The sequence below is a fragment of the Roseibium sp. genome, assembly GCF_048260565.1.
Lineage (GTDB): Bacteria > Pseudomonadota > Alphaproteobacteria > Rhizobiales > Stappiaceae > Roseibium.
In genome coordinates this window covers 1-115,343 of sequence record NZ_JBLXGP010000017.1, presented here as the reverse complement: position 1 = coordinate 115,343, position 115,343 = coordinate 1, and the positions used below count along the sequence as shown (strand labels likewise).

Below are 115,343 nucleotides of genomic sequence, written 5' to 3'. Positions count from 1 at the left end.
GCAACCTTGGTTTCCAGCTGTCGGGCGGCGAGCAGCAGATGCTGGCCATCGGCCGCGCCCTGATGACCAACCCGGACCTCCTGATCCTCGACGAGGCCACCGAAGGCCTCGCCCCGCTGATCCGCGAGGAAATCTGGTCCATGCTCGCCCAATTGAAGAAAAGCGGCCTGTCGATCCTTCTGATCGACAAGAACCTCGACGAGCTGTCCCGGATTTCGGACCGCTATTACGTGATCGAAAAGGGCGAGATCGTCTGGAACGGCGACGCGGAAGCCTTCAACGCCGACCGCGACCACGTGGAACAGTATCTGCATTTGTGAGGGGGTGAGCGGCGAGAGGGCTCGTCCCCAACCTGCCCTTGAGGATCTCTACGCGAATGGCCGCTTTACGCCCTCATTTCGGACGTTTGCCCGATTTCAGATCGCTCCTGAAAGCCGGCGTTCGTTGCGGTTCGAACAAATGTCTAAGAAGGGTGGGGAAGCGGACTTTTACTGCGGTTCAAATGAATGACCGAAAAGGGGCCGTAAAGAGACTGGCGGGTTACGTGCTCCGATCGTGCTCAGCTGACATTCATCGGCCGTGGATGTGATGGCAAATCCGGCCCTGAGCTGCCGTTCAACACCTGTTGGTTCAATGGCGGCTTCGCGCCCTCATTTCGGTCCTTTGCGGGTGCTCGGTCTGGTCCGTAAAGCCGCCGTTCGTTGCGGGTTGAGCAAAGGTCTATAGAGCGTCGGGAACCAGCCCCTCAAGAACGGAGTCTTCGAGTGCCTCTGCTATTGAGCCAAAGTTTGTAGTGCAACCACAGCTGCATCGAGCAAACCTAGAAGCTTTGCAGCAGTTCCGGCAGCGGCCAAAGCGCCGGCCGTCTTGCCAGCACTTTTAATGAACTCCGTCAGAAAGCTGCGTGTTTGCTGGAATACAAAACTGGGTTCCTTTGGAACGTCTAATTCCATCAAGGGGTCATCAAGCTGTTCGCGTATTTCTCCAATTTCAAAGTGCAGCGCATTCAACTGCTCGCCGTTGAGTGGCAGCGTCAGCTTATTATCATGTCGAGGGTCTACGTCGTCGTTCGCCTTGCAGCCCGCAAGAAAATCCTCCAAATCCATCAGAGCAGCTTTCGATTTGGCTGCAGCTGACGAGAGGACCTCGTGGTTTCGGTCCGCCACCGGTACTTCGTTTAGAAAATTCCTTAAAGCGTCCTGCAGAACACCCAGTTCCGGATCAGCGGCTTCGAGCAGTGCCTCAGCGGACACCTTCCGAATTGATAGAGCGCTCTTGTTGCTGAAGGAATTCTGAAGCTTCCGCCAGTCCACTCTTTTGGGAAGCTCGACATATCTATTCTCAAAGTCGGCAGTATATGTGACGACTTTTCGATTTAAAATGACTGGTGCATCAAACTGGTGCCCGTATTCACATTTCCAAGGAGGTATTATCTTTTCTCTTTTACGTATTCGCCTTGAGCCGCATACAGGACATTCTTGAAGTAGCTTGTTCCCCCTTTGCTGATGAATTCCATCTATTCTCGAAAGACCAGTTATCCAATCGCCTTCTCTCACCAAGACAACGTCGTCTATAGAAATAGCCTTGTGATTTTGTACGAAACTGTCATAGCTGTATGTTCGAGCAGGGTCGTTTCCATATTGTTTGTTACCCCAATATTTTTTACGACCTGTAATGGTTAGCATCCAAGTCTGCATTGCAGGCCTCTGCATTTGTCAACAACGAATATTTGGCGTTTGTTCAAGTAAAACTATTGATATTGCTTCTTGGCATCAATAAATTCACGATGGAATATTTTAGATTGCTCCAACAATTCTCGATATGTTTTTACAAAAACCTCGCCTGTACTCATATAAGTTTGCTCCTTGGACCTGAAAATGGTTTCAGACGACTTCTGTCCTCCGACCACATAGCAAACAACTTTTGAGAATCCTGACGCTGAAGCGAATTTATCTTTAAGAAATGCTCCGTAATCGTATGCTTGTTCGAGTGCTTTTTTGTCGACTACGTATTTGCTTCTCTTAATTTCGATAACATAAAGAATTCCTCCCAATGTATTGCTGCACAAGAAATCAATCCTTCTGTCGGACTCTTCAAGTTCTTCTTCAGGGTATGTTTCTTTGAGAAGCTTTGAATATGTTACCTCATCCTGAAACTCCAGAACTCTGGGATCAAGAAGCCAAGAAAATTGCTTTAGGAAATTGTGAAGCGTCGGGACTTCTTTCGTGTCGCTGCTCAACAATTGTTCAAACTTGGTTATCACCTCAACGCGGGCTGTTGCGAGAGCGCTTAGTTCCTTTGCTTCTGTGATTTTCCATTCTTCCATTAATTCGATTATTCGAGGAAGTTCAGTTGGAGCAACACGTTCAGCAAGGTCCGAGGCATAATCTTTGAATGATTTATTGTCGAATTTCTCAATGACGTTTCCGATAAGACGAGCAGATTTTTCGACGTCAATTAGCGGATCTTCCAAGACAGGATTTATAATTTTCTCGGCAAGTGTTCTTTCGTATGAAACAAGCCCTTTCTTCCATTCATTGACATCAATATTTCCCGATTTTGCGATTGACGCAGTTTTTTTGTCGCTTCTTTTCTTATTCCAGTCAGCGCCTAATTTACGAACCACGTGCTGTAGGTAGGTTCGTAGTTCTGACGCTCTGTCGTTCTCCCATATAAGAGAGTGGCGATCCGTGCTGATGATGTCTTCATCGAACTCGTCGATAAAGTCGACGCTCAAATAGCCAGTGATGTAAGTGTGCACAAGATCATTGTCTCGAGCTCCATAAAACTCTGGCTCATTGACGATTTTACCTCGTGAGACGAGGTAGATTCCCCTCATTGAGGTGTCTCTTACCGGCGTTTTAGGGGTTAGTATTTTGCCTTTGATCAGATTCCAATAGTCGTAGTTTTTGTCAAAAAAATCGCTCGGGAAATCCCACTGAAATTCAATATCCAGTTCAGAAAATTTCATTTCGTTTGTTAAAATTACTTCATCCGTTCCGTTGAGTGACATTTGCACTCTCATTTCGTCAAATATTATGAACCTCTTAGCTAGATTTTTGGCTAGTAAGTTTAGGTCAAAGGGGCTTTTACGCTTAATTTTTTTAAGCCAAATCTCTGTTCCGGATGCGTCAGTTGTATTTGTATTTTGCGAAATTATTTTGGGATGGTACTCGCCTTTAAGTCTTTCTATTTCTTTCAAATCCATAGAGAAGCTATTCTCAAGGCCATCACGCACTGTTCGAACCACGATTTCGGTACACACGCCGAAAACCGACAGCTTTCCCAGTCCCTTTTTACCAATTACGGGACGATTTTTTTTGGGTGAGATCGCTGTATCGCCCTGGTCTCGGCGGTTGCGGCCGACCATTAGATATTTCTCGTCAATTTCCTCCAGAGCCATCCCATGGCCGTCGTCAGAAATGTAAATTTCCTTACCTTGAGGCCCCTCGGTTAGTTCAATACGAACGTTGTCGGCGTCAGCATCGTAAGCATTAGAAACTAATTCTGAAAAAACGCTGGGTAACTGAGAGTAGAGAGAAACACCCAGATGTTTGATAGTTAAAGGGTCGTATTTTAGAGTGAGTTCTCTCATTTTTCACCAGATGTAATTTGAGTTCGTCTCTGTCGGAGATGCGCCACGGATCGAGTGTGCAACCGAAGGTGTATATGGTGAAGGCCTGTCCAGGCAACTTTTTTAGGACGCGGCCCCCCATAGGTTTAGACAAACAAGAGGCTGGTCAATGATTTTGGGCGATCAGTTGTTTTCGTACTCTATCGAGAACCCTGTCAGGAAATTGTCGAATCTCGCATTCCCAGACGATTAAAACCTGCCATCCAGTCAGTCGGAGTTCTCTCTGGTTCCTTAAATCTCTCGAGACGTTGTCTTGAAATTTTTTATTCCAGAACTCTGTTCTTGATTTCGGAGTGGTTGCAAATTTACAATTTTTGTGCCGGTGCCAAAAGCAACCATGAACAAAGATCACGGAATTATATTTTTTTAGAACAAGGTCAGGTTTGCCGGGTAAATTCGAGACGTTTAACCGGTATCGAAATCCAGCGGCATGAAGCAGACTGCGAAAGCGAATTTCTGGAGCAGTGTTCTTGCTCTTAATTCGAGACATGTTCCAGCTTCGGTGTTTTTTCGAAATCTTGTCAGCCAATTCTTTCTTTCAGATAGCCAAGAACCAGAAACGAGACGGAGGCTATTTCCTCGCTGCATTGAGACTTGTTCTCATAAACAAGTCTGCAACCACATCAGCTAATTGATAAGCTAAATATGGTGGAACAGCATTGCCAATCTGATGATATTGTTCTGTGCGATTTCCCTCGAAGAAATAGTTATCTGGAAAAGTCTGTAGCCTTGCAGCTTCCCTTCCTGTCAAACTTCGACATTGAGCGGGATCGTAGTGAATATAATAGTGTCCATCCTTCGAAATATGCGACGTAATCGTACTTGCCGGCTTGTCTGCCGTTTGTACCCGAAATCGATCTTCAAAAATCACACTGCGCTCTTTCCTTCCAGAACCTATTGCTAGATCTTTTGTATTTTTATGATTTGGTAATAAGACACTTGGGAACTCATACAGGGTGGGTGAAACCCCAGTATGTTGTGCGTATGAAGCAGCGAACATATACCGAATTAGGTCAGAAACCATGTGGCTGCGGGCTCGATGCTGCAAAATACCGCCTACTTTTTTATCAGCCAACCAGGAACCAAGTGCGCCAGTAAGAGAATAATCCCCTTCCAGATATTGACCTCCAACGCCACTATCGATGGCGAGGCTCTTTTGCGCGTGAGTTATGTTCGAGCGGACATACTCGTTCTCAACATGAGGGTGCAATACCTGTTCTATACCTGTCCGTATTGCATCTGCCCATTCAGAAGAATTGTCAGGTCGTCTTGAAATGTGGCTCCGTACCTTTGGTAGATTGCCGATTACCTCTTTAACCGAAACAAGCCTGTCTGCTCTCTTTAGGCTTCGAGGTTTAGCAGTAATATCATTTCTTATTCCAAGAAGAATTACTCTATGCCGTTTCTGAGGAATGCCAAAATCTTCAGAATTTATTACGAAATCTCTCCACGAGGGTTCAATTCCATCGACAGTTTCTACAACAAACGACTGGATTTTGTAGTCAAAAACCTTTTCGGGTTTCATAAGGCCGTCGCGACGATCAGCATCAAGGGCATGCCACGGGGATCTTAGGTCTCTTAGTATATTCTCCAATACGTTTTGGGTTTTTACTTTGCTTGACAGAATGCCTTTTACATTCTCCATGACGAATATGCTTGGCTGATGGACCGCAACAATCTCAAGATATTCTTTGTATAATTTGTGGCGATGGTCTTCGTAGAACTGGTCCCTTGCGCGGCTATTGGTGGCCTCGGTGGAAACCCGAGCCAATTCTTCGCTGTTCAGGTGGCCATTTTGTTCCTGGAATAGTGGCCCCAACTCCATCGAGAACTTTTCACGTAATTTTCCGAGAATACGGCTGCGGCCTACCATCGAATAGGCCTGGCAGGGTGGTCCACCAATCAACAACCAGTTTTCGGCACCGTTGAGTGCACCGGTAATTCTGCTGTGAACTTCTTCTCGCGGAGTTTTTCCTAACTCCGCGCACCATGCTTCCTCAGATGCCTCTTCGGCCTCCTTCGGATATCTGGCGAACAGATCATCTTTACTTATTTCACCCCTCACATACTGATAGTATTCGTCGGGGGGCGTTCTATCACTGAATTTTCGAAAAAAGGACCGAAGGAGCAGGGTTTTATGTGCGACAGGTTCTTTCTCGATTGAGAGCTTAATGTCGAACCCTGCACCCGCATGCTTATATCTGCTGAAGCCTTCCCCCAGTCCTCCCGGCCCTGCAAAAACGTCGATTACAGGGATGTGTGTCGGGGGCATTTTTAAAGTCCGCAATCTACTTCATAACCGATTGAAGGTCCGGCTCAGTGGGGTAAGCAGCTTTAGTTCGTTGTTTTTCTTTTCGCAAGCTCGGCCGGCCTTTTAGAAGCTTGCGGTGGAGAGAGTTCGGTGGTTTGTTGTGTCAACCGACTTCGCATATGCAATGCAACGAATGTCTGCTTCGACGGGCTGCATCGCAGCATCATATCGGCGAGTGAATGACCGCTCAGGGCCGAAAGCTGCATTGGGACAGCCATGCTCTAAGGTCCGATTTCCTGTTATCCGAATCCAATCTTGCCAGTCCCCTCCCGGCGCCATTTCAGCTATTCGTTCACTCTGCAACAAACGCCGCTTTCTGCCCAGACTGCTGAAAAAGTATGCCGGCGTAATTTGTCCGGTCATGGACTGAAATGAAATTACCCGCCTAAACCCGCCGGGAGCCTCCGCCGGGTAAAGGCAACGGCAGACCTGCTACGTCTTGTCGACCTTCCTCAGCGTCGCGCGGACTTCGGGAAGCAACATCTGCCTGCCAGGGCACGGAAAACACGGACGGTTTACGTCCGGTTTGCGATTTCTGCTTATAGTGCGGATCATGGCTGAAAACACGTTATCTTCCTGCGCAGGAACGGAAACACAGATGTCTATCGGCGTGTTTTCTCCGACCGAATACACGACCATGCTGCTTGGCTTTCTGCAAGAGAACGTCGATCGGGTGGCCGATCGCACAGTCTGCGAAATCGGCACCGGCAGCGGTGTTGTTGCGATGCAGGCCTCATTGCTCGGAGCACGTTCCGTAACCGTGAGTGACGTTGAACGGGACGCACTTGATGCCGTGTCCGCTTCCTTCTCCCGATTGCCGCAAGGATCGACCGACTTCAGCTGTCTCCTTGGCCCGCTCTGGCAGCCTTACGGTATAAGAAGCTTTGATCTGATCCTCGCCAACCTGCCTCATTTCCCCACCCCTTCTTTGACCTTGCCGGGGCGTCTGCCCACGTGGGCCATGGGTGGGGCCGATGGACGCAAATTGCTCGACCCGTTCCTGGAAGGCCTGTCGGAGCACCTCGCCCCGGGAGGTCTTGCGGTTTGCACCCACAATCGTTTTGTCGGAATTGAACAGACCCGCGCCTATCTGCGAGCGCGGGGACTGTCGCTGCAGACCTGCCGTGAGACGATTGTCCACCTTTCCCCGCTCAAAGTGTCCGCACTGACCCACGGCGCGAGCGGCTATGGCGAAGATGTCTTCACGTTGGGAGAACATGTTTTCGGCCGCGTCTGTCTGGCTGTCGCAAGTTGGGCATGAGATCGGGAAGCCGGATGCCAAGACCTCTCCTGTCCCTGCTGTTGCTCGCTCTGATGCTTCTGCCCTGGCCTTCAACGGCCACCGCCCAGTCTGTCTCCACGCTGGTCGAGCAGGCGAGGACCGAAGCGCTTCAACGGTGTAATTCCACTGAGCGGGGCGACCGCCTCTACGACATCCTCTGCAATGGCGTGATCCGCGTCGGCGTGCGAAGCGATTATTCCCGCTTTGCCACCGAGCGCCAGGGCGAACGCGAAGGCTTCGAGATCGACGTTGCGGAACAGATCGGAGCAATGCTGGGTGTCGACGTGGAGTTTGTCGACGTCACGCCGGTGACACGCATTTCCGCTCTGTCCGATGGCCAGATCGACCTGGTCATCGCCACCATGGGCCACAATTCGACCCGCGACGCCAACGCGCGTTTCATCCGGCCGCACTACTACTCGAGCCAGACGGTCATCATCGGGCCCCGGCGGCTGGAAATCGGCTCCTGGGACGCCATGTCGGACAAGACCGTCTGCACGACGGTCGGCAATTATGCGAACACGCTGCTTGTGCCGCGCGTGGCCCGGGTGATGCTGTTCGACACGCCGGCCCGGCTGGTCTCAAATCTGCGGTCGGGAACCTGCACCTTCATTGCACAGGATGACAGCGTCCTCGCCAACGCCATGGCCGATCCCGAGATGGCGGCGCAGTTCGAACGCAAGCTGGGGTTCGGCGAGATTCCGTGGGGCATGGCGGTCTCACCTCAGGGAAGCGACCAGCTGGCTGACCTGCTGGACCGGCTTTCGATCGACCTGCATGCGGAAGGCGTATTGCTGGATATTGCCCGGAAGCATTCGATAGAGACCGAATATCTCGAACGCATGCAAACGCTGTGGCAGCGTGACGACTGCCGACAGTCTCCGTCGAAATGCCTGGCTCCACCGCTTAAGGCCGAACTTACGCCAAGTCCGTTCAAGGCTTTCGTTGAATCGGCCTATGCCTGGGCACAAGAACACCTTGCCGTGTTTTACAGCGATGTTGCCTGGGACCTTTTTACCAATGGCATGCTGGTGTCATTGATCGCAGTGGCCGGTGCGCTGATCGCGACGCTGGCCATGAGCTTCATCCTCGCCGTTTGCCTGACCTCAGAAAGCAGATTGTTGAAATGGCCGCTGGCGGTGCTGCTGGCCGTCCTGCAAAGCAGCCCTCCCATCCTGATCCTGGTCTGCGTTGCGACGGCTGCAAACCAACTGTTCTCCTATTCGCAGGTTGTGGCGCTCCTGGTTGCCATCCTCTCCATCGCGCTCATGAACGGAGCCTTCGCGGGGCAGGCAATCGCCGATGCCTGGCGGTCTGTGGAGACGCCCAAGGGAAAAGGAGAGCGCTGGCGCCAAGCCGTAATCCGGTCGGCATCGCAGATCGAAGCCTTCCTCACCAATGCGACGCGCGGGATTTCGGCGGCCAGTTTCGTCGGCGTCGCCGACCTTACCAATGCGCTCAACGACATCACGTCCTTTTCCCGAAACCAGGCCATAACATATTGGATTCTCTTAATCTTCTATATTCTGGTCGTCATGGTCGTCGTCCGCCTGAGCCGCAGGCTTCGTGTGCGCATCGAACGACTGGAACCGAAAGGCTGACGCCATGATTGGACCTTTTTCGGAAGATCTGCCGCTGCGCATTGCCGAAGGTTTGCTGGTCAACTTCGAAATCGCAATCTCGGCCCTCGTTATCGGACTTGCAAGCGGCGGGCTTCTGGCGTTGCTGGGACGATTGCAAAACCCGGTGGTGAGCGGCGTCATCGGATCATCGATCTCGGTCCTGCGGGCAACACCGGTCTTCATTGCGATGTTTTTCCTGGCGGGGGTTCTGCGCAGTCATTATTCGGCCCTGGAAGCCTGGTTCGCCGATCCCAGGATCATGTTCGTAACCCTGGCATGTCTGCCTTACATTACCTCCTACGCCTATGATCAGGTCAGCGAAGCCCTGGTCCAGTGGCATCGAGGCGCACATCGCGCCGCCATGTTGCTGATCCCCAATATGGCCAGATCCTTTCAGATCCTTGTGTCCGCATCCTGCTTCGGAGCGGCAATCGGCGTGAACGAGGCCATGAGCGTGGTACTGTCGGAGGCAGAGCTGCTTGGCCAGTCGGTCTGGCGGTTTGTGTTATATGCGCTCACCGTGCTGCTGTTTTTCGGCCTGATGCAGACCGTCGTCGCCTCCTCCCGCCTGCTGCACCGGCTTGTAACAGCCCGCTTCTCGGACGCGCCTCGGGCCTATTAGGATCTAAGGACCAGGGTCAGCCGACGGCAGTTCCGGTTCGGTTGGCAGAGTTCATTTCCGCCAGCACCGTCCGCGCGACCGGATCGTCGGGATAGTCGATCAGGATTTTGCGATAGAGCGCGATCGCCCCGTCATCGTCGCCGGCCAGACGCAGCTCGAAAGCAGCACGGCTGATTTCCGCAAGCCGCAGGGTTTCCTCATCCGGCTCGTATTCCGCCCCCTGACCGTACGCACCCAGCAACTCGTAGACGGTGATGCTTGCGCGCCGTCCCTTGACCCGGACATCTCCGATGGGCCGGACACAGAGACTGTCACCGGCTTCCTTGTAAACGGAGTGACTGATGCAGATGTTGGTTCCGTAGGTCTTGTTCAGCGCCTCCAGCCGCGACGCTATGTTCACACCGTCGCCAAGCACCGTATAGCTCATCCGTTCGGGCGAGCCGATATTGCCGACAATCACCGCATCGCTATGGATCCCGATCCGCACATTGAGCGGGTTACCGCCGACTGCCAGGACTTCCGCGTTCAATTCGCCGACCGCACGCTGGATATGCAACGCGGCCAGGCAGGCCCGCCGTGCGTGGTCCTCCATGATCGCGGGCGCACCCCAGAATGCCATGACACCATCACCGATAAATTTATCGATCGTGCCCGCTTCGCGATTCACCGATTTTGTCGCGATGTTGAGATAGTCCGAAACCCTCTGGACTAGTTCCTTGGACGGGATTTTCTCGGAGAGGTCGGAAAAACCTTCCATGTCCGAGAAGAAAATCGTCAGGAAGCGGCTGCTGCCGCCAATTTCCAGTTTCTGCTCCGACTGAAGCAGGTCCCTCACCAGGCTGACCGGCACAAACGAAGCGAAGGAACGGATCGCGGTGTCCAACGTCTCAACCGCGCTGGACAGCATCTGTATCTCCCGCACGCGTGTTCTGGGAAGGTCGTTCACCGTCTCCTGCCGAAGGTCACGGATGTTTTCAACGCTGCTCGCCAATCGTTCCAGCGGCGTCGACAGTTTCTTGGCCAACAGCCAGATGATCAGGATCTGCAAGGCCGTCGCCCCAAGTCCGAGCAAAAGCATACGGCGGTTGTTAGATTTTATTTCAGCGTTGAAGTCATCCATCGGCGCGATGACAAAGATCTGCCAGTCCTTGTGAGCGACAGATTCAATCGGTTTCAGTGAGGCGACGAATTCCCTGCCGTTGTGCTGCACAAAATAGGATTGCGCACCACGGTCCTGAATCTCGCGCTGACTGTAAACGATACCGACCATCTGATCGGCCCACTCGCTGATGTGGGTCAGCCTCAGCCTGTCTCCGATCTTCTGGGAAACCGTGCGTTCTTGAGAGTTCGCAATGATATTGCCGTGGGCGTCGAGAATAAAGCTGACAGAATTGGGACTGACCTGGCGCTCCGCCAGATAACTTGAGAGCCCCTCCAGCGTCAGATCGATCGCAACGATGCCCGAAAACCGGTCGTGCCAATAGATCGGTGCGGCGATGGTGAAGCCGACCAATGACAAGGTCGCAAACAGATCCGGGTCCGAAATAGTAAGCCTGTCAGCGTCCTTGGTTACCTTGTACCAGAACCGTTTGCGTGGATCATAGGTGCTGGCCGCACGTGATCTCCCCGTGACCTGGTTGTCTGCGTTCATGAACTCGTAAGTTTCATCAAACGCGCCATCCCCATCGGGAATGATCCAGCGATGAGCGAACGTCGTGCCGCCGGGCAAGGGCGCGTCATGAACGTTCTGCCCGTCCAGCATCGCCCTCGCCTGCAGGAAAGTACCGTCGGTTTCAAGACCGACATAGGCGCTTAGAACGTCTGGTGTTCCACGCGCGACAGTCGCCAGAAAATCCAAAGCGCCAATGTTCTGGAAAAGGCCTGGCTGAACGCGCCCGGCGCTGGCCATGGTCTCAACACTGGCGGAAACCTCGCGGAAAAGGTTTTCGACACTGTCAGCGGCATTCGACTGATGTTGCTCGATCCTCTTGAGCGAGTCACTGCGCGCAATATCTTCGCTGGACAAGTAATTAAAAGTTATGACGCCAATGAAAACGGGAAGGGTCAGGATCAGAAATAAAGTCAGTATTACCGATTTCAGGCTTGGGTTTCGCATTTGTTATTGCCGCTTCCATCAATGACCAACCCAGAATGCCGATCCAAACCTTCATTCCCCAAGTGATCTGCCGTTTGACCGCAAGATCCCCTGATCACGCCATCGGATCAAGCCTTTTCCGCCCTGACAAAGGTGCCTCAAGTGAAAGCTGGCCGATATGCTTCCCTCACGTACGGAGGGGCTGATGTTGCAGGATTTTATGTTGAACAGATCTCTTCCTTGGCGACCGCGTGCCGATCTCAGACAATGTCACCGGCCTGAACGGGGAGTCAGCGCATCAGACGGAGACTTGTGCGTAGTGCAGCTCGGCAAGCACGTTCGCCGGAAACAGGAAGAACGTTTCATCCGAAAAAAATGCAACCAAATATTCATCGGCAGATTTTACACCATCTGGAATTGTCCCCCTCAGGAGACTGCGAGCGATCAGCCAAGATGGCCATTCCCAACATTATCCCGCAAGTCATCGTGTTGTTGTTTTACATTACCGCGGTCTTCTTCGACGCGCCGGTCCCGATGATCGTGGAAAACACCTTGTGTGCGGCCGCCGTGATGGTGGCCCTGTTCGGGGTCTTCGCGATGGGATATATAGGCGGCGGCGGTGCCAAGCTGATCGCCTCTCTGTCGATCTGGCTGGGCTTCACGAAGGCGCTGGGCCACTTTCTTGCGATAAATGCCGCTGTCCTGATCATGGCGGTGCCGGTGCTGATCATCGTGGGGGCCCTCCTCAAGAAAGACACGCCCACGGGCATCCCCATCCTGCCGATCGCACTTCTCGCCTTTCTGGCTGTTTTTCCCAATAGCGATCTCTTCAGGCACATCTCCCCACATTTCGAGATGATGATCGCCGGCTTTTTACCCCAGGACACGGCATCACAGCCGCCTTCGCCCGCGACGGGTGCTGCCCCCTTGCGGAGCACGATCGTGCCGGGCTTCGAAGACGTTGACGCTGGAAAGACACGCCAAACCGCCGGTCCGGCCAAATATGTTGTCCTGCTCGCTCTGATCGTGCTGCTGCTCAACCAGGTTGCCAGGTATTTTCTGCGCAAGGACAAGACGGCCCGCCGGGCGCCGGGAAGCGTCCGGACACGCATGCGCCGCAAGTCCCTGCCGAAGGACGGCCAGCCACTTATCGATCCAAAACGCCTCGAGGCGATCATGAACCGCCCCGCTCGTCCCATGGCTGTTGCTCCGGAACGCGATACCGGAACGGCTCCGTTCCCCCCGGCCACCCCTGTCCCCCCAGCCGCCCCTGTCTCCCCCACCAGCCCGCAGGCAAACGGCCGAACTGGCCCGCTTCGAAAAGACGCGGATCCGTTCAAGGCGGAGGTGCCACCGTGGGAACCGGATTTTTTTGCCGACTTTGTCGATGGAATGTCGCGTCCAGCCGTCATTGCCTATCGTCCCTATCCGCCTCCCGGGATACCGGTCGGGCGCAGCAAGGTCGGTGGGGATCCGGACCTTCCCGCGGGCCTGGAATGGCCGCGTACGGTCAGCGACGCACGGTATGTTAAGGCTGGCATGCCCCTGCACTTCATGGCTCAGATCGACCTGTCGGAACTCCCTTGGCGCCCGGAGGAATGCCCGGAGCGCGGCACGCTGCTGTTCTTTGCCCGGCTCGATGAGGATATGCTGTGGGGGGAAGACTTCAGCGGAGATCCGCGCAACGACACCAGGGTCGTCTATGATCCGCTGTCGAATGGCATCAGGACGCCGCCGCCGGAAGATCTTGGCGCGATCAACGGCTCCGAGAACCTCTTTGACGAAGATTTCTCCCCTCCGGACAAGCCCGTTATGCGCAGCTATCCGGAATGGCCGCTTGTCTTTTCCGGGTTTTCCACGATGCCCGCGCCATCTGACTTGTTGATGGTCAAGGCGCCCGACGGCTACAGGGAGGCGCGGGACCGCTATTACGTCAGGCAGTTGGACAGGATCTTTCCGAAAGTCTTCACGGGCCGGCCTCCATCCCGTTTCTTTCCCGTATTCAATATCAGCGCCTATGACAGCCCCCCGATCCTCGAGAAAATCAGGTCGTTGAAACCACACGACGAGACCGGCTTCCCATACAGCCCACTCTGCATCAGCCTGTTCTGCCGCTATATAGAAGGACGGCTGGCACGCTGGAGTGAGGTTCCCGACGACAGCGATCTTCGGGACTTCCTCTCCCGGTTGGGCAGATGGAAGGACTGGTGCGGCCGGCAGCATGGGCATGACCTCGACGCCGGGAACGCCCGAGACTTCATCGAATATCTGAACCGGTTCCTCACATCGGAGTTCAAGTACAAGAACCTGATCGTGGAGGCGGTCCAGCGAACGCTGAATGAGCTGATCAATCAAAGCGGCAGCGATACGGCTCTTGCCAGACGGCTCCCCGAAAGCATCTATCTGGCCGGGCAACATCAGCCGCTGATACGGCGTGAAAGCGAGGATGCGCCGCTGCCGGAGAAACCGGGCCGCAGCTTTGGCCAGCCCTTTCACCAGCTCTTCGGATATCTGTCTTCCGTGCAGTTCAATCTTCCCGTGAATGATCCGAACATGCTGCTGTTTCAGCTTTTCTCCGATTATGGCTCGAACATGATGCTCTGCGATGCGGGCGAAGCCGATTTCTTCATCAAGCCGGAAGACCTCAAGCAGGGGAACTGGGACAAGGTCGTCGGCCAGACCTGCGGCTGCTGACGGTCGTGAAGCACGGCGGTTTTTGGTGATCAAAGTGCAAGCGATATCCGAAGGGCGACTTCTGCTCGACTGAGGGCAGGGTGTCGGCTCTTGTCTCCCAAAAGCCACCGGTCCCCTTCCGCCCCTGTTCCGATCCTCCGTCCCCGCCACGATAACCCGCAGTCTCCGCCTTGCTCTCCTCCCTTGACCGGAGATGTCACGCCAGGCGTCGAAATCGGATCGGGGCGCTACGGGCTGCTACGCAAAAAAATGCCCCCGGAGCGCGATCTCGCTCCGGGGGCCGGACTTGAAGTAGCCCTTGAGAGGGCCGCCCTATTTGAAGTCGGACGAAATGTCCGTGAACGACTGCGACCACTGCTTGGAATCGATATGGACGACCTTGCCGCCTGCGGCGGCCAGGGCCGCCTTGACGTCGACCACGCGGAGGTCCTGCGCGTCATAGGTCTTCACGGTCCAGGTCACATTGGTCATGTCCGCAACGGCGGTCCACTGGGTGTAGTCGGGAGCGACCTTTCCGTTCTCCTCGCCGCGCACCGCGCCATAGGGGATGTCGAAGGTGTTGAGGATGTGGAAGGCCTGTTCCAGCACCTCGGCGCCGGTCTCGACCGGGATCGCCGACTGAGAGAACACGGCGGCGCGAATGAACCGCGACGGCGGCGTGAAATCGCCCGGCAGACCGTGCATGCCGGCGCCCTGTCCGGCCGCCTGCAGTTCGACGCCGTCCAGCTTGACCGGCGGAACGTTGAGGGGCGACAGGTTGACGAAATTGGAGAGGTTCGTCATGTGCCAGTCGTAGGTCGGCGAATTGGTGATGACGCCGAGCGGGGCGTCGAAGATCTTGAGGGTCTTGTCGGTCGGCTCGATGACGATGGCGGTGCCGGTCTTGTCGACAACGCGAATATGCATCGGGATGACCTGTCCCATCTGCTTGAACTCGGCGGCCACCAGCACGATGTCGTCGAAATGCGCCTTCACCTCCTCAACGGTGGCGAAGTTGCCGAGCAGCCAGGTTGCGTATTGCTGGGGCGCGAGCGCCTTGGCGCGGTTGTCGTCGCTAAGGTCGGGATAACTTGCATATCCGGGGAAATAGAACAGCCCGACGTAGAGGCCTTCCTCGTTGATCCCGTCCACGAAATCGGTCGTTTCATAGGCGGTCATTCCGGCGATGCCGTACCTGGTCTCGTAGGTGAGACCGCCCGATCCTTCCGGCAGCTCTGGCGTGACCCGCGTTCCGGCGGGCACGACGGCGACGTGCCAGTCGATCGGCATGCCGAACTCCATGGTCCGGCCGGCAACGCCCGTCCCGTCCTTCGCGGTCAGCGTGATGCCGGTGCATGCGTTGGCGACGGGGGCAAAGCCGAGCGAAGCTGCGAGAACGATGGCTGTTAGGGGGCGAAACATGACGTGCTCCTGTCTTGTGTCCGGACCGTTCAGGCGAGGCGACCGTAACGGGGCGTTACCGGTCCGAATGCGGCCCTATCCGTCGACCGCCACCTGTCTGTGAGGCAAAAAAGCTTTTACACACAGAACGTTAATGAAAAAACCACAAGTTGCGCGGCATTTGATTTGTCCGGAAAGAATGAACCGCCTGTGACGGAATTCGGGACGGCTGTCGAACCGGACCGGTCGATTGATGGTCCGCCGTTGCGTCGGGCGGATGATCCGCGGCCGGTCGCGGCCCCGGTTATATCTGCTCCAGGTCCGCCAGCAGTTTTACCAGCCAGTCCACGAACACCCGTACCTTGTTGCTGAGGTGCCGGTTGGGCGGGTAAACGATGTAGAGGGGGAAAGTGTCGGCGGTCCAGTCGGTCAGAACCGGCACCAGGTCGCCGCGGTCCAATTCCTCGGTGACCATGAACCGGGGCAGCTGGGCGACGCCATGGCCGGCGAGTGTGGCGGTCACGTAGCTGCGGCTGTCGTTGACGGAAAAGCGCGAGCGCCCGCTGACCTCCAGTTCCTCGCCGTCCCTGCTGAACGCGAAGGGATGGTTCCTGCCGGTTCGGGCTTCGAAATAATTGACGCAACAGTGACCGGTTTCCAGGTCGGAGGGATGGTCCGGCGTGCCGAAGCGCTCCAGATAGGCGGCTGCCGCGCAGGTGATGAGGTGGAGTTCGGAAACCCGGCGGGCGATCAGCGACGGGTCGCCGGGAGAACCGGCGCGCAAGGCGCAGTCCACATTCTCCACCAGGTAGTCGACGGTACGGTCGCCGATGCCGAGATCGATCTGGATGTCCGGATATTTCTCGTGGAAACCGCACAGGGACGGGATGACGATCCAGTCGGCGAAGGCGCCGGACATTTCCACGCGCAGCCGTCCGCTCGGATTGGCCTGGGAATGGGTCAGGCTGCCGTCCAGTTCGTCAAGCTCGGCGACGATTCGGGCGGCTCGTTCGTAGTAGAGTGCGCCGTCGGTGGTCACGATCACCCGCCGGGTCGTGCGGTTGAGCAGTTTTGTCTGCAGATGCGCCTCGAGGTTCTGGATGAGGTTGGTCACCGTTGCGCGCGGGATGCGCAAGGCCTCGGAAGCACGGGTGAAATTGCCCGTCTCCACGACCCGGAGAAAGGCGCGCATGGCTGAAAGCTGATCCATCCGGCAGTCTCCCGTTTCATTGCGGTGCGATATTATTCGAAATTTCGAATAGTGTAATCAGAAAATCGCCTCTTATTCCGAAAGGCGAACAACAATATCTTTTTGGCAGGTGAGGGAAGCCTTTGAGGCTGTCCCGTGTGAAATCAAACGAAGCGGACCGGAACGATGACGGTGCAGATCAAGGACATGACGCTCGACAAGGTGGCCATCGGCCCCGTGTCCGCGCGTGTCTATCAGGGCGCCGACTACGACACGTCGCCCCCGGTCCTGATCTATTTCCATTCCGGCGCCTTTCTGGAAGACGGCCGGAAGGACAGCGTGGTCGCGGAGACGCTTGCGCGGACCGGGGCCATCGTGGTCATGGCCGACTACAATGCGCCGCTCGGCGCCGTTTTCCCGAAGCCGCTGGAAACCGGCTTTTCCATTTTCAGCTTTCTGGCCAAGAAGCGTGCGGGGCTTGGAAATCGCAAGTCGCTGCTGCTGGTCGGCGGCACGGAGGCGGGTGGCAATCTCGCCGCGGCCGTGGCGCTGAAGGCGCGCGACCACTACGCGGACGAGCTTGACGGCCAGGTCCTGCTGTCGCCGCTGCTGGATCCCTACATGGGCTCGGCCTCCATTCGCCAGGCGGCCGCGATCGGAATGCGTGACCGATGGTCGGAAGGCTGGAGCCGGTATCTGAGCGGCGGTGTTTGCCATCCATACGCGGCGCCCTGCATGTGTTCGCGGCTATCGGGCGTGGCGCCCGCGCTGATTGTTTCAGCCGAGGACGATCCGCTTCTCGACGAGACACTCAGCTACGCGGACCGCCTCAAGGAGGCCGGCGTCAAGGTTCAACAGCACGTTCTTCCCGCCGGGACGGGCTGGCCATCGATTTACGGCGGGGCATGCGAGGAAACTTCAAGCTGGCAGGACAGCCTCAACGAAAGGTTCGAAGGGTTCGTCAAGTCAGTCGGCGTCCAGTGAATTTTTATTGAAGATCGAATGATCGGGCAGGCCTGTTGAAGGCATGACCCGGCAAGCCCCGAGAGGGCTTAAAGGAGCGACCAATGACATCGAGAAGCACACGCTGGGCCCTTGCGGGCGCCGGCCTGGGGATCGCTTTGTCCGTTTCGGCGGCGACCCTTTATCTGGAATTGCCGGTCTCAACCACCGCTATCGCCGCGGACACGCCTACGGCTCCGCCCGCCGTGCCGGTCACGGTGGCGCAAGTGGCCAGCCGTGACATCACGGTCTGGGACGCGTTTTCCGGCCGGCTGGAAGCCGTCGACCGGGTTCAGGTGCGCTCGCGCGTTGCCGGAGCCATCCAGTCGGTGGACTTCCGCGAGGGTGCGCTGGTGAAGGCGGGCGATCTGCTGTTCACCATCGACCCGGCCCCTTATGAGGCAGCGGTGGCCCAGCGGGAGGGGCAGGTGGCCCTGGCCGAAGCCCAGCTCAACCTGGCCCGGCTGGAACTGGATCGGGGCAACAAGCTGATCGAGAACCGGACCATCTCGCAAAGCGTTTTGGACCAGCGCCAGAATGCTTTCGTGGAAGCGCAGGCGAGCCTGCAAACGGCCAAGGCCGCGCTGCAGTCGGCAAGGCTGGAACTCGGCTATACCAAAGTTCGCGCACCGGTCGCGGGCAAGGTCGGCAGGATCGAGATTACCGCGGGCAACCTGGTGGCGGCGGGTTCCACGTCGCCGGCATTGACGACACTTGTCTCCGTCGATCCGATCTACGCGAGTTTCGACGTTCCCGAGGACATCGTCAGCCGGGCGTTGGCCGAGCTCCCGACCTCGACCGCGGCCTTGCCGCCCCTGGACCGGATTCCGGTGGAGATCGAAACACTGGGCGGAACCGCGCCGGTCCGGGGCAAGCTGCAACTCATCGACAACCAGGTCGATGCGGCAAGCGGCACCATTCCGGTCAGGGCCGTGTTCGACAATCCCGGCGGCCGGCTGATTCCGGGACAGTTCGTGCGCATCCGCATGGGCACGCCGAAGCCGGAGACCAAGATCCTGGTGAGCGAAAGGGCCGTCGGCACCGACCAGGACAAGAAGTTCGTCTTTGTCGTCGACGGTGACAACAAGATCGCCTACCGGCCGGTTGAACTGGGCCGGAGCACGGAAGGCGGGCGTATCGTGGAAAGCGGCCTGACATCCGGCGAGCGGATCGTGGTCAACGGACTGCAGCGCGTCCGTCCGGGAACGCTGGTCGACCCCCAGATGCAGAAGGACGTGGCAGCCGCGAAATAGCTGCCGAAACCTGATCCCGAACGGCAGGGCGCCCCGGCGCTCTGCCGGCACTTCAAGACTTGTCGAATTTGGCCGGCAGCAAGACGCGCGGCCGGAGCGGGGCGGTCTGTCCGCGGACGATGGCCCCGGAGTTACCCGAAGAGGGCGTTTGCCATGAATATTCCCAGATTTTTCGTCGACCGCCCGGTCTTCGCCGGGGTGCTGTCGGTTCTCATCCTGGTCGGGGGTCTGATTGGCCTCCGCTCCCTGCCGATTTCCGAATATCCGGAGGTGGTGCCGCCTTCGATCGTCGTGCGCGCCACCTATCCGGGCGCGAACCCGAAGGTGATCGCCCAGACCGTCGCCACGCCGCTGGAAGAACAGATCAACGGTGTGGAGGGCATGCTCTACATGTCCAGCCAGGCCACCTCCGATGGCGTTATGACGCTGACGGTGACCTTCAAGCTCGGCACCGACCCGGACCAGGCCCAGCAGCTGGTGCAGAACCGTGTGTCGCAGGCCGAACCCCGGCTTCCGTCAGAGGTCCGAAGTCTCGGCGTCACCACGGTGAAGAGTTCGCCCGATCTGATGATGGTGGTGAACCTGACGTCGCCGGACGATCGCTACGACATCACTTACCTGCGCAACTACGCGGTCCTGAACATCAAGGACCGGCTGGCACGCATCCAGGGTGTCGGCCAGGTGCAGGTGTTCGGTTCGGGCGACTATTCGATGCGTGTCTGGGTCGACCCGCAAAAGGCGGCCGAACATGATCTGGCCGCCAGCGACATCACCAATGCGATCCGCCAGCAGAACGTCCAGGCGGCGGCCGGCATCATCGGTGCCTCGCCGAGCGTGGACGGGGTCGATGTGCAGTTGAGCGTCAACGCGCAAGGGCGCCTGCAGACACCGGAAGAGTTCGGCAACATCATCGTGCGCACCGGCAAGAACGGTGAGGTGACGCGCCTGCGCGACGTTGCCCGCATTGAGCTGGGAGCGGCCGACTATTCCCTGCGGTCGCTGCTCGACGGCAAGCCGGCGGTCGCGATCCCCGTGTTTCAGGCGCCAGGCTCCAACGCCATCGCCATTTCCGATGCGGTGGTCGAAACCATGGATCAGCTGCAGCTGGCGATGCCGGAAGGGGTTCAGTACAAGATCGTCTACGACACCACAAAGTTCGTCCGCGCTTCCATCGAGAAGGTGGTCGACACGCTTCTGGAAGCGGTCGCGCTGGTGGTGATCGTCGTCATCCTGTTCCTGCAGACCTGGCGCGCCTCGATCATTCCGCTGATCGCGGTTCCCGTCTCCATCATCGGCACCTTCGGGGTGATGTATGTCTTCGGCTTTTCCATCAACGCGCTCAGCCTGTTCGGGCTGGTGCTGGCCATCGGCATCGTGGTCGATGACGCCATCGTCGTGGTGGAAAACGTGGAGCGGAACATCGAAAACGGCCTGAGCCCGCGCCATGCCACCTACCGGGCGATGAAGGAGGTCTCCGGGCCGATCATCGCCATCGCGCTGGTGCTGGTTGCCGTGTTCGTGCCGCTGGCCTTCATCTCCGGCCTGTCGGGTCAGTTTTACCGCCAGTTCGCCCTGACGATCGCGATCTCGACCGTGATATCGGCGGTCAACTCGCTGACCCTGTCGCCGGCGCTGGCGGCCCTGCTCCTGAAGGATCACCACGCGCCGAAGGACTGGCTGACGCGGGCGATGGATTTCGTCTTCGGCTGGTTCTTCCGCGGCTTCAACCGGGCCTTCGGCGCGGGCTCCAACGCCTATGGCCGCAGTGTCGGCGGGCTCCTGTCGCGCAAGAGCGTGGTCATGGTGATCTACCTGGCGCTGGCCGGGGCCACCTATGGCCTGTTCACTGCGGTGCCGGGCGGCTTCGTGCCCGCGCAGGACAAGCAGTACCTGATCGGCTTCGCCCAGCTTCCGGACGCGGCGACCCTTGACCGGACGGAGGACGTCATCAAACGCATGAGCGACATCGCCATGGCCCAGCCGGGCGTGGAGCACGCGATTGCCTTTCCGGGCCTGTCGATCAACGGCTTCACCAACTCCTCCAACGCCGGCATCGTCTTCGCGACGCTGACCGATTTCGAGGAGCGCAGGACGCCCGAGCTTTCCGGCAATGCCATTGCGATGCAGCTGAACCAGAAGTTCGGTGCGATTCAGGACGCTTTCATTGCCATGTTCTCGCCGCCGCCCGTCCAGGGTCTCGGCACGACCGGCGGCTTCAAGCTGCAGATCGAGGATCGGGCCGGGCTGGGCTACCAGGCGCTCGATGCGGCCAACAAGGCCTTCTTGGCCAAGGCCTATCAGACGCCGGAACTGGCCGGGCTGTTCTCCAGCTTCCAGATCAACGTGCCGCAGCTCTATGCGGATCTGGACCGCACCAAGGCCGAACAGCTCGGCGTGTCGGTGACGGAAGTGTTCGAGACGCTGCAGATCTATCTGGGCTCGCTCTATGTCAACGACTTCAACGCCTTCGGGCGGACCTACAGCGTGCGGGTGCAGGCGGATGCCAGGTTCCGGGCACGACCCGACGACATCGGCAAGCTGGAAGTGCGGTCTTCATCGGGCCGGATGATCCCGCTGTCGGCCCTGATGAAGGTCGAGGCCACGACCGGGCCGGAGCGGGCGACCCGTTACAACGGCTTCCTCGCCGCCGACATCAACGGCGGACCGGCGCCGGGCTATTCCTCCGGCCAGGCCCAGGCGGCGGTCGAAAGGATCGCTGCGGAAACCCTGCCCAAGGGGATCGGCTTCGAGTGGACCGACCTGACCTACCAGCAGATCCTGGCCGGCAGTTCGGGGGTGATCGTGTTCCCGCTGGCGCTGCTCCTGGTCTACCTGGTGCTCGCCGCCCAATATGAAAGCCTGGCGCTGCCGGTGGCGATCATCATGATCGTGCCCATGGGCGTTCTGGCGGCCCTGACGGGCGTCTGGCTGACGGCCGGCGACAACAACATCTTCACCCAGATCGGGCTGGTGGTGCTGGTGGGGCTATCGGCGAAGAACGCCATCCTGATCGTCGAATTCGCGCGCGAACTCGAGTTCGAGGGAAGGACACCGGTGGAGGCCGCGATCGAGGCCAGCCGCCTGCGTCTGCGCCCGATCCTGATGACCTCCATGGCCTTTATCATGGGTGTGGTGCCGCTGGTGCTGTCGACCGGGGCGGGGGCGGAGATGCGCGTCGCCATGGGCGTCGCGGTCTTCTCCGGCATGCTCGGCGTCACCTTCTTCGGCATCTTCATGACACCGGTCTTCTACGTGCTGATCCGCAGGCTGTCGGGCAACCGACCGCTGGTCCAGCACGGTGAGGCGGAAAAGGTGCTGCAGGAGGCGTAAGACGGCCGTAGAGGTGGAGTATCGGCCGTTTTGCGCGGCGCGGGGATTTGTTCCCGCGCCGCATCTGTTTTTATCGGAAATTTCAGGTGCGTCCGGCCTATTCGGCGCCGGTATGCGACATCATCTTCTCGACCATACCTGATGCCTTGGGCGAGAAGCTGGTCTGCCGCGGCGGATAGTCTTCAAATGACTGTACGAATTTCTGCACCACGGCCATGGCCGGCTGGATCGCCCAGGACCGGTTTTCCTGCCATTCGTCAAACCCGCGCGCCTCGTAGAAGCGCTCGAACGGATCGAGGTCTAGCCGTGTGATCAGCGGGGTGGTCAACTCCTCCTGGACGCCGTTGAACCACTTGTCCTGCTTTGTGAACAGGAACTTCCACTCGCCGTAGCGAACGCCGTGGAACGTGGTCTCGGTGAAGAAGAAGAATTCCTTCCGGTTGCTCGGTCCCGATTTGGTCAGGATCGGCGTCTGGTCATAACCGTCCAGATGCACCTTGTATTCGGTGCTGCCGATCTTGTAGCCGCCGAGCAGGTCGTCCTTGATATTCGGCTTGCCCAGCTGCGCCATGATGGTCGGGATCCAGTCTTCCATGGATATCAGTTCGCCGGTGGTCGTTCCCGCCGGAACCAGGCCGGGCCATTTCACCATCATCGGCACCTTGAAGCCACCTTCATAACCGCCGAGACCCTTCTCTCCGCGGAAGGGCTGATTGCCGCCGTCCGGCCAGGAGTTGGAGGCGGCGCCATTGTCGGTGGAGAACATCACCATGGTGCTGTCCGCAACCCCGAGTTCGTCGAGGAGCGACAGCAGTTCGCCGACGTCGTCGTCCAGTTCGACCATGCCGTCGGCATAGACGTTTCCGGTTCCGGTAATGCCGTCATAATGGTCGTCGAGATTGGTGCGGTAATGCATCCGCGTCGTGTTGTGCCAGACGAAGAACGGCTTGCCCGCGGCGACGGCATCGCGAATGAAACGCTTGCTCTCTACCAGGACTTCCTGGTCGAGGGTCTTCTGTCGCTCCCGGCCGAAGTTGCCGAGATCCTCGATCTTCTGTCCGCCATCCGGCAGGGCCCAGGAATGGGTGATCCCGCGCTGGGCGAGGCCGGCCTCTTCCACGACCTTCTTCGGATAGTCCACCTGTTCGACGTATTCTCCTGCATTCAGGTGATAGAGGATGCCGTAGAACTCATCGAAACCGTGTGCGGTCGGCAGATGCTCATCCCGGTCGCCGAGATGGTTCTTGCCGAACTGGCCTGTCGCGTAGCCTTCCGCCTTGAGCATTTCGGCCAGGGTCGGGTCTTCTTTCTGCAGGCCGAGCGGTGATCCGGGCAGACCGACCGTGCTCAGTCCGACGCGCAGCGGATATTGCCCGGTGATGAAAGCGGCTCGGCCTGCGGTGCAGGACGCCTGCGCATAGGCATCCATGAACAGCATGCCCTCGTTGGCGATCCGGTCGATGTTCGGCGTCTCGCAGCACATCATGCCCCGGTGATAGGCACTGATATTCCACATGCCCACATCATCGCCCCAGATGACGAGAATGTTGGGTTTAGCGGTTGCCGGCGCTTCCGCGGTTTGCGCCTGAACGCCTGAATGAAAGAGAACCGCCGCGAACAGGGCGATCGTGAAAAATACAATTCTGCGCATATTGGTCACCTCGATTCTGGAAATCGGGAAGAGCCGATGATGGAAAAAAACTCCTTTGGATCCTGCGGGGAGCCGGGATTGGTGAGACGCACCATGACGGAGGCGTCGTTGAAGGGAATTATAGGGCCCGTTCAAGGCATTGACAGAGAAAATTACCTAAGGGAAGTTTAGCATATTTTGGACATGCTTTCACGGAATATAACCGCTTAAGTTGAATTTGAATCGAAAGAGCAACCAATGACCGGCAGCGGGGAACTGTCTTTCCCTGCTGCCGGGTCGGGTTTACCGCCGCCGGCCCCCGCCGCGGTGACCGCCGCCACGGCCGCCACCGCCTCTGTGCTGCGGGCGGGCCTGCGGTCTTGAGCGCTGCACGTTGCGTTGCCGGTTGACCTGACGGTTGCCGACTTCCCTGCTGCGATAATCCCGGCTCAGATGCGCCGGGGCCTGGGGTCTTTGCGCCGGACGTGTGGCGGGCCGGGTCGCGGGGCGCTGGGCCGGCCGTGTGGCCGGACGGGTCGTCGGGCGATTGACGTTGGGTCTTTGCGCAGGCCGGTTTACGTTCGGCTTTTGCACCGGGCGATTGATATTCGGTTTTTGTGCCGGGCGCGTGACGTTCGGTTTCTGGACCGGCCGATTGATGTCCGGCCTTTGGGCTGGAAGGTTGATGTTTGGCCGGTCACCCTGCGGCCGGTTGATATTGGGTCGGTTGGCGAGAGCACCGCCGATCGCGGCGCCAGCCCCACCGGCCGCAATACCCGCACCGACATCGCCGAGCCGGTCGGATATCTGGTCGCGGGAGGGGGCTGCGACACCCGACCAGCGGCCGCCTTCGAACTTCTGCCAGGTGTTGCCGTCGCGCCGGTAGACGCCGCCGTCGCGGCCGGCAAAGACATTGCCGCGCCGGTCTGCCAGCTGGCCGGGGCCACCGCCGTCCTTCCAGCGATTGGCCGCGCCTGCCGCCACGTCCCGGGTGCGCGCCCATTCGCCGCCGCGAACCACGCCGCCGCCCTTCCAGTTGCCATAGATGCCACGGCCGCCGCCGATAATGACCCGGTTGCCGGTGCGCGGATTATAGGCCGAAATGAAGCCGGCGCTGCCGAGCGGTCCGCTGATCGCGGCCCCTCGGATATAACCACCCGTGCGCGGATTGTAGATGCCGCCGGCGGCAATCCCCCGGCGCGGGCCATAGGCGTAGCCGTAGCGGCCGAAGGTGCCGCGGACCGGATTGTAGAAGGCGCCGATGCCGTAGGTCACCGGCCGCGGGAAGAAGATCGGGACCGGACCCGGCCGGTACCAGGGCCGGTAATACCAGCCCGATCCGTAGACGAAGGTGCCCCAGGCAAGATAACCGGTGAGATAGCCCATCGTGTAGCCGTACCAGACCGCTCCGGGTTCCGTTTCGTAGATGCGCACATAGGTCGTGTTGTAGACCGGCGAACTCGGCGGGATCGTGTAGATCTCGTCCGGGACAGCGGTCGCCACCTGGAACGGCCCCTGAGGGCTGTCGCCCACGAACCAGACCCCGTCCTGGAGAACGTAGTATTTGGCGCCGACCTGGATCACCTGGTCATTGGTATTGACCGCATAGGACATCGACGTGCCCTCGATCTTCTCGAATTCCGGGTCGCCCGCATAGGAGACATCGGCGCTGACCGAGCCGACCTCGACCCGGGCCGTGCTTGGAATGCTGGCCTTAAGCCGTGCCTGCGCCGCCTCCGACGTGTTCGGCACGGAGGCGCGGACGGAATAGTAAGGCGCATCTTCGGGAATGTTCTGGAAGTCCGCCGGCAGGTCGGGCGTGGTGAAGGTCCAGGGGCCGTCAAGGGAGGCGGATTTGTACCACCGGCCCGAGACCAGAATGTACCAGGTCTTGGTCTCGTTAAGGAAGAAGACGTCGCTGTCCGTATTGGAGGCCCATTCCAGGCGGGTGCCCGGCACGGGCTCCAGTTTCGGCTCCCCGTCGAAGACGATCATTTCCGCCGGCTTGTCCGAATAGACCACCTTCGGCGCCTTGTCGTCCGGGAACGGCTGCGGCGGGATCGCCTCGCGCGTTTCCTTCCAGTTGTCGTCATCGGGCAGGGCCTTGATCGGATCGGGCAGATCCTGCACCGGGCTCCAGCCGCTTTTCAGGTCGGTGCTCGTCAGCCAGGATTTTTCATCGCGTAGGTAATAGGCGCCGCCGTCGGTCAGCTTCAGGAGATCCCAGTTGGTGTTGACCACGAACTGCAGACGCTGCACGCCCTTGACCGGGGCAAGCACCGGCTCGCCTTCGGTCTGCAGCAGGATCGAGGGCTCGTTGGCGATGAAGATCGGCGGGGCTTCCGAATTGAGGCCCTTGACGTTTTCCATGCGCTTGTATTCGGCAAGGCTCGCGGTGATCCGCTCCTCCTTCACCGTGATCGGACCGGTCGGCAGCAGCTTGCCGACCTGCAGGGTGAGGTCTGTGAGGGCCGCCCTGTCCAGGGCGGAAAAGTCGATCTCGGTCACCGCAATGTCGCTGATGATGGCATTGCCTTCCTCGCCATCAAACGCCGACTTGCCGCTGAGGCCGATCACGCCGAACACCGGCTTGGTCTTGGCGTCCTTGACGTATTCGGCGGCGACCAGTGCCTTGAGAGTGGTGAAATTATCCCAGTCGGTGAATTGGGGCTGGTAGAGAACGAGTGTCGCGCCGCCGTCGGTCTGGAAGCTGCGGGGCCAGCCGGTGGTCTGCTCCGGCTCAGACGGCGACAGGTAGCTGCCGGCGACAAAGCCGTTCTGGCCGTTGACCGAAATCGCACACCAGGCGCCGGTATCGTCACACTCCGACATCTCAACGGACGTGCCGCTGGGAAGCGTGCCGAGCGAGGCGAAGCCCGTCCCAGGCCCTTGGCGGAAATTGACGTTGGCCGTGGTGACGGCTGTCGCGGCGAGAACGGGCTGCATCACGAGGATCGCTGCCAGAAAGGTTGCGAGGAAGGCCTTCATGAATTCCTCCATTACTCGGACACTTGGTCTTCGATGTGGGCCCTTTTTACGGCCGGGCGCAGGTCTCTCGGCAGGCTCAATAGCGTTGAGGTGCGAGTTTCCTGCCAGAATAAGTTGTTATCATGCCATCACTATGACTCACCGGCAGGATGTGTAAAAGGAAAGATTTCGCAGTCGAATACAGGAGAAGGTCAGGCAAGGCGTTACCCCGCTGCTCGGCGGCACGCCTCGAAGGCGCCGGAAATCCGGTGCCCTGTAGCTGGACTACGAAGCCCTTTCACCGGATCATGTTATTTGTACCTCCGCGAATTCCAAACCGAATTTCTGCAGATATTTCCGTGGGGCCATACGGCAGCATCATGGCCGGCGACTGGCATTAGGACGCGCCGTGGCATCGCAAGAAAAAGCGGCGCCCGGCTTGAACGAACAGACCGGTGAACCTTCGCCAGAAGGCTCACCGGTCGCTCTCCATATACCTTGATCCGACCCCCCTATGGATCGAGCGGCATCCGAACCTGTTACAGGCTTACCCAGGCCGCGTTGCGGGCGGAGGAGCGCACGCAGGCGTCGATGAACCGCATCCCCTTCAGACCGTCCTCGATCCCGGGAACCAGAGTGTCGGCAGGCGTACCCGCCTGGTGCGCCCGGATGGCGTCCGCGGCCTCCCGGTAGAGATTGGCGAAGCCTTCCAGATAGCCTTCCGGATGGCCGGGCGGAATGCGGATCGCGGGTGCGACGCTCTCCGACATGCCCGCGCCGCCCCGCGTCAGGATCCGGGCCGGCGCACCGAAGGGCGTGAATTGCAGCAGGTTGGGATTTTCCTGGTGCCACTCCAGGCCGCCCTTGTCGCCGTAGACGCGGATCTTCAGGTTGTTCTCATTGCCGGGCGCGACCTGCGAACACCACAGCATGCCGCGCGCGCCGCCCTCGAAGCGCAGCATCACATGGGCATTGTCGTCGACCTGGCGTCCGGGAACGAAGGACTGCAGGTCCGCCGCCAGGCTTTCCGCGGTGAGGCCGGTCACGAAGCAGGCGAGGTTGAAGGCATGGGTGCCGATATCGCCGGTGGAGCCGCCCGCTCCCGAGCGGTTCGGGTCGGTGCGCCAGTCCGCCTGCTTGTTGTGCTGCTCCACCGTCAGCCAGTCCTGCGGATATTCCACCTGCACCACCCGCAGCGTGCCGAGTTCGCCGCTCTTAACCAGCTCCCGCGCCTGCCGAACCATGGGATAGCCGGTGTAGTTGTGGGTCAGGAAGAACAGGGCGCCGGAGGCCTCCGCCGCCTTCGCCAGCTTCTTCGCATCCGCCAAAGTCGAGGTCAGCGGCTTGTCGCAGATGACGTGAATGCCGCGCTTCAGGAACTCCCTCGCCGCCGGATAATGCATATGGTTCGGAGTGACGATCGCCACCGCCTCGATGCCGGATTTCAGCCGGGCCTCCCGCATGGCCATCTGGTCGAAGGACGGGTAGATCCGGCTTTCGTCCAGTCCGAGCGCGCGGCCCGATTCCAGAGCCTTTTCCGGTGTCGACGACAAGGCTCCCGCGACGAGCTCGTAACGGCCGTCCAGGCGGGCCGCGATCCGGTGGACCGCTCCGATGAAGGCGTCCTTGCCGCCGCCGACCATGCCGAGACGGATCGGGCGGGTGCTGTCGGCAGTACTTCCTTGAATGGTCATTGCCTTACTCCTGTCAGATACCCAGCATCTTCCGGTTGGCGGCCTCGTCGGTTTCGCCGCCGGCAAAGTCGTCGAAGGCCTTCTCCGTCACACGGATGATGTGGTCGCGCACGAAGGCGGCCCCTTCCCGGGCGCCGTCTTCGGGGTGCTTCAGGCAGCATTCCCATTCGACCACGGCCCAGCCGTCGAAATCATTGGCCGCCATCTTGGAAAAGATCGCGCCGAAGTCCACCTGGCCGTCGCCCAGGGAGCGGAACCGTCCGGCCCGGTCGACCCAGGGCTGATAACCGCCGTAGACGCCCTGACGGCCGGTCGGGTTGAACTCGGCGTCCTTGACGTGGAACATGCCGATCCGCTCCCGGTAGATGTCGATATTGTCCAGGTAATCCAGGCACTGCAGCACATAGTGGGACGGGTCGTAGAGCATCTTGCAGCGGCTGTGATTGGCGACCCGCTCCAGGAACATCTCGAAGGTGACCCCGTCATGCAGGTCTTCACCGGGGTGGATTTCATAGCAGACGTCGACGCCCATTTCCTCCGCATAGTCGAGGATCGGCCGCCAGCGCCGCGCCAGTTCGTCGAAGGCCGTCTCCACCAGTCCCGCCGGCCGTTGCGGCCAGGGATAGACGAAGGGCCAGGCAAGTGCGCCGGAAAAGGTCGCATGGGCCGAGAGCCCCAGGTTCCGGCTTGCGGTCAGCGCCAGCTTGAGCTGTTCGACGGCCCAGGTCTGGCGGGCGGCAGGATTGCCGCGCACCTCCGGTGCCGCGAAACCGTCGAAAGCCGTGTCGTAGGCCGGGTGAACGGCGACGAGCTGGCCCTGCAGATGGGTGGACAGCTCCGTGATCGTCACGCCGTTGTCGGCGGCAATGCCGGCGATCTCGTCGCAATAGGTCTTGGAACTTGCCGCCTTCGCCAGGTCGAACAGGCGTCCGTCCCAGCTTGGCACCTGAACGCCCTCGTAGCCGCAGTCCGCGGCCCATTTCGTGATGCCGGCCCAGGTGTCGAACGGCGCTTCGTCGCCGGCGAACTGGGCGAGAAACAGGCCCGGTCCCTTGATGGTTTTCATGGTTCCCTCCCAGGGTTGAGATCTAAAAAAAGGGCCGGAGGAACACCGCATCCTCCGGCCTGAAGGTGCGTTCTTCCTAGAACGGGGAGTCCGGGAAATAGTAGGACTCGGCATTGTCCTTCGTCACGAGCGTGGCGCCGAGAATGTAGCGGCCGGCGACCGGCCCGTTGGACTTGAAGTGGGAAACCGTCAGGTCCATGGCGGTCGCGATCATCGCCGGCGGATAAAGCACGTCGACCGGCATCAGTTCGTTGCCGTCCATGATGCCCTTGATGATTTCCTTCATGCCCGCGCCGCCGACGACGAACATGCCGTCGCCGTCGCGTCCGGCCTGCTTCAGGGCTGCGACCACGCCGATGGCGATATCGTCGTCCTGGGCCCAGACGGCGTCGATGTCAGGGAAGCGGGACAGGAAGTCCTGCATCACCTCGAAGCCGTCGTCCCGGTTCCAGTTGGCGTGCTTGTTGTCGAGCACGTTGATCCCGGACCCCTCGATTTCCTCCATGAAGGCGTCGAAGCGCTCGTTGTCGATCACGGTCGGAATGCCGCGCAGGATGACGATGTTGTCGCCGGATTTCAGCCGGGTCTTCATGTATTGCGCGGAAACGCGTCCCAGTTCCGGGTTGTTGCCCGCGACATAGAGATCCTCGATGCCCGGCTGGCTCAGGCCCCGGTCTACGACGGTGATCCAGGCCCCGGACTTTTTCACGTTCAGAACCGGATCGGTCAGCGGTTCGGATTCGAACGGCAGCACCACCAGCGCGTCCACATTGTGAACGGAGACCAGGTCCTCCAGGGCGCTCGCCTGGGCGCTGGAATCCTTCGAGTTGACCAGGATAAGGTCGACATCCGGATAAAGCGCCTCCAGACGCTTTTCGGCCTGTTCCGCATGCCAGTTCATGCCGGCCGCCCAGGCGTGGGTCGGGGTCGGATAGCTGACGCCGATCTTGATCTTGTCCTGCGCCGAGGCTGTCCCGGCAAGGGCCAGCGCGCCGGCGAAGACGGCGCATTTCATGACGTTACGCAAAAGCATTGTTTCCTCCTCCAATGCTGTCGATCGGGCGCACCTCTCCCGTCCGGTGCGAACCGGTTCTTGTGACAGGGGGGACGGGTCCCGAGCCGTGTGTAGCTTTGATCAGGCCTTGTCGCGCTTGGTGAGCTTCCAGTTTCCCCGCTGCAACAGAACCGCGACGATGATGATCAGGCCCTGCATGGTTCCGTTCAGATAGTTTGAAATCACGTCCGTGAAGTTCAGGATGTTGCCGATGGTCGTCAGGATCAGCGCGCCGAGAATGGTGCCGCCGATGCGCCCGTATCCGCCCTTCAGGACCGTGCCGCCGATGATCACGGCCGCGATCGCCTCAAGTTCCCACAGCACGCCGGTGGACGCCGACGCCGAACCGAGGCGGGGCACGTAGATGATCGTGGCGAAGGCGACGCACAGGCCCTGGATGACGTAGGTCGCGGTCTTGACCCGGTCCACCTTGATCGCCGAATAGCGTGCCACGGATTCATTGGAACCGATGGCGGTGCAGTAGCGGCCGAAGGCGGTTCTATTGAGCAGGAACCAGCCGCAGATCGCCACGCCGATGAACACCCAGACCGGGACCGGCAATCCGAGGAAGCTGTCGTAATAGACCGGACGATAGGTGCCGCGGATATCGAAATTGAGCGACAGGGTTCCGCCATCGGCGAAATAGGTGACCAGCGAGCGGTAGATGCCCATGGTCCCGAGCGTCACGATGAAGGCCTCGATCTTTCCCTTGGTGGTCAGCGCGCCGTTGATCCAGCCGGCACCGATACCGAGCACCAGGGCGAGGCCACAGCCGAACAGCACCGTGGGCACGCCCGTTCCCAGCGAGCCGGCGACGGAATTCATGACGATGATCATCACGCCAGCGATCGCCGCGGCCATGGATCCCACGGACAGGTCGATGCCGCCCGACGTGATCACGAATGTCGCGCCGATGGCGATGATGCCGATGAAGGCGGAGCGGGTCAGCAGGTTGGTGAGGTTGCCTTCGCTGATGAAGGCCGGGTTCAACAGGAAGCCGGTGATGCACAGCAAGAGGAGAGCGATCGCCGGACCCAGTGTCCTGACATCGAGGCCGGGCCATCTGGTGGCCTTGGTTCCTGCTTTTCCCGGGGCGCTCGTCATGGTCAATTCAGGTCCTCCCGTTTCAGCCCGGCGGCGTAGCGCATGATCTCGTTTTCATTGATGTGATCGCCGGTCAGAACGCCGGTAATCCGGCCTTCGCGCATGACGATCACCCGGTGGCTGATGCCGATGATCTCGGGCATTTCCGATGAAATCACGACAACGGAGAGGCCTTCTGCGGCAAGCGCCGCGATGAAATGATAGATCTGCTGCTTGGTGCCGACATCGATGCCGCGGGTCGGTTCGTCGATGACGACGACCTTCGGATCGGCCTCCATGATCTTGGCGAGCAGCAGCTTCTGCTGGTTTCCGCCCGACAGCTTCTTCACCGGCACGCTCGCGTCGCGGGCGCGCACGTCGAACCGGCGGACGGCGCGGGTGAGCGCTTCGTCTTCCGCGCCCTTGTCGAGCGTCAGGCCTTTGATGAATTTGGGCAGGGCAAACAGGGTCAGGTTCGGTCCCATCTGCTGTTCCAGAAGCAGGCCCTTGCCCTTGCGGTCCTTGGTCAGGTAGGCGAGCCCGGCGTCGCGCGCCCTGGAGACGTCCATACCGGTGATCGTCTCTCCGAACAGGCGGACTTCCCCGCTTTCGACCGGTGCCAGTCCGCAGACCGCTTCGAACACGGCTGTTCGTCCCGCGCCGATGAGGCCGGAAAAACCCAGGATTTCACCTTTTCGCAGGGAAAAGCTGACGCCGTTCACGCCCGGCGCCTGGAGGTCTCTGACCTCAAGGACCACCTCCGCGTCGACATCGGCCTCCAGCAAGGGCGGATAGAGATCGGACAATTCGCGTCCGACCATCATCTGCGCCATCAGGTCCGGGGTCAGGTCATCCGCGGCGCGGGTATCGATCCACTGGCCGTCGCGCAGGATGGTCACCCGGTCGGCGATGGCCTGCACCTCGTTCAGCTTGTGGGATACGAAGACGATGGCGACGCCGCCGGCTTTCAGTTTCTCCACCTGACGGAAGAAGACTGCCGTTTCCGCCTCGGTGAGGACGGCCGTCGGCTCGTCCATGATCAGGACCCGGGCGTTGCGGCTGACGGCCTTGATGATCTCCACCATCTGCTTTTGCGCGATGGTCAGGTCTGAAATCCGGTCCGAGGGCGAAATGTCCAGGCCGATCTCGTCCAGGTACCTCTGGACGGCTGCCCGCATCGTTTTGCGGTCGAGCATCCCGCGCGACGTGATTTCGCGTCCGAGGAAGATGTTTTCCTCAACGGTCATCTGTTCGGCGAGGTTCAGTTCCTGGTGGATCAGTACGATGCCGAGTTTTTCCGCCGCACCGTCCGGCGGCAGGTCGACCGTTTCTCCGTCCAGCCGGATCTGTCCGGACGACGGTTCGTGGAACCCGGACAGGATTTTCATCAGCGTCGACTTGCCGGCACCGTTTTCGCCGATCAGCGCATGCACCTCGCCGGGCCGGACGTCCATGCTGACGCTGAACAGGACCGGGACCGGACCGAAGGATTTGCTGATGCTGACAGCCTCGACAACGGCTGTCGAGGCAGGCGAAGCGGCCGGCATGCTGATTTTCCTCCCAAGCGCCTTTTCTGATGATTTTTTGGCGCCTTGCCCACTATGTAAACGTTTTCATTATTCGTGTAAACCTTTACATTTTGCAAGCGCGGGTTCTATAGAATGAGGACCTGATCCTGAATGGCATTGAAAACAATGCTCTTTCCGGACCCGCCCTTCCGCGCCCCGGAGGCATACTGAATGAGCGAACCGGGAGACCGGCCGGCCACAATCGAAGACGTTGCCAGGCTTGCCGGAGTGTCGATCGCTACGGTCAGCCGGGCGATGCGCTCGCCGGAAAAGGTCGCGGAAAGCACGCGCAAGAAGGTGACGGCCGCCATCGCGCGCACCGGCTACACCGCCAATGCGCTGGCGCAGAGCCTGCGCATGCAGCGCTCCAAGATGGTGCTCGTCCTGGCGTCATCGATCGCCGACCCGAATTTTTCCGGCATTCTGACCGGGCTGGAGAAGGTCGCCAATGACCGTGGCTACGGTGTGCTGATCGGCAACACCGAAGGTGCGATCGCGCTGGAGCAGAACTATCTGCGGTTCCTGTCGACGGGCATGGCGGACGGTTTGATCCTGCTGACCGGCCATATCCCGGTCGCCGGCGCGCCCGCCACCGGCGCTCTGCCTCCGATCGTCGCGACGGAGCGCCCGGTCAGCAACCCGGAAGTCAGCTATGTGGGCGTCGACGACGTGGCCGCCTCCAAGATTGCGACCGAATATCTGATCTCCCTCGGCCACCGGCGCATCACCTTCATCTCCGGCGGCATGACCGATATCCGCAGCGACCTGCGCCATTCCGGCTATCTCCAGGGCTTGAAGGAATCGCCTGAAACCCTGCGCGACTGGCGAATGGAAGGGGAAGGCACGAGCGAGAGCGGCCGCGCCGTGGTGGAGCGGCTGTTCATCAAGGACGATCTGCCCACCGCCTTCTTCTGCTTCAACGACAACACCGCGATCGGCGTCATTTCAGCCCTTCAACTGCGCGGCTACCGGGTGCCGGAGGATTTTTCCGTGCTCGGGTTCGATGACATTCCCTTTGCCAGCAACATCACCCCCGGCCTGACCACGATCCGCCAGCCGCGCCACCGGATCGGCGAACTCGCCATGGAGATCCTGCTCGCCAAGCTCGCCAATCGGGCGCTCCCGGCGCGCTCCCATGTCCTCCATGGCGATCTTGTCGTGCGCGAAAGCTGCGCCGCTATCGGCAAGCAGCGGCGGTAGCCCGGCATCGCTTTGAATTCTTGACAATTATACTCATGTATTTTACCGAAGCGTTGATGGAGCCTGAGGTTCGATCTCCAATCTTCGGTGCAAGCAAGCCGATTGCCAGCCAGCACTTCATCGCCCGTGTGTCGACTGCGCCGTCTCCCAATGCCGGAAAGCGTCGTCCGATTACCGCCGGCAGTCAGATGAAGGTTTGCCAGCAATGAGAACTTATTCGAAATTCGGCGTGGTGTTTACGCTGCTTTTTCTGGCGTTCGGCCGGACGGTCGAAGCCGAGGAAAGCGCGTCGTTGGGACGATTCGACCTTCAGCTGAACCGGTTGAGCCCTTCCGACAAGGGGTGCCTGATGACCTTCGTGGTCCACAACGGTTTACCCGGTCCCCTCGATAAATCTGCCTTCGAGATGGTGATTTTCAACGGCGAGGATCTGGTCGAACGCATGACCGTGTTCGACTTCGGTGCGCTCCCGCCGGGCAAGACGGTTGTCCGCCAATTCGAAATGCAGAACATGGCCTGCGACGGCATCGGCCGGATCCTTGTCAACGGCGCCAACGGGTGCACGGGCGAGGGGGTTGCGCCGGGTGCCTGCATCGGTGCGCTCAAGACGGACAGCAAGGCGGAAATTCCGTTCGGAAGCTGACACGGACCGGCAGTCCGGAAGCTGGCAAGTCTCTTTCGAAAAAGGTCTTTTCCCGCCTGAGACCTATCCCTTTTTAGACGGATCGCATTTAATGTTCCCTCGTGGCGAGGCGGACGGCTGACAAGGTCCGCGCTTTTGTCTTTCAGGGGATGGGACGTGACGAAACCGGTAACGAAGACGATCCAGGCTGCCGTCGTCCCGACGATGGCTGCGGTCGTGGCCGGTTATGTCATGGTGGGGGCCACCCTGGCGGGTTTCGCGCTGCCGCCGGTTCTCTGGGTTCCGATTTTCGCGGTCTTTTTCGCCGCCAGCTTTCGCTCCCTGAAGCGCGGCGGGCTGATCGTCATTGCCATCGCCATCGCCCTGTCCGGCCTGGCATGGGTCTATACGGGCGCAGTCAGCCCGCAGGGTCTGTCGAGCGCGGGCTTTCTGTTCGTCTTTCTGATGGTCATGCAGCATATGGCCGACCTTGCGGCCCGCTCGCCGAAGATCGCCGAGGCGGCCGAACTGATCGTTTCCCGCCCCCCCGGCCAGCGCTACCTGTTCGTGACCTTCGGCACGCACGTTTTCGCCCTGTTCCTGAACATCGGCGCGGTGATCCTGATCACGACCCTGTTGTCCTCCCGGCTGAAGGGCGCAAGCGAGGCAAGCCAGCGGTCCCTGGCGATCGCAAGCTCCCGCGGGTTTGCGTCCACGGCCCTGTGGTCGCCCGTTTCCTTATGTTCGCTGATCATCTTCACCCATGTCACCGGCGTGACCTATGCGCAGTTCGTGCCTTACGGCATCCTGGGCATGCTGTTTTTCCTGATGACCGGCTACTGGCTGGAAAGGGGACGCCGCTCCGCCGTTGTCAACACCGAGGGCCTGTCCCTTGACGACACGTTCAAGCTTCTCAGGGTCGTCGGGCTGGCCATGGTGCTGGTCGTCGGCGGTCTGTTGTGGGTGTCCGTGTTCGACGTCCGCCTGATCGAGGCCATGTTCAGCGTGGTCTTCATCCTCGGCGCGATCTGGACCGTGCTGTTCGTCCGTGCCGGCCATACCAATGTCCGGTCCCTGGTGAAGGACTACGCCCGGGCGACCTCGGGACTGGCAAACGAGACGGCGATCATTTCCGGCGCAACGGTGATCGGTGCCGCCGCATCGGCGCTGGTCGGTCAATGGGTCGGCTTCCAGGGCGAACTTTCGGCCGGTACCTCAACATGGGTTGCCGCCGTCATACCCGTGACCGTCTTCGCCGCCGGTCTTCTGGCGATCAATCCGGTGGTGACCGTGACGGTCCTCGCCAGCTCGCTCAATCCGGTCTGGCCGGATGCCGCCAAGTTGATCCTGGTGCTGGCCATGACCTGGGGCTGGTCCATTTCCGGCGGCGGCACGCCCTTCACCGCCAATGTGGCCATCGCCGCGCAGAAGTTCGGCCAGACCGGGTTCACGGTAGCCATGAAATGGAACGGGATGTTCCTGGCGCTCATGCTTGCCGTCGCCACGCTGGCTGCGGCGTCCGGCATGGTCTGGCTTGGCGGCTGATTGGTCACCACAGCCTAGTTCTTCAGGATTTCCCGGATTTCGTCGAGATGCAGAAGGCCGCTGCTTTGCGCGCGGATGGCGGTCAGGATTCGTTCCGCGGCGCCTGTCGGTTTTTCATCCGCCCGGTGCAGCACGAACCATTGCCGGACGATCGGAATGTTCTTTGCGTGGATCAGGGCGAGGCGGCCGGATTTCAGCTCTTCAGTGGCCGTGTGGATCGAGATCAGTGCAATGCCCAGACCCGCGATGGCCGCCTGCTTGATGGTCTCGTTGGAATCCATTTCCGTGTAGCTGAACGGCCGTCCCTCGCCGAACTGGTCGAGGAAGCGCATGGACAGGATCCGCGTGCCGGAGCCTTGCTCGCGCATCAAAAAATGCTCGCCAAGCACCTGATCCGCGCTCGCCTCGCGAACCTTCGTCAGCGGGTGGTCGGGACTGGCGATCAGCACGTGGGGGTGATCGCCGATGCTGTAGGCTTCGACGCCCGGCTGGCGCGGCGGGCGGCCCATGATGGCCAGGTCGATCTGCCCCGTATCCAGTGCCGAAATGATGGAATCCCGGTTGCCGATCTGCAGCACGACCTCGATATCGGGGAAGTCCTTCTTCAGGCTGGCGACGATCGACGGGGCGAAATACTTGCCCGTGCTGACCACCCCGAGAATGACCGTGCCGGCAAGACCCCGTCTCAGGCTGTCGATGGTCTGGACAGCCTTTCCGAGGGCTGCGGAAGCCTTCCGATAGGCTGCAAGCAGGACGGCGCCTTCCGCCGTGACTTCGAAGGTGCCGTGGCTGTTGCGGGTCAACATGGCGCAGCCGAACGTCTCGTCCAGCGCCTTGAGTTGGCTGTGCACGGCCGGCGGCGTCAGCGCAAGCGACTCCGCGGCACTACTTATCGACCCGTAAAAGGCGACGGCCTCAAGAGCCCGCAACTGTTTGAAGGTAAGGGCGTTTAGCGGTGTCATTCAGAAAAATTTAATCCGAGTTTCGAAAGTTTAAATTTTCCTAACAGTCGAAATCGGGAATATCAAGGCCAGTCACAAGAAAGGACGGGAGGCCTTGGCAATGACAATGACCGGCTACACGCCCCTGGAAGGCGTGCCGGAGCGGTTTCAGGCTCCGATGGATGCACTTTGCAAGGTCGCACGCGATCTCTCCAGAAAAATAGCGCTCGGCCCTTTGGCCGGCGAACTGGGTGCGGAGGTCGGCAGCAACCTCGGCGGCGATACCCAGAAGGCGCTCGACGTTCTCGCAGACGAAGCCTTTGTGGCCGCGCTGGCCGGGTCCGGCGTCCGCTGGTACGCCTCGGAAGAACGCGACGACGTTCTTCAAATCGATAACGACGGCGCATTGGCGCTGGCGATCGACCCGCTCGACGGCTCGTCCAACATCGACGTGAACGTCTCAATCGGAACGATCTTTTCCCTCTACGAGGCGAAGGGCGAGCCGGAAGCCTCCTTCCTGCGCCCGGCGACCGAACAGATCGCGGCAGGCTATTTCATTTACGGCCCGCAGACGGCGCTGATGGTCACATTCGGCGATGGCGTCCTGTACTATGTGCTCGACCCGGAAGACCGGGAGTTCAAGCTGGTCAATGCGGCTCTGACCATTCCCGCGAAGTCCACCGAATTCGCCATCAATGCGTCCAACTACCGGCACTGGTCCAAGCCGATCCGGGCCTATATCGACGACTGCCTGGCCGGCGATCAGGGGCCGAGGGCAAAGAACTTCAATATGCGCTGGGTCGCCTCCCTTGTAGCGGAGACCCATCGCATTCTGAGCCGGGGCGGGATCTTTCTCTATCCCGCTGATGCCCGTCCCGGCTATGAACACGGCCGCCTGCGCATGGTCTACGAATGCGCCCCGATCGCCATGCTGGTCGAACAGGCCGGCGGCAAGGCGACGACAGGCCCGGACCGGCTTCTGCCCCAGGCGGCGGAAACCCTGCACGGCCGCATCCCCCTGATCTTCGGGACGTCCGACAAGGTCGACCGCGTGGCGGCCTATTACGACCTGCCCGATCAGGAAGTGTCCGCCCTCTTCGGTTCCCGCGGTCTCTTTCGCGGCTAAGGAAATTTTCAATGTCCAAGAAACATCCGATCATTTCGGTCACGGGATCGTCCGGGGCCGGCACCACCACCGTCAAGACGACCTTCGACCAGATCTTCCGCCGCGAGGGCATCAATGCCGTGTCCATCGAGGGCGACGCCTTCCACCGCTATGACCGCATGGCGATGAAGGCCGAGCTGGACAAGCGCAAGGCAGCAGGCGAGGCGACCTTCAGCCACTTTTCCTATGACGCCAACGTGCTCGACAAGCTGGAGGAGGTGTTCCGCAGCTATTCGGAGACCGGCACCGGCGCGACCCGGCACTATGTCCACGACGAGGCCGAAGCGGAAAAATGGGGTGTCGCGCCGGGACACTTCACCGAGTGGGCGCCGTTCGAAGACGGTTCCGATCTTCTCTTTTATGAAGGGCTGCATGGCGCCGTCGTCAATGACGAGGTCAACCTGGCCGCCCTGGCGGACCTGAAGATCGGCGTTGTTCCGGTGATCAATCTGGAATGGATCCAGAAGATCCACCGGGACAAGGCGAGCCGAGGCTATACCACCGAGGCGGTCACGGACACGATCCTGCGCCGGATGCACGCCTATGTGCATTGCATCTGCCCGCAGTTCATCGAAACGGACGTCAACTTCCAGCGCGTGCCGGTGGTCGATACCTCCGATCCGTTCATTGCCCGCTGGATCCCGACAGCCGATGAAAGCCTGGTGGTGATCCGCTTCAAGAACCCGCGCGGCATCGACTTTCCCTATCTGACCTCGATGATCCACGACAGCTGGATGACGCGGGCAAATTCCATCGTCATTCCGGGCGGCAAGCTCGACCTGGCCATGCAGCTCATTTTCACGCCGATGGTCAATCGGCTAGTCCACGAATCCAAGCGTGCCTGAGGACATTCCGATGAACCAGCAAGCCAAGATCACCGCTTCCGAAGACCTGATGGCCAATGCCGTCCGTGCGCTCGCCATGGACGCGGTCCAGGCGGCCAACTCCGGCCATCCGGGCGCGCCCATGGGCCTTGCCGATGTCGCCACGGTCCTGTTCAGCCGCTTCATGACCGTCGATCCGTCGGATCACACCTGGCCTGACCGCGACCGTTTCGTGCTTTCCGCAGGCCATGGGTCGATGCTGATTTATGCGATCAACCACCTGCTCGGCTACGACGACATGGACATCGGGCAGGTCAGGAACTTCCGCCAGCTCGGATCGCGCACCGCCGGCCATCCGGAATACGGTCACGCCAAGGGCATCGAGACGACCACCGGTCCGCTCGGCCAGGGCATTTCCACCGCCGTCGGCATGGCGCTGGCGGAGCGCATGCACAACGCCCGCTTCGGCAACGGTCTCGTCGATCACTACACCTATGTGATCGCCGGCGACGGCTGCCTGATGGAAGGCATCAGCCACGAGGCCATAGACTTCGCAGGCCATCTCGGCCTGGGCCGGCTGATCCTCTTCTGGGACGACAACCGGATCACCATCGACGGCAAGACGGATCTGTCCACCTCCACCGACCAGAAGAAGCGGTTCGAAGCCGCCGGCTGGCATGTGCAATCCGTCGACGGTCATGACAAGGACGCCATCGCCAAGGCCATCGAAGCGGCCCGTGCGGATGAGCGGCCGTCCATGATCGCCTGCCGGACGGTGATCGGCTTCGGCGCGCCCAACAAGCAGGGCACATCGGCAACCCATGGGGCCCCTTTGGGCGCCGAGGAAATTGCCGCGGCCCGCGAAACCCTGCACTGGCCCCATCCTCCGTTCGAAATTCCGGACGAAGTCTACGCTGCATGGCGCAACATCGCCGAGCGCGGCGCGGCAAGGCGGGCGGAATGGACCGCACGCCTGGAAGCCTCTGCGCAGGCGAACGCATTCGAAGCGTCGCTCGACCTGCCGGACGGGAACGCTCTCGGTACGGCGATGACCGCCTACAAGGACAAACTGCTCGCTGACGCTCCGAAGGTCGCGACCCGCAAGGCCTCCGAAATGGCACTGGAGGTGATCAACGCGACCCTGCCGAACACCATCGGCGGCTCGGCCGATCTGACCGGCTCCAACAACACCCGCACCAAAGGCATGGTGCCGGTGAGCCGGGACAACTACGGCGGCGACTACATCCACTACGGCATTCGCGAGCACGGCATGGCCGCGGTGATGAACGGCATTTCGCTCCACGGTGGCTTCGTGCCCTATGGCGGCACCTTCCTGGTCTTTGCCGATTACTGCCGCCCGGCGATCCGCCTGTCGGCGCTGATGGAACAGCCGGTCACCTATGTCATGACCCATGATTCCATCGGTCTGGGCGAAGACGGGCCGACTCATCAGCCGGTCGAAACGCTGGCGGGTCTGCGTTCCATGCCGAACCTGAACGTCATCCGTCCGGCCGATGCGCTGGAGACGGCGGAAGCCTGGGAAATCGCCGTGGCTTCGCAAGCGACGCCGACCATGCTCTGCCTGTCGCGGCAGGGCCTGCCGATGGTGCGCAAGGAACGGTCGTCCGAAAACCTGACCGCCCGCGGCGCCTACCTCTTGCGCGATCCGGACCGGCGCGACGTCACCCTGATTGCCACCGGCTCGGAAGTCTCGCTGGCGCTGGACGCCGCCGACCTGCTTGCCGAAGACGGCATCCAGGCAGCGGTTGTCTCCGCTCCTTGCTTCGAACTCTTTGCGAAACAGCCGGCCGCCTACCGCGAAAAGGTGCTCGGCGCTGCGCCGCGGGTCGGCGTGGAAGCGGCTGTCGCCGACGGCTGGCACCGCTGGCTCGGCAGCTGGAGCGCCTTCGTCGGCATGGACGGCTTCGGCGCCTCCGCTCCGGCGGAGGACCTCTACGAACACTTCAACATCACTCCATCCGCGGTCGTGACGGCTGCGAAATCACTGCTATCCGCTTGATTTGACCTAACCTGACCGGGAGGACATGAAAATGGCGCTTATCACGCTTCGGCAATTGCTGGACCACGCCGCCGAGAACGACTACGGCGTTCCGGCCTTCAACATCAACAACATGGAACAGGGCCTCGCCATCCTGCGTGCGGCCAAGGCCTGCGACGCTCCGGTGATCCTGCAGGCGAGCCGCGGTGCGCGCTCCTACGCCGGCGACATCATGCTGCGCCATATGGTCGAGGCGCTCGCCGAGATGAACCCGGACATCCCGATCGTCATGCATCAGGATCACGGCAACAACGAAGCCACCTGCCTGTCGGCGATCCGCTACGGCTTTACCAGCGTGATGATGGACGGCTCGCTCGAGGAGGACATGAAGACGCCCGCCTCCTACGACTACAACGTCGCCATCACCAAACGCGTCACCCAGGCCGCCCATGCGGTCGGCGCCAGCGTCGAAGGCGAACTCGGTGTTCTGGGGTCGTTGGAAACCGGCGAGGCCGGCGAGGAAGACGGCTCCGGCGCGGTCGGCAAGCTCTCCCACGACCAGCTGCTCACCGACCCGGACCAGGCAGTCGACTTCGTGCTGGCAACCCGGTGCGATGCGCTGGCGATCGCCTGCGGCACCTCCCATGGCGCCTACAAGTTCTCCCGCAAGCCGGACGGCGAGATCCTGTCGATGAAGACCATCGAGGCGATCCATCAAAAACTACCTTCCACCCACCTGGTAATGCACGGCTCCTCGTCGGTGCCGCAGTACCTTCAGGACCTGATCAATTCCCACGGTGGCGACATGCCCCAGACCTACGGTGTGCCGGTTGAGGAGATCGAGCGCGGCATCAAGATCGGTGTGCGCAAGGTCAATATCGACACCGACTGCCGCATGGCCATGACCGGCCAGTTCCGCAAGGTGGCCGAGGAGAAAAAGGCAGAATTCGATCCGCGCAAGTTCCTCATCCCGGCGATGGATGAACTGGAAGCCCTGTGCGCCGATCGCTTCGAGCGCTTCGGCACCGCCGGCAACGCCTCAAAGATCAAGCCGCTTTCCCTGGACGAGATGGCCAAACGCTATGCCAGCGGCGCTCTCGATCCGCAGATCGCAACTTCCCGGGCCGCCTGACCGTCGCAGGAATACAGGCCTTTTCCAAAAGCACGAACAACCACGGGAATAGAACCATGAACGCTCATCAACCGTCCGGAAAATACTCTGCAGGCGTGAAGGAATATCGCGAGACCTATTGGGAGCCGAACTACACGCCCAAGGACAGCGACATCCTCGCCTGCTTCAAGATCACGCCGCAGGCCGGCGTGCCGCGCGAAGAAGCCGCGGCCGCTGTGGCCGCCGAATCTTCCACCGGCACCTGGACGACGGTCTGGACCGATCTCTTGACCGATCTGGAGTATTACAAGGGCCGCGCCTACGCCATCGAGGACGTGCCCGGCGACGACGAGAGCTACTACGCCTTCATCGCCTACCCGATGGGCCTGTTCGAGGAAGGCTCGGTCGTCAACGTCTTCACCTCGCTGGTCGGCAACGTGTTCGGCTTCAAGGCCGTCCGCGCCCTGCGCCTTGAGGATATCCGCTTCCCGCTTTGGTTCGTGGCGACCTGTGACGGCCCGCCCCACGGCATCCAGGTGGAACGCGACAAGCTCGACAAATACGGCCGTCCGTTCCTCGGCTGTACGATCAAGCCGAAGCTGGGTCTCTCGGCCAAGAACTACGGCCGTGCGGTGTACGAGGCGCTGCGTGGCGGCCTCGATTTCACCAAGGACGACGAGAACGTCAACTCGCAGCCCTTCATGCGCTGGCGCGACCGCTTCGAATTCTGCCAGGAAGCCATCGAAAAGGCCGAGGCCGAAACCGGTGAGCGCAAGGGCCACTACCTCAATGTCACCGCCCCCAACATCGAGGAGATGTACAAGCGCGCGGAATTCGCCAAGGAACTCGGCACGCCGATCATCATGTCGGATTACCTGACGCTGGGCTGGGCCGCGCAGGCGAGCCTGTCGCGCTGGTGCCGGGACAACGGCATGCTGCTTCACGTCCACCGCGCCATGCACGGCGTGATCGACCGCCATCCTAAGCACGGCATCAACTTCCGCGTCCTTGCAAAGATGCTCCGCCTGCTGGGCGGCGACCATCTGCACTCGGGCACGGTTGTCGGCAAGCTTGAGGGCGACCGCGCCGCAACGCTCGGCTGGATCGACCTGATGCGTGACAAGTTCGTCGCCGAAGACCGCTCCCGCGGCATCTTCTTCGACCAGGACTGGGGCCAGATGCCAGGCGTTCTGCCGGTGGCCTCCGGCGGCATCCACGTCTGGCACATGCCGGCATTGGTCGCAATTTTCGGCGACGACGCCTGCCTGCAGTTCGGCGGCGGCACCCTCGGTCACCCGTGGGGCAACGCAGCCGGCGCGGCGGCCAACCGCGTCGCGGTCGAGGCCTGCGTCAAGGCGCGCAACGAAGGCCGGGAGCTGGAAAAGGAAGGCAAGGACATCCTGACCGCCGCCGCCAAGCACAGCCCCGAACTGAAGATCGCCATGGAGACATGGAAAGAGATCAAGTTCGAGTTCGACACCGTCGACAAACTGGATGTCGCCCACCGCTGATCCGACAGCGAACACGATAACCAGGACCAATTTCGAGGAACCAAATCATGAGTGACGTACACGACTACAGCTCGAGACTGTCGGACCCCAACAGCCGCAAGATGGGGACCTTCTCCTACCTGCCTCCGCTGACGCCGGAAGAGCTGCGCAAGCAGGTGGAATACATCGTGGCCAAGGGCTGGAACCCGGCGATCGAACACACCGAGCCGGAAAACGCGTCTTCCAACTACTGGTACATGTGGAAGCTTCCCATGTTCGGCGAGACCGACGTCGACGCCATCTTCCAGGAAGTCGAGCTCTGCAAGACGGCCAACCCGGACAACCACGTCCGCCTGGTCGGCTACGACAACTTCAAGCAGACCCAGGGCACGTCCATGGTCGTGCACCGCGCCGAAATAAAGGCCTGATCCGGATAAGGGGCTGCGGTGTGCGCAGCCCCGTCCTCCCGACTTTCAAATCATTTGCTGACCGCCAGAGGGGTGTTGAACATGAGCGACATCGATCCCAAGCAGTTCCGTATCGAGACGGAACCCTATTACCGGCCGGTCGGAAACGAGATCGAACAGTTTTCCGCCGCCTATGACGTGCGCATGCCGGTTATGCTCAAGGGGCCGACCGGTTGCGGCAAGTCGCGCTTTGTCGAGTTCATGGCCTGGAAACTGAACAAGCCGCTGATCACGGTCGCCTGCAACGAGGACATGACCGCCTCCGACCTGATCGGCCGGTTCCTGCTCGATATCAACGGCACGAAATGGCAGGACGGCCCGCTCACCATCGCCGCCCGCATCGGCGCCATCTGCTATCTCGACGAGGTGGTCGAAGCCCGCCAGGACACCACGGTGGTGATCCACCCGCTGACCGACCACAGGCGTCAGTTGCCCTTGGAGAAAAAGGGCGAGGTGGTCAATGCCCATCCAGATTTCCAGGTGGTGATCTCCTATAACCCCGGCTACCAGTCGATGATGAAGGACCTGAAGCAGTCCACCAAGCAGCGCTTCGGCGCCATGTCGTTCGACTATCCCGCCAGCGCCGTGGAGGTCGAGATCGTCGCCCATGAAGCGGGTATCGACCGATCGGTCGCCGAACGGCTGGTCCAGGTGGCCGAGCGGTCGCGCAACCTGAAGGGCCACGGCCTGGACGAGGGCATGTCGACCCGCCTGCTGGTCTATGCCGGCCAGCTGATCGGGAAAGGGATCCCGGCCCAGGCGGCCTGCCAGATGGCGCTGGTCGAACCGCTCACCGACGATCTGGACATGCGCGATACCCTGCAGGCTGCGGTCAGCACCTTCTTTCCCAAACTTTCCAGCAGCGAAGATCAGGCGGCATGACGATCGATCTCGGCGACTATCGGGAAGAGCTGGTCAAGGCCGCTCCGGAACTCGAGGAGACCCTGGAAGGGCTCTTCCACGAGTCCGCTCGTCTCATGTCGCCGGCCGGTCTCAAGGACTATCTCGATGGCGCCCGGGCGCTGATTTCGCTGGGCAAGGGACCGAACCTGCTCGTCAGCTATCTCGATGAGATGCCCCAGGTGGTCAAGGAATGCGGCGAGGACGTCATTCGTGATGTCGTTGGCGCCACGCTGAAACTGTCCTCCATGGTGTCGGGCGAAATCCTGACGCTGATGATCTCGACCCTGCCCGGGGCTGCAAGGCGGTTCGGCGATGCCGATCTGCTGCGCGATTATCTGCAATTGCTGCACCGTCTGGCCGCCAGGGCACCGCGCGGCCTGCGGCCGATGTTCGGCGTCCTGGAGGAATTGCTGTCGAAGCTGACCTTGTCCGGCCTGCGCCGCTGGGTCGATTTCGGCGCCGAGGCCTACCGCCGCGATCTGCCCAAGCAAGCCGACTACTTCGGTCTGGTGAGCGAGGATTCCCGGGCCGTCTTGAAACAGGAGCGCCGGGGCACGCTCTTCATCGATTCCCAGCGCCGGCTGAATTTCTATCTGAGGGCGTTCTGGGCGCGCGATTTCTTTCTGCGCCCGAGTGCCGCCGACCATGCGGGGTTCCGCCCCTTCATCGAGGAAGGCGCCCTGCATCTGCCCGACGCGGTCGATCAACTGGGCGACGTCAGCGGCCTCGATCTCTACCGGGCCATGTGCGCCCACATGGCCGCGCATATCACCTCCTCCGACAAGGGATTGAGCCAGCAGGCGCTCAGCCCCGCCCAGATCTTCTTCGTCGGCATGCTGGAGGATGCCCGGGTCGAGCATTGCGCCATCAGGCAGTTCCCCGGTTTGCGCGATCTGTTTCGGTCCCTGATGCCGCAGTCGCCCAAAGGCCACTACGAACACGACACCATGTACCTCCTGGAGAAAACGGCGAAATCCCTGCTGCAGCCGGGGGTGAGGACCGGTGACCTGGCGATCGATTCGCTGGTCGAACAGTTTCACATCAACATTGGCGCCAACGAGCGCGAAACCATGTTCTCCTGGGGTCTGGGCGTCGAGCTTTACAATCTTCTGGCGGAGCGCCGCGCCGTTCCGAGCCTGCGCATCCTGGAAACGCTGAACATTCCCTATCGCGACGACAACCGCTTCGTCTGGACGATGGACGACTATGACTGGTCGGATAGCACGGCGTATCAGCCTGACCTTCAGCGGCAGGTTCGCCGCAATGTCGGGCTGATGGAATTCATCAACGAGGTGGATGTCGAAACCGCCGGGGACGACGCCCAGGAAGTCTGGGTACTGTCCTCCGAGCTCTTCCCTTATGAAGACGAAGGCGTTTCCTACAACGACATGGAAGGCAGGAAACCTGTCTCCGATCCGTTCCATTACGGGGAATGGGACTACAAGGTCCAATTGAACCGTCCGAGCTGGGCCACCGTCTACGAGCGCCGCCAGGGACGCGGCGACCCGGAGGCGATCGATGCCGTGTTGACCGCCCACAAGGGCATCAGCCACCGGATCAAACAGATCGTCGACCGGTTGCGGCCGCAGGGCATCACCCGGCAGCGGCGTCTGGAGGACGGCGACGAACTCGATATCAATGCCGCCGTGGATGCCATCGTCATGAGCCGGATCGGCATGCAGCCCGATCCGCGCATCACCATGCGCAATGTCATCAACCGGCGCGACCTGGCGGTGGTGATCCTGCTGGACTTGTCGGAATCCACCAATGAAACGGTGCGCGGCGCGGACAAGACGGTGCTGGAGCTGACTCGCGATGCCTCGGCTCTGCTGGCCAGTGCCATCAACGGCATCGGTGACCCCTTCGCCATCCACGGCTTTGCCTCCGACGGCCGCCACGATGTCCAGTACTACCGGTTCAAGGATTTCGACCAGCGCCTCGATGCGGACGTGAAAAGCCGGCTGGCGGGTATGAAGGGTGGTCTTTCCACCCGGATGGGTGCGGCCATGCGTCATGCCGCCCATCATCTCGCGCAACGCAGCGAACAGCACAAGCTGCTGCTGATCGTCACCGACGGCGAGCCTGCCGATATCGACGAACGCGATCCGCAGTATCTGAGAATGGATGCAAAAAAAGCCACGGCGGAGCTGCAGCGCATGGGGATTACCAGCTACTGCCTGACCCTGGATCCGGAAGCGGATCGCTATGTCTCGCGGATCTTCGGGTCCAACAACTACACGATCGTCGACCAGGTGGAGCGCCTGCCGGAAAAGCTGCCGAGCCTGTTCGCCAATCTCACGAAATAGACGGTTTCAATCGGGAGGGTCACACCCATGACATCCAACACCATTATCGCTCCGTCCGTGCTGTCGGCGGATTTCTCCAGGCTCGGGGACGAGATCGAGGCTGTCGTTCGCGCAGGCGCGGACTGGATCCATCTCGATGTCATGGACGGTCATTTCGTTCCGAACATCACCTTCGGACCCCAGATCATCAAGGCGGTGCGGGACCGGACGGACAAGGTGTTTGACTGCCACTTGATGATCGAGCCCTGCGACCCCTTTATCGAAGCCTTTGCCGATGCCGGCTGCGACATCATCACCGTGCATGCGGAGGCGACGACCCATCTCGACCGGTCGCTGCAGGCGATCCGCAATCTCGGCAAAAAGGCAGGCGTCTCCCTCAATCCGTCGACACCGGAGAACGTGATCGAATACGTTCTCGACCGGCTGGACCTGGTGCTGCTGATGACCGTCAACCCCGGCTTCGGCGGTCAGGCCTTCATTCCGTCGGTGGTGGAGAAGGTCCGGCGGATCAAGGAGATGATTGGCGACCGGCCGATCGACATCGAGATCGACGGCGGCGTGACGCCGGAAACCGCGCCTCTGGTCGCGGCCGCGGGCGCCAATGTCCTTGTTGCCGGATCGGCCGTGTTCAAGGGCGGTGAGGAGGCTGCCTACCGGTCCAACATCGCGGCGATCCGGACTGCGGCGGATGGCGCCCTCGAACAAGCGGCCTGAATGGACTAAACGGACGGGCATAAAAGGAGGAAAACCATGCTGATACCGACCCGACTGCTGATGGGGCCTGGCCCTTCGAATGTTTCTTCTGACGTCCTGTCCGCCCTCGCGCAGCCGACGATCGGTCATCTGGATCCGGTCTTCCAGACCATGATGGAAGAGGTGAAGGACCTGCTCCGTTATGCGTTCCGGACGAAGAACGCCATGACCTTCCCGGTCTCGGCACCCGCATCGCTTGCCATGGAAGCGGCTCTCGTCAATCTGCTGGAGCCGGGCGATATGGCGATCATCGCCCAGAACGGGGTCTTCGGCGGCCGCATGGCGGAAATCGCCGAGCGGGCCGGTGCCACCGTCATGCTGCTCTCGTTCGAATGGGGCAAGCCCATCTGCAATGAAACCGTGGCTCACGCGGTCAAGGCCAACCCGCACGCCAAGCTGCTCGCCTTCGTCCATGCCGAAACCTCCACCGGTGTCGAATCCGATGCAGCGGAGCTGTGCCGGATCGCCCGCGAGGCCGGCATGCTGAGCGTGGTCGATACGGTCACCGGCCTGGGCGGTATTCCCGTCGCCGTCGACGACTGGGGCGCCGACGTCGTTTATTCCGGCACCCAGAAGTGCCTCTCGGTTCCCCCCGGCCTGGCGCCGATCACCTTCTCCGACAAGGCGGTCGAAGTTATCAAGAACCGCAGGCGTAAGGTCCAGTCCTGGTTCTGCGACCTGAACCTGGTGCTCGGCTACTGGTCCGGCGAGGGCGGGCGTTCCTATCACCACACCGCGCCGGTCAATGCGATCTACGGCCTCCACCAGGGCCTTGCCGATCTCAAGGTGGAAGGGCTGGAGGCAAGCTGGGCCCGCCACCGCGCCATGCACGACCGGTTGGCGAAGGGCCTGGAAGACCTCGGTCTGGAGTTGCTGGTCGAAGTGCGGCACCGGCTGCCGCAGCTCAATCCGGTCATGGTGCCGGCCGATGTGGACGAAGCCTTCGTCCGCTCCCGCCTGCTCGCGGATCATGATATTGAGATCGGCGCCGGGCTCGGTTCGCTCGCCGGCAAGGTCTGGCGCATCGGCCTCATGGGGCAGACCGCGCAGGCGGAAAACGTCGACCGGCTGATTGCCGCCCTTGGCTCCGTTCTGGCGGAGGCTCGGCAGCGCGCGGTCGCTTGATGGATGAATGAGAGGGAGCTTGAACAATGGCAGCGATACCACCGGTCTGCGACTTCGGATGGAAAGCACCGGAGTTCAAACTCCCGGCGACCGACGGGCGGGTCCTGGGCCTGTCCGATATCAGGGGGGCGAAAGGCACCCTGATCATGTTCATCTGCAATCACTGTCCCTATGTGCTTGCCGTGCGCGACCGGATCATCCGGGATGCGCGCGACTTGACTGCCATGGGCGTCGGCGTTGTCGCAATCAGTTCAAACGATGCTGATACCTATCCGCGCGACAGCTTCGAGAATATGCGCAAGGTCGCCGAGGAAGAGAATTTTCCGTTTCCCTATCTCTATGACGAAGACCAGTCGGTGGCGCGCGCCTATGATGCGGTGTGTACGCCGGACTTCTTCGGCTTCAATGCGGATCTCGAACTGCAGTACCGGGGGCGGCTCGATGCCTCCCGCAAAGGGGCCGGCCCGGCCGATCTGCGCCGGGACCTTTTCGAGGCGATGAAACAGGTGGTAGAGACGGGAGAAGGCCCGCGGGAACAGATCCCCTCCATGGGCTGCTCCATCAAATGGAAGGAAACTGCGTGAATAAGGTTTTCGGAACCTCGGGAGATCGCTGCGGCTGGCCCCAGGCAATGCTGTTCGATCTGGATGGAACTCTGATCGATTCGGTTGCCGACATCGCCACATCGGTCAATATTTTGCTGGCTAAGGAAAGCCTTCCACCGCTCACGGTCGATGAGGTTCGAGCCATGATCGGCAACGGCATGGCGAAGCTCGTGGAACGGGCCTTCAAGGCGCGCGGGATCGATCTTGAAGGCGATAGACTGACTGATATGACCGCCCGCATGATGGACATCTACAAGGATCATCTGACCGAAGAGACGATCCTTCTGGATGGCGCCGAAGACATGCTGCGCGCCTATTCTGTTGCGGGCATCAGGATCGCCGTCGTCACCAACAAACCTGAAGCCTTTTCCCGGCGTATCCTGGACCATTTCGGCCTGGGCGCTATCGTCAATTGCGTGGTCGGCGGCGATACCGGACCTGCACGCAAGCCCGCGCCGGACATGCTGCTGCACGCGGTCGCGGAAATGGACCTGCATGCCTCGCGGGCGCTTATGGTCGGCGACAGTCCGGCGGATATCGGTGCAGCCGTTGCCGCCGGCATGGTCTCCGTTGCCGTTCGCGGCGGCTATACGACCGTTCCGGTCGAGGAACTGGGTGCCGACGTGGTCATCGACAGCCTGCGCCAGCTTCCCGCTGCCATCGAGAAGCTGAAAGAGCCAGCCTGACATGCCGGTGCAGGCGCTGATTTTCGATGTGGACGGCACCCTGGCGGAAACCGAAGAGCTGCACCGCTTCGCCTTCAACCGGGCTTTCGCGGATGCCGGAATTTCCTGGTTCTAGAGCCGGACGGTCTATGGCCGTCTGTTGAAGGTCACCGGCGGACGGGAACGGATTCTGGCTTATGCCGAGGAAACCGGAACGCCTGGAATCGACGCGGTCGCGCTCCACAAGGCGAAGACCGGTTTCTACAAGGACGCCATGACTGAGAGCGCGATTGCGCTACGCGACGGTGTCGAGCGTCTGATCGGGCGGGCGCTGAAACAGGGGTTGGCGCTGGGCATCGCGACGACCACCAGCCGGAGCAATGTCGACTGTCTTTTCCGCGCGACTTTGGGTGCGGACACGCTCAATCGTTTCCACTCCGTGCGCACAGGAGAGGACGTCAGCGTCAAGAAGCCGGACCCTGAGGTTTACCGGCTCGTCCTTGAAGACCTGGGTCTCAATGCGGCCGATGCAATCGCTTTCGAGGATTCGGCCAACGGCCTGAAGGCGGCAAAGGGACTTGGCATTCCAACCGTCATCACGCCGGGGATCTATACCGCAGAAGACGACTTTACGGCCGCGGACTGCGTTCTGGCCAGTCTCGATCACCTGTTCACGCCGCAGGCCAATTCGGCGCACTGCTGGACGGCCTTGTTTCCGTCCGGTTTCCAATAATCGTCGCCGTCCCTTTCCAGATCTTGTCTTCCTGCGCTATGCGTGAGGAACACGCGCGGGAGTTCATCGGTCATGCTGGAAGGTCTGGGGCTGCTCGGCCTGTTCCTGGTTTCCTTTCTGGCGGCGACGGTGTTTCCGGCGCAGTCGGAAGCGCTTCTCGGCGGCCTGTTGCTCGCCGGAACCTATTCGCCGGTGACGCTTGTGATCGTTGCCAGCGTCGGCAACACGCTCGGATCGGTGGTGAACTGGCTGCTCGGCCGGGCCGTTGAGAAATTCAGCGACCGGCGCTGGTTTCCGGTCAAACACCGACAGCTGGAACGCGCCTCGCGCTGGTATCACAAATACGGGCGCTGGAGCCTGTTGATGAGCTGGGCGCCCTTCGTCGGCGATCCGCTGACGGTTGCCGCAGGCGTGCTGCGCGAACCCTTCTGGAGCTTCTTTCTCCTCGTGGCGATCGCCAAGACCGGACGCTACATCCTTCTTGCGGCGGTCGTTCTCAATTTCATTTAGAGCATCGGGCGCTAAAGCCCGAACACCCACCGGCCGATGGTGGCGGCAATGACGAACACCACGGCGATGCTGACGATATCGAGCAGAGCGCCGGCGCGCAGCATCTGTTGCGAGGTCACAGCACCCGACCCATAGACGATCGCATTGGGCGGGGTGGCGACCGGCAGCATGAAGCCGAGCGAGGCGGCCAGCACCACCGGCAGGGCGAGCGTCAGCGGATCCGCACCCATGCCGACGGCGGCAGCGCCCGCGACCGGCAGGAAGACGGCGGCCATGGCCGTGTTGGACGCCAGTTCTCCCAGGTAGACGACCACCACCATGACCGCGAGGATCAGCACATTGGCGGGCAAGGATTGAAGCGCGCTCATCCCGGCGCCGATCCAGTCGGCCAGTCCGGTGCTGGCTATCGCGCCGGCCAGGGACAAGCCGCCGCCGAACAGGATCAGGACGTCCCAGCGCAAGCTCTTGATGTCGTTCCATTCCAGCAGGAAACGCCCTTCGGACCAGCGATCGGGAAGGACGAACAGGGCGAGCGCCCCGATCATGGCAATGCCCGCATCCGAAAGCGGCAGGCCGGGGATAAGGTCGGCAAGGAGCGGCCGCGTCAGCCACAACAGTGCGACGACGACCATGACACCGGCAACCGTGTATTCCTGCCGCGACATCGGCCCCAGCTCCTCGGTTTCGCCGGATCCCGATGTGAGAGCCGTCTCCGGGAAGAAGGAAGGAACCTTGAAGGTCACCTTCGTCAACAGAAGCCAGGTCAGGGGCAGGAGCACCAGCACAACCGGAATGCCCACCAGCATCCATTCGGCGAAGCCGATGCGGATGTCATAGGTCTCCAGCAGAAAGCCGGCAAGGAGCGCGTTCGGCGGGGTGCCGATCAGGGTGCCCATGCCGCCGATGGTCGCGCCATAGGCGATTGCGAGCATCAGCGCCGGGGCGAAGGTGTTCCGCGGGTCGTCGGGACGGCCGGAATTTTCGCTGCACAGGGTGGTCACGATCGACTGGGCGATCGGCAGCATGACCATGGAGGTCGCGGTGTTGCTCACCCACATGCTCAGGAAGGCCGTGATCCCCATCATGCCGGCGACGATCGCGGGCGGGCTCTCGCCGACCCGGCGCAGGACCGTCAGCGCAAGGCGTCGGTGAAGCTGCCAGCGTTCCAGTCCCCTGGCCAGAATAAAGCCGCCGAGAAACAGGAAGATCAGGGGATTGGCATAGGACTGTGCGGCGTCGTCGAAGGAACTGATCCCGAGCAGGGGAAACAGCACCAGCGGCACGAGCGCCGTCGCCGCCAGCGGCAGGGCCTCGCTCATCCACCAGATCGCCATCAGCAACCCGACACCCGCCACCGCCCAGCCCTCGGCCGTCAGGCCCTGCGGATGCGGCAGAATCAGCATCGCGCCGAGGGCGATCAGTCCGCCAAGCAGACCGGCCTTTTTCTCGGTCACGGCAAGAGAGGTCGGGGAAGAATCAGTAGGCATCGTCCTGGCCAGTTGGTTGCGGTCGGTCGTGTTGAGATCGACAACACGACAGCAACCTAAGAGGTGACGGACGCGGACGCCAGCACAGGTGCCGGGCTTTTTTCAAAAGGATGCAACAAAAAGCCCCGGCAGCCGAGCTGCCGGGGCCTGTCCTGTTCAACCGGTGCGGAGTTCAGGCCGCAGCGTTGAAAACGCGATTGGAAAAGACCGGAGATGCCTTCAGGCCCGAGAGGGTCTTGGCACCGGCCAGAACGCCGAGATCGGCGAGCGGTTCGATCAGGACGACCAGCATGTAAGCCGCACCGAAGGAGGTGACGGACGCGATGTTTCCCGCGCCGAAGCCCTGTCCGTAGAACGCCCAGAAGGCGACCCAGGCGACGATGCCGCCCTGATAGGCGGTCGAAAGCACCAGAGCCTGTTTGTATTCGATGTTCACGTAAGGCGTGTCGGCCGGGATGATGCGCTTGGCGATCTGGCTGATGGCGAACAGCGGCACCAGCAGCGTGGTGACGTTGATGCCGTATTGCGGCAGATCGAACGGCGCGAAGAACAGGCCCTGCAGGAGAAGACCCGCGGCCAGGCCGATCGCTGCCGGCCCGGCGCCGAACATCAGGTAAATGGTCGAGCCGAGAATCAGGTGCACTTCCGAGACGCCGACCGGGTAGTGCGGAAGGATCTGGAAGAAGCTGAAGACGAGGGCGGTTGCCAGAACGCCGCGGCTGACAAGGGCGGACACTCCGCCGTCGTTGCGCACCGTGTTGAAGGCGGATTTGGCTGCGAGGCCAAGCGAGGCCGCCGCCGTTGCGTAGCTCAGGACGATCTTGGCACCGTCGACGATGCCGGGTTCGATATGCATGTTTTTCTCCTTTCCACACCCGCCGTGTGGGAGGCTTTTCAAGAAGGCGCGGGCGCGCCGGTTCGCCGATGGCAGGTCTCCTGGCTTGCGGCTCATCACCTTGCCCGCCTTCCCGGTTATCGAAAACCAGTGGCCGTTGGGCTTGGCGAGCCGCTCACAGTTGCGGGGGCAGCCACGGTCTTGGTCCCTGCTGGGTACGCCGCACCGTGTTCCCTTTTCATCCGCCGCGTCTTTTGCTTGGCGGAACCATCGGCGCCAAAGGTGCTGGAAAGGGAGAACGCTTGCAAGCTTTTTTGCGTCGGTTCCGCCGGTCCGTAGCGGTAAGCACCTCGAAAAATGCCGAAAAATCAACGGTAGGCGAGTGTCGCCGAAGGTTCATATGAGCGACACACGGCATTCATATGAAAACCATACCAAGCACGGGCGGTATCGATCGCGCCGCCGGATAAAACGCCGGCCGACCGCGCATACATCTTGTGACCGGGGCCGTCGGCCCCATCGTTTGGGAGCATTTATTATGGCTTTTCGTAAGACCGTCGCCAGCGTTGTCGCTGCGGCCGCCCTGCTTGGCACGTCGACCGCTTCTTATGCCGCGACCGAAATTTCCTGGTGGCACGGCATGAGCGGCCGGAACGGCGAAGTCATCAACGAGATCTCTGAAAAATTCAACGCCAGCCAGGATGTCTGCCACCTGACGCCGGTGAGCAAGGGCACCTACGAGGAAGCCCTGAACGCAGGCATCGCCGGCTTCCGTGCCGGTGAGCAGCCGAACATCCTTCAGGTCTTCGACGCCGGTGCCGCCACGATCATCAACGCCAAGGGCGCCGTGATCCCGGCCGAGGACATGATCAAGGACGCCGGCCACGAGTTCAAGCGCGAGGCCTTCATCGATGGCGTGCGTTACTTCTACGCCGACAGCGACGGCAAGTTCATCGGCATGCCGTTCAACTCTTCCGCTCCGATCATGTACATCAACGACGAAGCCATCAAGAAGGCCGGCGTTGAAGCACCGACGACCTGGGAAGAATTCGAAGCCATCGCTCCGAAGCTGAAGGAAGCCGGCTACGTGCCGCTGGTTCAGTCGCAGCTGACCTGGGAATTCACCGAGAATTTCTTCTCCCGTCACAATCTTCAGTTCGCGACCAACAACAACGGTTACGACAGCGTCAAGGGCACCAAGATCCTGGTGAACTCCCCTGAGCAGAAGATGATGTATTCCAAGCTCAAGGACTGGTACGACAACGGCCTGTTCGGCTACTACGGCGCCGGCTGGAGCGACAACCAGAAGCCGTTCGAAGAAGGCAAGGTTGCTTTCTGGATCGGGTCTTCGGGTTCCTTCGGCGGTCTGCGCAAGACGGCTCAGATGCCCTTCTCCGCAACCTTCCTGCCTTACTGGAACTCCATCGAGGGTGCCGGCACCAACACCTTCATCGGTGGTGCCGCCCTGTTCGCCTTCTCCGGCAAGCCGAAGGCCGAAAACGACTGCACCGCGGCGTTCTTCGAATTCCTGACCTCTCCGGAAGTCCAGTTCTTCTGGCACAAGTCGACCGGCTACGTGCCGGTCACCAAGGCGGCCTACCAGCTCGCCCAGGAAAGCGGCTACTACAAGGAAGTTCCGCAGGCCGAAGTCGGCATCAAGCAGCTGATGCTTCCGGGCGGCGAGTGGTCCAAGGGCTACCGCATGGGCTTCTACCCGCAGATCCGCGAAGTCATGGAACGCGAATTCAACAAGATCTTCGCCAACGAGACCTCCGTGGACGACGCCTTCAAGACCATCGAGGAAGAAGGCAACAAGCTGCTGGAGCGCTTTGCCAAGACCGCAGGCTGATCCGACCGGTTTGAAAATCGCGGACCGGGAAGAAATCTCTTCCCGGTCCGTACGTCCTGAATTTCCGTCCGGAAATGTGAAAGCGTGCACATGAAACGCGTCCAGTTCTCCAGCGCTTCCCTGCCGTATCTCTTTCTGCTGCCGCAGGTCGCGGTCATCCTGATCTTTTTCTACTGGCCGTCGGTGCAGGCGATCCAGTCCTCCTTCTATCTGGAAGACCCGTTCGGTTTCAGCGCCACCTTCGTGGGGTTGGACAACTACAAGGACGTTCTTGAATCGAGCGAATACGTCCGCATCGGCAACTTCACCATCGTCTTCACGCTGCTCGTCACGTTCCTGTCCCTGTCGAGCGCACTGCTCCTGGCGGTCAAGGCGGACGCGGTGATCCGGGGGTCGTCGACCTACAAGACGCTGCTGATGTGGGTCTACGCTGTGGCGCCGCCGGTCGCCGGCCTCATGGGCGTGATGTTCTTCGACCAGCATATCGGCCCCTTCCTGAAGGTCGCCGCCTTCTTCGGCTGGGACTTCAAGCTGGGCTTGAATTATTTCGACACGGCCTTCGCCATGGTGACCATCGCCGTGTGGAAGCAGATCCCTTACAACTTCATCTTCTTCCTGTCCGGCCTGCAGGCCATTCCGAAATCCCTGCGCGAGGCCGGGGCCATCGATTGCCGCTCGGGCTTCCGCCGCTTCTGGACCATCATCCTTCCCCTACTGGCGCCGACGGCCTTCTTCCTGCTGATCATCAACATGACCTATTCGCTGTTCGACACCTTCGGCATCGTCGATGTGGTCGTGAAGGACAAGGCGGCGAACAACCCGATCACGCTGGTCTACAAGGTCTATATGGACGGTTTTCGCGGCGGCGACCTCGGCGGCTCCTCCGCCCAGTCGGTGATCCTGATGGTTATCGTGTTCGTGCTCACCATTTTCCAGTTCCGCTTCATCGAGCGGCGCGTGCACTACAATTGAGGGCGCGCCATGTTCCGTCTGAAATTTCTCGACCACCTCATCCTGATCGTCGGCTCGGTCCTGATGATCGGCCCCGTCGCGATCGCCTTCCTGACATCCACCCACGAAGCGGTCGAGATCCATCGCTTCGGGCTGATGGCGACCTGGGGCGATAACTTCACCGACACCTATTCCAAGGTCCTGTTCCACGAGGGCGGTTTCACCGGCCAGATCACCGGACTGCGCATGCTGTGGAACTCCATGCTGCTCGGGATCGGCTTCGCCGTCGGCAAGATCGTCCTGTCCATGCTTGCCGCCTATGCCATCGTCTATTTCCGCTTCAAGGCGGGCACGTTCTTCTTCTGGATGATCTTCACCACGCTGCTCCTGCCGCTGGAAGTGCGCATCGTGCCGTCCTACGAGGTGGTGCAGAAGATGGGCATGCTGAACAGCTTTTCCGGCATGATCGTGCCGCTGCTCGCCTCTGCGACGGGCACGTTCTATTTCCGTCAGTTCTTCAAGTCGGTTCCCGACGAACTTCTGGAAGCCGCACGCATCGACGGCGCCGGTCCGTTCAAGTTCTTCATCGACATCCTGGTGCCGACCTCCAAGACGATGATCGCCGCGATCTTCATCATCATGTTCGTCTACGGCTGGAACCAGTATCTCTGGCCGATGATCACCACCAACGACGAGGCGTATTTCACCCTCGTGCGCGGCATCAAGCAGATCCTTCTGGTTTGGATCGGCTCGCAGATCCCCGATTACAACGAAGCTTTCGCCCTTGCGATCCTGGCCATGCTGCCCCCGGTCCTGGTGGTCGTGGTGTTCCAGAGCTGGTTCGTCAAAGGCCTGACCGAAAGCGACAAGTGAGCGATATCCGATGGCAACGATTACTCTCGATACGGTCCGCAAGGTTTACGCAGGCGCGGTGGAAGCGGTCAAAGGCGTGTCCGTGGACATCGCCGACGGCGAATTCATCGTGCTCGTCGGCCCGTCCGGCTGCGGCAAGTCCACTCTCCTGCGCATGATCGCAGGGCTGGAAGACATCACCACGGGCAAGATCAGTATCGGCGACAAGATCGTCAACAAGGTCGATCCGGCGGACCGGGACATCGCCATGGTGTTCCAGAACTATGCGCTCTACCCGCATATGACGGTCTACAACAACCTGGCCTACGGGCTGCGCAACCGGAAGATCGCCAAGGACGAAATCGACCGCCGCGTGAAGGAAGCCGCCCGCATTCTGGAGATCGGCGACTATCTCGACCGCAAGCCGCGCATGCTGTCGGGCGGACAGCGCCAGCGTGTGGCCATGGGCCGCGCCATCGTCCGCGAACCCGCGGCCTTCCTGTTCGACGAGCCGCTGTCGAACCTGGATGCCAAGCTCCGGGTGCAGATGCGGGTGGAAATCAAGCGCCTGCAGAGGTCGCTCGGCACCACCAGCGTTTATGTCACCCACGATCAGCTGGAAGCCATGACGCTCGCCGACCGGCTGATCGTGCTGAACGGCGGCGCGATCGAGCAGATCGGCGCGCCGGTGGATGTCTACGACAAGCCGGCGTCCACCTTCGTGGCCAGTTTCATCGGCTCGCCCGCCATGAACCTGGTTCCGGTGCGTTCCGAAAACGGCCGTCTGCAGGCTGACAGCGGAGCCGGCCTCGATGGGCCGAACCTGCACGGAGCGGATCGTTATCTGCTCGGTGTCCGCCCCGAACATATGGAAATCGGCAGCGAGAAGACGGAAAGCCCGGATAAGCTCTCCATGGAGTTCACCGTCAATGTTCTGGAACCAGTCGGCGCGGAAAGCTACATCTACGGCCAGCTTGACGGCGCCGGCCCGGAACTCGTCGTGCGCGCGCCGAGCCATGCCCGCTACGATCCCGGCACGGTGCTCTATCTGAACGCTTCGGCGGACGATCTGCATTTCTTCAACGCGGACGACGGCCGGCGGATCGACGGCTGACATCGCAGCGTCGGCAGCAGGGGCGTTATTCCATCGCCCTGAGCCGGAGCATGGCGGCAATGCCGAAGGCCGGGCCGATGGCCATGATCACGAAGACGGCGGGCCAGCCGATCTCGGCCGCCAGTACGGGCGTCGCCTGCACCGTGAAGAAGGTCAGGGCGAAGCCGAGCGCAGTCTGAAACGTCATCAGGCTGCCGGTCATTTCCGGCGGCGAGTGGTCGGCCACCAGCGCCGAGAATTGTGCCGAATCCGGCAGGATCGCCGCCCCCCAGACAAGCACGCAGATCATCGTGATCCAGGGCGGCCCGCCGAAGGTGGCGGCGGTCGCCAGTGCGGCGCTGCCGCTGAAGATCAGGGCCCAAAGCGCAATGGTTTCCTTGCCGAGGCGGTCGGCGAAGACGCCTGCGACAATGCTGGTCGCGCCGCCTGCCGCGATGGCGCCGAAGGCAAGCAGCCGTCCGAAGACGAGCGCCTTGTCCTCCGCCATCGATGCGCTGAACGACAAGGTGGCGGCAAGGCCGATCCAGGCCCACATGGCGTAGAGTTCCCACATGTGGCAGAGATAGCCCGCATAGGCGAGCCGGACTTTCCGCCTGGTCCAGGCAAGGGCGATGGAGCGGAACCGGAATTCTCCCGCCGCCGCATGGAAGGGCCCGAGTTTCGTCGCCAGGCACAAGAGCCCGCCGATGGCGGCTGCCAGCGAGGCGACGCCGACGCTCCACCGCCAGTCGGCTCCCCCGGCAAGGGCCAGCAGATGGGGCGCTGCCGAGCCGAAGGTCAGCGCACCGACCAGGGCGCCGACGAGAAAACCCCGGTCCCGCTGCCCCCAGCCGACGACGATCTTCATGCCGACCGGATAGACGCCGGCCAGCATGGCGCCGGTGATGAACCGGGCAAGGATCGCGAGATCGCCTCCCGGCACGGTCACCAGCAGGCTGGCGTTCGCTGTCGCTGCGATCAGGGCAGAGGCCGCAAAGGCCCGTCGCGGATCGAACCGGTCGGGCAGGCCGAAGATGGCGGAGACCAGCGCACCCGCAACGAAACCGATCTGGACGGCGCTCGAAAGGGCGGCCTGCCGAAATTCCGAAACCGGAACTTCGGCCACCATGTCCGGCAGGATCGCCGCCGACATGAACCACAGGCTCATGCCGGCGATTTCGGCGAGCATCAGGAAGAACAGGGATCTGTATTTGCCCGGCGGGGAAGAGGTTGTACCGGGATCAGGCATCGATCCCCAGCTCCTGCCGCAGCTTTTTCGTCAGTTTCCCGGCGACAAGACCGTGGGCTGTCGAGATATAGGTTTTCAGGTCCTCGTCGGAAAGCGCCTTGTCCTTCGATACCTGCACCCATTTCGCCCGGGCCAGGTAAGGCGCCGGCACGATGCCGTCCTCTTCGGTGAGCATCATGTAGGACAGGTCCGAACACTTGAAGGCGATCCGCTGTTTGGAGCCTTCGCCCCAGCTGGAACAGACCGCAAAGATCTTGCCGCCGACTTTCCAGACCGAAGCGTTGCCCCACTGAACCACGTTGGTCGTGGCCGGCAGGCCGGCGCAATAGGCATCGAATTCGGTGCGGGTCATGGGGTTCTCTCCTAAAGATAGTCTTTGATTTTCCCGCAAGTGCCGATCATTCGATAGATAACCCGAGGGCCGGATTGTTCAAAAACGCCACCATTTTGACGCTTGCCGGTGTAACGAACTTGCACCAGATAATTTTCATCACCCCATATCCTCCCCCAGAACGTCGGATAGAAGTAACCCTCTGGGCTGTATGCTTCCCCCAGTTCGGCGTCAGCGGCTTTATATTCTTGGAAGTTACGGAGTATCTTGCAGCAATCTGGATTATTTTTAATATATTCTCGAATGTTTTTCATGTGTATTTCTTCGTCAACATTCAAACTGGAATACGGATATTCAAAAACAGAGCGATATGCGTCACGCAAAGTACTCTCGATTAATTCGTCTTTCGTGAGAAAGCGCTGCTCGGAAAGGCAATAGCCAGAATAATTCAAACTTAAAAAGGGTGCAGCGACGAAGATTGCAGCCAATAAAACTCCCAAGGCGATCTTCAATTGGTCATGCCCTTTTGTCTTTGCACCCGTCCGGAAAGTGCACGACGCAGCCCGGCATAGTCGCGATGCGTCATTTGTCCAATATGCCCATTCCGGCACTACCATGAAGTTCTGCCGCGCAGACTTTGCAGACAGTTCGCAGTGTCCGCAAGCCCGCGCGCCTGTAATGTCGCTGATGTGACGGGAACTTGAAGTCTTCGGCCCAAGTCGCCATATTTGTCTCAGACGAGGGGTGAGATCCACCCCGTCCGGATGCCTGGTTTAGGGTCCGGGTGCAAGGTCGCTTTAAAAGGACTTTGACGATGACACGCATGTCGGCGTTTTCCAGCCCGTTTCTGCTCGGGTTCGATGACATTGAACGGGTGCTCGACCGGGTTTCGAAAGCCGCCAATGACGGCTATCCGCCCTACAATATCGAGCGGTTGCCCAAAACCGAGGATCAGGGTGACGTCATCCGGATCACTCTGGCAGTGGCCGGGTTTACCCGGGATCAGCTCGACGTGTCGGTTGAGGAAAGCCAGCTGGTCATCCGCGGCCGCCAGGTCGACGACAAGTCGCGCCAGTATCTGCACCGCGGCATTGCCGCGCGCCAGTTCCAGCGTGCCTTTGTTCTGGCAGAAGGCATCGAAATCCTCGGAGCCGATCTGAAGGACGGTCTTTTGTCGATCGATCTTGCACGCCCGGAGCCGGAACGCGTTATCCGGAAAATCGAAATCTCCAACGGCGAATGACCCATCCGCCGGATAAGGAAAATGGAGAGTATCTGATGCACGACCCCAATACCCCCGATCGCGACGATACGACGTTCGACATCAGCAAGGATGCGCTGTCGGATCTCGGAAACGGAACCCTGGCCTACGTCCGCAAGATGCAGCCGGCCGAACTGGAAAGCCTGTTTCCGGGAATGCCGCCGCTTGAGGGCAATCCCAGCCTGTGGGCATTGCTGAACGCCGACGGCACCCCGATCCTGCTTGCCGACAACCGCGAAGCGGCAATCGCCAACGCCTTCGAGCAGGAACTGGAAATGGTGAGCCTGCACTGAATTCGCGGGCGGAAACCAACATCTCGATGAAAGATACCGGCCGCGAGGCCGGTGTTTTCGTTTGGAGCAAGTGCATCTCTTCATCGTCGCCCCGGATCACCGCTATCGCTTCGTCCGGGAAGTCATTGCGCCCCGCACCTACATGCTGTGACCCCGGGCGAACGCAGTGAGACCCGGGGCCTAATCATTTCCAGAGCCGTTGTTCCTATGATCCAAGCTGCGGCAAGTGGATCTGCGAGTAGGCACCGGATCAGGTCCGTGGTGACGGTTATGCGGGAAGCAGGGCCGTTCCCAACCCTGGTTGCCCTGCAGGGCAAGGAGGAAATCGCCCAAAAGCATTGATGATCAATCTGGGAATTCAGTCGAACTCAAACCGCTTCGGCCTGTCGCCTGGACGGCTCCTTGGCCGGTTCTCCGCCTTCGGGAGCGGTCATCTCCGGTCCTTCCGGCTTGTGCAGCTTTGCCGGCGGCTTGCGCCAGGGCTGGTTCTTGAACCACGACACCGTATAGGCGACGGCAATCAGGGCCGCGAAGCCCAGTAGGTTCGACAGGATCTGCGGGACCCACTGGTCCCGGCCCCAGACCATGTCGCGCAGGATACCGGCCGCCTGGGCGATCACCAGGCTCGCCATGAAGACAGCAAGCGATTGCTGGCCGACTTTCTGGACCACGCGCACGAAGGTACCCCATTTCCGCCCATGGCCGTAAAGGCGCCGTCCGTTTTCGCCGGCGGCCAGCCAGGCGAGATAGGCGAGTGCCAGGAAATGGATGTAGCGGAACAGTCCGAATTCCGTCTTCCTCCAGAAGGGCTCGATCGAATTGCGGATGTCGTCGACCCACGGCACGTTCAGATGAATGCGAAAGTAAGCGAACGGCAGGGTGACCAGCAGGATGACGATGGCGAGCGCCACCAGCCTGCGGTTTACCGGCGGCGCGGGAAGCCAGCCGCGCATGAAGGCGAAGCCGGTGAAGAAGACGAGTTGCCAGGCGAACGGATTGAAGAACCACGGCCGGTCCGACCAGGGTTCCGCCGGCAGGTTGAGAAAACCGAGGTTCGCCATCAGCCACAGGCCGATTGAAAAGGCAAAGGCGGCCGGCACCGAATAGCTGGCGATGAACATGATCACCGGTATCAGGCCCAGGATCACGATATACATCGGCAGGATGTCGAAATAGTTCGGCACCCAGGTCAGGCTGAAAATCCCCGGCAGCGTGACCTTCGAATTGTCGAAAAGGTGCCAGAGATTGAGCGAGGCCACGTAGTCCTCGGTCAGACCGCAGCAGGTTTCCAGATATCCACTTTCGTGCAGCGCGACCAGACTGACCGCGATCACGAAGAACTGGCCGATATGCGCCCAGTAGACCTGCCACATCCGATGCATGATCCGGGCAGCTCCGATGCCCCAGCCGTGGATCTCGAACACCTTCCCGAAGGCCAGCGCCGAGGCCATGCCGGAACAGAAGACGAAGATTTCCGTCGCATCGGAAAACCCGAACCGCGCCGGGATCCAGAGGGTCCACCAGTTCCAGGGGATGTGGGCGATGTAGATGATGAACATGCCGATCCCCCGGTAAAAATCCAGGCGGGGATCTCTCGGTTTCTTTGCAACGGTCGTCTGGGCGTTCACGATATCAGTATTCCTGGGTCCCTTTGGCAGCAGCCTTATGAAGCGGCTTTGTGTCCAAACCGGGATTGTCGTCAGGCCGGCGTCGCGCGCAAGCGCTCATTCTGCATGACAAGAGACGCGCGTTGCATCCGGTCGCAGACCTCCAGCCGCTGTTCGGCGAACCGATCGAGGCCGCCGCGCTTGCTGGTTCGGTCTTTCAATAGTTTTTCAGCGTCTTCCGCAAGGCCTGCGCGAATGGCCGCATCGATCGTCATCCGCTCAAACACATCGCGCTGGGCATGGGATCCGCCGATCGTCGGCATTGCCTCGCGGGCGGAGGACAGCATTGTGAAGGCGGAGGCGTAGTTGCCTTTCCGGTATTGTTCCAGCCCCATCGCTGCGGGAAGTCCGGCCTCGGCCGAAATCCGCTGCAGGTCGCCTTCCTCTTTCGTGCGCCGGCGCAGGTCGGTAATCAGGCGTTCGGTGCCCATGCGCCGTCCGCCGCTCAGAAGCGCCATCAGATAGTGCAGGTCGGCGAAGACATTGCAGCCGTCTTCCGCGCGCTTGTCGGAAAGGGCGGCCAGTTCTTCCCAACGCCCGCCCACATTGACACCTTCCATCTCAAGCCGCATCAGAAGGGACGTGCCGTTGGAAATGTCCCGGAAATCGTCGGTGTGGTCCTGCCGGATCTTGCGGTCGTACAGATCGAGAACCTTGCCGATTTCGCCCTGGTCCAGATACATCAGCGCCAGGTGCCACCAGACGTGATAGCCGAAATTGTTGCAGTGGGCCCAGCCGTCCGGCCGGCTCTCCAGCCAGCCGATGCCTTCTTCCGACCGGCCTGTCATGTCGTGTACATGGGCGACGGCGTGCAGACCCCAGGCGTCGTCGCTGCAGAACTCCAGGCCCCTGCGGCCGACGGCCTCGGCTTCCCGATAGGAGCCGGTTTCCTCCAGCGCGAAGGACCGGCAACCGAGAACGTAGCCGTAGCTGGGATGCTTCTCGTCGTACGCGGGCATGATCCGCTCGATCGAGGTCCTCAAGCTGGCTGAATCCCCCAGTATGAAGCGGATGGCGTGCGACAGCTTCAACAGCAGGGCATCGCGGGGCGCCTTGACCAGCGCCTCGTCCAGGAGATCGGCCGAATGGGACGGCCAGCCGTCGAGCCAGGCGCGAAGTGCCGCCGTAACGACGGCTTCGCGCGGCGTGACCGGCCGGGTCCTTGCGGCATGGGCAGCGGTTTTCCAGGCCTCTTCGGCCGTGTCGTAGAGTTCGCGCCGGGCAAGCAGCAGGCAGAACAGGCCGCGGGCGGCATGGCCAAGCGCGAATTCGGGATCCCGCTCAAGCGCATCCTGAAGATGGCCTGCCGTCGTCGCCCCGTGGGCAAGAAAGGCATTGACCGCGGAAGTCCAGGCGGCCAGGGCCTCTTTGTCTTCGAGGGTGATGTCGTATCCGAACTGGTCTGTCAGACGCATTGGCTGCCCTATGTTGCGATCGCTTGAGTTCAGTCGGCACAGGTGCCGGGACCTCAAGCTGTGGAGCCCGCGCCACGGCTTCGGCGGCGCTTCGAAAAATTGTGCACGACAAAAAGAACCGCAGTCGGGCGTTGAACTGCAACACACAAAAAGGTGTTGGCGACGTGTGCTCGGGAGACGTTATTCAGTCTTATTAGAAAATCATGCTGCGAATTCCTTCCGCGGAAGAATGGCATTTCTTGTCGCGCGAAACGGAAAAGCCTAGGTGGTCTGATATGCAGACTCTTTCCGTATCCACGTCCCAGAGGACGGTCCTGTTCGTTGCCCTGAGCGCCCTGGCCTTGGTCAGTTACGGTGCGTTTCTGGCTGCCGGACCCAAACATGCCATGGCGACCTTGATCGGCGGCCTGGCCGGGCTTGCGCTCTACCACGCCAGCTTCGGCTTCACCGCGGCCTGGCGCCATCTTGTGACCGAACGGCGTGGCACGGGACTTCGGGCGCAATTCGTGCTGATCCTGCTGGTGTCGGCGGTTTCCTTCCCCCTGATCGCCTGGGGCAAGGACTTCGGCCTGCCGACCGGAGGGTTCGTCTTTCCCTTCGGCATTGCGGCGGCGATCGGCGCCTTCATGTTCGGACTTGGAATGCAGATCGGTGGCGGTTGCGCCTCCGGAACGCTGTTTACGGCCGGCGGCGGCTCGACCCGGATGATGGTGACGCTCGCGACCTTTGTTCTGGGGTCTGTCCTGGCAACCGCCCATATGCATCTTTGGGGGAAGCTGCCGAAGCTGCCGTCCTATTCCCTGGTTCAGGACTTCGGTCCGCTCGGCGCTTTTGCGATCACGGCGCTGGTGCTTGGAGCGATCGCTTTGCTGACACTCCGGATCGAACGGAAGGCGCATGGCAAGGTCCTGCCGGCCCGCAAGACGGAATCCCTGTTGACCGGCCCCTGGTCTCCGATGGCAGGCGCGCTCCTGCTGGCGCTGGTCTGCATCCTGACATTTGTCGTGGTCGGCCGTCCCTGGGGGATCACCTCCGGCTTCGCCCTGTGGGGCGCGAAGGTCTTTCACGCCGTCGGCATTCCGGTGGAAACCTGGCCCTACTGGTCCTGGCAGAAGGATGCGCTGGAACGTTCCCTTCTGACCGACATGACGTCGGTGATGAATTTCGGCGTCATCCTGGGCGCCATGGCGGCCGCGGCCCTGGCCGGCAAATTCGCCCCCGTTCGGCAACTGTCGCAACGCGATCTGCTGACGGCCGTCGCCGGTGGCCTGCTCATGGGTTATGGCGCGCGTCTGGCCTACGGCTGCAACATCGGCGCCTATCTCGGCGGGCTGGTTTCCGGTTCTCTGCATGGCTGGCTGTGGCTGCTGTTCGGCTTCCTCGGCAGCCTCCTCGGCGTCCGCCTGCGGCTGAAGCTCGGAATGGGCTGAGAAAACACAGTCCTGTCTGGCCGTGATCGGATCATGGCCGCTTCGGCGATTGACCTTCAAAAACAGAACCTGCGCCTGATGGTCTTCGGTTTGCCGTGCAACCCCAAGGCCTTTCGCATGCGTATCCTCAGCTTCGCCGATGACAGTGAATGAGGGTGCAAAATGACGCGACAATGTCTTCAAATCTCATTATGTAGAATGAAGAGCCTATACGCGGGGACTGTCGATCTTCCCTCCTGGAAAGTCAGCAAGCGGTATGATCCATCTCCTGTTCAGGTCAGCTGTTTTTGGCCCGAACGGTTTGCCGAAACCGATTAAGACAGTAGAGAAATGAAGCAAGACACCAAGCTCAAAATCGGATGGTATTTAAAATCTACTGATATTCATTCCGCTTCGGCTCGATACCGATGCTTCTATATGGCTCAGGCCCTGGAAGACTTTTCTGTCGAGAACGCATTCTTTCTGGACGAAACCGAAGTTCTCAAGGAGCTCGACAGTCTTGACGCCCTGATCGTCGTCAAGAGGATCGATGTCTCGGTCGTCTACATGGTTTCGGAGTCCTTCCGCCGGCACAAGGCCGTCTATTTCGATGTGTGCGACGACTTTCTCGCACCCGGCTACAAGGCCCGGCCCGGCCCCTGGCAGCTTGCCCTGTTCGGTTCGATCGCTCCTTATCTGAGCGGCATCATCACCACGGGTCCGGCCATGGTCGAACGGATCCAGGAGTATCTCGACGGGTATTCGACGAAATCGGTTCCGATCCACATTCTCAAGGATATCGCGGAAACCCGGGAAACCGTGCGGTCGGTGACGGAGTATTTCCGCAATTCCAGTGCTGCGAAGGTCAAACAGGCGCCGCCAAAGCCGGGCAAGGCACCGCCGCGCCCGCTGCCGCCGGCGCCCGAAGAACAGTCTCAGCCGCCACAACCCGAAGCGCGAACCTCCGCTGCCGCGAAGCTGAAGTCGTTTTTCTTCCCCACCGGCAAACAAAAGGAAAAGCAGCCGTCAAAGCCTGCAGTGGCCGTGAAGGCCGCCCCTGCGGAAACGGTGGCCGCATCCGGTCCGGTGCGCAAGAAGGTCCTGTGGTTCGGGAACTACGGCTCGAACCACGGCACGTTCGGCATCGTCAGCCTGTTGAACGCGGTGCCTGCCCTGCGGGCCGTGCAGAAGGATGTTCCGCTGGAACTGGTGGTCGTCAGCAACAACCGCACGGTTTTCGATTCTGTCATCGGCCAGCTCGATGTTCCCTCGTCCTATCTCGAGTGGTCCGTGGAGGCCATGGCGGAAGCCATGGGACAGGCCGATGTCGCTCTGCTGACCAATGGCGATGACAGGTTCTCCATGGTCAAGTCGTCGAATCGCGCCCTGCAGGCCCTGGCCTCGGGAGTGCCGGTCGTTGCGACCTCCAACGGTGCCATGGCCGAACTGTCGGACTTTGTCGTTCTCGATGATTTCGAGGCCGGTCTGCGCAGGTACCTGGGTGATGCGGGAGCGGAAAACACCCGCCAGGACCTTCTCAAATACCAGGCGGTCGCAGCCGAATATTCCGCGCCGGTCGTTGCCGCGAAATGGCGCGACATCCTGGTTGCCGACGTTCGCGCCAAACGGGACCTGAAGCCGAAGTCCGGCGCGACGCTGTTCATCCTGAGAGAACAGTCCCTGGGCATATTGAGCCCCGAAGTTCTCGACAGGATTCTTGCCGCCGACGATACCGCGGAGTTTATCGTCGACAGCCAGGTTTTCCAGAAAGCGCCCGCCCTCCTGGAGTGTTTCATCCGGCACCGCATCATCCCGTCTGTCGTCGCGACCAGCGAAATGGACAAGGGCGTGGCCTCGCGCATGGCCAAGGTCAAACTGGTGGTCCTGCCGGAAGAGAAGTCCAAGCTCGTCAAGGACTTTACCAAGGAAGGCCGGCGGGAGGGCGTGGCCGTCACCACGTTGAAGGACTATTGCGCCGCACTGGGGCCGTTTCCCGAACGCCTGAACGAAACCGGCAAGACGAAATGGGTTTTCGTCACCCACCAGAATACCAAGGGCTGGATCCTCGATGCGATCTGCAGGGAGATCGGCTCCCGGCAGCCCGACAGCTGGCACGTCGCCTACAATCCGCCCAAGCTGCCCGATGCGGAAAACTACTTCTATTCGCATTATTCGCTCTACCTGAAACACACGCGAAAGAATGCCAAACAGATCGGCGGCGCCCGCAATTTCATCTGGTTCACGCACCCGAGAGAAGACAGCGCCGAGGAAATCGCGGAGCTTGTGGAGGCCTTCAACAAGGCGACCAAGGTGATCTTCGCCTGTTCCCAGCATCTCGATCTGTGGCTCGAACGGGGCCTCAAGCCGGAAAAGGGCTGCGTCGTGCTGGGCGGTGCGGATCCCGAGCTGTTCCGGCCGCACACGCGGTCTGGAAAGACCGTCGGTATTTCCTCGTCCTACTACGAACGCAAGAACCCCGACCTGCTGCTTGAACTGGTGAAGACGCAGGCGGACTGGAGGTTCATCCTGATCGGCCGGAACTGGGAGGAGTATTCCCGGTTCGAGGAGCTGAGCAATGCGCCGAATTTCCAGTATGTCGTGGCCGACTATTCCGAATACCCGTCCTGGTACGACAGGTTCGACGTGCTGTTGTCGGCATCGACCCTGGAGGGAGGGCCTATACCGCTTCTTGAGGCGATGATGGCCAATGTGGTACCGGTGGCGAGCCGGACCGGCTTTGCGCCCGATCTCATCCGCCACGGCGAGAACGGCTATCTGTTCGACATCGATGCCAAGGCATCGGACGTTGCCGGTCTGATCGAAGCGGCCTTCGGGCTGAAGACGGACGTTCGCGAAACGGTCATCGACTATTCCTGGGACAATTTCGCGACAAAAATTCTGGACCTGGCAGAGTGAATTCCAATCGCGACCTGATACGGGATATCAAGACGCGCCGCTTTCTGGCTGATCAACTCCCGGACCTTCTTGAGGCAAACCGGGATGCAATCGTTTCCTGGCTCTCGCAGACGGGAGCTGAGGGCGATCTTCAAGCGGTGCCGAAAGACCGGGTTTATCTGATCTGCCCGATCGTGGTGTTCGAGGATATTGCCGCCACACCTGCCCTGGGTCAGATCCTCCAACTGGCACTGCCGGAACTGACGGTGATCGTTGCACTACCGACAGAAGCCTCCCTGGAGTGTTTTCAGGCCAATGCGGAAAGACAAGACCTCCATCAGGTGGTGACGCCGGTTCTGGAAAAGGACCTGAAAGCGGCCGTGGACGGATTGGAAACGGAAGCGGTTTTGTGTCTGGTTCCGCGGCTTTCGGTTCTGGCACCGGGCTTCATTGCGGCCCTCAATGCGGTTCTCTCCGACGAGGGAGATGACCGTTTCGACGATGCGGGGGCCGGTGTCTGCCGCGCTAAGGCATGGATGGGGCTCTTGCCCCGTTCCCGAGCGGCTGTGGATGAAAGCAGGCTTGGGCGGGAAGGCGGCGAGGGCCTTCCGCCCACGGATCTTGGCAGAACACCCGTTCGCGCGTTGTTTGGCCGGTTGGCCCGCCTGTTCGGGGCGAAAACCCCGTCCTCCAATGACCTCGCGACGGAGCATGTCAGCCGGGTTCTCGACGATCCAGATGCGATGATCCTTCCCTTCGTCGGAAAAGCCTCTCTGTCTTCCGCCGACAAGGCGATTTACAGCAAGGCTTTGGAGGCATTCGAAGCGGGATCGGTCGAATGGGAAGGCGCCCGTGATGTACCGGTGGCGACGGAAGAGAACGAAACGTATTTCCGTGAGCTTGACGACAAGCTCCTGCCGCAGGGGATTGCAACGGACCAAGGAGTTCTCGATATCAGTACTGGCGACACCCGCCAGCCCGATGACCTGCAACTCTCTTACCGGCAGGATCTGGCAATAGCGGACCAGGCCGGCGGTTTAAGGATCGTCATGCCCCTGCGTGCGATCGGAACGGTAGGCGTCGCGGGTCAGGCCGTGTTGCGGACCGAACAGGAAGTCCGCGTTTCCCGCTTTCATCTCCACGTCCCGCCGCAGGATCTTCAGTCCCATATGGTGACCTGCTATCTCAACCGCGGTGGCGGTGGCAATGCGATGATCCGGAATTTCGCCAGAGGCATCGGCTGCGAGCTGCGTTATGCCGAGGACGAGACCGGATACCGGCCGGGTGTTCCCATCGTCTGGGGGGTCCTGCGCGGCAGCGACAAGGTCGTGCAATACGCCAAGGACAACAACCAGTATTTCTTTTACATCGACCATGCCTATTTCAGCCGCGGTCATGGCGTGAATTACCGCATCACCCGAAACGGTTACGAGGCGGGCAGGATCAGGGAATGCCCGCCCGACAGATTGTCGGTACTGAATATCGAGACCCAGCCCTGGAACCGGGACGGGTCCGTTATCCTGGTGTGCCCGCCGACCGACTATTTCATGAACGCCCATGGCTGCCATGACTGGCTGGAGACGACTCTGGCCACTCTGAAGAGCCATACGGACCGGGAGATCGTGGTCCGGGTCAAACCGCAGCCCGGCGAAACCGTCGAGCCGATCGAGGACGCATTCCGCCGGTCCTTTGCCCTGGTGACCCATTCTTCCAACATCGCGATCGAGGCCGCCATTGCCGGGGTTCCGGTTTTCGTTTCAGAGACAAGCGCGGCGGCACCCGTCGGCCAGACCGACTTCAGCCTGATCGAAAACCCGGTCTATCCGGAGCGGACGCCCTGGCTTCAGCACCTGGCCTACAATCAGTTTTCGATGGCGGAACTGGGCGACGGAACCGCATGGCGCATGTTGCGCGAATTCGAAACCCGCCCCTTTGTCTGACGGAAACCGGAGTGTCGCAGTGGCAAAGACTTCAGCGTTGATCATGAGCGGATTTTTCGAGGCGGAGGCGCAGATCGCATTCGACTATCTGAAAGACGTCAAGGCGCCGAAGGGGACGAAGAAATATCTCTACACCAACGGCAAATTCGACGGCCGCAAGATCGTCAAGCCGTTGAACACGGAAGGATCCTATCCCGCCGATCTCCTGCGGCTCTACAACAGCGCCCTTTCGGTTCGCTCGGAGGACGCCCGCAAGGTCTACATGCGCGACGGCTATGCGGTCTACGGCCTGCACAGATCCGCGTCGGAACAGAAATTCGAGGAAATTTTCTATCTCCATGCCGCCGGGCCGGAGGACGATATTCACCAGGCCCTGACCCGGGACTGGAAAGGCCAGCCGGTCGAAATGGCGCGCTCCCGAAGCGGCGGCTATGCCTTGCGGCTCGAGACCGCGGCGTCGGGCTGTCTGGATACGCTAGAAGGCGCACGCGAGCTTTACCTGTGCGGCGCGGCCCATGCCTTCGAGGCCGACGCCCTGACCCTGTGCCTGTCGCTCGAGCCAGAGCAAATTGCCCTTATCGACTAGGTTTCCGCGCGGCCCTGAGTTCCATCGTCTTCTCGAAGATCCGCAGCACCTGGTCCCGCAGGGCATCGGTCGAATATTTCTCCGTCAGCTTTTCCTGGGCGCGGGCGACCTGTTCGAAACGGCCCCCGGGATCGGCCGTCAGGGACTGCAGCGCGTTGAACCAGTCGTCCTCCGTCGCCGCCAGAATGCCGCAACCGTCGGAACAACAGTCGTCATAAACGGTTCCCCGGCTGGCAACCACCGCGGCGCCGACGGCGGTGTATTCCACCCACTTCGTATTGGCCTTCATCAGGTTGAACATGATCGGAGTGAGCGGACAGATCCCGATATCCCATTCGTACTTGGAGAACTCCTCCAGGAACTCGTTGTAGTTGGCGATCGGAGGCGCGCTGTTCACCCGCGACTTGAATTCCGCAAGTTCGGGCGGGATCGGGATCGAGCCGAAGAATTCGAACTGCACGTCCGGATTTGCGCGCAAGTAGCGGACAATCGCCGGGAGGACCGGAACGAGGTTGTGCGAATGGTCGGCGCTGGCCATGTAGCCGACCTTTCGCACAGGTCTTTCGGCGGCCGGCGACAACACCTTGGCCGAGCAATAGATCGCTCCGGCCTTGATCTGCGCCTTGGCGCCCTGGGAGGCGATCCGATCCTTCAGCCGGGTGTTGGATGCATAGATCAGGTCGGAGCGGTTCAAAAGCGCCTTGACCGTTGCAATCCGTTCCGGCGCGTTGTGGTAGCGGAACTTCTTCTGCCCAAGGTTCTCCGGCACGTTGAGCAGATCGTCATCGACCTGGTAGAGAACGGGAACTTGCTTCTCGTTGGCCCAGTCGAGGAACAGGTCCAGGTGCGGTCCGCTGTACCGGCAGAAAACGATGATCGTGGGATCGAAACTCTCCAGCTTCTCCTGGATATAGGGGCGGTTATCGTCGCTGCTGGCCGGCTTTGTCCCGTTGTCGGAGATCGACTTCTCCGTGAGGATCTCCATTTGGGTCCGGCCGCTCTCGATAATCGGCGCAAGCGGTTTGATAAAACTGAGCTGCAGGGTCGGAATGAAACCATTTGCGACATAAAGGATGCGCTGCCCGTCCAGGAGGGTTTCCAGTTTCCGTGCGCGGGTGGTCCGTGCCTGCTCCAGCATGTCGAAGATCTGGGCACGATGGGCCGCGGGCGCGTAGTCGCGTGAAAGCCGTTCCTGCGCTTTGCGTACGCAGTCGAAGCGTGTCTGCGGATCCGAGGCCAGCGTCTTGAGCGCCGCAGGCCATTCGTCCTGGGCGCCCACAAGAATGCCGCATCCGTCGGCACAGCACTGTTCATAAGCTGGATTCCGGGTTGCGATCACAGCGGCACCGCAGGCGGTCAGCTGGACCCAGAGATCATTCGATTTGCCGAAGCTGACGTCGGTTTCGGCGAGCGGACACAAACCGATGTCCCATCTCAGTCCCGCCAGGTCTTTTAGAAAATTCTTGTAGGAACAGGAGACGGGAACCGTTCGGACACGATCGCCGAACTGCATCAGCTGTTCGGGCAGGGGCAACTCGCCCATGTAGTCGAAGCCGACTCCAGGGTTTTCCTGCATCAGATGGCAGACAGCCGGAAGGATGACATCGAAATCGTATTGGTAGCCGCTGCAGATATAGCCGACCCTGGTGATCGGCCCCGGATCGGCTGGCACCAAAATCTCGCCCGAGCAGGTTATCGCGCCATGGCTCAATTGGGCGCTGCTGCCAAGCTGCGCGATGCGGTCATGCATCTGCGGTGTCGAGCAGTAGACGAGATCCGCATTGTCGAGTGCGAATTTCACGTTTGCCAGCCGCTTGGAGCGGCCGAGGTGCCGGTACTCGCGGTTCGGCGCCTTGGGAGGAACATTGAACAGCCGGTCGGTTGCGTACTGGACGACCGGGATTTTCCGGTCCCGTGCCCAATCCACGATGAAGTCGAGTTGCGGGCCGCGGTACTGACTGAGGACAATCGACGTCGGATCGAACCGGCTCATCCGCGTGTCGAGGTAATTTTGAACCGACGTTTCCGCCAGGTTTGCGATCATGTGTTGCTCATGAAGGACATCGATCTCGAACTCGGAAGGCGCCTCCAGCCTTTCCAGCGGATCGAGGAACGCGGACTGCAGATGCGAATCGAGGCTGTCTTCGACGAACAGGACCCGTTCCTTTGCCCGGACGCCGTTTTTCACGGGCGCAGCGATCTCAACGGATGGGTCGAACAGCTTGGCGAAGCGTTCATAGACGACCATCGGATCCGTCGGCATTCTCAGCTTTTCGAGAAATTTTTCCTGGGCACTGATGAAGCGCATCGGATGGGCGACCGCTTCCCGACTGAAATCCAACCAGTCCGACAGGGTCGATATGTGGGTCAGCCCTTCGTAGTTGTCCGCATCCATCACGCTGCCCGCGTCGCTCCACACGGCGGTCGGGATACCCGCCAGAACCATGTCGATGATGACCGAGGAAGGAGCGGAGATGCCGTAGGAGTAACGCGGCAGGTCGACCTTGTAGATCGGGTTGTTGTTGATCGTCACATTGCCGGGCAGCTCGACATTCTGCTTCAGCACATACTGACCGCCCGGGTGGGGTCTGAGCGTGACCTTGCGCCCGTCGGTTCCGAGGTGGCTGCAGAATTCGGAGAACACCGTCATGAAGTCGAGCTTGAAGTCACCGGAGACATTCAATCTGACGGAGTGCAGGTTTTCGCATACGATCCCGCGTTCGACGCGATCCGTCGCCAGATTGCGGGGAGGTGTCATCTGCAGAACGGTCGACGGCCCGGTGACATATATCTTCGACATTTGCGATGGCAGAAGAGACGTCAGGACCGAAGGCGGGCTCCAGGAACACACGATATCCGCGCCGAATGCGACCTTTTTTCCATGGGCACGGTCATGATCGCGGCTTTGCAGAAGTCCGACAGATTCATATCCGTGCTGCAAGTTGACCTTCAGGAACGAGGCCGGGGCATTCAGGAAAATGTCGTGGGTCGGTTTATGTGCCTTGAGGTTGGATTCGCTGGCGGCAATGAGAACGCCCGATTTGCCTTGAAGATGCGGGATTGCGCTTGCGGCATCGTCGATTTCGATTTTGACCGCGCCGGTCGCTTCGCAGATCTCTGAGAGTTCCTTGCCCCAGACGTCCGTCCTGTCGCGTGTATGGAAATTCTTTATGACCAGTATCAGGGTCTTTATTCCAAGATCGCGTCCGGTCATGAAGACAAGAGGACGGATGATATTCACGTCCTGAAGAAGATTGACCAGAAATACCGCATGGCGTTCGGACATTAAGCTGCTACTCCCGTGGACAGGCGGTCATCGAAATTATGGACAAGTGGTAGCCTGGATTTTTCTGAATAGACGCATGGCAGGCCGGGAAACAAGGCCTGAATGGCCTTTATGACAGTCCGGATGGTGGATGGCTGCGTTGTTAGGAGGGCAAGGGATGAATCCAGGTCGGGTTGCGCCCAGTTACGGGCGCTAAAATCAGGCAGAAGCTGCGCGAGGCTCAGACTGTACCGGGTCCCGAAAAACCCGCCTTTTACCGGAACGAAGTTTTTGGCCGCATCCGCGCCAAGCAGCTTCATGCATTGTCCCGACAGCAGAATTTCAGGACCTCTTTCTCCATTGCGATCGGCGAACGAAATGTCCCAGTCCAGCGGCAGGCCACAAAAGGGGCTTGCGACCGACAAGGCCGACAATTTTTTGGCCAGTCGATGAACCCGCCAGGAGGAAGCGCTGCCATGAATAACCGCTGCGAGCGGTCGCGTCATGGCGATGGTTTTCCCGTCTGGCTCACCGGGGTCGATCCGGTCCAGGAACGTAACGAGCTTTTCGGCTTCCCCGGCGGGCGAGGCGACGCCGGCCAGAAGGTGCGTAAACGCAGGTACGGTGGTTTCCCTGAGGGCCATGGAGCCGGACTTCGCATCGCGTAGAAAAGTCTGGGCATTGCGATAGACAAAAGGAGCGAGGCGGTCGTAGAGCGGATACCCGGCTGACAGAACCTGCGATCCAGCACATAGGGCCGTTACCGCCCTGTTGAGCGACTTCGTGATGCTGAAGGCCTGATAATTGACCGGCAGGAAACTGGCGGTGCTCGCATTTAGCATGTCCCGCTCGCGCTGCACGCTCCACGTCGACAGTTCATAAGGTACCGGGAGCCGTTTCAGCATTTCGAGACGTTCAGGTGTCATCGCCCTGCGGTTCGTCAGGATGTCGAGCCGGATCTCCAGACCACGTTCGCGCATTTCCGCCAGCATATCGCTGAATGCGACAAGATCCTGCAGGCCCACCGGAAAATGCGGGTTGTCGCCGATCCCGAACCAAAGGACCCGGATCCGGCCTGTCCGTACGACCTCATCCTGCTTTCGGTTCAAGGTCTCGATCAGTCTGGCCGGTGAGAAGTCAGGAGCGAAGGGATCGTTGATAACATGAAAGGGAAGTGTGCTCCCGAAGGCTTCCATCACCCCGCGGATCCGGCCCGAAGCGGCGAGGACGAAATTTGCCAGCTTCAGAAAATGGCCGAGCCAGGACCGGTATCTGGTAAACCGGCTGTCCGTGGCGTGCGAAAACCAGTCGTCGAAAAGATCGACGCCGATAGGGATGCCGGAGGCGCGCAAATGATGCGCAATCACGAGTGATCCGGCGTCGTAGCATTTGCTGAAGACGTAGATGTCATGCCGGAAGTGTTCAAGCCGCGAAAATTTGGAAATGGGCACGATGTCCAGGTGATGGCCTGCAGGCGCGAGGGCGGACTTCAGCCGTTCGTAGCGAATGCGAACGCCGGCGTTTTTCAGCTGTTCCGATGAGCCGACAAGGATGCAGACATTCATGCGTCCAGCATTCTTATGACGATATCATTCGGATGGAAGCGCGCGTTTTCGGACGGCTCCTGGCCGGGAAGAACCTCGAACGGTGTCCGGTCAGCCGGAGGCAGAATATCCTTTGTCACGCCCGCGCTGACGACGGACGTTCCGATCGACCGCAGGCCTTTTCCATAGGCAAGGCTGCCGATCATGAGAGCTACGTCAGAAAGGGTGTCCGAACCCGGAAGGGCACCTTTCAATTCGGCGAGCGTCGCCTTTTTGGTCAGGAACAGGTCGCCATGGTTCGCAAACACCGGATAGTTCTCCCGGAGGAAAAGGCCCTGGCATCCAGGCTCCCAGACCGTGAACGGTGCGGTCCGGTCCTTGGGTAGTTGGTTGAGAAAATATCCATAGGAGCGGATTTCCGGCCGTTCGACCTTCTTGTCGACCTTGACCTGCTCGATAAGCATGCAACTGGCCGAAGCCACATCCGGTTCGCTGATCATGCCACCCAGGAGGGACAGGGTCCGGGGATCATGGAGAACCACCGCGTCGCTCATGACCAGAACCTGGTCGCCGCTCATGTCGGCTGCAGCGGAGTTCAGTGCATTTCCTAAACTGCTCGTCTGAGGCCGGAGCAGTACCCGAAGGGGGCAAGGCGTTTCCATCTCGCTGACGGCTGCCGCAATCTGCCGGGCTTGCGTGTCTTCTTCAGGGATGGACAGGACAACATCGCAAATTTCGATTTCGTCCTGGAGAAAAAGAGCCTGCAAGGCTGTCTTGAGCGCGCTTTCCTGATCCGAACAGGAGATGAAAACCGACAAGCGTGGCCGGGTTTCGGAACGTGCGCCCGGCAGGCTTGTCTCCGGAGAAAAAGGCATCAGCAGCCGCGCTTCGTCCGGATGCGACAGGTTCGCGAACCGAACGGCCAGGCAAAGGGCGTCCTGTGCTTCCGAGGGAGCCGCGCCATCCGTCTTGGAAGCCTGGGCGTCAACCGCATCGAGGGACGGAAAATTGCCGGCGGAGCGCGCGTCGGATTTTAGGGACGGGTCGGCAGGACTGCGGGTCAAGGACCAGGCAGGAACGGCGGTCAGTGCGTTCGCCACTGCCAGGATCGCCGGCCGATTGGCCGGGCTTTCATGTCCGTCACCGGCGACCATGATCCCGATCGAGGGAATGCAGTCGGGAGCAAGGGTCAGGCCCCCGTCGGCACCTGATGATCCCTTGGCGCGGAAATCCGTCGAAAGGGGCGCGTAGGATTGCGGCCATTCCAGAAGCGACTTGACCAGTTCGGCCTCGCCGGCTCCCGCATCGCCTGCCGGATGTCCTTCCGGCACAATCGGAAGATTGAAGCAGACAGAAGCCCAAAGCCTGATGTCTGGCTGGAAAATCCTTTCGGAACCGAGCGCCTCTCCGGTTTGAACGCGGATCTGGTTGACGGCCCATTGCGGTGCCGGCCGATTAAGCCGGGCACCGAGATACCGGCAGGACAGGTCGGCGAGATTGTCCAGATCGGACCGGGCTTCGCATATGGCCAGAAGCTCACCATAATGGGCTCCGCCCCTGCAAAGGGACGGGAACGGCAGAAGCGATAAGGCCAGCAGCTCGCCGCTGGCCGAATTCACGCAGACGAGAACCGGGAAGAACGCATTCGCCAGCGGCACATCCAGCACGACCGGGCCGCTCTCCAGAATAGAGCACTCAGCCAGCAGGGACAGGCGTTCCAGCCTGAACGGATCGGCCTGAAAAAGGCGGATCACCGGCGCCGATGCGGGGTCGTTCGCGGGCGCTCCGTTTTCCAGGCGCATGCGCAGGGTCATGTCCGATGCATGCCACAGGTCCAGAACCGAAACGTCGGCCTTGCCGGCAAATGCGGGAAAGAGAAATGCATCGCAGTCATCGGTGAACGGACCCGTCAGGTTCCATGCTTCGGCATCTGCATTGTCTGCCGAAAACCGGAACGTAGACGTCACACCGGGACCCATCAATTCGCCGAATGCGGCAAGAGGGCCCTTGAGTTCGGACAGGCCTGCATCGGAAGCTTGGCCGATTGTTCCGAGGAATTCACCGCCAAGTTCGATCTGACCGGGTTTAGACGTCGCACTGAAGACCGATCGCCCTTCCCAGGGATTGGAGAGCGGGCGGACCAGGGGAAAGGAGACGGGGATGATCCCCCCGGTCGCCGGCTCTTTCCGCTTGTTCACCGCATGCTGTTTGGAAAAGCCCTTACTGAAGCGCTTGCCGCTTGCCAGCATATTCCGGCCGGATTCGGTGGAAAGGATCCTTGCCCCTTCCTCCGAACTGAAAATGAGACGTCCTTCATTGCGGCCGTGCTGCTCGTAATGCACCAAAGCAATCTGGCCTGCCTTTTTGACGTCTTCGTGCAGGAAATAATAGGCTTTCGTGCTGAAACTTGGCCCGGGATCCCGCCCTTCCAGATGGCCAAACTTCAGGTAATGGACGAGCGGGTCCATTTTGCTGCTGCGGACATCCGGATTCTTTTCCAGATACCAGTATTTGTCAAAGATATCGCCAGAATTGGCGATATTGTATTCTCTCTGCAATCTGCTGGAAAATCCAAAAAGTCCAGAGATTTGCTCGATGGCGCCACGGAGAGCTTTATTTATTTTCGATGGGCTTTTCATTCAAACGCTCGCGAGACTTCAAAATTCATTGCCAACTGTCTGATACAGAAGTGCATCGGAGTGGTCATGTGTTTCGAGCTTGTCGGGCACCTTCTTTGCACGAACGCACCGGGAAAAACACTATTTTTCTGCCCTATAAAAGGAACGAAACGGCCTTCCGCAGCCCGGCAATAGATTTTCCGCATTCTTGCGATGACAACTGCTATGCCCGAGTGCCTTCGCAGCGTTGGCGCGCGAGGCGAAGCGACTCCGGTGACACATGTTGCGGCGGCTGCCGAAATTCGGAAAAACCACCAGATATATTTGCTTGTCTGCGAGCGGTCATGCTGGTCCTTGTTAGCGAGACAGGATCGAATTCAGCAGGTTGCCAAGTACACCGCCAGATGATGCATCTTTCAGCTTCTTCGGCGGCTGCATGATGTAGTCCCAGCCGCGGTGGCAAGTCGCAACATGCTTGTAGCCAAGAGCCTCCAGCCACTTCTTGGCGGCAAAGGGCTCCTCGCCCGGCAGACAGACGTCATTCTGCTCGATGACAATCAGCGGTAGATTCTTTTTGATGGTTTCTACGCCGCCCAAGAGAACCTTTTGTTCGAAACCCTCCACATCGATCTTGATATAATCGACATTTTCGAAGCCGAAAGAATCGAGTGTGAATACCTTATAGTGAGCAGCTTTTCCTTCAATATATTTGTGCTGCCCTCCACTCATTAGTAGCTCTCCAGGCTCGTCGCCAAGCGCGCAGCAAAAATGTGTTGTTTTCTTGAGATCTACATTAAATGGAAAACTCTTACGCATCCGAGCATCAAACGCATATGTATGCTGGAAATAATGCTGTAGATACCTCGAAAATTCTCCGTCTCGGCAGCCGATATCCAATGCTACTCTAAATTCTTTGATGAATGGAAAGGATACTTCAAAAGTTTTTTTGCAGTGATGATTTGGATAAGTCTTGTTCCCGTCAGGAGAGTACAGGAAGTCCTGGTCAAACCATTCTTCCTTGTATGGGTTTTCCTTGAAAGTCGAAGGTTCGATCGGGAAGCTCATGTTAATTCTTTCGTGCTCTTTAGGGCAGAGTGTTGAGTTGGGTTATGGCTAGCAATAAAGTCATCGATACGGCAAATGTTTTCTTCTGTTCTCCTGGGGGCGATGCGCCGAGCCGCATAGCTTTTGGTCTTCCCCAAACCTGGTCGCAGGATAGCTTGGTGTCATGCGGATGAGGCAAGCCTTTTGACTCGAGTCTACCGATTTAGCTGCCGGAAAATGTCCGTGAGCCTTACGTATCCGGAAAATGCTGTCGTCGCCATTTGTGCATCGCAAAAAAACCGGAGCGGGAATACTTCTCAAATCAGAGCCGGTCAGCTAGAAAACGGTGATGTAGATCATCCTGCGTCAGCCCATTCCTTCGCCCGTTCGCACCTTTGAGCACTGTTAGACACCTATGGCCATTCAGAAATTGTTTCGACAACCCTTGAAGCACGTTGTGGTAACGACCTTCCATGAGGCGGGGTACCGGGAATACGGAAAGAAATGCCTGAATACCTTTTTGGAGAAGTGGCCCGAGGACGTTGAGCTTATTGTCTATGCCGAAGATGTCGACGTAGAGGAAACGGCGCCCAACCTGACCGTTCTCGATCATACGGCTGTATTGCCCAAGCTGATCGAGTTCCGCAATCGTTTCGGCAGTCATCCTTTCGCCAACGGGTTCAGTCCGCTCGGCGACGGAAAGTTTGACTTTCTCTGGGATGCGATTCGTTTCACCAACAAGGTTTTCGCCGTGACCGACGCTATCCGCCGCACCAAAGGCGTCGCCGATCAATTGATCTGGCTGGATGCGGACACGATTACCCATAGCCCGGTTCCCAGCAGCTTCCTGGACAAACTTGCCCCTAGGGAAACCCAGCTGGCGACGTATCTCAACCGGAAGAATTATCCGGAATGCGGTTGGGTCGGTTATAATTTGAACCATGAATTCATCGATGAGTTCGCCCGCCGGTTTGATGAAATCTATTTGTCCGGCGAATTTCTCGAAATTCAGGAAAGTCACGACAGCTATATTTTCTGGAAAATCGTACAGGACATGGAGCGGGAAGGACTGGCAACCTTCTATTTTATTGGCGACAGCACGACGGTCGGCCATGTCTTTATTAACAGTGAGCTTGGCGCCTATCTGGACCATTTGAAGGGCCCGCGAAAGGCGATGGGCCAGAGCCAGGCGAGGGACCTAAAGGTGAAACGTAAAGAGTCCTGGTGGAAAAACACTGGCAGCTAATAGCTGTTTTTCTCTTGGGAATTTTAAGATTCCTATTCAGATGAATAGAGAAACCTTCTTTTTTTGGTGTTGGCTCTTTCCAGGATCACGGCACGGTACCGGACCATCCATTGCAGTCGTTCGTTCGAAAGGGGTCAAGCCTCACGCAACGCTATCTGCATTTGTTGCGATAGCGGAAATCGGTTCTTCGGACGCGGTCGTGCCAAGCGCGATTTCCGAAAAGGCCTTCCGGGATTAGGGGGCTGACTCTAGGTAAAAGGAATAAAGGTAAGATGGCGTAACAGGGGTTCAAAATGACGAATGGACCTGGGTTCGCCTTCTTTTTTGAAGATTATTTCCTTTCCGGTCTCTGCGACTATTTTATAGCCGAGATTATATAGGTACTCGATTACTCGGCTGACATAAATATACTCCTCAGATGTTCTTCTTCCGCATTCTACGCAGAGCACCGGAGAATTTCGCTCCAGTGTTTTTCGCGCACCGCGCAGGACGTTCAGTTCATGAAACTGAACGTCAATCTTAATGAAATCGACATCCGTGAAATTGAAGCTGTCGAGCTTGGAAAGTTTCGTTTCTATTTTTTTTGTCGCAGTCACTTCGCTTTCAACGATGGAAGAATGCCCTATGCCTCTTTCATCGATCGAGAGAATGGCCGTTCCGGATTTGTCCGACAGGGCCACCTGATGCGGTGTGCAGTTGTCTTTCCCGGCAAGGTTTAGCCTGAGGCAATTCAACGGCTCGTCATATGGCTCAAAACACTCCACATGGGAAAATTGTTCACACAGGTCTCGTGACCAGAAACCTACGCAAGCCCCAATATCAATTGCCCGCCGAAAGGATTTTACGTGGCTGAGGGCGATGTCTCTCTGGATCTTCTGATACTGGCCTGTGGCAATAGCATCTTTGTTATGCAGCAGATAATCTTCAAAATGCTTTTCCGAGGACGGAAGATGCCAGCCTTTTATGATTTTAGTTTCAGCCAATCTAGGTTACTCCCGAACGAATCTGCAGCGAGAAAACGCACATTAAATGCAGCTCTGGAGCCTATCAAGGCTTTTTGAAAATAAAGTATAGGGTGGACTTCTTAAAGTATATTACGGAAAAATTGAGAATATTATGATGGTTTATTTATTTATCGATTAATCTTGTTGTGCATGTTTGCGGCATTAAATTTGAGTTCGAATGTAGGGTTAAGAACCAAGCGGATCGTTCAGGCAACTTTCCCATATTTCGGCCGTCATATGCCTGTCGCCGATCCTGAGGCTGTTTTCAATGCCGCCGAGAGCGATTTTCGCGGCTGTCGCCGGATCGCCGGCAAGCCTGGCGATCGCTTCTTCCCATCTATCCGCTGTGTGTTCCACCACCAGGCTGTCGGTGCCGTGATGCGCGTATTTCTTGAATACCGAGGTGGGTGAATAAACGCCGGCGGCGCCGACGAACGCATGTTGATGGAGCTTGAGGTTGGAGCGGGCGTCATTGACCGGGTTGGGCACATAAGGCGCAAGGGCGATGTGAAACCGCTGCTTCCTCAGCCAGACCTGGAAATTATCGAAGAACTTGTCGCCGAGATGGGTGACCTGGGGACCGGATGCGATCAGGTCCTCGCCGCGCTTTCCCATGAGCGTTGTGAGATGAAGCCGCGGGTTTTTGTCGAGCGCGGCTCGAATGCCCGGTGCGATGATCTGGAAGTCGTTGTGATGGGTGCTGGAACTCAGAAACGCCATCCGGATCCTGCCGCTATCGGAGAAGTGTCCGATGTCCGTCGACGGGTTCATATGCGCGGGCTGGATGTACTGGCCCGGGAATTCCGGACAACGGCCCAGGATCTTTCGGCTCGGGGCCAGAAAAACGTCGATATGGGGACGGATGGCATCGAACTGCTGGCTCAGAAAGCAGTTCAGACGGGCCTTGTAATCCGGGCGAAGGTCCTCGTCCTCCAGCATCGCCCAGATGTCGTCGTCCAGCAGATAGGCAATGCGCGCTTCTGGCTGCTGCCGCATCCGGGATATCAGGCGGATATCCTTCTCAGTCGCGTAGCGGACGATCACCAGAAGGCGCCGCCCGCTCTTCAGATCGGTCAGCAAAAGACAATGCTGGCCGGCTTCCCGCAGCTCGATGGATCTGTCAGCGAGTTCCTCGCGGACGATTTCCAGATAGTGATAGCGCGTCGGGAAGGCGGTCTTTGGCCGTCCCAGGGCATGGTCATAGGCATTCTTGAGATATCTGACGCTCAGCATTCGACTGCGGCCCGTTGCCTATTTTGCGCGTCCAAGAGTGCCTGGGGCACCTTGCTGACGAGTTGACCATCGCATGGAATGCAGGTAGGAGTGCCTTGTCGTCAAGGTTTGATACGGCACCACTTGCAAAGGTGGAAGATGGACCGGCTAGGTATCATATTCAGACAAACTTTGTCATCCGGCGTTTCGACAGATCCAGGCAGAAAAACATGCCGTCTTTAGGCGTCAGAGGTTTGACGATTCAATCCGTACTGAAACAGCAGCTGACGGTGGTGGCGGCGCTGGTCATCCGTGAAATGTGCACGCGGTACGGAACGAAGTTCGGCGGATATGCCTGGGCCATTATCGATCCGCTCGCATTTGTGGCACTGCTCTCCGTCATCTTTTCGGCCATCGCCAGAACGCCGGCGCTAGGGACCAATTTCCCCCTGTTTTTCGCGACCGGCTACATGGCCTTCTGGATCTACAGATCCATGGCGGACCAGGTCGCAGGCGCCGTGAAGTCCAACAGGAACCTGCTCAACTACCCGGTGGTCAATCCCTATGACACCGTCTATGCAAGGGTGATCCTGCAGATCCTGACCCAGTTTCTGGTTTGCATGATCATCTTCACAGGCATCGGTATTGTCATCGAACCCCTGCCGCGGCTCGATATGTATCCCATTCTAATTGCGACCGTTCTTGCAATCATGCTCGGTATGGGAGTGGGAATGGTGAACGTCGTGGCATTCCATATGAGCCCGACCTACCAGCAGATTTTCAATATCGTCAACCGGCCGCTTTATCTGCTGTCCGGAGTGTTCCTGATACCCGATCATGTGCCCGAACCCTATCGGACATATTTGTTCTATAACCCCTTGATTCATATCGTGGCAAAGTTCAGGCAGGGGTTTTACGGAACCTACCGCGCGCAGTTCATCGACATGCCTTATGTCGTTACTTTTGCATGCACCATGTTTTTGGCGGGTTTTTTAGCGATGAAGATCTTTGACTCTGCGATTCGGGAGCAACAATGATCCGCTTGGAACACGTTACCAAATTCTACAAGCACCGGGGACAGAAGCGGTATATCGCGAAAGATGTGTCCTTTACGGTGCCGCGTGGAAACAGTATCGGCCTGATCGGTCGAAACGGCGCCGGCAAGTCGACGCTGCTCAAGGTGATAGCCGGGACAATCCGGCCGAATTCCGGCCGTATCCTGCGGTATTCGCGGGTCTCGTTCCCGCTCGGATTTGCCGGCAGCTTCAACCCGGCCTTGACGGGTGAGCAGAATGTCCGTTTCGTTGCCCGTATTTATCAGCATGACACCAATCAGCTGATCGACTATGTCAGGGATTTCGCCGAACTCGGCAAGGCATTTTACATGCCGGTCAAAACCTATTCTTCCGGGATGAAGGCCCGTCTGGCGTTCGGCGTGAGTATGGGGATCGAGTTCGACTACTATCTTATCGACGAAGTCACGGCCGTCGGGGACAAGCGGTTCAGAGTGAAATGCCGTGAAGCGTTTGAAAAAAAGCTGGAACGCTCGGATATTATCATGGTGTCGCACTCCGTCGGCAGCTTGAAAGAGTACTGCACAACGGGAATTGTTTTGGAAGGCGGCGAATTGACGTATTATTCAAATATTGATGATGCAGTTGCAGTTCATAATGAAAACATGAAATTCGAGTATCGTCCGTAAAAGTCAAAAGGCTGCTGTTGAAATGTCCCAGGCTCTGAAAACAGCCCGCAAGGTTGAGACGTCTGCAGTTGATGGCTCGAAGCCGACGAAGCTCATCAATATTGCGAATGTGAAGCCCCCGGAGCCGAGTCACCGCGAAATTACGGCGCGCCTGAAAAGGTCGGGACTCGATCCGCGAAAGATGCTGGATTTCGCGAAGGGGCACAAGCGCTGGAGATATCCGCGGAATCTCAGATATTTCATGATGGTCGCGACGTTCATTCTGTTCGTTGCGGTGCCGTCAGCGGTTGTTTCCGTGTACATGATTTTCTTTGCCAGTGACCAGTATCAGAGTTCCGCCGCCTTCGCCGTCCGGAATTCAAGTTCCACCGGGGGCGCGACTGACCTGCTTGGTCTGGTGATGCAGAGTGGTGCCGACACCACAGTTTCGAACAGCTACATCCTGAACGATTACCTGCAGAGCCAACCGTTTCTCGAAGACGTCATGAACCACTTCGACCTAGATCGAATTTATGCGAGTAGCGACTGGGACTGGTGGTTTCGGATGGGTGCCGATCTGCCGGTGGAGGCAAAGCTCAAATACTGGAAGAGCAAGATCGAGACAAAATACGATCAGGCTTCGGGAATCATTGTTGTCGATCTTCTTGCTTTCACTCCGGAAGATGCCCGGAATATCTTGGCGTACATCGTTCAGAAGAGCGAGGACCTGATCAACAACCTGTCGGAATCCGCACGCCGCCAGTCACTCAAGTCCGCCCAGGAAAGTCTGGCCACGGCCGAAGTGCGCTTGAGGACGGTTCGCAGGCAGATGTTGAACTACCGGGAAACCGCGCAGGAAATATCCCCGGAAGACAATGCGAAGCTCGCATTTCAGATGATCGGCGAGCTGGAGTCGCAGATCACAACCAAGCAGACCACTTTGAAAACGCTTGACGGTTACCTGGACCCGAAGTCTCCCCGGATGGCCATGCTGAAGCAGGAAATCAAAGGCTTGAAGAGGCAGCTCGATACCGAACGCCTGCGTCTCGGGGGAGGGGCGAATGCGCCAGCGGCAACAGCCGTGGACGGCTCATCCGCCGACAATTCCATCCCCTACCGGATCGGGAGTTATTCGGACCTCGAGCTGGAGAAACAGTTCGCGGAAGAATACTACACAACCGCCCTGGCTGGTTTGGAGAAGGCGAAGGCGGAAGCGGCTGCGAAAGAGCTCTATCTGGCGACCTTCATTCCGCCGACGCTTCCGCAATATGCCCAGTATCCGAAACGTTTTATCTACATCATCTGCACGTTTCTGTTGCTGCTTGGTATCTGGACGTTCGGTGCGTTGACGTTCTACAATATCCGGGACCGGACCTGATCTTCCGACGGTCCCCTCAAGAAATCCCCGCCATGTGCGATCCGAAGCAAGGCTTCGTTTGACCGGAGTGTGGAAAGTCGTCGGTGGTTTCAATCGCGCCGTCGACTTTCCGCTGGTAAGAACCCATCGGGTTTCGGTAATAGGACACAATGACCAGAAGCAATTTCAGCACAATATCCGGCGAGGCCAAGGATCGCCCGGCGGGTCTTCAGCCCTTGTTGGAACGGGCGAACGGCAAGTCCGTACTTGATATCGGAACGTTCAACGGCTTGATCCCTTATGAGTTCGCAAAGAACGACCCCTGCGTCATTCACGGGATCGATTTCTACGAAGAGGGTATCCGTGCGGCGCGGACAGTATTTGAATCGTGCAATCTGGATTCCGGTTTCTTCGTTTATGATCTTTCCGTTGGCAGAGACCGGTTCAAGAGCGACTTCGAAGGAAAGCTTCTGAAAAGCTACGACATCGTTCTTCTTCTGGCGATCTATCATAAGCTGGTGCGGCAAATGTCCCAGAAGGATCTGCATGAGCTTATGGATTATTTCATCGGCTTGTCAGACCAATACATCGCGGCCAGAACGCCTGATATGGGGCCGCTGGACAAGCTGATCCGCCGGCAGGGCTTCGAACTTGTTTATTTTGACGGGTTCAACAAGATCATGGCTCCATTGCATATCTACGAGAAAGTTCGTAAGGAGCGGTGAACTGCGCAGGAATATGAAAACATGAGCATAACGAGACGCGTGATATGGCTCGTTTCTTATCCGAAGTCCGGGAACACCTGGTTCCGCTTTATTCTGTTCTACCTGAATCATGGCCGGCAGCCTGAGGATTCTGTCGAACTTGATCGCTTCATGAATTCGCGAATGCCTCCGCCGAAAGGGCATCCGCGGTACATGAAAAGCCATGCGACCCCGGAAAAGCTGCGCAGATATTTCAAGAAAAGCATCGGGGTCGTCTATATATATCGGCACCCGCTCGACGTACTGCAGTCGACCCTCAATTATGCGCTGCTGACAGGTGAAATTTCGCAGGCGGAAAAGGACGCCTGGGTCGACACTTATATCGAGACCGAAGGGCATCCGGTCTGGTTGCCTGACCCGCACAATGCGGGGACCTGGAATGAGAATGTCACGTCCTGGCTGGATGAGACGGACCTTCCGATCCACTATGTCAGCTATGAGGACACTCTCGCGAATCCCAGAAGGGCGATAGAGGATGTGGCCCGGTTTCTGGAGATCCCGGTAGATGAAAAGCTGCTCGACGAATGTGTCGAGGCAACGCGTTTTGAGGAATTGAAGGCTTTCGAAGGCCGGGAACTGGACGCTGCAAAAGAGGTCGGTAAGCCGCTGGGCCGCTTTTCTGCCGGTCGGCGTTTGGAAGCGCATACCAATCTTGGCGTCCGCTTTTTCAATAAGGGCACTGCCGGTTCCTGGCGGACCGCCATCTCCAAGGACGCGGCAGAGCGGGCCTGGGAGCGGTTCTCCGATGCCGCCACGCGGCTGGGGTACAAGTTCGACGAGTGAGCGATCGACGACGTCCCTGAGGCAAACAGCCGTCATTACTGGGCGTTACGACGATGAAAGTTTGCCGAGCGCGTCGAAGACCTCCGCGAGGCTTGTTTCCAGCTTCGGCGCAACAAGACCGAAATCCCGCACCAGCTTGCCGCAATCCAGCCTGGAATTTGCCGGTCTCACCGCCTTTGTCGGGTAGTCGGCGGTCGTGATCGCCGTCACATCCGCCGAAGGGCCGCCGCGTCTTGCGCTTTCGGCAAAAATGGCTCGGGCAAAGCCGCACCAACTGGTCTCATCCGATCCGGCCAGGTGATAAATCTGCCCCAACCCCGTCTTTCCGTCGCTGCGCCACCGGTCAGCGATGGTCAAAAGCCTGTTGGCGATATCAAGGGCGGAGGTGGGGTTGCCGAACTGGTCGTCGACGACCGTGATCTCGTTCCGTGTTTCTGCCAGCCGAAGCATGGTTTTCAGGAAGTTCCTGCCGTAGGGACTGTAGACCCAGGCCGTGCGGACGATGACATGATCGGCGCTGGCCGAACGGACCGCTTCTTCGCCGGCAAGTTTTGTCCGGCCATAAACTCCGATCGGATTGACCGCATCGTCCGGCTGGTAAGGACGGTCAAGCGTGCCGTCGAACACATAGTCCGTGGACACCTGAATGATCTTCGCGCCACAGCCGGCGGCTTCTTCGGCAAGGATGCCCGGCGCAATGCCGTTGATCTGCATTGCAAGCTCAGGTTCATCTTCCGCCTGGTCGACGTTGGTGTAGGCCGCCGCATTGATGATGACGTCAGGCCTGACGGTCCGGACCGCTTCTCGGACCGTTTCGAATTGAACGAGATCGAGCAGGATGTCGGTTCCCGCTCTGGCCGCGAACACGAGTTCCAGATCCGGATGGTTTGCGGCGCGATCCGCGAGGCATCGGGCGACCTGGCCGTCTTTTCCGGTGACCAGAATTCTCATTTCGCGGGTCCGGAGGCTTTCAGGGAACCCAGGCGTTCGTAGCCTTGCTCCTTGCGGATCGGGCCCCACCACCATTCATTGTTCAAATACCAGTCGATCGTCGCTTCAAGACCGGTCTCGAAGGTCTGGGACGGTGTCCAGCCGAGGTCCCGCCTGATCTTGCTGGCATCGATGGCATAGCGGCGGTCGTGACCTGGGCGATCCGTGACCATTCGGATCAGGTCCGCGTAGGACGCACCGTTTGCCCGCGGACGCTTTTTATCCAGAATCGCGCAGATGCCGCTGACGACGTCGATGTTCCGGCGCTCGGCGTTGCCGCCGATGTTGTAGCTTTCACCGGCAACACCCTTCGTTGCCACCAGTTGCAGGGCGGCTGCGTGGTCATCGACATAGAGCCAGTCGCGCACGTTCTCCCCCTTGCCGTAGACCGGTAGCTCGCGCTCATCCAGCGCGTTCAGGATCACCAGCGGGATCAGCTTTTCCGGAAAATGAAACGGACCGTAGTTGTTGGAGCAGTTCGACAGCACCACCGGCAGGCCATAAGTCTCGTGCCAGGCTCTGACGAGATGATCGGAGGAGGCCTTGGATGCGGAATAGGGCGAGGACGGCTGGTACGGCGTTTCCTCGGTGAAGATCCCGCTGTCGAAGGGCAGGTCACCGAAGACCTCGTCAGTTGAGATATGATGAAAGCGGAACCGGTCGCGCTTCTCGCCCGTGAGGCTTTCAAAATAGCCCCGGGCCGCGTTCAGCATCTGGAATGTGCCGACGATGTTGGTCTGAATGAAGGCGCCCGGCCCATCGATGGAACGGTCCACGTGGCTCTCGGCCGCAAGATGCATCACGATGTCGATGTCGTAATTGCGCATCGCTGCGGAGACAGTTTCCCCGTCGCAGATATCCGCCTGGACGAAGGCGTAATTCGGAAGATTGTCGACCGAACGCAGGGACGCCAGATTGCCGGCATAGGTCAGCTTGTCGAGATTGACGACAAAATTGGCCGGGTCGCCTGCAAGCCTTCGGCAGACCGCGGACCCGATAAAGCCGGCACCGCCTGTGATCAGAAAACGCATGAACTAGCCTTCGTAGATGAAACCCGTATCCACCTCGGAAAGGAGACCGGCCGCGCGGTCCTTGTCCGAGAGGACAACTTGCGACACATCGAAAGGCCAGTCGATGCCTATTTCAGGATCATCGAACCTTATGGAACGGTCGCATTCCCGGGAATAGAAATTCGTCACCTTATAAAGGAACTCCGTGTGCGGTTCGAGCGTGACGAACCCGTGCGCAAATCCCTTTGGCACCAGAAGCTGGTTCCACTTCTCGGCCGATAACTCGACACCTACCCATTGCGCATAGGTCGGCGATCCTTTGCGGATATCGACGGCCACGTCGAAGACAGACCCGCGGGTCACGCGCACGAGCTTGTCCTGCGCAAAGGGCGGCATCTGGAAATGCATGCCGCGCAGAACTCCCTTCTCGGCGGAATAGGAATGGTTGTCCTGGACGAAATCCAGATCGATGCCGGCATCGGCGAACGTCTTGGAATTGTAGGTTTCCGAAAAGAACCCACGGTCATCGCCGAACTTGTCGGGAACGATTTCGATGACACCTTCCAGGCCGAGGGGGCGGAACTCCGGCATCAGCGCTTCTCCTCGACACAGCGGCGCAGGTAGCGGCCATACTCGGTCTTGCCCAGTTCCGCCGCGCGGGCAAGAACTTCGTCCGGACCCAGCCAGCCGTTCTGAAAGCCGATCTCTTCGAGGCAGGCGATCTTGAAGCCCTGCCGGTGCTCGATCGTCCGTACGAAGGACGAGGCTTCATGCATGCTGTCGATCGTTCCCGTATCCAGCCAGGCATAGCCCCGACCGAGCAAGGAAACCTTCAGATCCTTGCGCTTCAGATAGGCCATGTTGACGTCGGTGATTTCCAGTTCTCCGCGCGCCGACGGTTTGACCGACGCGGCGATGTCGACAACGTCATTGTCGTAAAAATAGAGTCCGGTCACCGCCCAGTTTGATTTGGGCTGTTGCGGCTTTTCCTCTATGGACATCGCCTGCTTCGTTTCCGGATCGAAACTGACCACGCCGTAGCGTTCCGGATCGGCGACCTGATAGGCAAAAACGGTTGCACCGGCTGCTTGCGCCGTGGCCTGTCGGCACAGGGCGGAAATTCCCGCACCGTAGAAGATATTGTCGCCCAGGATGAGCGCGCAGGGATCGTTTCCGATGAAGTCGCGGCCGATGATGAAGGCTTCCGCCAGGCCATTGGGCGAGGGTTGTTCCGCATAGGAAAGATTGATCCCGAATTGCGATCCGTCCCCCAGAAGAGCCTGAAACATAGGCAGGTCGCGCGGGGTGGAAATGATCAGGATATCGGAAATGCCCCCCAGCATGAGCACGCTCAGGGGATAGTAGATCATGGGTTTATCGTAGACGGGCAGGATCTGTTTCGAAACCGCTATCGTCAACGGGTACAAACGCGTTCCGCTTCCGCCCGCCAGAATGATGCCCTTCAAGGAAATACTCCGAAGTTACTGCAACATGGTGATTTGAACCGTCCCTTGATGACCCTATCGCCGCGAACAATGCAAGCGCCAAGCTCACAATTTGCGGTCAAATCGGAAATATTTCGGCGCCAGATTGAATTTGATGGCGATAGGAAGAGGAAACTCACATGCTTTGAGTATCCGATGTCCCAGGCGATCGGCCTTGCTGGGGCGTATCGGTGGTGGATTTTGAGTAAAGTTCCGTGATAAATCGCATTCAAGAATAATAATTACGCATTAGAGACAGTAATAAATTGAGATTAAAAAATAAAAAGTTGATATCTTCTGGGTTTAGTTGATCTGGAATTTTTCAAATCTGCTGGCTGTCGTATTATTGAATAAATTTCCTGTTTGGATAACAATACCGCCCGCATCTTGTAGGGCAGGGTTTGCGGAATTGCGTTCTTAACGTATTTAAAAATATTCCGCCTATATGCAATAATAGAGCAGATATGAAAGACAGCCGGCTAGGCTATTCTGTCGATCTGAAGAAGAGAGTGTGAATTAAGTGTCAGATTTCGTCGATCAAGCCAAAGAAAGCATTTTAGGAGATTGGGAGAATTTCGACTCCATTATTCGAAAGGAACTTTTCAATAAGAGAAGTGCGGTTGATCAAGCAATATACAAAACCATCCGGACTATTCTAAGGCGCAAGATCAAAGGAGAGACGATTAATCACGCAAAATACAAGTCCATCCGGGCTGCTCTAAGGCGAAAGGTCGAAACAGAACCGGAAAAGGAGCATAATTTCCTAAAAAGCTTCATTGAAGAAGATTTCAAACTGAAAAATGTTAATCGTAATCTATACTTTGTTTTATTTGATTTTTATATTGAATCTTTGATGTTTATCAGAACGAGCAGAACGATAAGTAAATTTGGAGATATGATCCCTACTGAAAGTTTCCTCATGAGGATGAATGAAATTCTTCAGAGGGAAAAGACTGTTAGAGGCAAGCATGGGTCGTATGTTTACTGGTCAGCCGTCTTTCATTACCTCAATAATAATCATGCTGAATCTTTCAGATTATTTTGCCTGTCGGATAAGTTCAAGCCGAGCAAGTTCAAATTGGACCGTTACATGATGGGCGCGCGGACCGTAATTCCAAATATAAATGATGTCCTTAATACAAGTCCGCTTATTGAATTCAATAAGAAGTTGAATTTCGAGAAGCGCGAACCTCTTGGCTCGGAAGAGATGGTTATTTTGACGTGCGCGGATGAGATTTATTTCGAACGGCTTGGCGATATTTATCTTGAGAGCTTTTCGAACTTGACGAAAAACGTCCGACTTCATATCCACATCATGAGGAAAAGCGATAAGCCTCTGAACCTGGACAAACTGAAGAACTGGGAAGGCCTCAAAGTCGATGTGACGTCATCGGATGCGACGCCTTACCATGAAAAAAGCTGGTTTACCGTCGCAAGATGGCTGCTTCTTCCCGCATTGCTTAAGACATACCAAAAGCCTGTCCTTGTGACCGATTTCGATGTGTCTTTTGATCCGGAAGGTTTTTCCAATTATGTCGATATCGCCAAAGACTACGACATCGCGCTGAATATCAATAAATTTCCGTCAAATTACATGCCCTGGAACACGGTCAATGCCAATCAGGTCTTCGTAAACAATACGGAACTGGGCGCGCTGTTCAGCTCCGCGCTCAGGGATGTTTCCCTGCGCTGGTATGATGTGCGAAGGGGAGACCAGTGGTGGATCGATCAGAATATCCTGTATGCCTGCTATCGGGATCTGATGCGGTCCTGTCATTCAATGAAAGTGATGAATAACTTAAAATATCCGACAATCAAGAGAATTGTTAAGGAAAAGAAAGAGTATCTCGAAGCCGGCGTTACAGTTTAGAGTAAAGGCGTTACAGTTTAGAAAAAATCTGTCGGGTGGAATCGGCCGACAGGGGACAGGATTACCCCGCTCAGGAGTGGTTCGAGACCCGATGGCAACTCCGAAACCGACCGGCTACCGGTTTGCGGCCTTCTCCAGGTAAAGCTCATCGCATTCGACATCGACAATTGCCTCGGCTTCCGTCAGGAAGGTGTCGTCTGCCGATGCAGCGGTTTGCGCTAATTCCCGCTCCGGTTCTGCGGACGAAATGCCGGCCGCATGAGACAGAAAAACGCGCATGGCGTGTTCCACACCCGGTTCAGTCACATTCCTCAGGTCGTCACCGTAATAACGCCCCCGGTTGAAGGCGCCGGTGATGATCTCGAATGACGGAAAGTAATGAACGTGGTCGAAATTCTTCGTCAGCATTTCGGCGGCCACGCGCAGGACCGCCTTCGAATAGCACGTCGCCTGAAGGACATGGGCCCCCGGTTCCGCGGTCGCGATCAACGGAACCGGCGAAACCGTGAGGATCACCTTGGCATTGCGGTTCACTGACCTGAGCGCTTGGAAGAAGGCGGCCATGTCGGCGATTACTTCGTCCGAAGTCTGATTGTAGAATTCATGGAGTTTCGGATCGAAGTCTCCTCCTTCCACGCCCGGGCACAAGGGGAAGACCGCGCCGTCGGTCTTGTGACGCCAGCATTCGGTCAAGCCGAGGGTGAATACGAACACGTCCAGGGTTTCGAACATGTCCCGGACCGCTGCCAGGTGCTGTATCCGGTCCTTTTTCAATTCGGTTTCGGAGATGAATCCGCCCGGCTGGACGGTGGGCCTGAAAGGATCGCGATAAGATCCGTCCGGATGACGCCAGACCGTTTCGACTGGCTCGAACTGCCCATAGGCCCGCTGCATCAGCTGAATGAGCTGGCGCGCGGTATAGATGTTGCCATAGCGTGCGGAAAAGAGGCGGTAACCGTTTTTTTCGCGAACGTCCTCCGGCAGGATCGGGTGGCCTGTCTCGCTTACATAATAGTTCAGCCCGGTCTGCTGGAGCTTGCGGGCGATATGTTGCGCAAAGCAACTGCCGGCGGTTGCGACTCTGGTCTTCGCATCGATCCTGAGCCGAAATTCCCCGACCGGGTCGACGGTCGCAGGTGGAACGCCGGCAACCGACCGTCGCCAGAACGCCTTGTCAGGCAAGGATCTGTATGGATTTTCAGCCGACATCAGCGCACTCCTGGCTCATTGGCCTCTGCTCCACCAACTCCTGTCCCACCAGATTCTCCAGCTGCCGCAAGACCAGTTCGCCATAGAAGGCGTTAGCATGGGTAGCGTCAGGAGCATAGCACACAGGTTCGAGATATCCCTCTGCGTCGGTTGTCCAGGGCGGTGGCGGCAGCAGGGTGATGCCGAACTCCGCACAACTCTCGGAGAGAACTTCCATCTCCATCTGCCAAAGTTTCAACCGGAATTGGGACGGCGAGATGCCACTCTTGTGAGCCGATCTGCTTCGGTACGAGTTAACCCGGTTGAGGATGAAGTCCTCATCTTTTTTTGGGGGAGGCGTCGCGAGATGAAAGATCGGCGCAACCGTACTTTCCCGGATGCGTCGAAGCTTGGGTCCCGCGATCTGGCTTCTGAATATGTCCCTCATGACATGATGGGGGATCATAGTTTCCTGGATGTCTTTGGGCGACATCTTCTCATTTTCGGACAAGACGGTGAAAGGACTTTCGTGGTTCAGGAGTCCGACAGCATTGTGAAATGACCCCAGGATAGTCACGGCGAGCAAATCCGTTGGCCCTAATTCGCCCGCGCGTTCCAGAGAAGTCTGGAGGGGAACGTCGCCGATTTTAGTGCCGTTGGCCCTCTCCTTGAGCAACCAATGGATGGCAATATCGGTTTCTTCGGTTTCGCAGAAATTCAGCGATCGGATTTCGCTTGCCTCGCGCAATGCCTTGACATGACTTTGGCCGATAACCTGTATCCGACTGATATTCACAATATTTATCCGGAATGCTGCCTCATCATGTTGCGAACCCTGAGTTCCGCATTTGCCTATTCCAGCAGATTCTGCGGGAGCGGTTGTTCTTGCACTCAGTCTGCAATCCGGTCAAGTCCGGTTTGCAGACCAAACATCGGGTCGTAACCAAGATCGTCTGTCAAGGCCGAGATGTCAGTGCGGTTGTGGCGGATGTCGCCAATTCCATATCCCCCGGTCACGACAATATTGCCCGGGCCTTTAAGGCCGGAGTTCAGGATCTGCATGGATTTTAAACCGATATCAGCACACTCCCGGCCCCTGTCCAACCAGATTTTCCAGCTGCCGCAAGACCAGTTCGCCGTAGAGGGCGTTGGCATGGGTCGCGTCTGGAGCATAGCATAAAGACCGGAGATATCCCTTGCTGTCGGTTGCCTGGTCGGGTGGCGGCAGCAGGGTGATATCGAACTCTCTGCAAACCTCGGAGAGAACGTCCATCTCCATCTTCCAGAGTTTCAGTCGAAGCGGAGCCGGGGCAATCCCGCTCCTTCGGGCCGCTCTGTTCCGGCTCGATCTGATCCCGTCGAGGATGACGTCCGAATTCTTTTTGGGGGGAGGGGGTGCGAGATGATAGATCGGCGCAATCGTACTCTCCCGAATGTTTTTGAGCTTCTTTGCGATCATCCGGCTTTTGAATATGTCCCTCATGACACGATGGGGGATCAAGGTTTCCGGGATGTCTTCGGGCGCAGTCTTCTCATCTTCGGACAAGACGGTGAAAGGATGCTTGTGGTTCAGCAGACCGACCGCATTGTGAAACGTCCCCAGGATGGATACGGCGAGCAAATCCGTTGGCCCTAATTCCCCTGCGCGTTGCAACGAGATCTGGAGGGGAACGTCGCCGATTTGTATGCCGTTGGCCTTCTCCTTGAGCAGCCATTGGATGGTAATATCTGTTTCTTTGTTTTCGCCGGATTTGAGCGACCGGATCTGGCTTGCCTCGCGCAGCGCCTGGACGTGGCTTTGGCCAAAAACCTGTATCCGAGGGTTGTTCACGATACTTATCCGGAATTCTGCCCCATCAGGTTGCGTTCCCTGAGTTCCGCATTTGCCTTTTCCAGAAGGTCCTCGGGCAGCGGCTCTCCCAGCACCCAGTCCGCAAACCGGTTCAACCCGGTCTGCAGATCGACCGCCGGATTGTAACCGAGATCATCTGTCAGGGCCGTGATATCCGCGCTGTTATGGCGAATGTCGCCGATCCGGTACTCTCCGGTCACGACGATGTTGCTGGAGCCCTTGAAGGCGGAATTGAGCATGCGGGCGACATCGAGAACCGGCGTTGCAATTCCCGATCCCACATTGAACACGGAATGCCGCGTTGCCTGAGCGGACAGGGCGGCCACAAAGGCGTTCGCCACGTCTGTCACGTGGACGAAGTCCCGTGTTTCCAGGCCGTCCTCGAAGATCGGCAAGTCCAATCCACGGCGTATTCGGGTCGAAAAGATCGACAGGATCCCCGTATAGGGATTTTTCAGGGACTGGCCTTCGCCGTAGACGTTCTGCAGCCTCAGGATCGAATGTCGGATGCCGAGCGAGTTGCAGGCGATCCGCACCAGGTCTTCCTGGGCATATTTGGTCGCCGCATAAATCGATGCCGGATTGATCTTGTCGGTTTCAGACGTCGGTACCGCCTCAAGGTCCGCGCCGCAGGAGAGACAGCGGGGCTCCCAGCGGGCAGCGGCCAGGTCTTCCGCCTTGCGCGATTCCGGACAGACCCGATCCGTTTCCGAGCAGTGCGTGCACACGTAAGCGCCTTCGCCGTAGACGGACCGGCTGGAGGCGAGCGCGATATGCCGGACGGTTCTTTCCGGATCATTCGCGATATGATCGAGAAGCTTCGCCGTCCCCAGCGTGTTGACCTCGTTATACCGCGATATTTCATACATCGACTGGCCGGTGCCGGTCTCGGCCGCCAGGTGAACGATTGCGTCCACACCGGTGACTGACGTCTTCAGAGCGTTATCGTCAAGCACGGAACCTCGGAGGAATTCGACATCCTCTCCGGTCAGCCAGGGCAGGTCGCCCGGTAGGTCGCCGTGTATCTGGGGGCTGAGGGGGTCGAGGATGCGGACCTGGTGACCGGCTCTGATCAGAGCAGGAACCAAATGGGAGCCGATAAAACCGGCTCCGCCTGTCACGAGGACTTTCGACTTGGCCATTGTGGCGGTGTTAAGCCGTCTTTTCCGCGCGAATGGACTGTTCGTACATGTCGCGTTCGGCGGTCCAGAGATCGCCGTAGTCTACATTCTGCCAGTTGGAGAACCACGGGCCGCCATTCGTGTAGTGGATCGCGCTCGGTACTTCCGCTGGCTTTTCGTATTCGCCGACGAGGAAATTCCAGCTCCGCGGCAGTTCGCCGATCAGGTTGTCGTCGTCGATCCAGCTGAAGCGGTGCAGGTAAGCCGGAGACTGGGTGTTCACGACTTCCGGCGTCAGGGCCTTGACCTGCGGATGGGCGTTGTTGAACAGGATGAAGGAAGACCAGTTCTTGCGCGGATAGCTCGTCTGCGCCTGGGCATCCATCTTCACCGCATTTGCCGGTGTGTAGTCATGCTGGACCACGTAGACCGCCTTCTCCGGATCCACATTATCCAGCACTGTCATGACGTCGGTCGTGAACAGGAAATCGCAGTCGACGAAAATCGAATAGCCGTCATGTGCGCCGAGATAGGGTGTCAGGAAGCGGGTCAGGGAAAATTCGGTGGAAGCGGAGTCCGCGCCGCGAGTATAAAGACCGACTTCTCTTAAAGTCTTCTGTTTGAGCGGGTAAATCTCAATATCGGAGTTAGTATGTCTAAGTAAAGAATAGCGGCAAACCTGCCATGCTATATCTTCTCGGCTGTCATAACCGACAAATATCTTCAGTTTTTTAGTCATTTGGTCCTCATCGGAAATTTGTACCAAGATTGTTAGTTTATGACATGCACACTCAACAAATATATTCGACGCGTAAGACGCTGTACAGGCCTTTCAGGATAAGCTTCAGGATTTAAATCCGGTTTAACAGGGCAATCTCGGTAGAAACAACAGGTCTGATCGGCACGGCTTTGGCGGCACGTTGTAAACCACGTCGCGATGGGTCGAAAGCCCTGACGTGCGGCTCGCAACACAATGCTCATTTAGTGGGCTGGGCGCTGGCGGATGTCGTGGTTGCCGTCGCGGCGGAACACCGACTTGTGAGGTCGAAGTGACCTTGGTCGCGCCATTCGGTCCTATCCTGTCGAATGACAGGCTTCGGGCATTCTGGATGAAGGGGACAAGCGTCGTGTTTCGCGTGTTGGTTCGTGTTGCAATGATCTTTGTGGTTCTGGGAAGCGCGAGCCTTGCGGCTGCCTCCGGACTGGAAAGCCGTCCCGGCTGGCGGGTGATATCATCCGGATTCACCTTCGACGATCTGGTGGGACGGGTGAAAGACGCTGTCGGCGAGGAAAAGATGCTGCTGGTCACGCAGGCGAGCGCATCGGAGGGCGCAAAAGGTCAGGGAATTGCCATTCCGGGCAACCGGATCATGGGTGTTTATCGCAACGATTATGCCCGCCGTATGTTAAAGGCGTCTGTCGCTGCCGGTATCGAAGCGCCAATCCGGTTTTATGTGACGGAAAATCCGGACGGGACCGCAACTCTTTCCTGGAAGACGCCGAGCCACGTGTTCGCGCCGTATATGGAGGAAGGCGGCGCGGAGCTGAAGGCGCTCGCCACCGAACTGGACGCAGTGTTCGAAGCGATCGCGGCAAAGGCCGTTGGCAAGTAAGCGGTCAGCGTCCAGCGATTATCCGCGCAGCCGATTTCCTGTGCGGCCGACAGGTTTCCATCATCGTCTTTGACAGTGTCGGCTTTTCCAAGAGCGCCGGGTTTTGCACATATACTTTGCACCGCCGCTCACGAAATGTGCTTGTGCGAATCGTCATCATTCCCCACCTTGGAAGTGTCTTCAACTGCAAGAAAGGAGGTGCCCATGTCTAGTGAGTATCAGCAATTGGCCCGGGAGTTTGGGCGAAATGTTTTGGTGCTGGAGCAGCCTCTAGCAGTAAAAGGTTTCGCCGGGATCTGATCCGGACTTTCTGGTCAATTCGATCTCATGGGAGGGCCGCTATGCGGCCCTCTTTGCATTTGGGGGGCCGGTTGTTTCTGGCTGGAAGGGCTGGATTTTAGTTGCACGTGAAACTAAGCTGCTTGCCAAGAACGATCAGAGGCAAACAGATGACGTCCCCCATCCTTCACTCCTATTTCCGCAGTTCCACGTCCTACCGTTTGCGGATCGCGCTCAACCTGAAGGGCGTGGAGACCGACTACCGGGCGCATCATCTCAGGTTCGGCGAACAGCGGTCGGAGGCCTATCTGAAAATCAATCCGCAGGGCGTTGTGCCTTCGCTGGAACTGCCGGATGGCGAAGTCCTGACCCAGTCGCTGGCCATTATCGAATATCTCGACGAAACGGTCCCCGAGCCGCCGCTTCTGCCGAAAGATCCCCTGACCCGCGCCCGGGTTCGTGCGATGGCGCAGATGATCGCCTGCGACATCCACCCCATCAACAACCTGAAGGTCCTGAACGAACTCCGCTCCCGCTTTGGAGCCGACGATGCCGCCGTCGCCGGATGGTTCCGCCACTGGGTCGCCGAAACCTTCGGCCCCCTTGAGGCGATGCTCGCAACCCGTACCACACCCCGAGCCTATTGCGCCGGTGACATGCCGGGCCTGGCGGATATCTGCCTTGTCGCACAGGTGGCAAACGGCGCGCGCTTCGGGGTCGACATGGGCCCCTATCCGGTCATCCAGGGCATCTACGACGCCTGCATGGCCATTCCCGCGTTCGAGCGGGCCGCGCCGGCCAACCAGCCGGACGCGGAATAACCCTCTGCCGTCCGTACCCTAGATCAGGCCGACCGCTTTGCGCACGTTCTCATCCCGCAGCGAACAATCGGTGCCGCGATAGGCATCGCCCGCCTCCGTCGCCAGCCAGGAGATCGTTTCGCCGACCCATTCCGGCGGAATATGGACGGACGGGTCGAGCTGGCTCACCGGATTGATGCCCGACGCCTTGATCGCCACCTGCATATGGGTCGCGACCGTGCCGGGGCTGAGACCCATGACCCGGATGCCGCCGTCGGCAAGTTCGAGATCCGCGCATTTGGTCAGCGACAGCACGGCCGCTTTCGATGCGCAATAGTGGCTCCAACCCTCCAGAGCGCCGGTCGCTGCCCCCGAACTGATGTTGATGATCGTTCCCCCTCCGGCTTCGAGCATAATCGGCGCGGCAGCCCGAATGCCGTAATAGACGCCCTTGACATTCACATCGATGATCTTGCCCCATTCGTCCGGATCGGAGGTCTCGATGCGGCTGATCGGATCGATCAGGCCGGCATTGTTGACCAGAATGCCGACCGGGCCGAATTCATGGGCGGCAAAGGACACGGCCTTCTCCACATCCTTATAAGAGGCGACATCGCAGGGGCAGGCGAGTGCCCTGCCGCCGCCGGCGCGAATGTCCGCGGCGATTCGCTCGATGTCGTCGCTGCTGCGGGCGACGAGAACGACGGACGCTCCGTATTTCGCCAGGCTGCGGGCCGCAGCTTCCCCTATGCCCCGGCTTGCACCGGTCACCAGGGCGGTTTTTCCTGCATGATCGAACATGAAGTTTCCTTCTATTTAGGATCGGCGTTCAATAATTCGGTTGGACCGGAATTGAATATTGTGTGTAGGTCGCCTGATAAATAGGGTGAAATCAAAAAGTCTTGCAGGGGAAGTGAAGTGGGTTTTATGGCGGACAGACTGACATCCCTTCGTTCGCTCCTGCGTGAACTCTATTTCGGCTACTCGGGAAAAGCCCGAATCTGGCGTTATGCCCTGCTGGCATTCGATATCATCACGATCGGTTATTTCATCGTGTCGTCCGTGCTGGATCCGGACCGGGTCCATCACGAACTGGACTATGTGATCGCGGCAATCTTGCTGCTTGACTATGTGGGGCGGTTCCTGGCGGCGAATAAACCGGCCAAGTATGCCTCCAGCTTTACCTCGCTGGCCGATATCGTGGTTATGGTGTCCCTGATCGCCCCGGCGTTTTTCGAAAACTTCGCATTTTTGCGCGTCATTCGCATGTTGCGCCTGATGCGCTCCTACCATCTTCTGAGAGAGTTGCGGCAGGCATCCGCATGGTTCCGACAGAATGAGGAAATCATCCAGTCGGCAATCAATCTGATCGTCTTCGTTTTCGTTGTGACCGCGGTCGTCTATGTGGCGGAGCATGACCGCAACGACGCCATCAACAACTATCTCGATGCGCTCTATTTCACGGTCACTACACTGACGACGACCGGGTTCGGCGATATCACCATGACCGACAGCGGCGGACGGCTGCTGACCGTGCTGATCATGATCTTCGGCGTCGCGCTGTTCCTGCGCCTCGTCCAGACCATCTTCCGGCCTGCCAAGGTGCACTATCCCTGCCCGGACTGCGGCCTGTCCCGCCATGACCCGGACGCGGTCCACTGCAAACACTGCGGCAGGGTTCTGAACATTCCCACCGAAGGCGATTGGGGCTGAAGGCGGCTAGGGTTCTGCACCTAGCCGCGCAGGGTGAACTGCTGATTCATCTGGAAAAAGTCCATCAGCTCCGCGCTCGACATCGGCCGGGCAAGTGCGTAGCCCTGAAGGACATCGCAACCGAGCTGGCGCAGGATCTTGATGTGCTGGACCGTTTCGACACCTTCTGAAACCACCTCCAGATTGATGGCCCGGCCCATATCGATGACAGCCTGCAGCAGGCGGCGATGTTCGGTCGAGGAGGCGATCGGCAGAACCAGTTCCCGGGCGATTTTCAGGCGCTTCGGCGCTGCGGACCACATGCCGAGGAAGGATGACTGACCGGTGCCGAAATTGTCGATCTCGATGTCGATGCCGAGATCGGTGATTTCCTGGATCCGTTCCCGAAGGTCTGCATTGGTATGATCCAGCATCGTGGATTCATGCAGTTCGAAGGCAAGCTTTCCGGCCGGGATATCAAGCTTCTTCAACAGGTTGATCAGATATGGGTTCGCGATCCTCTGGGCGGAGACGTTGACGGCAAGGCGCGGAACGGGAGCGTTCTTCCGTTCCCATTCGCGCATGTCGGCAAGAGAGGCTTCCAGGATGGCCTGATCGATCCGGTCGGTGGCGCCCAGTTGTTTAGCGGCATCCAGAAAGGCCGGCGGCGCGAGGACGCCGAGCACCGGATGTTTCCAGCGCGCCAGAGCCTCCACCCCGATCAGCCGCAGGGTCTTGGCGTCGAACTGAGGCTGATAAACCGGGAAGAACTCGCCTTTTTCCAGTCCGTGGACAATATCGTCCGAGATCCGCTTGTTCCGTTCGATTTCCTGCTGCAGTTCCCTTGTAAAGAAGGTGTAGCGTCCGCGGCCTTCCTGTTTGGCCCGGTAGAGCGCGATGTCGGCGTTCATCATCAGACGTGACGGATCGGCATCGCAGTCGCGCATGCGGGCAATGCCGATGTCGATGCCGATGCTGGCCCCGAACCGACAGAGATCGTTTTCGTAGCGAACCGGCTTGTTGAGTTCCGTGATCAGCTGGTCGGCCAGGAACTCCAGTTCTTCCCGGGCGATGTTGGCCTTGCGCACGATAATGAACTCATCACCACCGATGCGGGCGATAAAATCGTCGTCCTGGCAGTTGTGCCGCAGCACCGCCGCGACATGTTGGAGGATGAAATCGCCGGCCGCATGGCCGAGCGTGTCGTTTATCTCCTTGAAACGGTCGAGATCGATCTGAAGCAGGGCGAGTTCCTTGTCGTGGGATCCCTTCTGCCACTGGCGCAGGTGCTGGTCCAGATTGCGACGATTGGCCAGGCCGGTCAGGTCATCGTGAAGGCTGTCGTATTCCGCCTGGAACTTGACTTCCATCAGGGCCTTGTACTGGTCCTCGGCCGCTTCGCGGGCGTCGCGAAGTTCAATCTCCCGCCGCTTCATGTCGGACACGTCGGTAATCACTTCGACGACGTAACGGTCGCCGGTTTCCGTCACGGCGATGCTTTTACTGCAAATCGAGGCGGAAGTGACGCCGTCCTCCGTCTCATCCGCGTATCGTTCGGAGTGAAGGGGCCGACCGGTTGCGAGGACCTCCCGGTCATCCCGGTCCATCGCGTCGGCAATCTCCGGCGGCAGGCATTGCCCGGCCGTAAGACCGATGACGTCGTCCTTGTTGAGGGAAAACAGGTCACTGAACGCCCTGTTGACGAGTGCATATCGCAGCGCGCCGTCCCGGGCCGCGACGGGTGTGGGGATTGCATCGAGAACGAGTTCGGAAAGCTGTCGTTCTCCAAGCACCTTCAGGAAACGGCGGTCCTGTTCCTTCTGATCATCGATCTTGTTGAGCACGGTCACGATATAGGACTCGCCGGCCTTCGTTTTCGCGAGCGACTTGCGGGTCAGCGACATCATCGATAGTCCGCCGGGCAGGGGAACCTCGTGTTCGATTTCCTGGATCCGGCCGGTGTCGAGAAGGGCGGCGTCATATTCCGACAGAACGTTCTTTTCCTCATCGGAGAACATGTCCGCCACGGTTTTGCCGATCAGCTGATCCCGGGACAGATTCCGCAAACGGCAGAACGCCTCATTGGCGAAAACGTACCTGAAACTCCGGTCCTTGACGATGATCGGATTGGGCAACTGGTCGAGGACGGCTTCGGCAAGTTCCGCCTTGCCCAGCACATCGATAATGCGGTCTTCCTGGCGTCTCAGCTTGGTCACGTCCGTCAAGTTGGTGACGATATAGTCTTCGCCATTACACTGCAGATAGCTGTCCCGGCTGATAATGTTGATCGACCTGCCGTCGGCGAGCCGAACGAGGTCTTCCTGCTCGCGCATTTCGCCGGTCTGAAGGACCCTCAGCACAGCTTCCCTGTTTTCTTCTGCGAAGCCGAAGGGCAAGACCTCCAGCATGGACTTTCCGATCAGATCCCTAGCCGCAACGTCGTGCAACCGGGCAAAGGCCTCGTTCGCCATCACAAAGTGGAGGTTCTCGTCCTTGACGACAACGGGATAGGGAAGCCGGTCCAGAACCTGTGCGGACAGGTCCGCCTTGCGCAGGGCCGTCCGCAACTGAAGCTCCTTCTCCTTCTGCCGGGAAATGTCGTGGAACGAGGTGACGAGATATTCCTGGTTCCGGTCGGTCCGGGCGAGGGTCTTCTTGACGATGACCGGGTAACTGTCTCCGCCCCGGATCGGCATGAAGTCCATCTCGTATTCCTGGTCAAGACCTGAGTTGAAGACGAACCGGTCGGACTGCTTGATGGTGGCGGCCCGGTCAGACGGGAAAAGCTCGTCGACGGTCTTGCCGATCACCTGCTCCTTGGCGACATCGAAACTTTCCGAGTAGGCGTTGTTGGCCATCACATAGCGGTGGTCGTGATCCTTGACCTGGACCGGAATGCCCAGCTGCTCCAGGATGAGTTCGGAGAGATACGTTTTTTCCAGCGCCTCCTGCAAACGGGCTTCCTGGCGTTTGAACCGGGTCACGTCGTTGAGGGTCGTGACCAGAAACTGCGCGTCACCCTGGACCCGGGCCAGACCCTTGTTGATCACAAGATTGGTGCTGGTGCCATCGGGACGCACAAAGGTTTCTTCGAATTCGCGCATCTTGCCGGTTTCTAGGACGTCCTTTTCGATTGCCCGGGATTTGTCCGCATGGCCGTCCGGGAGCAGGTCTTCCGAGGAGCCGCCGATGGCCCTGTCCCGGTCGATGCCGAAAAAATCTGCATAGGCATGGTTCATCATGACGACGACATGCCTGTCGTCGCGGACGATGACCGGCGTCTTGAGCTGTTCCAGTACCTGTTCTGAAAGTTCCGCTTTCTGAAGCGCCTTCGACAGCTGGTTTTCCCGCTGCTTTTCCGCCGTCACATCCTGCAGCAGAGTCAGAATGAGAGGTTCGCCCGCATGGACGTCGATGCACGTCTTGTACGCGCTGAAATATTTCGGCTTACCGCCTTTGGTGGCGGGGACCTCCAGGATTTCCTGAAGAAAACCCTTGTTCAGAACCTCGCCGTCGGACCGGATGATCCATTCAGCGTGATCTTTCCGGTAGAAATCAAAAGGCGTCCGTCCGCGAATGTCCTCCAGCGGCAGGCCGTGTATCCGGCAGTAGGCGTCATTGACATAGACATATTCGTGACGCGTGTTCTTGATACAAACGGCCTGCGACAACCGGTTGACCGCGGCCCGCACCAGCTCGGTTTCCCGAAGCGCTTCCTTCAAGCTGTCCGACTGTTTTTCCTGTTCGGTGACATCGAGAAAACTGAGCGAAAAAGTCCCTTCCGCCGAAACGGCTCCTTTGACCTCCAGTACCCGTGAGCCCGCCTTGACCTTTTGATTGAACGCCTCTCCCTTGCCCCGCAGGCGATGCACCAGCCGATCCAGGAGAGCGACGTCGGTTCCGGTCAGGGCGCCGGCTGCGGCCGACGCTTCCAATACGTCCTTAATCGAATAAGAACACCCGGGGGCAGGGGGCGCATCTTCCGGCAATCCCAGGAAGGTCGCGCACAAGGGACTGACAAGGCGCACGCGGTCGCCATCCGCCAACAGAACACCGATTCCACAGCTGCTTGCGAGCGACTTGATCAGGATATCTTCACCGGGGGCGAACTCTGAATTGTTTATTGTTTTTTTTGAGCCAGTGGCCATGTCATCTCGCTCTTGCGCAGAATTGGCTAAAATGATCGGCTCATAGTGTTAAAAATCCATTGGTTGTGATTTATGATTTATAAGAATAAATAAATATTATTAAGTAAAGAGATATTATTGACCTAAATATCAGTGTAAAAAATGTCAGTAAATTATAAATCAGGTGCCGCTCCCCTAACTGTGATCGAGACCGGTTTGGCGTCCCGCCGATCCGGTGCGAAGATGCCGCGGCCTGAGTGCCTCATGCAGGCATTCGCGAATGGACGGACTGCTCTGCAGTGACTGGAGGGAAACGTGAGGTTCTTGCTGTGGCTTGCCGGCGGGTTGTTGGCCGGCCTCTTGAGCGTGGCTGGCGCCTTCGGCCAGACGGCTCCCGATCTGATCGCCTTTGAACAGCCTGCCTGCGGCGGCGAAACCGCCTGCAAGGTGGACGGCGGTGACTATTACATTCACCTGCCTCCGGGCTCGAAAGCATCACAGCCCAAGGGGGCGATCTTCTTTCTGCACGGGCATCGCGGAAAGGCGATCAACGAGATCCGCAACAAGTCTTTTGTGAACATGGCCGATGGACTCGGCGTGGCTTTCATCACGATTCAGGGGCTTGAAGGCACCTGGTCGTTTCCGACAGCGCCGCGACACCTGCGCGACGAGTTTTCGTTTTTCGATCGTGTCCTCGCCGACGTGTCGAAGCGCTTCGGCGTCAGACGCGACAGAACTCTGCTTTCCGGGTTTTCCTCCGGCGCCTTCATGACCTGGTATCTGGCCTGCGACGACGCGGACCGGTTTTCCGGATATGCCCCGATCGCCGGTGCTTTCTGGCAGCCGCTTCCGGAAAGCTGCAAGACGAAGATGCCGTATCTCTTCCATGTGCACGGAACATCGGACAAGGTCGTTCCTCTCGCCGGCAGGGCGCTCGGGGGTGGCCGCTGGATCCAGGGCGACGTGTTCAAGAGTTTCGATATCTGGCTGCATCAGGCCAGCGTGTCGGAAGACAGCGCCCGCCATTACGTCTCCGGCAACCTGCGATGCGAGCGCTGGTCGCCGAACGGCGGTGTGCTGGAACTGTGCCTGCATGACGGAGGTCACAGCGTCCGGGCCGAATGGATCAAGCGGGCGTGGCTGGAACTGGCAAAAGCCAGGGGCTGGACGGAATATGCCGCCGATAGGGCAGTTGCCCATTGCAGGGAAACCAAGGGGCAGGAAGCCAAGGCGTCGTCGGACGTCTGCTGAACCATCTCAAACGCACCGGACGACGCAACATTGCTGCGTATTTGACGTTGCCCTTAATATAGGCGCGAGCGCCTGAAATATCGCCTTCAAACCGGGAAAAAACGGGAGCATAGTTTGTTCGTTTGCTAACGATTGGGGTGCAGCAGATGACCGATTTTCTTTCTTCTTTTTCGCGCCGGAATTTTCTCCAGCTGACAGCGGGCGCAGGCGTAGCCGCCATGTGCGGAACGGTGCCGCGCGCCTTCGCGGCCGACGCGATCACGCCGGGCCCGTCCTCGGTGCTTCTCGTCATCGATGTCCAGAATTGCTTCCTGCCCGGCGGCACCTTGCCCGTGGGCGAGGGCGACAAGATCGTGCCGATCATCAATGAACTCGGCAAGAAGTTCGAAAACGTGATCCTGACCCAGGACTGGCACACGCCGGGCCACACCTCCTTTGCCTCCAGCCATGAAGGTAAGAAGCCGTTCGAGACCATCGAACTGGACTACGGCACCCAGGTCCTGTGGCCGGATCACTGCGTGCAGGGAACGGACGACGCCGCACTCGCGCCCGGGCTTGATATTCCCCATGCGCAGCTGATCATCCGCAAGGGCTATCACAGCGAAGTCGACAGCTATTCGACCTTTATCGAGGCGGACAAGAAGACCGGAACCGGCCTGACCGGCTACATGGCGGAACGGGGACTGACCGACGTCTATGCCTGTGGCCTTGCGACCGACTTCTGCGTCAGCTGGTCGGCGCTCGACGCCAGGGCCGGTGGTTTGACCGTTTCCGTCGTCGAGGACGCCTGCCGCGCAATCGATCTCAACGGGTCGCTGGATGCCGCCTGGACCTCCATGGCCGATGCCGGGATCAAGCGGGTTCAGTCCTCCGATTTCGCCTGATCGCGTTCTCGGACAGGTTTGGTCCCATCCGGTAACGGGATCTGACGGAGACTTGACCGGACGGGACTGCTTGTGTCGATCATGACGGTTGACGGCAGCCGGTCCGATCGGTTCCTTTGACGCCGATTCCGGTTGTTTGCGAGTCTGCCTTGTCCGAACCGAATAATAAGACCGGCGCCCTGTCCGGCCTCGTCGTCCTCGACCTGTCCCGCATCCTCGCGGGCCCGACCTGTACCCAGATCCTGGGGGATCTCGGTGCCGAGGTCATCAAGATCGAGCGGCCCGGCCGCGGCGACGACACCCGCGGCTGGGGACCGCCTTTCCTGAAGGACGAGGCGGGCCGTGAGACCCATGAGAGCGCCTATTACCTCTCCTCCAACCGCAACAAGGCGTCCGTCGCCATCGACCTTGCCAGCGCCGAAGGGCAGAAGCTGATCGTCGAACTGGCGAAGAAGGCGGACATCCTGGTGGAGAATTTCAAGGTCGGCGACCTGAAGCGAAGGGGGCTTGATTACGACAGTCTCAAGGCCGCCAACCCGCGCCTGATCTATTGCTCCATCTCCGGCTTCGGCCAGACCGGGCCATATGCCCACCGCGCCGGTTACGATTTTCTGATCCAGGGCATGGGCGGGATCATGTCGCTCACCGGCTTTCCCGACGACGAAGGCGGCACGGAGACCAAGGCCGGTGTCGGCATCGCCGACGTGATGTGCGGCATGTATGCGACCGTCTCGATCCTGGCGGCCCTCAATCACCGCCACCAGACCGGCGAGGGCCAGTATATCGACATCTCCCTGCTCGATGCCCAGGTCTCCTGGCTGATCAACCAGGGTGTCGCCTATCTGGTGTCCGGCGAGGTGCCCGGCCGTCTCGGCAACGGCCATCCGACCATCGTGCCTTACGAAACCTTTCCCGCCAGCGACCGCTCCTTCATCCTTGCCGTCGGCAATGACAGCCAGTTCCGGAAATTCTGCACGGTCGCCGGCGCGTCGGAGCTTGCCGAGGATCCGCGGTTCGCGAAAAACGCCGACCGGGTGCGCAACCGCAAGGAGCTGGTGCCGATCATCCGCCGGCTGACCATCGAGAAATCCGCGGACGCGTGGATCGAATGTCTGGAACGCGAAGGCGTCCCCTGCGGCCCGGTCAACGATCTGGCGCAGGTCTTCGCCGATCCTCAGATCCTTGCCCGGCACATGAAGATCACCATGGACCATCCCCAAAGCGGGACGGTCGATCTGATCGGTTCGCCGATCAACCTTTCAAAGACACCGGTCGTCTACGCGAAGGCCCCGCCGATGCTCGGCGCCGACACGGAAACCGTGTTGTCCGGCCATCTGGGGCTGTCCCCTGCGGAGCTTAAAAAACTCGCCGAACAGGGTATCGTGCAGCTCGCGAGCGTAGAGGATGAGAAACAATGACGACCGGTGCCGATATCATTGCGGGCAAACTCCACGCGGCCGGCTGCCGCCACGCCTTCGGTATTCCCGGCGGCGAGGTGCTGGCGCTGATGGACAGTCTCGACCGGGCGGGCCTGCGCTTCGTCCTGGTGAAGCACGAAAACGCCGGCGGGTTCATGGCCGAAGGCGGCTGGCATGCGGACGGCGCCCCCGGCGTGCTGCTTGCGACCCTCGGGCCGGGAGCTGCCAATGCGGTCAATGTCGTTGCCAATGCCTGGCAGGACCGGGTGCCGCTGATCTTCCTGACCGGCTGCGTCGATACCGGGGAAGCGGAAAGCTACACCCACCAGGTCTTCGACCACCAGCAGCTCTTGAGGCCGATCGTCAAGGCGAGCTTCTCCGCCCGGCTCGGCGCGCTCGACGTGATGATGGAAAAGGCGATTGCCCTTGCCCTCGACGGCCAGCCCGGGCCGGTTCATATCGATGTGCCGATCAAGGTGGCCGAAGGCGAAACGGAAGAGGCCTGGCATAGCGCATTCCGCTCGCGCCCGGCCTCCGGTCTTGCCCCGGCGGGTGCGGATCTGGAAGGCGCCTGCGCGCTCTTTGCCAAGGCGGAACGCCCGATTGCCATTGCCGGCGTCGACGCGGTCAACGAAGGCGCGGAGGCTGAAATCGCCGCCTTCTGCAAGCGGTTCGGCGTGCCCTTGGTGACCAGCTACAAGGGCAAGGGGCTGCTGGATGAGCGCCACGACCTGGCGCTGGGCGGCGCCGGTCTTTCGCCCAAGGCCGACGGTCATCTGCTGCCGCTGATCAACCAGAGCGACTGTATTCTGCTTCTCGGCTACGACCCGATCGAGATGCGCATCAACTGGCGCAATCCCTGGGCCCCGGATGCGCCGGTCATCGAGATCGCACCGGTCCTGCGCACCCACGGCATGCATGCCGCCCGTTTCACGCTGCGAAGCCACGTGGCTTCGGCGCTGGAAAAACTATCTGAAGCCCGTCCGGCGGATGCAGCATCCTGGGCAAATGGCGAACCGGCCGCGACGAAACAGGCCCTGGCAAAAACCTTCGCCCCCGAGCCGGACGGCTGGGGACCGGCAGCGGCCTTTCATACCCTGCGTTCGGTCATGCCCGACAACACGGTCGCGACCGCCGACAGCGGCGCGCACCGCATTCTGGTCAGCCAGATCTGGCAGTGCCCGAGCCCGCGCGGCATGCTGCAGTCCTCGGCTTTGTGCACCATGGGCTGCGCCCTGCCGCTCGCCATGGGGCATAAAGTGGTGGACGGCAAGGCACCGGTCCTTGTCTTTGTCGGCGATGCCGGACTGGAAATGTGCCTCGGCGAACTCTCCACCCTGCGCGACCTGAAAATCCCGGTGATCGTCTGCGTGCTGGTCGACAGTTCGCTCTCCCTGATCGAACTGAAACAGCGCTCCAGCCAGCGGCCTAATGTCGGCGTCGATTTCGGCGAGACCGACTTTCCCGCCGTAGCCCGTGCCTATGGCGGGCACGGGGTTTGGATCGGGAACGCGGCCGATCTGGAACGGGAAGCGGCGGACGCCCTTCAGCGTGAGAGCTTCACCATTCTCGCCTGCCGGATTCCGGCCCGTGCCTACGACGGCAAGTTCTGAAATCTCTGAATCTGCTTAGCCGCTTTTGCATCTGGCGCTGGCGAATTTGATGTCATATGTTGCACCTGCGAAATAACACGGCGCAAAGCCGGACGGGTGCAAATGCCCGGTATCAGGGAGAGCCAGACGATGCTGACGTGTCCGACCAGGGACGCTGTTCGCGCAAGGGTAAGGGCGTTGAAACGGGAGGGCCTGCGCGTCGCGCTCGTGCCCACCATGGGATTTCTGCACGAAGGCCATCTGTCGCTGGTCCGCGCTGCGGCTGCTGCTGCGGACCGGGTGATCGTGTCCATCTTCGTCAACCCGACCCAGTTCGGTCCGAACGAGGACCTTGCCACCTATCCCCGCGATGAGGAACGGGATCTGGCGCTCCTGGAAAAGGAAGGCGTCGACGCGGTCTTCATGCCGAGCGTCGACGAAATGTACGGTGCCGGCGGCGACACCATCGTCGAGGTTCCGGGCCTGTCCGGCATCCTGCAGGGCGCACTCCGGCCCGGCCATTTCCGCGGTGTGGCCACCGTGGTCACCAAGCTGTTCAACATCGTCCAGCCCGATATCGCCGTCTTCGGCGAAAAGGACTACCAGCAGCTCGCGATCATCCGCCAGATGGTGCGCGATCTCGACATGCCGCTGGAGATCGTCGGCCATCCGACCGTGCGCGAAGAGGACGGGCTTGCCATGTCCTCGCGCAACGTGCGCCTGACGCCGGAACAGCGCCTGCAGGCGCCGGTCTTGAACAAGGCGCTCTGCGCGGCGGAAGACGCCGCTGCCACCGGAGCAGAGGTTTCGGACCTGCACAATCTGATCCGCAGCACCCTGGAAACGGCGTCGGAAGCGGAGATCAAGAGCATCGATATCCGCAACGCCGTCACCCTGGCGGAGCTCGAAGGTCCGTTGGAAAAACCGGCGGTCGTGCTTCTCGCGGTCCGCTTCGGCACCGTCCAGCTGATCGACCAGCGGGTGATTTCCCCTGACACCCAGAACGCCTGATTTTAGCGGTCATACGATCGCATCTGAAGAAAGGATGCCCAATGAGCACGCAAAAGCCCATTCGCCGGACCACCGCGCCGCAGATCACCCGCCGCAAGGGTGGCGAGCCGATCGTCTCGCTGACCTCCTATCACGCCCACACGGCGGCCATCGTCGACAAATACGCGGACTTCATTCTGGTGGGCGACAGCCTCGGCATGGTGATGCACGGCATGGAATCGACCGTCGGCGTGTCGCTCGAGCTGATGATCATGCACGGCAAGGCGGTTGTTCGCGGGACGCAGAAGGCATTGGTCGTCGTCGACATGCCTTTCGGTACCTATGAGGAAAGCCCATCGGTCGCCTTCCGCAATGCCGCGCGCATCATGAAGGAAACCCAGTGCGGTGCGGTCAAGCTCGAAGGCGGCCAGCGCATGGCCGAGACCGTCCGGTTTCTGAGCGAACGTGGTATCCCGGTGATGGCGCATACCGGCCTGACCCCGCAATCGACCAACGTCATGGGCGGCTTCAAGACGCAAGGCCGTGACGAGGATACCTGGCCGATGCATATTGAAGATGCCAAGGCTGTCGCCGAGGCCGGCGCCTTCGCGCTCGTTCTGGAGGGCATGGTCGAACCGCTTGCCGCCCAGATCACCAAAGAGGTTGCCATTCCGACCATCGGTATCGGCGCATCGGCTGAATGCGATGGCCAGATCCTGGTGCTGGAAGACATGCTTGGCTTGAACCCGACTCCGCCGAAATTCGTGAAGGTCTTCGGGAACCTGGGTGGTCAGATCGAGGCAGCGGTGAAAGCTTATGCCGACGAGGTCAAGGACCGGAGCTTCCCGACCGAGGCGCAGGTCTACCGGTAAGCCGGTGGGGCCGGCTCGAGGAGGCTCTTCATGACGGGTTCGACGTCGCGGCGGTCGATTGTCAAAGGACTGGCGGCAGGCGTTGTCCTGCTGCCCGCATTGATCGGGCTGCCGGCTTTCTCCCGCGCGGATGAGGGTGGCGACTGGCAAAGCTGGACCGCCGACGGCGCCGTGACGAACGGCGTCATCGGCCGCATCTGGTCCGTCGAAAGCGAGGCCTTCATCGAGCCGTCCGCGCTGGTCGACAGCCTGAACGATGCCCGGTTCGTCCTGATCGGCGAGACCCACGACAATCCCGCCCACCACCGGCTGCAGGCCTTTCTGACCGGTGCCGTTGCGCCGGACCGGCGTCCGAGTGTGGTGATGGAAATGCTAACCGAGGATCAGGCCCCTGCAATCGCTAAATTCATGACATCGCCCGACCGCTCGGCAGAGACTTTCGGCAAGGCGGTCTCATGGGAAAAGTCCGGCTGGCCGGATTATGCGATCTACCGGCCGATCATCGAAGCAGCGTTGAAGCGCAACGCCGACATCAAGGCCGGTCTGCCCGGAAAGCAGCAGACCCGCGCCATCGGCAAGGACGGCCTGTCTGCTTTAAGCGAAGACCAACAGAAGGACCTGCGTCTGTCAGCCGGTCTGCCGGAAGATCTGGCCGCGGATCTGAACAAGGAGATTATCGCCTCCCACTGCGATCTCCTGCCGGCGGGCATGATCCCGAACATGATGGCCGTCCAGCGTTACCGTGACGCCTATCTGGCGGACGCCCTCCGCAGGACTCCGGCCGATGGCCCGGCCATCCTGATCGCCGGCGACGGCCATGTGCGCAAGGACCGGGGCGTGCCGTTCTACCTGGAACCGTCGGACGGTGCCGCGGTCACGGTCAGTCTTGTGGAGATCGATCCGGAACGGACCGAAGCGGAGGTGCTCAGCGAGGCCCGCGAAGCCAAAACCGCCGACTACATCTGGTTCACGCCGAAGATCGACCGCGACGACCCCTGCGAAGCCCTGCGCAAGCGGTTTTCGGACAAGAAAAAAGACGGCTAGAACGCCGGAGCCCGACGACAAGACCTGCTTTTATCGTAGGAGTTGGCATTTGGGCGTCCAATAACAACGCATCGGAAGTGGCATGGCGTCACCTCATCCTCAGTTGTCGTCCCCGGCAAGCGAAGCGCGACCGGGATCCATATGTGGACGGCCCCGTGGTTGCAAGGTTGAAGTTCTCAGGTGTTCCGGATCGCT

The 115,343-nt window shown here is 59.3% G+C and carries 93 protein-coding genes and 1 riboswitch (1 of these 94 running past the window's edge); of the genes, 53 read left to right on the top strand and 40 right to left on the bottom strand.

Translation table 11 applies throughout. The features are described from left to right. Positions 1–320: the 3' end of an ABC transporter ATP-binding protein gene (locus tag ACN0SO_RS25065; RefSeq protein ID WP_417682289.1), read on the top strand. The gene continues 382 nt to the left of window position 1, outside the view; the window shows 320 of its 702 coding nt (coding positions 383–702); its start codon lies off the left edge, out of view; its stop codon occupies positions 318–320. A 453-nt stretch (positions 321–773) separates the two neighbouring features. On the opposite strand, the gene ACN0SO_RS25060 is transcribed toward ACN0SO_RS25065, so the two are convergent. The 4 genes from ACN0SO_RS25060 to ACN0SO_RS25045 form a co-directional block, all read right to left on the bottom strand. Beyond that, on the bottom strand, positions 774–1,697 hold the full coding sequence (locus tag ACN0SO_RS25060; RefSeq protein ID WP_417682287.1) for a hypothetical protein: 924 nt from the start codon (positions 1,695–1,697) through the stop codon (positions 774–776). Positions 1,698–1,750: 53 nt separating this feature from the next. Further along, positions 1,751–3,595 carry an ATP-binding protein gene (locus tag ACN0SO_RS25055; RefSeq protein ID WP_417682285.1) on the bottom strand — a complete coding sequence of 615 codons (1,845 nt, stop codon included), beginning with the start codon at positions 3,593–3,595 and terminating at the stop codon, positions 1,751–1,753. A gap of 145 nt (positions 3,596–3,740) precedes the next feature. After that, complete coding sequence (locus tag ACN0SO_RS25050; protein WP_417682283.1) at positions 3,741–4,163, bottom strand: very short patch repair endonuclease; 423 nt, start codon at positions 4,161–4,163, stop codon at positions 3,741–3,743. 42 nt (positions 4,164–4,205) lie between these two features. Next, positions 4,206–5,906, bottom strand: coding sequence for a DNA cytosine methyltransferase (locus ACN0SO_RS25045; protein WP_417682281.1), 1,701 nt, complete (start codon positions 5,904–5,906; stop codon positions 4,206–4,208). A 637-nt stretch (positions 5,907–6,543) separates the two neighbouring features. Between ACN0SO_RS25045 and ACN0SO_RS25040 the strand changes: the two genes are divergently transcribed. From ACN0SO_RS25040 to ACN0SO_RS25030, 3 genes are read left to right on the top strand one after another with little or no spacing between them, the layout of a single operon-like run. Then, entirely contained in the window at positions 6,544–7,206 is a 663-nt protein-coding gene (locus ACN0SO_RS25040) for a 50S ribosomal protein L11 methyltransferase (protein ID WP_417682279.1), read from the top strand. Positions 7,207–7,220: 14 nt separating this feature from the next. After that, a complete protein-coding gene (locus ACN0SO_RS25035; RefSeq protein WP_417682277.1) occupies positions 7,221–8,828 on the top strand; it encodes a transporter substrate-binding domain-containing protein in 1,608 nt (535 codons plus the stop codon). Positions 8,829–8,832: 4 nt separating this feature from the next. After that, the gene (locus tag ACN0SO_RS25030) at positions 8,833–9,471 is read left to right on the top strand and encodes a hypothetical protein (protein WP_417682275.1); all 639 of its coding nucleotides are present in this window, start codon (positions 8,833–8,835) and stop codon (positions 9,469–9,471) included. 16 nt (positions 9,472–9,487) lie between these two features. On the opposite strand, the gene ACN0SO_RS25025 is transcribed toward ACN0SO_RS25030, so the two are convergent. After that, complete coding sequence (locus tag ACN0SO_RS25025) at positions 9,488–11,587, bottom strand: adenylate/guanylate cyclase domain-containing protein (RefSeq protein ID WP_417682273.1); 2,100 nt, start codon at positions 11,585–11,587, stop codon at positions 9,488–9,490. A 432-nt stretch (positions 11,588–12,019) separates the two neighbouring features. Between ACN0SO_RS25025 and ACN0SO_RS25020 the strand changes: the two genes are divergently transcribed. Beyond that, the gene (locus ACN0SO_RS25020) at positions 12,020–14,260 is read left to right on the top strand and encodes a DUF1963 domain-containing protein (RefSeq protein ID WP_417682271.1); all 2,241 of its coding nucleotides are present in this window, start codon (positions 12,020–12,022) and stop codon (positions 14,258–14,260) included. A gap of 312 nt (positions 14,261–14,572) precedes the next feature. Here the strand turns inward: ACN0SO_RS25020 and ACN0SO_RS25015 are convergent, their stop codons facing one another. Both ACN0SO_RS25015 and ACN0SO_RS25010 read right to left on the bottom strand, forming a co-directional pair. Continuing rightward, a complete protein-coding gene (locus ACN0SO_RS25015; RefSeq protein WP_417682269.1) occupies positions 14,573–15,661 on the bottom strand; it encodes a linear amide C-N hydrolase in 1,089 nt (362 codons plus the stop codon). A 283-nt stretch (positions 15,662–15,944) separates the two neighbouring features. Further along, positions 15,945–16,850, bottom strand: coding sequence for a LysR substrate-binding domain-containing protein (locus tag ACN0SO_RS25010; protein ID WP_417682267.1), 906 nt, complete (start codon positions 16,848–16,850; stop codon positions 15,945–15,947). 165 nt (positions 16,851–17,015) lie between these two features. Between ACN0SO_RS25010 and ACN0SO_RS25005 the strand changes: the two genes are divergently transcribed. The 3 genes from ACN0SO_RS25005 to ACN0SO_RS24995 all read left to right on the top strand — a co-directional run bounded on the left by ACN0SO_RS25005 (position 17,016) and on the right by ACN0SO_RS24995 (position 22,414). Continuing rightward, positions 17,016–17,813 carry an alpha/beta hydrolase fold domain-containing protein gene (locus ACN0SO_RS25005; RefSeq protein ID WP_417682266.1) on the top strand — a complete coding sequence of 266 codons (798 nt, stop codon included), beginning with the start codon at positions 17,016–17,018 and terminating at the stop codon, positions 17,811–17,813. 83 nt (positions 17,814–17,896) lie between these two features. Beyond that, positions 17,897–19,084, top strand: a complete 1,188-nt coding sequence (locus ACN0SO_RS25000) for an efflux RND transporter periplasmic adaptor subunit (protein ID WP_417682265.1) — start codon at positions 17,897–17,899, stop codon at positions 19,082–19,084. 153 nt (positions 19,085–19,237) lie between these two features. Then, positions 19,238–22,414 carry an efflux RND transporter permease subunit gene (locus ACN0SO_RS24995; RefSeq protein WP_417682263.1) on the top strand — a complete coding sequence of 1,059 codons (3,177 nt, stop codon included), beginning with the start codon at positions 19,238–19,240 and terminating at the stop codon, positions 22,412–22,414. Between the two features lie 97 nt (positions 22,415–22,511). Here ACN0SO_RS24995 and ACN0SO_RS24990 read toward each other — a convergent pair whose 3' ends face one another. From ACN0SO_RS24990 to ACN0SO_RS24960, 7 genes are all read right to left on the bottom strand, one after another. Further along, on the bottom strand, positions 22,512–24,065 hold the full coding sequence (locus tag ACN0SO_RS24990) for an arylsulfatase (RefSeq protein WP_417682261.1): 1,554 nt from the start codon (positions 24,063–24,065) through the stop codon (positions 22,512–22,514). A 282-nt stretch (positions 24,066–24,347) separates the two neighbouring features. Further along, on the bottom strand, positions 24,348–27,032 hold the full coding sequence (locus tag ACN0SO_RS24985; RefSeq protein WP_417682259.1) for an SH3 domain-containing protein: 2,685 nt from the start codon (positions 27,030–27,032) through the stop codon (positions 24,348–24,350). Between the two features lie 518 nt (positions 27,033–27,550). After that, entirely contained in the window at positions 27,551–28,705 is a 1,155-nt protein-coding gene (locus ACN0SO_RS24980; RefSeq protein WP_417682257.1) for a Gfo/Idh/MocA family protein, read from the bottom strand. A 13-nt stretch (positions 28,706–28,718) separates the two neighbouring features. Further along, positions 28,719–29,771 (bottom strand): sugar phosphate isomerase/epimerase family protein, encoded by a 1,053-nt coding sequence (locus ACN0SO_RS24975; RefSeq protein WP_417682255.1) that lies wholly within the window; start codon positions 29,769–29,771, stop codon positions 28,719–28,721. A gap of 76 nt (positions 29,772–29,847) precedes the next feature. After that, positions 29,848–30,804 (bottom strand): substrate-binding domain-containing protein, encoded by a 957-nt coding sequence (locus ACN0SO_RS24970; protein ID WP_417682253.1) that lies wholly within the window; start codon positions 30,802–30,804, stop codon positions 29,848–29,850. 102 nt (positions 30,805–30,906) lie between these two features. After that, on the bottom strand, positions 30,907–31,929 hold the full coding sequence (locus tag ACN0SO_RS24965) for an ABC transporter permease (RefSeq protein ID WP_417682323.1): 1,023 nt from the start codon (positions 31,927–31,929) through the stop codon (positions 30,907–30,909). 2 nt (positions 31,930–31,931) lie between these two features. After that, positions 31,932–33,455 (bottom strand): sugar ABC transporter ATP-binding protein, encoded by a 1,524-nt coding sequence (locus ACN0SO_RS24960; protein WP_417682251.1) that lies wholly within the window; start codon positions 33,453–33,455, stop codon positions 31,932–31,934. 192 nt (positions 33,456–33,647) lie between these two features. Between ACN0SO_RS24960 and ACN0SO_RS24955 the strand changes: the two genes are divergently transcribed. The 3 genes from ACN0SO_RS24955 to ACN0SO_RS24945 all read left to right on the top strand — a co-directional run bounded on the left by ACN0SO_RS24955 (position 33,648) and on the right by ACN0SO_RS24945 (position 36,843). After that, entirely contained in the window at positions 33,648–34,676 is a 1,029-nt protein-coding gene (locus ACN0SO_RS24955) for a LacI family DNA-binding transcriptional regulator (RefSeq protein ID WP_417682249.1), read from the top strand. Between the two features lie 205 nt (positions 34,677–34,881). After that, entirely contained in the window at positions 34,882–35,319 is a 438-nt protein-coding gene (locus ACN0SO_RS24950; RefSeq protein WP_417682247.1) for a hypothetical protein, read from the top strand. Positions 35,320–35,475: 156 nt separating this feature from the next. Beyond that, positions 35,476–36,843 carry a hypothetical protein gene (locus ACN0SO_RS24945; protein ID WP_417682245.1) on the top strand — a complete coding sequence of 456 codons (1,368 nt, stop codon included), beginning with the start codon at positions 35,476–35,478 and terminating at the stop codon, positions 36,841–36,843. Positions 36,844–36,857: 14 nt separating this feature from the next. Here the strand turns inward: ACN0SO_RS24945 and ACN0SO_RS24940 are convergent, their stop codons facing one another. Next, positions 36,858–37,805 carry a LysR family transcriptional regulator gene (locus tag ACN0SO_RS24940; protein WP_417682243.1) on the bottom strand — a complete coding sequence of 316 codons (948 nt, stop codon included), beginning with the start codon at positions 37,803–37,805 and terminating at the stop codon, positions 36,858–36,860. A gap of 100 nt (positions 37,806–37,905) precedes the next feature. Between ACN0SO_RS24940 and ACN0SO_RS24935 the strand changes: the two genes are divergently transcribed. From ACN0SO_RS24935 to ACN0SO_RS24870, 14 genes are all read left to right on the top strand, one after another. Next, on the top strand, positions 37,906–38,910 hold the full coding sequence (locus ACN0SO_RS24935) for a class 1 fructose-bisphosphatase (protein ID WP_417682241.1): 1,005 nt from the start codon (positions 37,906–37,908) through the stop codon (positions 38,908–38,910). An 11-nt stretch (positions 38,911–38,921) separates the two neighbouring features. Beyond that, the gene (locus ACN0SO_RS24930; RefSeq protein WP_417682240.1) at positions 38,922–39,794 is read left to right on the top strand and encodes a phosphoribulokinase; all 873 of its coding nucleotides are present in this window, start codon (positions 38,922–38,924) and stop codon (positions 39,792–39,794) included. 10 nt (positions 39,795–39,804) lie between these two features. Continuing rightward, positions 39,805–41,793: a transketolase gene (gene tkt / locus ACN0SO_RS24925; protein ID WP_417682238.1), complete on the top strand. Its 1,989-nt coding sequence runs from the start codon at positions 39,805–39,807 to the stop codon at positions 41,791–41,793. A 31-nt stretch (positions 41,794–41,824) separates the two neighbouring features. Next, on the top strand, positions 41,825–42,904 hold the full coding sequence (gene fba, locus ACN0SO_RS24920; protein WP_417682236.1) for a class II fructose-bisphosphate aldolase: 1,080 nt from the start codon (positions 41,825–41,827) through the stop codon (positions 42,902–42,904). A gap of 56 nt (positions 42,905–42,960) precedes the next feature. Next, the gene (locus tag ACN0SO_RS24915; RefSeq protein WP_417682235.1) at positions 42,961–44,394 is read left to right on the top strand and encodes a form I ribulose bisphosphate carboxylase large subunit; all 1,434 of its coding nucleotides are present in this window, start codon (positions 42,961–42,963) and stop codon (positions 44,392–44,394) included. Between the two features lie 47 nt (positions 44,395–44,441). Next, positions 44,442–44,801, top strand: coding sequence for a ribulose bisphosphate carboxylase small subunit (locus tag ACN0SO_RS24910; protein WP_190292538.1), 360 nt, complete (start codon positions 44,442–44,444; stop codon positions 44,799–44,801). An 81-nt stretch (positions 44,802–44,882) separates the two neighbouring features. After that, complete coding sequence (locus ACN0SO_RS24905; protein WP_417682233.1) at positions 44,883–45,722, top strand: CbbQ/NirQ/NorQ/GpvN family protein; 840 nt, start codon at positions 44,883–44,885, stop codon at positions 45,720–45,722. After that, the gene (locus ACN0SO_RS24900; RefSeq protein ID WP_417682231.1) at positions 45,719–48,049 is read left to right on the top strand and encodes a nitric oxide reductase activation protein NorD; all 2,331 of its coding nucleotides are present in this window, start codon (positions 45,719–45,721) and stop codon (positions 48,047–48,049) included. Before ACN0SO_RS24905 ends, ACN0SO_RS24900 begins: the two co-directional genes overlap by 4 nt. A gap of 27 nt (positions 48,050–48,076) precedes the next feature. Beyond that, positions 48,077–48,763: a ribulose-phosphate 3-epimerase gene (rpe, locus tag ACN0SO_RS24895; protein ID WP_417682229.1), complete on the top strand. Its 687-nt coding sequence runs from the start codon at positions 48,077–48,079 to the stop codon at positions 48,761–48,763. 36 nt (positions 48,764–48,799) lie between these two features. After that, complete coding sequence (locus ACN0SO_RS24890; RefSeq protein WP_417682227.1) at positions 48,800–49,927, top strand: pyridoxal-phosphate-dependent aminotransferase family protein; 1,128 nt, start codon at positions 48,800–48,802, stop codon at positions 49,925–49,927. 26 nt (positions 49,928–49,953) lie between these two features. Further along, positions 49,954–50,511 carry a thioredoxin family protein gene (locus ACN0SO_RS24885; RefSeq protein WP_417682225.1) on the top strand — a complete coding sequence of 186 codons (558 nt, stop codon included), beginning with the start codon at positions 49,954–49,956 and terminating at the stop codon, positions 50,509–50,511. Then, positions 50,508–51,218, top strand: a complete 711-nt coding sequence (gene gph, locus ACN0SO_RS24880) for a phosphoglycolate phosphatase (RefSeq protein WP_417682223.1) — start codon at positions 50,508–50,510, stop codon at positions 51,216–51,218. Before ACN0SO_RS24885 ends, gph begins: the two co-directional genes overlap by 4 nt. A gap of 139 nt (positions 51,219–51,357) precedes the next feature. Further along, the gene (locus ACN0SO_RS24875; RefSeq protein WP_417682221.1) at positions 51,358–51,930 is read left to right on the top strand and encodes an HAD-IA family hydrolase; all 573 of its coding nucleotides are present in this window, start codon (positions 51,358–51,360) and stop codon (positions 51,928–51,930) included. A gap of 72 nt (positions 51,931–52,002) precedes the next feature. Further along, a complete protein-coding gene (locus ACN0SO_RS24870; RefSeq protein ID WP_417682219.1) occupies positions 52,003–52,440 on the top strand; it encodes a YqaA family protein in 438 nt (145 codons plus the stop codon). A gap of 11 nt (positions 52,441–52,451) precedes the next feature. Here the strand turns inward: ACN0SO_RS24870 and ACN0SO_RS24865 are convergent, their stop codons facing one another. Both ACN0SO_RS24865 and ACN0SO_RS24860 read right to left on the bottom strand, forming a co-directional pair. Continuing rightward, positions 52,452–53,927: an SLC13 family permease gene (locus ACN0SO_RS24865; protein WP_417682217.1), complete on the bottom strand. Its 1,476-nt coding sequence runs from the start codon at positions 53,925–53,927 to the stop codon at positions 52,452–52,454. Positions 53,928–54,099: 172 nt separating this feature from the next. Next, complete coding sequence (locus ACN0SO_RS24860; protein WP_417682216.1) at positions 54,100–54,783, bottom strand: energy-coupling factor ABC transporter permease; 684 nt, start codon at positions 54,781–54,783, stop codon at positions 54,100–54,102. A 52-nt stretch (positions 54,784–54,835) separates the two neighbouring features. Continuing rightward, positions 54,836–55,049: riboswitch (cobalamin riboswitch) on the bottom strand. A gap of 251 nt (positions 55,050–55,300) precedes the next feature. Here ACN0SO_RS24860 and ACN0SO_RS24855 point away from each other — a divergent pair. The 4 genes from ACN0SO_RS24855 (at position 55,301) to ACN0SO_RS24840 (ending at position 59,528) form a co-directional block, all read left to right on the top strand. After that, the gene (locus ACN0SO_RS24855) at positions 55,301–56,611 is read left to right on the top strand and encodes an extracellular solute-binding protein (protein ID WP_417682214.1); all 1,311 of its coding nucleotides are present in this window, start codon (positions 55,301–55,303) and stop codon (positions 56,609–56,611) included. 90 nt (positions 56,612–56,701) lie between these two features. Beyond that, positions 56,702–57,583, top strand: coding sequence for an ABC transporter permease subunit (locus ACN0SO_RS24850; RefSeq protein WP_417682213.1), 882 nt, complete (start codon positions 56,702–56,704; stop codon positions 57,581–57,583). 9 nt (positions 57,584–57,592) lie between these two features. Next, positions 57,593–58,435: an ABC transporter permease subunit gene (locus tag ACN0SO_RS24845; RefSeq protein WP_417682211.1), complete on the top strand. Its 843-nt coding sequence runs from the start codon at positions 57,593–57,595 to the stop codon at positions 58,433–58,435. 10 nt (positions 58,436–58,445) lie between these two features. Continuing rightward, a complete protein-coding gene (locus ACN0SO_RS24840; protein ID WP_417682209.1) occupies positions 58,446–59,528 on the top strand; it encodes a sn-glycerol-3-phosphate import ATP-binding protein UgpC in 1,083 nt (360 codons plus the stop codon). 25 nt (positions 59,529–59,553) lie between these two features. Here the strand turns inward: ACN0SO_RS24840 and ACN0SO_RS24835 are convergent, their stop codons facing one another. The 3 genes from ACN0SO_RS24835 to ACN0SO_RS24825 are packed head-to-tail and all read right to left on the bottom strand — an operon-like array spanning position 59,554 to position 61,704. Continuing rightward, positions 59,554–60,756, bottom strand: coding sequence for an MFS transporter (locus ACN0SO_RS24835; protein ID WP_417682207.1), 1,203 nt, complete (start codon positions 60,754–60,756; stop codon positions 59,554–59,556). After that, positions 60,749–61,108: an MmcQ/YjbR family DNA-binding protein gene (locus ACN0SO_RS24830; protein ID WP_417682205.1), complete on the bottom strand. Its 360-nt coding sequence runs from the start codon at positions 61,106–61,108 to the stop codon at positions 60,749–60,751. The genes ACN0SO_RS24835 and ACN0SO_RS24830 overlap by 8 nt, the downstream gene beginning before the upstream one ends. Positions 61,109–61,119: 11 nt before the next feature. Continuing rightward, positions 61,120–61,704, bottom strand: a complete 585-nt coding sequence (locus ACN0SO_RS24825; protein WP_417682204.1) for a hypothetical protein — start codon at positions 61,702–61,704, stop codon at positions 61,120–61,122. 197 nt (positions 61,705–61,901) lie between these two features. Between ACN0SO_RS24825 and ACN0SO_RS24820 the strand changes: the two genes are divergently transcribed. Continuing rightward, positions 61,902–62,330 (top strand): Hsp20 family protein, encoded by a 429-nt coding sequence (locus ACN0SO_RS24820; protein WP_417682202.1) that lies wholly within the window; start codon positions 61,902–61,904, stop codon positions 62,328–62,330. A gap of 35 nt (positions 62,331–62,365) precedes the next feature. Then, complete coding sequence (locus ACN0SO_RS24815; RefSeq protein WP_417682201.1) at positions 62,366–62,641, top strand: DUF1150 family protein; 276 nt, start codon at positions 62,366–62,368, stop codon at positions 62,639–62,641. Positions 62,642–63,009: 368 nt separating this feature from the next. On the opposite strand, the gene ACN0SO_RS24810 is transcribed toward ACN0SO_RS24815, so the two are convergent. Then, positions 63,010–64,224 carry an OpgC family protein gene (locus tag ACN0SO_RS24810; RefSeq protein ID WP_417682321.1) on the bottom strand — a complete coding sequence of 405 codons (1,215 nt, stop codon included), beginning with the start codon at positions 64,222–64,224 and terminating at the stop codon, positions 63,010–63,012. Positions 64,225–64,340: 116 nt separating this feature from the next. Then, the gene (locus ACN0SO_RS24805; RefSeq protein WP_417682200.1) at positions 64,341–65,723 is read right to left on the bottom strand and encodes a tetratricopeptide repeat protein; all 1,383 of its coding nucleotides are present in this window, start codon (positions 65,721–65,723) and stop codon (positions 64,341–64,343) included. A gap of 275 nt (positions 65,724–65,998) precedes the next feature. Between ACN0SO_RS24805 and ACN0SO_RS24800 the strand changes: the two genes are divergently transcribed. The 4 genes from ACN0SO_RS24800 to ACN0SO_RS24785 all read left to right on the top strand — a co-directional run bounded on the left by ACN0SO_RS24800 (position 65,999) and on the right by ACN0SO_RS24785 (position 72,553). After that, positions 65,999–67,153: a YeeE/YedE family protein gene (locus ACN0SO_RS24800; protein ID WP_417682198.1), complete on the top strand. Its 1,155-nt coding sequence runs from the start codon at positions 65,999–66,001 to the stop codon at positions 67,151–67,153. Positions 67,154–67,570: 417 nt separating this feature from the next. Next, on the top strand, positions 67,571–70,048 hold the full coding sequence (locus ACN0SO_RS24795; RefSeq protein WP_417682196.1) for a glycosyltransferase: 2,478 nt from the start codon (positions 67,571–67,573) through the stop codon (positions 70,046–70,048). Then, positions 70,045–71,967: a hypothetical protein gene (locus tag ACN0SO_RS24790; RefSeq protein WP_417682194.1), complete on the top strand. Its 1,923-nt coding sequence runs from the start codon at positions 70,045–70,047 to the stop codon at positions 71,965–71,967. Before ACN0SO_RS24795 ends, ACN0SO_RS24790 begins: the two co-directional genes overlap by 4 nt. A gap of 19 nt (positions 71,968–71,986) precedes the next feature. Then, a complete protein-coding gene (locus ACN0SO_RS24785) occupies positions 71,987–72,553 on the top strand; it encodes a hypothetical protein (protein ID WP_417682192.1) in 567 nt (188 codons plus the stop codon). On the opposite strand, the gene ACN0SO_RS24780 is transcribed toward ACN0SO_RS24785, so the two are convergent. From ACN0SO_RS24780 to ACN0SO_RS24770, 3 genes are read right to left on the bottom strand one after another with little or no spacing between them, the layout of a single operon-like run. Beyond that, positions 72,543–75,839 carry a glycosyltransferase family protein gene (locus ACN0SO_RS24780; RefSeq protein WP_417682191.1) on the bottom strand — a complete coding sequence of 1,099 codons (3,297 nt, stop codon included), beginning with the start codon at positions 75,837–75,839 and terminating at the stop codon, positions 72,543–72,545. The two genes, ACN0SO_RS24785 and ACN0SO_RS24780, sit on opposite strands and share 11 nt — an antisense overlap. After that, positions 75,839–77,383 carry a hypothetical protein gene (locus tag ACN0SO_RS24775; protein ID WP_417682189.1) on the bottom strand — a complete coding sequence of 515 codons (1,545 nt, stop codon included), beginning with the start codon at positions 77,381–77,383 and terminating at the stop codon, positions 75,839–75,841. Before ACN0SO_RS24775 ends, ACN0SO_RS24780 begins: the two co-directional genes overlap by 1 nt. Beyond that, positions 77,380–79,830, bottom strand: coding sequence for a glycosyltransferase (locus ACN0SO_RS24770; protein ID WP_417682187.1), 2,451 nt, complete (start codon positions 79,828–79,830; stop codon positions 77,380–77,382). Before ACN0SO_RS24770 ends, ACN0SO_RS24775 begins: the two co-directional genes overlap by 4 nt. On the opposite strand from ACN0SO_RS24770, the gene ACN0SO_RS24765 reads away from it, so the two are divergent. Next, positions 79,795–80,175, top strand: coding sequence for a hypothetical protein (locus ACN0SO_RS24765; protein ID WP_417682186.1), 381 nt, complete (start codon positions 79,795–79,797; stop codon positions 80,173–80,175). The two genes, ACN0SO_RS24770 and ACN0SO_RS24765, sit on opposite strands and share 36 nt — an antisense overlap. 162 nt (positions 80,176–80,337) lie before the next feature. On the opposite strand, the gene ACN0SO_RS24760 is transcribed toward ACN0SO_RS24765, so the two are convergent. After that, the gene (locus ACN0SO_RS24760) at positions 80,338–81,045 is read right to left on the bottom strand and encodes an FkbM family methyltransferase (RefSeq protein ID WP_417682184.1); all 708 of its coding nucleotides are present in this window, start codon (positions 81,043–81,045) and stop codon (positions 80,338–80,340) included. Positions 81,046–81,481: 436 nt separating this feature from the next. Between ACN0SO_RS24760 and ACN0SO_RS24755 the strand changes: the two genes are divergently transcribed. Then, positions 81,482–82,270, top strand: a complete 789-nt coding sequence (locus tag ACN0SO_RS24755; protein ID WP_417682182.1) for a hypothetical protein — start codon at positions 81,482–81,484, stop codon at positions 82,268–82,270. 248 nt (positions 82,271–82,518) lie between these two features. Here the strand turns inward: ACN0SO_RS24755 and ACN0SO_RS24750 are convergent, their stop codons facing one another. Together ACN0SO_RS24750 and ACN0SO_RS24745 are read right to left on the bottom strand one after the other, a co-directional pair. Beyond that, on the bottom strand, positions 82,519–83,253 hold the full coding sequence (locus tag ACN0SO_RS24750) for an FkbM family methyltransferase (protein ID WP_417682180.1): 735 nt from the start codon (positions 83,251–83,253) through the stop codon (positions 82,519–82,521). A gap of 207 nt (positions 83,254–83,460) precedes the next feature. Next, positions 83,461–84,507 (bottom strand): hypothetical protein, encoded by a 1,047-nt coding sequence (locus ACN0SO_RS24745; protein WP_417682178.1) that lies wholly within the window; start codon positions 84,505–84,507, stop codon positions 83,461–83,463. A 233-nt stretch (positions 84,508–84,740) separates the two neighbouring features. Between ACN0SO_RS24745 and ACN0SO_RS24740 the strand changes: the two genes are divergently transcribed. The 5 genes from ACN0SO_RS24740 (at position 84,741) to ACN0SO_RS24720 (ending at position 89,071) form a co-directional block, all read left to right on the top strand. After that, positions 84,741–85,523, top strand: a complete 783-nt coding sequence (locus tag ACN0SO_RS24740; protein ID WP_417682176.1) for an ABC transporter permease — start codon at positions 84,741–84,743, stop codon at positions 85,521–85,523. Continuing rightward, positions 85,520–86,188, top strand: coding sequence for an ABC transporter ATP-binding protein (locus ACN0SO_RS24735; protein WP_417682174.1), 669 nt, complete (start codon positions 85,520–85,522; stop codon positions 86,186–86,188). Before ACN0SO_RS24740 ends, ACN0SO_RS24735 begins: the two co-directional genes overlap by 4 nt. Positions 86,189–86,429: 241 nt before the next feature. Next, positions 86,430–87,545 (top strand): RkpR, polysaccharide export protein, encoded by a 1,116-nt coding sequence (locus ACN0SO_RS24730; RefSeq protein ID WP_417682172.1) that lies wholly within the window; start codon positions 86,430–86,432, stop codon positions 87,543–87,545. 218 nt (positions 87,546–87,763) lie between these two features. After that, complete coding sequence (locus ACN0SO_RS24725) at positions 87,764–88,249, top strand: class I SAM-dependent methyltransferase (RefSeq protein ID WP_417682170.1); 486 nt, start codon at positions 87,764–87,766, stop codon at positions 88,247–88,249. Between the two features lie 21 nt (positions 88,250–88,270). Then, positions 88,271–89,071: a sulfotransferase domain-containing protein gene (locus ACN0SO_RS24720; RefSeq protein WP_417682168.1), complete on the top strand. Its 801-nt coding sequence runs from the start codon at positions 88,271–88,273 to the stop codon at positions 89,069–89,071. 45 nt (positions 89,072–89,116) lie between these two features. On the opposite strand, the gene rfbD is transcribed toward ACN0SO_RS24720, so the two are convergent. Genes rfbD through rfbA form a run of 4 tightly spaced genes read right to left on the bottom strand, consistent with a single transcriptional unit; the run spans position 89,117 to position 92,537 of the window. Then, complete coding sequence (gene rfbD / locus ACN0SO_RS24715; protein WP_417682166.1) at positions 89,117–90,022, bottom strand: dTDP-4-dehydrorhamnose reductase; 906 nt, start codon at positions 90,020–90,022, stop codon at positions 89,117–89,119. Further along, entirely contained in the window at positions 90,019–91,092 is a 1,074-nt protein-coding gene (gene rfbB, locus ACN0SO_RS24710; protein WP_417682164.1) for a dTDP-glucose 4,6-dehydratase, read from the bottom strand. Before rfbB ends, rfbD begins: the two co-directional genes overlap by 4 nt. 3 nt (positions 91,093–91,095) lie before the next feature. After that, entirely contained in the window at positions 91,096–91,662 is a 567-nt protein-coding gene (gene rfbC, locus ACN0SO_RS24705) for a dTDP-4-dehydrorhamnose 3,5-epimerase (protein WP_417682162.1), read from the bottom strand. After that, complete coding sequence (rfbA, locus tag ACN0SO_RS24700) at positions 91,662–92,537, bottom strand: glucose-1-phosphate thymidylyltransferase RfbA (RefSeq protein WP_417682160.1); 876 nt, start codon at positions 92,535–92,537, stop codon at positions 91,662–91,664. The genes rfbC and rfbA overlap by 1 nt, the downstream gene beginning before the upstream one ends. A gap of 538 nt (positions 92,538–93,075) precedes the next feature. Between rfbA and ACN0SO_RS24695 the strand changes: the two genes are divergently transcribed. Next, positions 93,076–94,425: a hypothetical protein gene (locus ACN0SO_RS24695; protein WP_417682158.1), complete on the top strand. Its 1,350-nt coding sequence runs from the start codon at positions 93,076–93,078 to the stop codon at positions 94,423–94,425. A 114-nt stretch (positions 94,426–94,539) separates the two neighbouring features. On the opposite strand, the gene ACN0SO_RS24690 is transcribed toward ACN0SO_RS24695, so the two are convergent. The 6 genes from ACN0SO_RS24690 to ACN0SO_RS24665 all read right to left on the bottom strand — a co-directional run bounded on the left by ACN0SO_RS24690 (position 94,540) and on the right by ACN0SO_RS24665 (position 99,325). After that, positions 94,540–95,634 carry a GSCFA domain-containing protein gene (locus ACN0SO_RS24690; RefSeq protein WP_417682156.1) on the bottom strand — a complete coding sequence of 365 codons (1,095 nt, stop codon included), beginning with the start codon at positions 95,632–95,634 and terminating at the stop codon, positions 94,540–94,542. Continuing rightward, a complete protein-coding gene (locus ACN0SO_RS24685; protein ID WP_417682154.1) occupies positions 95,624–96,409 on the bottom strand; it encodes a hypothetical protein in 786 nt (261 codons plus the stop codon). The genes ACN0SO_RS24690 and ACN0SO_RS24685 overlap by 11 nt, the downstream gene beginning before the upstream one ends. A 95-nt stretch (positions 96,410–96,504) precedes the next feature. Further along, positions 96,505–96,675, bottom strand: coding sequence for a hypothetical protein (locus ACN0SO_RS24680; protein ID WP_417682152.1), 171 nt, complete (start codon positions 96,673–96,675; stop codon positions 96,505–96,507). Between the two features lie 16 nt (positions 96,676–96,691). Next, positions 96,692–97,444 carry a hypothetical protein gene (locus ACN0SO_RS24675; RefSeq protein ID WP_417682150.1) on the bottom strand — a complete coding sequence of 251 codons (753 nt, stop codon included), beginning with the start codon at positions 97,442–97,444 and terminating at the stop codon, positions 96,692–96,694. A 5-nt stretch (positions 97,445–97,449) separates the two neighbouring features. Further along, complete coding sequence (locus ACN0SO_RS24670) at positions 97,450–98,607, bottom strand: NAD-dependent epimerase/dehydratase family protein (protein ID WP_417682148.1); 1,158 nt, start codon at positions 98,605–98,607, stop codon at positions 97,450–97,452. A gap of 10 nt (positions 98,608–98,617) precedes the next feature. After that, positions 98,618–99,325, bottom strand: a complete 708-nt coding sequence (locus tag ACN0SO_RS24665) for a glycosyltransferase (RefSeq protein WP_417682146.1) — start codon at positions 99,323–99,325, stop codon at positions 98,618–98,620. Positions 99,326–99,713: 388 nt separating this feature from the next. Here ACN0SO_RS24665 and ACN0SO_RS24660 point away from each other — a divergent pair, with 388 nt between their 5' ends. Next, positions 99,714–100,199: a DUF302 domain-containing protein gene (locus tag ACN0SO_RS24660; RefSeq protein ID WP_417682144.1), complete on the top strand. Its 486-nt coding sequence runs from the start codon at positions 99,714–99,716 to the stop codon at positions 100,197–100,199. A gap of 449 nt (positions 100,200–100,648) precedes the next feature. Next, a complete protein-coding gene (maiA, locus tag ACN0SO_RS24655) occupies positions 100,649–101,299 on the top strand; it encodes a maleylacetoacetate isomerase (protein WP_417682142.1) in 651 nt (216 codons plus the stop codon). Between the two features lie 18 nt (positions 101,300–101,317). On the opposite strand, the gene ACN0SO_RS24650 is transcribed toward maiA, so the two are convergent. Continuing rightward, positions 101,318–102,079: an SDR family oxidoreductase gene (locus ACN0SO_RS24650; protein WP_417682140.1), complete on the bottom strand. Its 762-nt coding sequence runs from the start codon at positions 102,077–102,079 to the stop codon at positions 101,318–101,320. A 126-nt stretch (positions 102,080–102,205) separates the two neighbouring features. Here ACN0SO_RS24650 and ACN0SO_RS24645 point away from each other — a divergent pair, with 126 nt between their 5' ends. After that, positions 102,206–102,991: a potassium channel family protein gene (locus ACN0SO_RS24645; protein WP_417682138.1), complete on the top strand. Its 786-nt coding sequence runs from the start codon at positions 102,206–102,208 to the stop codon at positions 102,989–102,991. A 20-nt stretch (positions 102,992–103,011) separates the two neighbouring features. Here ACN0SO_RS24645 and ACN0SO_RS24640 read toward each other — a convergent pair whose 3' ends face one another. Then, positions 103,012–107,118: a PAS domain-containing protein gene (locus ACN0SO_RS24640; protein WP_417682136.1), complete on the bottom strand. Its 4,107-nt coding sequence runs from the start codon at positions 107,116–107,118 to the stop codon at positions 103,012–103,014. 294 nt (positions 107,119–107,412) lie between these two features. Between ACN0SO_RS24640 and ACN0SO_RS24635 the strand changes: the two genes are divergently transcribed. The 7 genes from ACN0SO_RS24635 (at position 107,413) to ACN0SO_RS24605 (ending at position 115,148) form a co-directional block, all read left to right on the top strand. After that, entirely contained in the window at positions 107,413–108,348 is a 936-nt protein-coding gene (locus tag ACN0SO_RS24635) for an alpha/beta hydrolase family esterase (RefSeq protein ID WP_417682134.1), read from the top strand. Between the two features lie 146 nt (positions 108,349–108,494). Next, entirely contained in the window at positions 108,495–109,232 is a 738-nt protein-coding gene (locus ACN0SO_RS24630; RefSeq protein ID WP_417682132.1) for a nicotinamidase, read from the top strand. 149 nt (positions 109,233–109,381) lie between these two features. Further along, a complete protein-coding gene (locus tag ACN0SO_RS24625; protein ID WP_417682130.1) occupies positions 109,382–110,650 on the top strand; it encodes a CaiB/BaiF CoA transferase family protein in 1,269 nt (422 codons plus the stop codon). Beyond that, positions 110,647–112,263 carry a thiamine pyrophosphate-binding protein gene (locus tag ACN0SO_RS24620; RefSeq protein ID WP_417682128.1) on the top strand — a complete coding sequence of 539 codons (1,617 nt, stop codon included), beginning with the start codon at positions 110,647–110,649 and terminating at the stop codon, positions 112,261–112,263. Before ACN0SO_RS24625 ends, ACN0SO_RS24620 begins: the two co-directional genes overlap by 4 nt. A gap of 129 nt (positions 112,264–112,392) precedes the next feature. Continuing rightward, positions 112,393–113,253 carry a pantoate--beta-alanine ligase gene (gene panC, locus ACN0SO_RS24615; protein WP_417682319.1) on the top strand — a complete coding sequence of 287 codons (861 nt, stop codon included), beginning with the start codon at positions 112,393–112,395 and terminating at the stop codon, positions 113,251–113,253. A 41-nt stretch (positions 113,254–113,294) separates the two neighbouring features. Further along, positions 113,295–114,104 (top strand): 3-methyl-2-oxobutanoate hydroxymethyltransferase, encoded by an 810-nt coding sequence (gene panB, locus ACN0SO_RS24610; RefSeq protein ID WP_417682126.1) that lies wholly within the window; start codon positions 113,295–113,297, stop codon positions 114,102–114,104. Between the two features lie 30 nt (positions 114,105–114,134). After that, a complete protein-coding gene (locus tag ACN0SO_RS24605) occupies positions 114,135–115,148 on the top strand; it encodes a ChaN family lipoprotein (RefSeq protein ID WP_417682124.1) in 1,014 nt (337 codons plus the stop codon). Positions 115,149–115,343: the final 195 nt, after the last annotated feature.

What these genes read in the sequence shown, in the direction of transcription:
- ACN0SO_RS24990 (WP_417682261.1), bottom strand. Translation starts at nt 24,065, where the DNA reads ATGCGCAGAATTGTATTTTTCACGATCGCCCTGTTCGCGGCGGTTCTC.
- panB (WP_417682126.1), top strand. Translation starts at nt 113,295, where the DNA reads ATGAGCACGCAAAAGCCCATTCGCCGGACCACCGCGCCGCAGATCACC.
- ACN0SO_RS24955 (WP_417682249.1), top strand. Translation starts at nt 33,648, where the DNA reads ATGAGCGAACCGGGAGACCGGCCGGCCACAATCGAAGACGTTGCCAGG.
- ACN0SO_RS24795 (WP_417682196.1), top strand. Translation starts at nt 67,571, where the DNA reads ATGGCTCAGGCCCTGGAAGACTTTTCTGTCGAGAACGCATTCTTTCTG.
- ACN0SO_RS24820 (WP_417682202.1), top strand. Translation starts at nt 61,902, where the DNA reads ATGACACGCATGTCGGCGTTTTCCAGCCCGTTTCTGCTCGGGTTCGAT.
- ACN0SO_RS24815 (WP_417682201.1), top strand. Translation starts at nt 62,366, where the DNA reads ATGCACGACCCCAATACCCCCGATCGCGACGATACGACGTTCGACATC.
- ACN0SO_RS24985 (WP_417682259.1), bottom strand. Translation starts at nt 27,032, where the DNA reads ATGAAGGCCTTCCTCGCAACCTTTCTGGCAGCGATCCTCGTGATGCAG.
- rfbD (WP_417682166.1), bottom strand. Translation starts at nt 90,022, where the DNA reads ATGAGAATTCTGGTCACCGGAAAAGACGGCCAGGTCGCCCGATGCCTC.
- ACN0SO_RS24975 (WP_417682255.1), bottom strand. Translation starts at nt 29,771, where the DNA reads ATGAAAACCATCAAGGGACCGGGCCTGTTTCTCGCCCAGTTCGCCGGC.
- ACN0SO_RS24980 (WP_417682257.1), bottom strand. Translation starts at nt 28,705, where the DNA reads ATGACCATTCAAGGAAGTACTGCCGACAGCACCCGCCCGATCCGTCTC.
- ACN0SO_RS24765 (WP_417682186.1), top strand. Translation starts at nt 79,795, where the DNA reads ATGGCCAAACTTCAGGTAATGGACGAGCGGGTCCATTTTGCTGCTGCG.
- ACN0SO_RS24905 (WP_417682233.1), top strand. Translation starts at nt 44,883, where the DNA reads ATGAGCGACATCGATCCCAAGCAGTTCCGTATCGAGACGGAACCCTAT.
- ACN0SO_RS24805 (WP_417682200.1), bottom strand. Translation starts at nt 65,723, where the DNA reads ATGCGTCTGACAGACCAGTTCGGATACGACATCACCCTCGAAGACAAA.
- rfbC (WP_417682162.1), bottom strand. Translation starts at nt 91,662, where the DNA reads ATGCCGGAGTTCCGCCCCCTCGGCCTGGAAGGTGTCATCGAAATCGTT.
- tkt (WP_417682238.1), top strand. Translation starts at nt 39,805, where the DNA reads ATGAACCAGCAAGCCAAGATCACCGCTTCCGAAGACCTGATGGCCAAT.
- ACN0SO_RS24680 (WP_417682152.1), bottom strand. Translation starts at nt 96,675, where the DNA reads ATGCAGATCCTGAACTCCGGCCTTAAAGGCCCGGGCAATATTGTCGTG.
- ACN0SO_RS24770 (WP_417682187.1), bottom strand. Translation starts at nt 79,830, where the DNA reads ATGGACCCGCTCGTCCATTACCTGAAGTTTGGCCATCTGGAAGGGCGG.
- ACN0SO_RS24850 (WP_417682213.1), top strand. Translation starts at nt 56,702, where the DNA reads ATGAAACGCGTCCAGTTCTCCAGCGCTTCCCTGCCGTATCTCTTTCTG.
- ACN0SO_RS24730 (WP_417682172.1), top strand. Translation starts at nt 86,430, where the DNA reads ATGATGGTCGCGACGTTCATTCTGTTCGTTGCGGTGCCGTCAGCGGTT.
- ACN0SO_RS24835 (WP_417682207.1), bottom strand. Translation starts at nt 60,756, where the DNA reads ATGCCTGATCCCGGTACAACCTCTTCCCCGCCGGGCAAATACAGATCC.
- fba (WP_417682236.1), top strand. Translation starts at nt 41,825, where the DNA reads ATGGCGCTTATCACGCTTCGGCAATTGCTGGACCACGCCGCCGAGAAC.
- ACN0SO_RS24720 (WP_417682168.1), top strand. Translation starts at nt 88,271, where the DNA reads ATGAGCATAACGAGACGCGTGATATGGCTCGTTTCTTATCCGAAGTCC.
- ACN0SO_RS24865 (WP_417682217.1), bottom strand. Translation starts at nt 53,927, where the DNA reads ATGCCTACTGATTCTTCCCCGACCTCTCTTGCCGTGACCGAGAAAAAG.
- ACN0SO_RS25060 (WP_417682287.1), bottom strand. Translation starts at nt 1,697, where the DNA reads ATGCAGACTTGGATGCTAACCATTACAGGTCGTAAAAAATATTGGGGT.
- panC (WP_417682319.1), top strand. Translation starts at nt 112,393, where the DNA reads ATGCTGACGTGTCCGACCAGGGACGCTGTTCGCGCAAGGGTAAGGGCG.
- ACN0SO_RS25010 (WP_417682267.1), bottom strand. Translation starts at nt 16,850, where the DNA reads ATGGATCAGCTTTCAGCCATGCGCGCCTTTCTCCGGGTCGTGGAGACG.
- ACN0SO_RS24855 (WP_417682214.1), top strand. Translation starts at nt 55,301, where the DNA reads ATGGCTTTTCGTAAGACCGTCGCCAGCGTTGTCGCTGCGGCCGCCCTG.
- ACN0SO_RS24845 (WP_417682211.1), top strand. Translation starts at nt 57,593, where the DNA reads ATGTTCCGTCTGAAATTTCTCGACCACCTCATCCTGATCGTCGGCTCG.
- ACN0SO_RS24690 (WP_417682156.1), bottom strand. Translation starts at nt 95,634, where the DNA reads ATGTCGGCTGAAAATCCATACAGATCCTTGCCTGACAAGGCGTTCTGG.
- ACN0SO_RS24935 (WP_417682241.1), top strand. Translation starts at nt 37,906, where the DNA reads ATGACAATGACCGGCTACACGCCCCTGGAAGGCGTGCCGGAGCGGTTT.
- ACN0SO_RS24940 (WP_417682243.1), bottom strand. Translation starts at nt 37,805, where the DNA reads ATGACACCGCTAAACGCCCTTACCTTCAAACAGTTGCGGGCTCTTGAG.
- ACN0SO_RS25015 (WP_417682269.1), bottom strand. Translation starts at nt 15,661, where the DNA reads ATGTTTCGCCCCCTAACAGCCATCGTTCTCGCAGCTTCGCTCGGCTTT.
- ACN0SO_RS24745 (WP_417682178.1), bottom strand. Translation starts at nt 84,507, where the DNA reads ATGCTGAGCGTCAGATATCTCAAGAATGCCTATGACCATGCCCTGGGA.
- ACN0SO_RS25045 (WP_417682281.1), bottom strand. Translation starts at nt 5,906, where the DNA reads ATGCCCCCGACACACATCCCTGTAATCGACGTTTTTGCAGGGCCGGGA.
- ACN0SO_RS25020 (WP_417682271.1), top strand. Translation starts at nt 12,020, where the DNA reads ATGGCCATTCCCAACATTATCCCGCAAGTCATCGTGTTGTTGTTTTAC.
- ACN0SO_RS24840 (WP_417682209.1), top strand. Translation starts at nt 58,446, where the DNA reads ATGGCAACGATTACTCTCGATACGGTCCGCAAGGTTTACGCAGGCGCG.
- ACN0SO_RS24605 (WP_417682124.1), top strand. Translation starts at nt 114,135, where the DNA reads ATGACGGGTTCGACGTCGCGGCGGTCGATTGTCAAAGGACTGGCGGCA.
- ACN0SO_RS24670 (WP_417682148.1), bottom strand. Translation starts at nt 98,607, where the DNA reads ATGGCCAAGTCGAAAGTCCTCGTGACAGGCGGAGCCGGTTTTATCGGC.
- ACN0SO_RS24775 (WP_417682189.1), bottom strand. Translation starts at nt 77,383, where the DNA reads ATGAATGTCTGCATCCTTGTCGGCTCATCGGAACAGCTGAAAAACGCC.
- ACN0SO_RS24930 (WP_417682240.1), top strand. Translation starts at nt 38,922, where the DNA reads ATGTCCAAGAAACATCCGATCATTTCGGTCACGGGATCGTCCGGGGCC.
- ACN0SO_RS25030 (WP_417682275.1), top strand. Translation starts at nt 8,833, where the DNA reads ATGATTGGACCTTTTTCGGAAGATCTGCCGCTGCGCATTGCCGAAGGT.
- ACN0SO_RS24630 (WP_417682132.1), top strand. Translation starts at nt 108,495, where the DNA reads ATGACCGATTTTCTTTCTTCTTTTTCGCGCCGGAATTTTCTCCAGCTG.
- ACN0SO_RS25025 (WP_417682273.1), bottom strand. Translation starts at nt 11,587, where the DNA reads ATGCGAAACCCAAGCCTGAAATCGGTAATACTGACTTTATTTCTGATC.
- ACN0SO_RS24650 (WP_417682140.1), bottom strand. Translation starts at nt 102,079, where the DNA reads ATGTTCGATCATGCAGGAAAAACCGCCCTGGTGACCGGTGCAAGCCGG.
- ACN0SO_RS24995 (WP_417682263.1), top strand. Translation starts at nt 19,238, where the DNA reads ATGAATATTCCCAGATTTTTCGTCGACCGCCCGGTCTTCGCCGGGGTG.
- ACN0SO_RS24860 (WP_417682216.1), bottom strand. Translation starts at nt 54,783, where the DNA reads ATGCATATCGAACCCGGCATCGTCGACGGTGCCAAGATCGTCCTGAGC.
- ACN0SO_RS24870 (WP_417682219.1), top strand. Translation starts at nt 52,003, where the DNA reads ATGCTGGAAGGTCTGGGGCTGCTCGGCCTGTTCCTGGTTTCCTTTCTG.
- ACN0SO_RS24900 (WP_417682231.1), top strand. Translation starts at nt 45,719, where the DNA reads ATGACGATCGATCTCGGCGACTATCGGGAAGAGCTGGTCAAGGCCGCT.
- ACN0SO_RS24735 (WP_417682174.1), top strand. Translation starts at nt 85,520, where the DNA reads ATGATCCGCTTGGAACACGTTACCAAATTCTACAAGCACCGGGGACAG.
- ACN0SO_RS24665 (WP_417682146.1), bottom strand. Translation starts at nt 99,325, where the DNA reads ATGACTAAAAAACTGAAGATATTTGTCGGTTATGACAGCCGAGAAGAT.
- ACN0SO_RS24800 (WP_417682198.1), top strand. Translation starts at nt 65,999, where the DNA reads ATGCAGACTCTTTCCGTATCCACGTCCCAGAGGACGGTCCTGTTCGTT.
- ACN0SO_RS24915 (WP_417682235.1), top strand. Translation starts at nt 42,961, where the DNA reads ATGAACGCTCATCAACCGTCCGGAAAATACTCTGCAGGCGTGAAGGAA.
- ACN0SO_RS25000 (WP_417682265.1), top strand. Translation starts at nt 17,897, where the DNA reads ATGACATCGAGAAGCACACGCTGGGCCCTTGCGGGCGCCGGCCTGGGG.
- rpe (WP_417682229.1), top strand. Translation starts at nt 48,077, where the DNA reads ATGACATCCAACACCATTATCGCTCCGTCCGTGCTGTCGGCGGATTTC.
- ACN0SO_RS24970 (WP_417682253.1), bottom strand. Translation starts at nt 30,804, where the DNA reads ATGCTTTTGCGTAACGTCATGAAATGCGCCGTCTTCGCCGGCGCGCTG.
- rfbB (WP_417682164.1), bottom strand. Translation starts at nt 91,092, where the DNA reads ATGCGTTTTCTGATCACAGGCGGTGCCGGCTTTATCGGGTCCGCGGTC.
- ACN0SO_RS24890 (WP_417682227.1), top strand. Translation starts at nt 48,800, where the DNA reads ATGCTGATACCGACCCGACTGCTGATGGGGCCTGGCCCTTCGAATGTT.
- maiA (WP_417682142.1), top strand. Translation starts at nt 100,649, where the DNA reads ATGACGTCCCCCATCCTTCACTCCTATTTCCGCAGTTCCACGTCCTAC.
- ACN0SO_RS24645 (WP_417682138.1), top strand. Translation starts at nt 102,206, where the DNA reads ATGGCGGACAGACTGACATCCCTTCGTTCGCTCCTGCGTGAACTCTAT.
- ACN0SO_RS25055 (WP_417682285.1), bottom strand. Translation starts at nt 3,595, where the DNA reads ATGAGAGAACTCACTCTAAAATACGACCCTTTAACTATCAAACATCTG.
- ACN0SO_RS24950 (WP_417682247.1), top strand. Translation starts at nt 34,882, where the DNA reads ATGAGAACTTATTCGAAATTCGGCGTGGTGTTTACGCTGCTTTTTCTG.
- ACN0SO_RS24910 (WP_190292538.1), top strand. Translation starts at nt 44,442, where the DNA reads ATGAGTGACGTACACGACTACAGCTCGAGACTGTCGGACCCCAACAGC.
- ACN0SO_RS24830 (WP_417682205.1), bottom strand. Translation starts at nt 61,108, where the DNA reads ATGACCCGCACCGAATTCGATGCCTATTGCGCCGGCCTGCCGGCCACG.
- ACN0SO_RS24825 (WP_417682204.1), bottom strand. Translation starts at nt 61,704, where the DNA reads ATGGTAGTGCCGGAATGGGCATATTGGACAAATGACGCATCGCGACTA.
- ACN0SO_RS24960 (WP_417682251.1), bottom strand. Translation starts at nt 33,455, where the DNA reads ATGCCGGCCGCTTCGCCTGCCTCGACAGCCGTTGTCGAGGCTGTCAGC.
- ACN0SO_RS25035 (WP_417682277.1), top strand. Translation starts at nt 7,221, where the DNA reads ATGCCAAGACCTCTCCTGTCCCTGCTGTTGCTCGCTCTGATGCTTCTG.
- ACN0SO_RS24965 (WP_417682323.1), bottom strand. Translation starts at nt 31,929, where the DNA reads ATGACGAGCGCCCCGGGAAAAGCAGGAACCAAGGCCACCAGATGGCCC.
- ACN0SO_RS24780 (WP_417682191.1), bottom strand. Translation starts at nt 75,839, where the DNA reads ATGTCCGAACGCCATGCGGTATTTCTGGTCAATCTTCTTCAGGACGTG.
- ACN0SO_RS25040 (WP_417682279.1), top strand. Translation starts at nt 6,544, where the DNA reads ATGTCTATCGGCGTGTTTTCTCCGACCGAATACACGACCATGCTGCTT.
- ACN0SO_RS25005 (WP_417682266.1), top strand. Translation starts at nt 17,016, where the DNA reads ATGACGGTGCAGATCAAGGACATGACGCTCGACAAGGTGGCCATCGGC.
- ACN0SO_RS24885 (WP_417682225.1), top strand. Translation starts at nt 49,954, where the DNA reads ATGGCAGCGATACCACCGGTCTGCGACTTCGGATGGAAAGCACCGGAG.
- ACN0SO_RS24760 (WP_417682184.1), bottom strand. Translation starts at nt 81,045, where the DNA reads ATGAGCTTCCCGATCGAACCTTCGACTTTCAAGGAAAACCCATACAAG.
- ACN0SO_RS24620 (WP_417682128.1), top strand. Translation starts at nt 110,647, where the DNA reads ATGACGACCGGTGCCGATATCATTGCGGGCAAACTCCACGCGGCCGGC.
- ACN0SO_RS24640 (WP_417682136.1), bottom strand. Translation starts at nt 107,118, where the DNA reads ATGGCCACTGGCTCAAAAAAAACAATAAACAATTCAGAGTTCGCCCCC.